Genomic DNA, 115,343 nt, shown 5'->3' with positions numbered 1-115,343 from the left:
ATCAAGGATCTGCTTGATAGTCCTACATTTGAGAGGGCTTTTTTACGTGCAAAAAAGGATCTATATCTTGTACTAAGGCATATTATGCCGGGTAAGATAGATGCCGATATATTACTGGGTATCGGAGATCCTGCGTCCATGGGCAAGCTCCTTGCAGGCGTAAGTGTTGTTAATACCTTTAACGACTATGATATCTGGCTTGAACCTGATTTTGAGAACAAGGTTGTAGAAGCAAGTGTCGATATCAAAGGCAGAATAGCTCTTTGGAGGCTTTTATTATCAGCAGCCAGAGTTTATTTTAATAAAGATATACGAAAAGTTCGGAAAAAATTTGATCGTATAATGAAAAAATAAGAGGACTTAAAAGGGAGGATATATGGAGAATAAACATTTTGACGGAATTGTTGATTCCCTTATGGAAGGCATGCAGCAGATGCTTTCTGCAAAAACTGTAGTAGGTGAGCCTACTAAGATAGGTGATACTATCATCATTCCACTTGTTGATGTATCAATGGGTGTAGGTGCAGGCTCCAAGGACGAAGAGAAGAAAAAGCGCGGAGCAGGTGGATTTGGAGCTAAGATGTCTCCAACAGCTGTTCTTGTTATTAGAAACGGACAGACAAAGCTTGTAAATATCAAGAATCAGGATGCAGTTACAAAGATACTGGATCTTGTTCCTGATGTTATCAATAAATTCCAGGGCGGCTCTAAAAATGACATGCCAAGTGATGAAGATGTGGTAGATGCCGCTTTTGGAGATGATGAGAAGTAATTAGATGTCATCACTTATGAAGGGGAGATGGCTGTAGTAGTTTGTAGATCATATCTGCGATAGGGAGAAAGCCATGGATCAGAATCGAAGTGACGAGCTTTTTGAAAGCACAGATCAAAGTTCATTAGAAGAACTAAGACGTTTCCTTTTTAAAGAAAGCTGCAGACTCAAGAATCAGGAATCTGCTCTTGACGACCAGTGGCTAAAACTGGAAAAGGAACGTACCCTTCTAAAAGAAGAAATTGATAAAGCCGGTAAAAAGCTTCAGGAACAGAGGGCTGAATTCGAACATGACCGTTCGTTTTTTGACCAGAAGATGCAGATCCTCAAAGACGGATATGACAAATTAAGTAACGACCGCAAAGCTCTTGAGATCGAAAAAAAGAAGATAATGCAGGAAAGGATCATGCTCCAGGAGGATCTTGCCAATGCAGAAGTCAAGCTTCAGGAACAGTCTGCAGGTCTTATGAATGTCCTTTTTAAAGGCGCAGATACCCCTTTATCGCTAAAGAAAAGGTATAAAGCCCTGATGAAGATATTTCATCCGGATAATGTAAAGGGAGATGATGAGCTTGTTCAATGGCTCAACATCGAATACTCCAAGCTTAAGCAGGAGATGGAAGATAGTCTTGGAGATCAGGCTTCACAGCAGTGATCATAGGCAGAGCATTTCTTTATGGCATTATAGATGATAATTAATGTATACAGACTGTTAATAATTGCTTATATTAAAGCTTTACTGTCAAAAAAATTATAAAATTATCATCAAATGTAAATTTCTTCTTGCAAAAACTCGAATGTTTTGTTATAGTATCAATGTTGCGACTGCATAGGATGATTTTTTGAGTCGTCATTATGCGTACATGGATGTGATTTTTAATTTAAAATTCTCATTAATTAACATAGTTTTACAGGAGGTGTTAAGATGGCAAAGTGTGAAGTATGTGGCAAGGGCGTTCATTTTGGTAACAACGTAAGCCATTCCCATAGAAGATCAAACAGAGCATGGAACGCTAATGTTCAGCGTGTTGCAGTTAAGATCAACGGATCTACTCGCAGAATGAACGTTTGCACCAGCTGCCTCAGATCAAATGCTGTTGAGAGAGCTTAATTATTTCTGAGAAATGACACGGAAGCGCTTCTTTTTTAAGAGGAAGCGCTTTATTTTTTGTAATACCTGTCATATAATTATGCTATCTATGCATACATAGAAATGCCATTTTACGAGGAGGACAACCAATGAAGGCTTCATCATTGAACACACATATGGGCAATATTTCCATAGACAACGAGGTAATAGCTCAGTATGCCGGAACTGTTGCGATGGAATGCTTCGGTATTGTTGGCATGGCTAACGTTAGTATAAGAGACGGACTGGTAAGTTTGCTTCGTTCTGATAACATGACTAAGGGTATCAACGTAGAACTTAACCAGAACAAGAAGCTTGTACTTAATTTTCACGTTATTATTGCTTACGGTGTAAGTATTTCTGCTGTTGCAGACAACCTTATCGACTCAGTTAAGTATAAGGTTGAAGAGTTTACAGGACTAGAAATAGAGAAGATCAATATTTATGTCGAAGGTGTTCGAGTTATCGACTGATCGACTTGTGTAGGAGGAACCTAACTTGAGTACAAGTAGCATTGATTCAAGAATGGTCGCAAGAATGTTTCTTGCGGGCGCAAAGAACCTTGAAGCTAAAAAAGAATGGATCAACCAGTTGAACGTATTCCCTGTACCGGATGGTGATACAGGAACAAATATGACTATGACTATCATGGCTGCAGCCAAGGAAGTTCAGGAATGTGATAAAAACGACATGGCTGCGGTTTGTAAGGCTATCTCATCTGGATCTCTTCGCGGAGCCAGAGGTAATTCAGGCGTTATCCTGTCACAGCTTTTAAGAGGACTTACAAAGGGACTTAAGGAGCATGAGGAGATTGATGTTCAGATACTCGCCGATGCTTTTGATAAGGCTGTAGAGACAGCATACAAGGCTGTAATGAAGCCTAAGGAAGGAACAATCCTTACAGTAGCCAAGGGTGCAGGCGATAAGGCAAGAGAACTTGCCAGTGCCGGCGAAACAGATATCGAGAAGTTTGCTAAGGAAGTTATTGAGTATGCAGACGAAGTTCTCGATAAAACCCCTGATATGCTCCCTGTTCTTAAACAGGCAGGCGTAGTAGATTCAGGCGGAGAAGGCCTTGTACAGGTGCTTAAAGGAGCTCTTAGCGGACTCCTTGGAGAAGAGATCGATCTTACACCTGTAGCAGCTGTAGAAGCTCCTACAGCTCCTAAGAAGATCGTATCCAAGGAAGCTCCTGTAGAGATCAAATATGGTTATTGTACAGAATTCGTTATTCTCTTAAAGAGAGAACTTAATTCCAAGCAGGAATCTGATTTCAGAAAATTCCTCGGAGATATCGGTGATAGTATCGTAATGGTAGCAGATGACGAGATCTGCAAGATCCATGTACATACCAATGATCCGGGACTTGCTATTCAGAAGGCGCTTCTTTTAGGACAGCTTTCTAACATGAAGGTTGATAACATGCGTATGGAGCATCGTGAGAAGCTCTTCCACATGAATGAGAACGGAACAGCTGATGAGATCGATCAGGAGATCTCCGGAATGGCTGAGCGTACAATTCCTCAGGATGCTGAGTATGAATATCCTGAAGGAGAGATCAAGGTATCTGGCAAGCACGTTGATGCAGTACTTAACGATGCTGCAAAATGGGGCGATGATAAGGGCGAAGCTTTCGGTTCTATGGAAGAGAATAAAGCTTCTGAGCCTGCCGAAGAACCTGCTGATTTTGGATTTGTTGCTGTATGTGCCGGTGACGGCCTTACAGAACTTTTCAAGGGACTTGGTGTTGATGAAGTCATCAGCGGTGGCCAGACTATGAACCCTAGTACTGATGATATCCTTACAGCAATCGAGCATGTTAATGCCAAGACTGTATTTGTTCTTCCTAATAACAAGAACATCATCATGGCGGCTAATCAGGCAAGAGATCTGTCAGAGGATAAGGAAGTCATCGTAATCCCTACCAAGACAGTTCCTCAGGGTGTAACTGCAGTTATCAATTTCATACCTGATATGTCTGCTGAAGAGAACAAAGAGACTATGATGGATGTTATCGGCGGAGTACATACAGGTGAAGTTACATATGCAGTACGTGATACAGTTATAGATGACAAGCAGATCCATGAAGGTGATTACATGGGTATTGGTGATGAAGGCATCATATCTGTTGGACAGAAGATGGAAGATGTAACCTTCGAAATGCTCAAAGGTCTTATGTCAGAAGAGCTTGAGCTTATCAGTATCTATTATGGAGCAGATGTAGATGAAGAGACTGCTGAGAGCCTTAGAAAGCGTGTAGCTAACGAATATCCTAATTGTGATATCGAGCTTCAGCCTGGTGGACAGCCTGTTTATTACTACATAGTATCTGCAGAATAAATAAATGTTTTAAAAGGTATACCGGAAAGGTCAAACCTTTCCGGTATTTTTTATGTCCGGGATGCATTTTTGTATCTGGCGACATTAGACAACATAATCATAATCAAAGGAGTGCAGTTTGAAAATGCTACATTTTCAAACACAAATTGGTGTCGCGAGCTCCACCAATTTGAATCATTAGTCGCTCATTTCACTCGCGACATGAGGTTATAAGTGAATTATGGCAGAAATATCTAAGCAGAAATTTATGAATACCCTTCTTGAAGCAGGTATTCAGGTATCATATGAAATCGGTATGCCGGTTGCTATATGCGAAAACAAAGATGATATGCCCGGTATGCTTCGCAGGGTCAAGGAACTTGCTAAGAAGATAGACTACAATGAGAGCCTTGGCGTAAAGTGCGTATAAGAATTCTGAAAGAGTTTAGCTATGGCTGAGCTCTTTTTTATATTAACAGAATATGATTTTAATAAAGTACTAAATACATAGTAGTAGTTTTAGTAAAGTATATTATACGTATATATAGAGAATTTTTCTTTGTTATATTGATTGAAACTAGTGGGGTCAATGAGAAATTTGGGTCTGAATTGTTTTATAATTTTGTCAAAAATGCCAACTCCACATCTAAAAAATGCTGTGATAAAATTAGTATCGAAATCAGGAGAGCGTGCGCATTGGCTAATCTGGTCAATGGGTAGCGGTTGCTCTTATAATAATAAACTTAAACTTCCCACTTGGACGGACCAGCTTCCCCTAAGCCTTTACAGAGGTAGGCAGTATATAAATCATTGTCACACTTTTTAATTATTTTATAGAATTCATGAGCGTGATAGATGGAGATTTTTATTCTGCCAGGGGGCTGCATGTTTGAGCGAAGCGAGTTTCAGCCCCCAGAATAAAAAGCTTCAGATATCATGCCATGAATTCATAAAATGATTAACAGTGTGGAAATGATTTATATACTGTCTACCTCTGTAAAGGCTTAGGGGAAGCTGGTCCGTCTAAGTGGGAAAGTTTGAGCGATAAATTTAAATAATACAGGGGTTGTGAGGAGAAATGCATGAAAAACGTTGAGAAAATCAAGGTTTTAAGAGCAGTTGAGGGTTCAGAGAAGACTATCGATTATTATAATGTTCTTGGCAACATGGGAGATCTCAAATACAATTACTCCGATTATATGATCACTGGTCCGGTTGTGGCAGATGAGGAGCTTAAGCGCCTTCCGCATGCCAATTATGATCTTTGCTGTGCGCTTATGACTATGCTTCTTAGAGAAGATTATTTTGATAATGGTCAGTTCGTAAGACGTTGCCGTGATGGTCAGGTTAGTCTTGTTATCAAGAAGATGACTGAGCTGTTATCGCAGCAGGCTTAATAGGTAAGATGATTATAAGTTGATTTACATTAGATTTGTATTTTTTTGGTATATCTCAAAATGAATTCCACTATGCTTACAAGGATCTCTGTACTAGATGGTATGGAGGTCTTTTTTTGCCTATGAGCGGTTATAGACTGATATTTTTAAACTAAAGTATTATCTTTATGATTTACAATAGTATCATATCTTGTGATATTCTATAAAAGGTGGTTTGTATTATTGCTCACATAGTTACTTTTTAAAATCGAATTGATGTTGTGAGCTCTTAAGCTCAAACTATTAGCGGTTCATTTTTCTTACAACACGAGGTTAGCATGAATGAAGCTTCTTTAAAAGAAACAATAGAGTCCCTAAAAGGGATTGGAGATAAAACTGCAAAAGTATTTGAAAAGGCCGGCATAGTGCGTATAGAAGATCTTCTTGAGTACTATCCCAGGAACTATGATACATTTGAAGATGTAGTCAAAGTATCTGATCTTAAAAGCGGAAACACAGTAGCTGTCAGGTGTCAGATAATAGGTAATATATATGCCAAGAATATCAGAAATATGTCAATCATTACTTTTGATATATGTGATATCACAGGCAAAGCCAAGGTTACATATTTTAACCAGCCATATCTTAGAAGTACTTTAAAGCAGGGGCATTACTATATTTTCAGAGGGCTTGTAACAAAAAAAGGGAATACGTTTTGTTTTAATCAGCCAAAAATATATCAGCCTGAAGACTATTTTGCACTGCAAGGAACGATGCAGCCGATCTATCCTCTTGTTAAAGGCCTGTCCAACAATATGGTTGTCAAAGCAATGCAACAGGCTATGGAATCAGCTGTTTACATGAAAGATCCACTTCCTTCATATCTTATTGAAGATAACAACCTTATGGAGTACAGGGATGCTATTAAGAACATACATTTCCCCAAGGATAAACATACTTTTGATATAGCAAGAAGGAGACTATCATACAATGAATTTCTTTTCTTCATCCTAAGACTACGCATCTTAAAGCTTACAGAAGAAGAGTCTGTAAGTACTGCTGTTATGAAGAAGTCTGAGCTTGTGGACAGATTCCTTGAAAAGCTTCCATATGACCTTACAGATGCCCAGAAAAGGGTGTATAAAGAAATAGAGGCAGATCTTACAGGCAGTAGAGTCATGAACCGTCTCATTCAAGGAGATGTAGGCTCCGGCAAGACCATCCTTGCCTTTCTTGCACTTCTTATAACAGTCGAGAACGGTTATCAAGGGGCCATGATGGCTCCTACTGAAGTTCTTGCAAGGCAGCACTATGAAGATATCTGCAATATGGCCAAGGAATATGACCTTCCATTTAGGCCTGTTCTTATGATCGGATCTCTAAAGGCTAAGGAAAAGAAAGAAAATAAAAAAGGTATAGAGGATGGCACCTACAATGTCTGTATCGGTACCAATGCTCTTATTCAGGATACTGTGAATTATAAGAATCTTGCTCTTGTTATAACGGATGAGCAGCACAGATTTGGTGTGCGTCAGCGCGAGAAGTTTGCAGGCAAGGGTGAGTGCACACACGTTCTTGCCATGAGTGCAACTCCTATCCCCAGAACGCTTGCCATAATCCTATACGGCGATCTTCACGTATCTGTTGTTGATGAAAAGCCTGCATCACGCCTTCCCATCAAGAACTGCGTGGTAGGGCCTGATTACAGGCCTACAGCTTATAGATTTATAGAAAAACAAGTGTCTTTAGGACACCAAGTCTATGTAATCTGCCCTATGATAGAAGAAGGTGAGATGAATGACGTAGAGAATGTCACGGATTATACTGAGAAGCTAAGAAAAGAGCTGTCACCTTCAATACACGTAGATATGCTCAATGGCCGCATGAAAGCTTCTGAAAAAGATGAGCTTATGGAGAAGTTTGCAAATAAGGAAATAGACGTTCTGGTATCAACAACTGTTATTGAAGTTGGTATTAACGTCCCTAATGCAACAGTCATGATGATAGAGAATGCCGAGCATTTCGGACTTGCTCAGCTTCATCAGCTTAGAGGGCGCGTAGGAAGAGGCAAAGATCAAAGTTATTGTATATTCATGAATACTTCTGAGTCCAAAGATGCTGCCGCTCGTCTGGATATACTTGGAAAGTCCAATGATGGATTCAAGATAGCCGAAGAAGATCTAAAGCAAAGAGGCCCCGGCGATATGTTCGGAATAAGGCAAAGTGGTGATCTTTTCTTTAAAATTGGTGATATATATGCTGACTCTGATCTTATCAAGAAGGCTTCGATAGATGCTGACCGCATACTTGGTGATGATCCTGATCTTTGTAAAAAAGAAAATGAGGCACTTCATAAGGCTCTTGCCGGCGCTAATGAAACGATCGTTTTATAACGCTATTTCGCCACTTTTATATATAATTATGTTTTTTTGCTAATTAATTGTCCTGCAAACGTCTTATTTGACAGTATTACTGACGCAAGGTAATATAATTAAGGAATTTTATGACATAAATTCAAAGCGAGGTATATTCATGTCTAAAGTAGCGATTATTACAGACTCCAATAGTGGTATTACACAGGCTGAAGGCGAGAAGCTTGGAATTAAAGTAGTTCCAATGCCATTTACTATCGCCGGAACCGATTATTTAGAGGATATAAACCTGACTCAGGAAGAGTTTTATACAAAGCTTAGCAGTGATGAAGAGGTATCTACATCTCAACCTTCTCCGGGTAATCTTATGGATTTATGGGACGAGGTGCTCAAAGAATACGATGAGATCGTTTATATCCCGATGAGCAGCGGACTTTCTTCATCTTGCGCAAGTGCAACAAGTCTTTCACAGGACGATGACTATGAAGGCAAGGTATTTGTAGTCAACAATCAGAGAATCTCTGTAACTATGAGGAATTCTGTCCTTGATGCCATCAGACTTGCAGATGAAGGCAAGACAGGTGCTCAGATCAAAGAGATACTCGAAGCTGATAAGTTTAATTCAAGTATTTATATCATGCTTGATACTCTTTATTATCTTAAAAAAGGCGGCAGGATAACACCTGCAGCAGCTGCTCTTGGTACGATTCTTCGTATTAAGCCGGTTCTTCAGATTCAGGGTGAGAAGCTTGACTCTTTTGCCAAGGCAAGGACAACTTCCCAGGGACAGAAGATCATGCTTAATGCCATAAAAGATGACGCGGAGAAACGTTTTGGAGGCCTTGACCCTCAGAACGTAAGAATTGATGCGGCATTTACACAAGATGTCGAAAGAGCAAACGAGTGGAAGCAGATGATAGAAGAGACTTTCCCCGGATTCGACGTGCATATGGATCCGCTTTCACTTTCTGTTTCATGCCATATAGGACCGGGAGCACTGGCTGTTACAGTTACCAAGATTTTAAAATAAAACTTAGGGGGATTTTTCTTAATGCCTAAAACAAACGAATACGATGCCGGCAGTATTACTGTCCTGGAGGGCCTGGAAGCGGTCCGTAAGAGACCCGGAATGTACATCGGATCCGTATCTACAAGAGGACTCAATCACCTCGTATATGAAATAGTTGATAATGCAGTAGATGAACACCTGGCCGGTTACTGCTCAAGGATCAATGTGACCCTTGAAGCAGACGGTTCGGCTACTGTAGAAGATAACGGCCGTGGTATTCCTGTAGGAATGCACGCCAAGGGTGTTACCGCAGAACGTGTCGTTCTGACTATGCTTCACGCCGGCGGTAAATTTGATAACTCATCTTATAAGACATCGGGAGGTCTCCACGGTGTTGGTTCATCGGTTGTTAATGCACTTTCCACTTGGATGAAAGTCAGGATCAAGGAAAATGGTGCTATATATGAAGATTCTTATGAAAGAGGCGTTCCTACAACTGATCTTGTAAACGGCCTTCTTCCTGAAGTAGGCAAAACAAGAGAACACGGAACTACAATCTCTTTCCTTCCTGATCCTGAAATCTTTGAAAAGACAAGATTTAAGGAAGAAGATATCAAGAACAGACTCCATGAAACAGCATACCTTAATCCTGATCTTCTGATTGTCTATGAAGATAAAAGACCCGGAACAGAAGAGCATCTCGAATTCCATGAGCCTGAAGGTATCCGCGGATTTGTTAAAGAGATGAACAGGAATGCTGATACACTTCATGACATAGTCTACTATACAGGGGAGAGCGATAATATCTCTGTAGAAGTTGCCTTCCAGTATGTCAATGATTTTCATGAAGATGTACTTGGTTTTTGTAATAATATCTATAACTCTGAAGGTGGTACTCATATTACTGGTTTTAAGACTGTATTTACTACCATCATCAATAACTATGCAAGAGAACTTGGTAACCTCAAGGACAAGGATCAGAATTTTACAGGTGCCGATGTAAGAAACGGACTTACTGCAGTTATATCCATCAAGCATCCGGATCCAAGATTTGAAGGTCAGACCAAAACCAAGCTTGATAACCAGGATGCCGGTAAAGTTGTATCCAAGATAACAGGTGATGAGCTTACAAGATTTTTTGACAGAAATTTAGAGACACTTAAGGCTGTCATCAGCTGTGCCGAGAAGGCTGCCAAGATACGTAAGACAGAAGAGAAGACCAAGACCAATCTTCTTACTAAGCAAAAATATTCTTTTGATTCAAATGGTAAACTTGCCAACTGTATCAGCAAAGAAGCTGATAAATGCGAGATCTTCATCGTAGAGGGTGATTCTGCAGGTGGCAGTGCCAAGATGGCAAGAGACAGACAGTATCAGGCAATCCTTCCTATCCGTGGTAAGATCCTTAACGTTGAGAAGGCTTCGATTGATAAGGTGCTTGCAAATGCCGAGATCAAGGCTATGATCAATGCCTTTGGATGCGGATTTTCAGAAGGATACGGCAATGATTTTGATATATCCAAACTTCGTTATAACAAGATAGTCATCATGGCCGATGCCGATGTGGATGGTGCTCATATCGCAACACTTCTTCTGACACTGTTCTACAGATTTATGCCGGAACTTATACAGCAGGGACATGTGTATATAGCTATGCCTCCTCTTTATAAGGTTATCCCGTCCAAAGGCAAGGAAGAGTATCTGTATGATGATAAGGCTCTTGAGAAGTATCGTGCTACCCACAAGGGTAATTTTACACTTCAAAGATATAAGGGCCTTGGTGAGATGGATCCACAGCAGCTCTGGGAGACAACTCTTGATCCCAATAACAGGATGATGCGTGTTGTAGAAATTGATGATGCCAAGACAGCATCTCATATGACTGAGCTTCTCATGGGAACAGATGTTCCGCCAAGACGTGCATTTATTCACGACCATGCAGATGATGCAGAGCTTGATTTTCAGGCTTAAGAGGATAGTGCATGAACTTTATGTCATGCAACTACAAACATATAAATATGCCTTGGGATGATTGATTGACTAGATGTCAATTAAGTTCCAAATACTTTATAAAAAACATTTTGCGAGGAATTTATGGAAGAACAGCGGATTATTCGAAGTGAATATTCTGAAATAATGCAGCAGTCTTATATAGACTACGCAATGAGTGTTATAGTTGCACGTGCTCTGCCGGACATCAGGGATGGACTCAAACCCGTTCAGAGACGTACTCTTTATGATATGTATGAGCTTGGTATCAGATACGATCGCCCGTATAGAAAGAGTGCCCGTATCGTTGGTGATACAATGGGTAAATATCACCCGCACGGTGACAGCTCAATATATGACTGTCTCGTAGTTATGGCTCAGGACTTTAAGAAAGAGCTGCCTTTAGTAGACGGACATGGTAACTTTGGTACTATCGAAGGCGACAGCGCTGCTGCAATGAGATATACAGAAGCAAGACTTGCCCGTATCACACAGGAGACATTTCTTGCTGATCTTGACAAGGACATCGTAGATTTTGTACCTAACTTTGATGCTACAGAGAAGGAACCTTCAGTTCTGCCTGTCAAGATTCCTAACTTTCTGGTCAACGGATCTGAAGGTATAGCTGTTGGTATGGCGACAAGTACTCCTCCTCATAACCTTGCTGAGGTTATAGATGCTGAGATAGCCCTTATGCAGGACGAGACGTTGTCAACAAAACAGCTCATGAAATATATTAAAGGACCTGATTTTCCTACAGGTGGTATAGTTATCAACAAGGACGAACTGGCAGCTATCTATGAAACAGGTGAAGGTAAAATCCGTATCAGAGGTAAGGTTGAGACAGAAAAGGCCAAAAACGGTCACATAAACCTTATCATCAGTGAGATACCATATACCATGATAGGCGCCGGAATCGGTAAGTTCTGTTCAGATGTAGCAGCACTTGCTGAGAAGAAGGTTACAAATGATATCATTGATATCTCCAACCAGTCTTCTAAAGAAGGTATCCGCATAGTTATTGAACTTAAGAAGGATACAGATGTAGATAACTTCACAAATCTTCTTTACAAGAAGACCAAGCTTGAAGATACTTTTGGCGTTAATATGCTTGCTATCTACAACGGACGTCCTGAGACTATGGGCCTTAAGTCCATACTTCAGGCTTCGATCGATTTTCAGTTTGAGACAGCGCGCCGCAAGTATACAACACTTCTTCAGAAAGAGACTGACAAGAAGGAAGTTCAGGAAGGTCTTATCAAGGCTTGTAATGTTATAGATCTTGTGATTGAGATCTTAAGAGGATCTAAGACACGTGCGCAGGCCAAAGAGTGTCTTGTAAATGGTATAACAGAAGGTATCAACTTCAAGTCACGTGAATCAGCAGTTATGGCTTCTCAGCTTCATTTTACTGAGCGCCAGGCAGATGCTATCCTTGAGATGCGTCTGTACAAACTTATCGGACTTGAGCTTGATGCTCTTATCAAGGAGCATGAAGAGACTGTTGCCAATATTTACAGATATGAGGATATTCTTGAAGACAGAACTTCCATGTCTATGGTCATTCAGGAAGAGCTTAAGAATATACGCAATGAATACAGGCAGAAGAGACGTACAGAAGTCGGTCAGTTTGAAGAGGCTGTATATGAAGAAAAGCCTGAAGAAGAGATCGATGTAGCATTTATCATGGATCGTTTTGGCTATGCCAAGACTATTGATGCTACAACATATGACAAGAACTTTGATACTATCAAGAATGACTTTAAGTACAGCTTTAAGGTGAAAAATACCAGCAGGATTTGCGTATTTACACATCTTGGCAATCTTCACACCATCAAAGTTCAGGATCTTCCTGCAGGTAAGATGCGTGATAAGGGTGTTCCGATAGACAATGTATCCAATTATGATACTACCAAAGAACAGATCATTGCGGTGCTGCCTCAGTCATCACTTAATATTTACCGCTTGCTTTTTGTTACCAAATCAGCCATGATGAAAATAGTAAGCGGCGGCGAGTTTGATGTTACCAGAAAACTTGTAGCAGCAACTAAACTGTCAGAAGGTGATGAGCTTATAAGTGTATCTGTTGTAACAGATGAAGAGAGCTGCGTATTATATACAGAGAATGGCTATGGACTCAGATTCCTTCTTGAAGAGGTTCCTGATCAGAAAAAGACAGCAGTTGGTGTTCATGGCATGAATCTTACCAAGAATGACAGCGTACGTGATGTATGGCTTCTTAAGCCTGAAGAGACCAGAGAAGTAAGTATAGGCGAGAAGTCTTTTGACATAGGAACAGTCAAGATTGCAGGACGTAATACCAAAGGCTCTAAGATTAAGCTCAAATAATGAATCCGGATCATAGATTCAAGAATCAGTGATCTTTGGAGCTATGATTTCTATACAATACTATAATAAAGCACATATTAAAGGAGGATAGCGCATGCGAGTAATAGCAGGTGAAGCGCGTAGTATCCCACTTATTACACCAAAAGGCGATGATACACGTCCCACACAGGACAGGATCAAAGAGACTCTTTTTAACATGATCCAGATGGAAGTTCCGGGAGCTGTGTTTATCGATCTTTATGCAGGCAGCGGCGGAATCGGAATAGAAGCTCTTTCAAGAGGCGCCAGACATGCATACTTTATAGACAGAGGCGGCGAGCCTATTAAGTGCATCACAGCCAATGTGCACAAGTGTCACTTCGATGAGAAGTCAACTATCATCAAGAAGGATGCGGCGATGGCTCTTAGATCCATTCATGAAAAAGAGGTAGATATTATATTTATAGATCCTCCGTATGAAGCAGATCTTTATGAGCATACATTAAGGACTCTTGCGTCACTTCCATATGTTTCGGAGTATACGACTATCATATGCGAAGCAAGCCTTGAAGAGGATTTTTCCTTTGCTGAGGGACTTGGCTATGAAATAAAAAGAGAAAAGACATACAAGAATAACAAGCATGTTTTTCTTAAAAAGGTGGCAAACTCATGAAAATAGCAGTATATCCAGGTTCTTTTGATCCGGTTACACTCGGACACCTTGATATCGTAAAAAGAGCATCAATGATGTTCGATAAAGTCATTGTTACTGTTATGCATAACTCGGCTAAGAGTTCGTTGTTTTCGGTAGATGAACGTGTTAAAATGATAAAAGAAGCTGTCAGCGAATTTAAGAACGTAGAAGTGGATTCATATGACGGCCTGTTAATTGATTATTGTAAGGAGAAAAACATACATATAGTTGTGAGAGGTCTTCGTGCTATCACTGATTTCGAGTATGAACTTCAGATCGCACAGACTAACAGGGAATTATCTCATAACAATGTTGACACTGTTTTCCTTACGACCAATCTTCGTTATTCATATCTTAGCAGCTCAACTGTCAAAGAGATTGCCAGCTATGGCGGCGAAGTATCAAGAATGGTTTCTGAGAATGTCTATAAAGCTTTGGAACTTAAATACAACAAACATCTAAACTAAAACGGGGGAACTTTACATGAGCAGTAAAATCGAGCTTTTGATTGATGAAATCGAGGCATATATCAATAGTTGTACCAAGGTGCCTTTTTCTAATACTGATGTAAGGGTCAATAAAGAGGAGATCAACGAACTCATTCATGAGCTCAGATCCAAAACTCCAGATGAGATTAAAAGATATCAGAAGATTGTTTCCAACAAGGAAGCAATTTTAAATGATGCCAGAGCTAAAGCTCAGCAGCTCATAGAGAATGCGCAGGCTCAGACCAATGAGCTTATCAATGAACATGAGATCATGCGTCAGGCTTACGAGCAGGCCAATCAGGTTGTCAGCTCTGCTGCCAAGCAGGCTCAGGAACTTCTTGACAGAGCTACTGTTGAAGCCAACAATATGAAAGCTTCTGCTGTACAGTATACTGACACTCTTTTATCAGAAGTAGAGGCTATACTTCAGGGCTCTATTGATTCTACCAACAGACACTACGAAGGTCTTCTTACAGATCTTACCAATTATGCAGAAATGGTTAAATCCAACAGAGCAGAGCTTGCTCCACCTGTTGCGGCACAGCCGGCTCCTTCACAGGAAGTTGCATATGCGAGTCCTGAAGCTTCCGGCGTAGCAGAGGGCGCTAACGCTCCCTTAGAGGATTTTGATGCAGATATGCCGAATATGGACGCACCTGCTGGCGATGCAGGTATTTAAGATTAGACTATTTATAAAAGCGGCTGGTACCATTACCGGTCGCTTTTTTAGAAGATTATCTTTTATAAGTATTATCAATTGTATAAAATGTAATTGGAATTGTATATATGGATTTTGCCCTTTATGATATCGATCTGTATAATCTATAACTGATAAATATGTGGGAGGAATTTTGATGAGTAAAAAGATTAAGTCATTTATTAGTATTTTTGCATTGACAGCTATGGTATTTATTTTGTTATTTACTTCTGAAAATGCCACTTTTACAGTAAATGCAGCCAAGGACAATGTTGTGATCGTGCTGGATCCGGGGCACGGTGGTACCGGTGACAGGAATCTTGGTGCCCAGTACAACGGGATCAGTGAAAAAGAGATCACTCTTAAAGTTGCAAATTATGCCAAAGCTTATCTTGAAAGTTTTGACAATGTTACTGTTTATATGACTAGAACTACAGATACTGTTGTAAGCCTTGAAGACCGTGTTAAATTTGCAAAGAGTGTAAATGCAGACTTTATGTATTCCATACACTTTAACGCATCTGTAGATCACGATCTGTGCGGATCTGAAGTATGGGTATCTGCATATGACAAGTATTATGAAAACGGATATGAGTTTGCAAGCGCGGAAGTAGCTGAACTGTCCAAGCTTGGCCTGTATATAAGAGGTATCAAGACAAGACTTGGCAATAATGGTGACTACTACGGGATCATAAGACATGCAAGAAATTATGATGTAAATGCTGTTATCATAGAGCACTGCTACATAGATCATCCGGCAGATCTTGCCTGGATCCGTTCTCAGGCAGATCCTTATCAGGCACTTGGAATTGCAGATGCTACAGCTATTGCTAAGTATTTCGGTCTTAAGTCATCTAAGCTTTCTATAGATTATTCTAATTACAAGAATGTTGATGTTAAGACTCCTACTAAAGTTATGGCCAATGACCTCACAGCGCCTACTGTATGTACACTTAACTCAGCAGTTATGAATAAATCAACCGGAGATATCACTGCCAGTATAACTGCATCAGATCCTGAAACACCTATTATCTACTATAGATACAGCTTTGACGGTGGTAAGAACTGGTCATACGTAGTGGCATGGGATCATAGTAAGACGACCAATACAGTTGTTATACATGACCCGTCCAAATCAGCTGCAAGTCTGACGATACAGGTATACAATCAGTATGATCTTAAGACTACAAGTAGTACTATATCGATTAGTAAGTAATTATCATTTTAATATAAAAATTAGCATGTAACTGTCATTACAGCTAATAGATTTTTTAACAAAGTAGAGGAAAAAGTGCAAAGACTTGATAAATTTCTTTCTGATTTTGGAATAGGAACCAGAAAACAGATCAAAGAACACATAAAAAACGGGGCTGTCACAGTTAACGGACAGCCCGTCAAAAAAGCAGATATGCATATAGATGAAAACGCCGATAAGGTTGTATTTATGGGGCAGGAACTTGTGTATGAGAAGTTCCGTTATTACATGCTCAATAAGCCGGACGGCGTTATTTCTGCGACAAGAGACGGTAGGACTACAACAGTCCTTAATCTTCTTAAAGATGAGAATGTTAAGGACCTATCACCTGTAGGAAGGCTTGACATAGATACTGAAGGCCTGCTACTGATAACCAATGATGGACAGCTCATCCACAGACTTTTATCGCCTAGTCATCATGTTGATAAGGAATACGAAGTTCATCTTAAAAAGGAACTTTCGGATGATGATATCGATAAGCTTACAAAGGGTGTAGATATAGGCGATGTGAGAAAAGACGGGACACCTGACATAACACTTCCTGCTGTTGTAAAACGCGGTGATACAGACAAAGAGGGCCGACCTGTTGTATTTCTTACAATACATGAAGGAAGATTTCATCAGGTCAAAAGAATGATGGAAGCTGTAGGCAATGAAGTTCTCTATCTTAGAAGGATCAGAATGGGAGCTATAAGTCTTGATGAAAGCCTTGAACTTGGTCAGTACAGAAGACTTACTGATGAAGAGATAAAGATGCTTACTGATAATAACGGCAGTGATCAATAAGTTTTTTTACTAAAAGTAAAAAAACTATGAGTAGCACTTGTTTAAAATATTAATAATTATATATCAAGGATGTTAGATTACATGAAAAGAGTATACAAAGGCGATTTTGGCCATATTTTGTACCAAAGGAAAGTTGCGATCGTAAGATCATTGATCATGGGAGGTGTAATATTAGGTCTTTTTATTATAGGTCTATTAATTACTAAGACCAATAAGAATATATTCTCTATAGTGGCGGCTCTTGGCTGCCTTCCTCTTGGATGGAGCATTATCAATCTTATAATGTATTATAGAGCTATTCCGCTTGCCAGGTCTTCTTATGAGAAGATTAAAGCGCATGCAGGATCACTTAATATGATCTATGATCTAAGCCTTACTTCTGAGAAGAGCACCTACAATGTTGGCGCTATAACAGTTCTTGAGAAGAATATTGCGGGATATACTGAAGATAAGGACATGGATATACAAGACTGTCAGGAGCATATTAAGAACCAGATATCGCTTAGTAAATACCATGACTATACTATTAAAATATTTCGTAATGTTGATGACTATTGCAAACGTCTTGACCAGCTCGAAAAGCTTAGAAAAGATCACAACATAGATCCAAAAGCTATAGAAGATGCCTGGGTTCCCGGAACTATTCAGACAGTATCCGGAATACTGGAATCAATTTCGTTATAAAAAAGTCTCAAACATTGTTATAAAGGTGATCAGATAGTAATCATATGAAAGAATTTATTATTAAAGACAACGAGGCCGGCAAGAGACTTGATAAGTTTCTGGGGCAGTACTTGTCCAAAGCATCTACGGGATTTATCTACAAGATGCTTCGTAAAAAGAATATCGTTATTAATGGCAAAAAAGCTACAGGTCAGGAGAAACTTCAAGTCGGAGATATCGTGACCCTGTGGCTTTCTGACGATACATTCCTTAAATTTGCCAATGACAGACTTGCCAGAGCACAAAGAGGCGAAGGTGTATCTGTAACGGAATTCAAGAAGGCATTTAAAAGCCTTAAGGGAATTGAAGTTATCTTTGAAAATAAGGATGTTGTATTTGTTAATAAACCTGTAGGGATTCTTACTCAAAAAGCAGAACAAGGTGATGTATCGCTTAATGAGTGGATAGTGGGTTATCTTCTTGATACTACTGCAATTGAACCAGATGACCTGATCACCTTCAGGCCATCTGTATGTAATCGCCTTGATCGTAATACATCAGGAATCGTTATCTGCGCCAAAAGCTTAAAAGGCGCACAGATAATGGCCAAAGGGCTTAAAGACAGGACTTTTAAAAAATATTACAGAACAGTCGTATCAGGGATCATAGATAAGCCGGAAGAGATCAAAGGACTTCTGAAAAAAGATAGTAAGACCAATACAGTCACAGTCAGAAACATATCGGATCTTAATGATAAGTCTGATAATTATAAGTCTGATAATGATAATCCGGATAACGATAATCCGAATAATGTTAAATTATATAACAAGTCAAAAAAAGAAACGTCTATTACTAATGACCCAGAGACCGACAAAGTCAATAACTCATCTTATATAGAAACAGCTTATAGCCCTGTATCCGTCAATAAGAAGTGGAATCTGACTTACCTTGAAGTGGAACTTCGTACAGGTAAAACTCATCAGATAAGGGCTCATCTGTCAGGAATAGGTCACCCAATAGTAGGAGACCCCAAATACGGCGATGAGAAGGTCAATGAGAACTTTAAACAGACTTATGGACTTAAGTCCCAGCTTCTTCATTGCTACAGACTAGAGTTCCCTGATGATGAAGCTGCGTTTGGCAATCTTGCGGGAATGGAGATTGTAGCTCCTTTATATTCTAAGTTTAAAAATCTTGTAAAAGATAAGTTTACTAATTAGATACTCAAACTTCTCACCTGGATGGTGCAGTATCTCACCAAAGGCTTTGCTGGGGCGGGCAGTATATAGATCATTGACTGATCAGCCACGCGTTGACTAAATAAGTATTTGTATATTACAAAATCTACTATATTTCTTTTTGAGGATTTATATGGCGACATGGAATTCCAGAGGTCTTCGAGGCTCTGTTCTCGAAGACATGATCAATCGTACCAATGAAAGATATCTTGCGGAGGGACTGGCGCTTATTCAGAAGATCCCTACCCCTATTACACCTATCAATATAGACAAAGAAACAAGGCATATCACTCTTGCTTATTTTGACCAGAAGAGTACCGTCGACTACATCGGTGCTGTACAGGGGATTCCTGTATGCTTCGATGCTAAGGAGTGTGCGGTGAATACATTTTCTTTACAGAATATTCACCCGCATCAGGTGGCTTTTATGGAAAATTTTGAGAAGCAGGACGGGATAGCCTTTTTTCTTATATATTACACAGGCAGAGATGAGATGTATTATCTGCCCTACAAAGATCTGAAAGTTTTCTGGGACAGAGCGCAGTCAGGAGGGCGTAAGAGCTTTCGTTTTGATGAACTTAATACTGATTATTTTATAAAACATAAAGCTGATGGATTTGTACCTTATCTTGAAGCTTTACAAAAAGATCTTGAAAACAGAGATTAAAAAATCTTTGACATATGCAGGATTGTCCTGTATACTCTTTCTTAGTAATTGATTAGCGAGGTAGCACGTTACCGTAATAAAGCATCGGAGGAATTTATGAGCAAAGAACTTGTCCATACACCTGAAGGCGTCAGAGACGTTTATGGCAGAGAATCTTATGAACGCAGTACTGTTAAGCATAAGATCAAGGAGATCATGTACCGCTACGGATATGAGAATATCCTGACTCCGACATTTGAATTCTATGATGTTTTTGCCAAGGAGATAAGTCAGGCTAGTGCCAGAGATCTTTATAAGGTGTTCGATAATGAAGGTAATACACTTGTTCTTCGCCCTGATTTTACTCCATCTGTTGCAAGATGCATCGCCAAGTATTTTATGGAAGATAACGATCCTGTAAGGATATGTTACAGCGGCAATATCTTTATCAATACTCACAGACTTCAAGGCAAGCTCCGTGAGCATACCCAGATGGGTGCCGAGCTTATGTGTGACGGATCAGTCAAGGCTGATGCAGAGATGATCGCTATGATGATCGAATCTATAAGAGCAACAGGCCTTACCGATTTTAAGGTTACTATTGGTGATGTTGACTATTTTAAAGGTATAGTCGAAGAAGCCGGGATAGATGAAGACACTGAGAATCAGATAAGACAGTACCTTGCAGGACGTAATTATTCTGCTCTTGAAGAATACCTCCATCAGCTGGTCGCAGATGGCAGGATAGATTCCAAGTACGCTGATGTCCTTGTCCATATGCCCGATTTCACAACCGCTGATGAACTTGAGGAAGGTGCTGCTGATATCGTAAGTAGAAGAGCCAGATCTTCTATAGAAAGGCTCAAGAATCTGTATCATCTTTTAGATGTGTATGGAGTGTCTGGCAATGTATACTTCGACCTTGCAATGCTCTCAGAATACAATTACTATACAGGCGTCATGTTCAGGGCTTACACATACGGCGTAGGCGATGCGATAGCCAAGGGCGGCAGATATGATAACCTCCTTTCAAAGTTTGGCAAGGATGCCCCGGCAATAGGCTACATGGTCGATCTTGAATATATAATGAGCGCTCTGTACAGTCAGAATATCCCGATATCTTATAGCCAGGAACCAGATGTTGTTACATATAGCGACAGCGATTATGAAAGCAAACTTGCCATGGTTCAGAGCAAAAGAGCTCAAGGCTATTATATAGTTCTTAAACATGAATAATTTTTCAAACTATTTGAATGATACTTATAGTGATTACCAAAAAATCGGAGAACTGCCAATGAGATATTTAACATTTGCCCTTGGTAAAGGGCGACTTGTCAAAAGCACCATGGAACTTTTGGAAAAATGCGGTATACAGTGCGAGGAAGTAACTGACAAGGAGACCAGAAAACTTATTTTTACTAATGAAGAGTTAAAACTAAGATTCTTCCTTGCAAAAGGTCCGGATGTTCCGACCTATGTTGAGTATGGCGCTGCAGATATAGGCATAGTCGGCGAGGATACGATCCTTGAAGAAGAGCGAAATGTATATGAAGTTCTAGATCTTGGCTTTGGAAAGTGCAGGATGTGCGTTGCAGGACCACCATCTGCCAAGGAACTTCTGAGCCATCATGAGATGATACGTGTAGCCAGCAAGTATCCCAATATTGCCAAGAATTATTTTTATAATAAGAAAAATCAGACAGTTGATATTATCAAACTAAACGGCTCTGTAGAGCTTGGTCCTATCGTAGGGCTTTCAGATGTTATTGTTGATATAGTTGAGACCGGATCAACACTCAAGGCTAATGGCCTTGAAGTTCTCGAAGAGATCTGCCCTTTATCTGCAAGAGTCATAGTGAACCCTGTCAGCATGCAGATGGAGAATGACAGGATCAGAAAACTGATCGCAGATATGAAGGCTGCACTTAAAGAGTGTTAATGTAACAGTTATCTATCATCTTTATATTAGGGAGAACATAATGAAAATAGTTAAGCTTACTGATGAATCAAGATCAGAACTTCTCGACATCCTAAAAAGGAGAAGTCCTGCAAGCTATACCGAATACGAAAACACAGTAAATGATATAATAAGTAATGTAAGAGAAAAAGGTGATAAAGCTCTCTTTGAATACACGCAGAAGTTCGATAAGTGCGTGATCACTAAAGATACGATCAAAGTTACAAGAGACGAGATCGATGCAGCTTACAAAAAGCTCGATCCGGAGTTTATCGAAGTAATGAAGAAGTCTGCTGCCAATATCAAAGATTTCCACGAGAAGCAAAAGAGAGAGTCCTGGTTTACAACCAAGGATGACGGCTCAATACTGGGCCAGAGAGTCCTTCCTGTTGAAATATCAGGTGTATATGTTCCGGGAGGCAAGGCAGCGTATCCGAGTTCTGTTTTAATGAACGTGATCCCTGCCAAGGTTGCTGGAGTTGAGCGTATAGTAATGGTTACACCTCCTTCAAAGGACGGATCACTTAATGCAGGAACTCTTGTAGCTGCAGATATTGCAGGCGTTACAGAAGTTTATAAAGTTGGCGGAGCTCAGGCTATAGCAGCTATGGCTTTTGGTACAGAATCTATACCTAAGGTAGACAAGATCACAGGCCCCGGCAATATCTTCGTAGCTCTTGCCAAGAAGGCATGCTTTGGCCACGTATCTATCGATTCAATCGCAGGCCCTTCTGAGATCCTTGTAATCGCTGACGAAACTGCAAATCCAAAGTGGGTTGCAGCAGACCTTCTTTCTCAGGCAGAACACGACGAGATGGCAAGTGCCATTCTTGTAACAACTTCTCAAGAAGTTGCTGACAAGGTATCAGAAGAGATAGATAAATTCTTAGAAGTTCTTGAGAGAAAAGAGATAATACAAAAGTCACTTGATAGTTACGGCTATGCATTTGTTGCAGAAAACATGGATGATGCCATAGAAGCTGCCAATGCAATTGCTTCAGAGCACTGTGAGATTATTACAAAGAATCCATTTGAAGTAATGACTAAGGTCAAGAATGCAGGAGCTCTTTTCCTTGGACACTATTCTTCAGAGCCTTTGGGAGACTATTTTGCAGGCCCTAACCACATATTACCTACTAACCAGACTGCAAGATTCTTCTCACCTCTTTCTGTAGATGATTTTGTTAAGAAGACAAGCATCATTGCTTATTCTAAAGAAGGCCTTGAAGCAGTTCACAAGGATATAGAGAGATTTGCCAAGGAAGAGGGACTTACAGCTCACGCTAACAGCATTACGGTTAGATTTGAGTCATGAAGTAATTGAAAGATTTACAATAAGACTGTAAATTTTTCAAATAGTAAAAATGTAACTAAAAAGTCCTCATTATAGAAAGGATGACACATGGCTAGAACAGCTACTATCTCAAGAAAAACCGGAGAAACAGACATCACCGTAACAATCAACCTTGACGGCACAGGTAAAACAAGCATTGATACCGGCATAGGCTTTTTTGACCACATGCTGGATGCATTTGGACGCCACGGCCTGTTTGATCTTGACGTCAAAGTTAAGGGTGATCTGAATGTCGACGGACACCACACCGTTGAAGATACCGGCATTGTTCTCGGCCAGGCCATAGCTAAGGCTGTTGGGGACAAAAAAGGCATAAAGCGCTACGGCTCAATGATCCTTCCTATGGACGAAGCATGTGCCATGTGCGCAGTTGACCTTTGCGGAAGACCTTACTTTGTGATGGATGCAAGCTTCACAGCGCCTATGGTGGGAGAGTTTGATACTCAGCTCGTTAATGAGTTCTTCTACTCAGTATCTTATGGCGCTATGATCAATCTTCACTTAAGACTCTTCTCCGGAGAGAATGATCATCACAAGATAGAGGCTATGTTCAAGGCTTTTGCTAAAGCAATGGATCAGGCAACTATGTTTGATGAGAGAATCACGGACGTACTTAGCACCAAAGGTACTCTTTGATTTATAGAATACCAATACATAGAATAGTTATTTAAAAAGTATTATCTATTATCTTGGTAATATGACCAGAAAATAACTTGTATTTAATACATTCATATTGACTTAAAATATATCGAAAGGCCTAAATATATGAAAAAGCAGTTTATTCCATCCATAATCCTTAACGACAAAAAGGCAGTAAAAAGCTTTTTTGACAAGACTGTTATCTCTGAAAATCCTGTAGAGCTCGCTGTAAGCTACAACGACGCTAACTGTGACGCAATCATCGTATTCGACCAGTCTACAGACGATAAGAGCCACGAGGAATCGCTTGATATCCTGAAGGAGATCTGCTCTAATACAGATGTTCCCGTTATTGGTGCAGGCAATGTAAAAAGGATGGAAGATGTCAAAAAGCTCCTGTATGCAGGCTGTAAGATGGCTGCTCTTAACTTCTCCAAAGCTGAAAATGCCGAGATCCTTGAAGAAGTATCCAAGAAATTTGGCAAGGACAAGATCGTTATAAGCTATGCCGATACTGCTGATAGCAGAAAGATAGTTGCTGATAATGCAGCTGCAATAAATGAACTTGCAAGCCTGATGATCTTCATGCCAAAATCTGCGGCTGTAGATGGTCTTAATTCAAATGCGGGCTTTGCTGAAAAGCTTGTATCAAACCCTGTTGTTCCTGAAGAAGGCGTTAAGGACATACCTCACATCGTATATCTCGACAATCCGGAATCTGACCTTTCTAACTTGAAAGGCGGCGCGCTGGCAGTTCTACTATCAGATCAGGTATGCGCTATAACAGGCTCAGCCCTTTCAGCTAACGCTCAGAACATCAATGACCTCAGAAAGTTCGCCATCGAAGCAGGAATCGACGTTCAGACCTTCGAGGCAAAATACAAATGGGAAGACTTCAAGCTTGATTCTAACGGCATGGTGCCTGTTGTAGTGCAGGATTACAGAACAGATCAGGTTCTCATGGTTGCTTACATGAACGAGGAAGCTTATAACGCAACCCTCAGAACCGGCAAGATGACATATTTTAGCAGATCCCGTAATGAACTCTGGGAAAAGGGCGATACCTCAGGCCACTTCCAGTACGTTAAGAGCCTCACAGCAGACTGTGACCTCGACACGATTCTTGCAAAAGTCAAGCAGATCGGCGCTGCCTGCCACACAGGTTCCTATAGCTGCTTCTTCAACGAAATTGCCAAGAAAGACTATACTGAGAAGAACCCCCAGAAGGTTCTCGACAGCGTATATAACGTCATCGCAGACCGCAAGGTCAACCCAAGAGAAGGCTCCTACACCAACTACCTTTTCGATAAAGGACTTGATAAGATCCTCAAAAAGTGCGGCGAGGAAGCAACCGAGATCACAATCGCAGCCAAGAACGCTAACGGCAACGAGATTGTTTACGAAATGGCAGATTACCTCTATCACATGATGGTGCTTATGGTAGAAAAGGGAGTTTCATGGGAAGACGTAACTGATGAACTCGCCCGCAGGTAATTAGTAATAAATTCAAACATGAAAACAGCTCATTGAGCTGTTTTTGTTGCTTTTAATGATGTAAAAAGGATTTTCTTTTATCTGATATTATAATAGTGTTAGTGATTAACAACTTTATCGAGAGTTATTCTTAGTAAACGCTACAGGTCTACTTTATATGAATTAAGATTCATAATATAAAGCAGGAAATGGAACTACTTATGACTATTGAAGAAAAAGCAAACAGGATTATTGAAGATATACGTAATGAAAAAGGCGTAAATCCTATTAAGATGTTTAAGTCAATGGCAAAAAAAGAGTATATAAGCATACATGGGCCAGAGCATCATATATTAGATGGGGCATGTCTTTTAATGGCTTATCATAATGCTGGCGGCAAAATAGATATAGACTATGCCTTGGAGAAGCTTTTGAAAGAAGGACTTCGGATGCCGGGAGCAATGTGCGGACTGTGGGGAATATGCGGAGCGATAACATCTATAGGAGCAGCTCTTTCTATTATTGATGGTACAGGACCACTTTCTGAGGATGGCACATGGGGAGATCACATGGCATTTACATCAAGCGCCATAGGAGAGCTTGGCAAGATAAATGGCCCAAGATGTTGTAAAAGAGATGCTATGATTGCGTTCAAACATGGAATAGAGTACGTAAGACAGCACTTCGGTGTGCAGATTGAATATGAGAAGCAACACTGTGAGTTCTCATCGCAGAACCAGCAGTGTATCAAAGAAAGATGCCCGTTCTTTGGATAATGGAAAGCTTTTGGTTTCGGACGATTTAGAAATTATGGAACTTTGAATTCCAGCATAACGCTCCACCTTCTAGGGACTTAGAGCGGAAAATCAGAAGATAAATTTTATAATAGCCATTTTCTGCGGTGCTAATACTAGGGGAAATGGCTATTTTTCTATACTTTAGCTGCCTCATAAAACTAATGATTTTCGCTACACTTTGGGTTTATGTATAATAGGGATTGAAAGAATGTAAGACAGTTTGTAGCTGATATGAAAGGGTAATTTTATGTTGGCAATTGATCAGGCAGGAAACAAGTTGCTCGAATTTATCAATATTTCTGAAGATAAAGCCTCTTTAGATTATGCTCCTATAACAGTTTGTCTTCTTGTTGTAAAAATAGAGGATGACTATCTCATGGGATTTAATCATTGGAGAAAAGCCTAGGAAATATTTGGCGGTTGTCCAGAGCCGGGCGAGGATTTACGGACCACAATGATTCGTGAAGCAAAAGAGGAACTTGGAATAGAATGTGATCCGGAATGGTTGGGGCTTGCTCACTTTGAAATACAGCCAGATTACTTTAGTGATAAGATCCGAGAAGAATACGGCGCAATTTATGGAGTATCTTTAGGAAAAGAGTATCTGTCGCAAATAGAAGAATTACGAATCGATAGAGAAGAGATCGAAGAAATAAAGCTATTAAGAGAAATTACTTCTGGTGAAATCAGGGAATTGGATAGAAAGCTAACTGAGTTTTACTAAATACAAATCGCAGTTTGCGGGGAGGATTACGTGAAAATAGAAAAAGATGAAATAACAATCCGAGATTTTACGGAAACAGATCTTCCACTCATGTTTAAATGGTTGACAGATAAGAGAGTGCTGGAGTATTACGAAGGTCGTGACGTCAGGTTTACGATGGATACTTTGTCTGCACATTTTTTGGAAGAAATTCCAGATGGATTCAGAATGATCATCGAGTATAAGAAATCCCCCATCGGATATGCACAGGCCTATCAATTGAGTGGTGAATTGTTCGATGAATATGACTATCTTGACGATGGACATATAGTGTTTGCTATGGATCAGTTTATAGGTGAGCCGAAATACTGGAGTAAGGGAATAGGCTCATCTTTTTTGAAAATGATGGCTTCTCATCTGAAAGAAAATATGGCTGCGGAACGAGTTCTCCTTGACCCGCACCAAGATAATAAAAGGGCTATAAGGGCATACGAGAAAGCCGGGTTTGAAATCATTAAATCACTTCCAAAACATGAGATGTTTGAGGGAGAAAAAGTAGATTGCTGGCTGATGGAATTAGCACTGTAGATTCCAGTTTGCAGAGATGCCGTTGGTAAGAGAGGTATGCCATGATACTTGAAACGAAAAGATTGATCCTCCGACCGTGGGAAGAAAGCGATGCGGAGAATTTATTTAAATATGCAAGTCATCCTGATGTGGGACCAATCGCAGGATGGGCGGTTCATACAAGTGTAGAGAATAGCCGTGGAATAATCCGGAGGGTTCTTTCAGCGCCAGAAACCTATGCTGTAGTATTAAAAGAATCAGGCCAGCCTGTTGGCAGCATTGGACTTATGCTTGGGAAAGCCAGCAATATTGGCCTTCCTGATTCAGAAGGTGAAATCGGCTACTGGATCGGAGTTCCGTATTGGGGACGAGGGCTGATACCGGAAGCAGCCAGGGAATTGATGCGCTACGGTTTTGAAAACCTGAAACTTAATAAAATATGGTGTGGTTACTTTGATGGGAATGAAAAGTCAAAGCGTGTTCAGGAGAAGTGCGGTTTTCATTATCATCATACGGCCTATAATGTGCCCTGTGCCATAGAGGGCGTTCTCCGAACGGAACACATAACATGCCTTTCCAAAGAGGAATGGCAGTCTGTCAGATAACTTCAAGTTAAACAAAATCACTGCACACAGCCTAGGCAGGCCATCGCGCAGCGATTTTGTTCAATCGTGGCTTTTCGAACTGTTACTATAGCTGACAAAACTACGCAAAGTAGGAAATGTAACATTTCTTCATCCCATCTATAATTGCATCAACAGGAGAAAAAAGTATGGAGTGGATATCGTCATTGCAAAAAGCAATTACCTATATGGAAGAGCATCTTCTCGAAGAGATCAATTATGAAGATGTTGCAAAGCATGTGCACATTTCAAGCTATGAGTTTCATAGAGCTTTCAGCTTTCTGACAGGAACCACGGCGAATGCTTATATCCGAAATCGAAGATTATCTCTGGCCGGAAGAGAAATCGTAGATACTGATATCAGAATCACCGATATTGCACTGAAGTATGGGTACGATACACCGGAAAGTTTCACCAAGGCTTTTACCCGTTTCCATGGCATATCACCCAGTGTTGCCAGGGAAGGTAATGCCAAATTAGTACTTTTCAATCCTCTTGTAATAAAAATTACAATAGATGGAGGAAAAACAATGGAATACAAAATCGTACAGGCAGAAGCGAAGAAATTTATAGCATTGGTAAGGAGTTTTAAAACAGAAATCATAAATGATGAGGCCAATCATGATGTGGCGAATTTCTGGGCAGAGTGCAATGCCAAGCAGATGCTTTCTCCTATATGGATGCTTAGGGAGGATTGTTTCAGTTAGATAAAATATCTGGAGAAATGAGGGATACGTGATGAAATACTATAAGGAACTTACAGCGGCAATTATCTCAGAAGACTTTTATCTGACGGATGAGATAATATCCAAAATAAAAACAGAAGATGATTCTATTGAGTATGTCACGACGATTTTGACGTTTATGGAAAACAATCCGGATATTGATTATGGTATGCCTGGGCCGATAGTTCATTACGTGGAAAAGTATTACCAGAACGGATATGAACAGCTACTACATGAGTCAGTTATACGAAAACCAACGGTTCATACACTATGGATGTTTAACAGAGTTATCAATGGTTCTGATAAACCAGAAAAAGAGAAGTACTTATCGTCCTTAAAAGAGATATCTAACAACAAGTCTTTGCCTGAAAATGTCAGGGAAGAAGCTGAGTCTTTTTTGAAATATCAAGAAAGTAGAAAATGAAAGATGATAATCGGAGATCCATATAAACTTGCAATATGCATACAGAGAATTCCTGAATAGTAGAAGACTTGAAGCATCAGGAAGGATGCTGAATTATGTATGATGTCATAAAGGCGGAACTAACATGAATATAACAGAAGCAACAAAAGTATTAAGTGATAATTATGAATGCACAGGAGAAAGTTTCTTTTATTATCTATATGAAGAAAGCATCTTTTCTGTTGAGAAATTCTGGGAGTATTATGATTGTATCGTTGCATTTGTCGGGCAAAGGGATAAGGATCCGGAAATAACCAAAGAAATCGACTACACTTACCAGAAAATTCTTAAGGAATTCATTTACCATTTTGATCCTAACGATCTTACTGAATTAAAGAATTTCCCTGAGAACTACACGCAATACATTGAAAGGATTGAATTCGCACAAGCAGCTTATTATAGGAATAACTTAGCATTAATAGATGACTCAATTTTTGATTTGCAGCGATAAACTAATATTTTTCGCTACACTTGGATTTCCAAAAGCAATATGGATTTGGAAATTATGGAAATATCTGCTTAGTGAAGAGAACAGTACTTATGAGACGAATTACAAGTGATGAAGAATACAACTTAATATGGGATCGCATATTTTCTGAGTTTTGCTTTAAACCATCATATAACGAGTGGAAAGACCAGTCATGGATTAAGATCCCTAAATCAAGCAAAACGTATAAGATTGCGACATCTTGCTGGAATGAAAAGGCCGAAGCTATTGTGAATTCGTTGTTTGAAGAGATTTCTGACAGCGAGGTTTATGCGCTTGATTATCAGCATGACTGTTTTGAGTATAAGCCCTCTGAGCACATTCCATATGAATATAGCTATCAGGATGCAGGCTTCAATATTTATTTCCCCACCTATTATCCCAACGGAGATTATCATTTCTTTATTGATAAAGACTGGACTTATGGAATGTTTGGTCATCCCTGGAAACAGGAGATTGTAGTATGGGGAAAAGAGCTAATAGAGCAGTTTGATAAGCTTAGGAAGCAGGGTGTGCCTGGTATTTTTATCGACTGAACAAAAGGAGATTCGGAATAAATGCCAATTACGAGAAGCATTGAAGAAGAAAAACAAGCAGTAATAGAATGGCTGATGTATCCAAGTGAGCTTGGATGCAAGCCGAAAGCCATAAAATATACAAAACAGTTTAAGACTAATGACGGAATTGAATGCAAGATCTTCAAGTACAAGAAGTCCATGTTTTCGCCTTTGCTTTTAGCAATTTCTAGCGAATCAGGAATATTCAGCGAAATGCAAAGATATAATCCGTCAACCGAAATTGAAGATGCCACAGTTAACATGGCATGGTGTACCAAGCTTATTTAACTGATAGCATATGATTCAATGGCCATTTTCGTTTCAACGAAAGTGGCTATTTACATATAATTCAACCGTCTCATAAAACTAATGATTTTCGCTACACTTTACTACAACAAAACATACTGTAATGATGTATTATGAGTAGGAGACTAACAGCAGACCGTACTGCATACGAAAGCAGGAGTTATAAGGTATGAACAATACAAAATGGAATGAGATTTTCAGGGCATTCTTCTATGACAATGAATGTCATAAAGATAATATCTTAATCAGATGGAGAACCAAAGATTTAAATGGCTATTTATGCCCATGGGAAGGAACTTGGTCACACTTTGGATGTGAGCCCAGACATTGGGAAGACATAGATTATCTGCAGATAGAGCTTACTTTTGAAAACAAAGATTATGTCCTAGAAAAATTACGCTCTATTCATGTACCTGGTGAAATCAAGGACGACATTGTCACAATTTACGGTTACAGGACAGATGTGGACTATATTGACTAAGTTAGTAATACTCTTGGGACTATCAGAAATATAGGAGAAGGTATTATGGATAAGTATGATGAATTAAGAGAATCGTTATCAGATAACACTAAGAACATGTTATCAACATTACATGATATTAATGAACTGACTATTCCGCAAAGTGCGTTCAGCGAAGGCAATATATTAGAAAAAATACATGTTTTTTATATTTCTGATATCCATTTGGAAGAACATATGCGTAAAGCTGGAATTAACCTAGCTAATAAGAGGACTCGAAGTAAATATATAAGAAATCTGGTTAAAAAGATATTTAATAACGATACAGTTAACTATATGACTAGGAGATCTATAACGCCGTGCCATATGGCTGATCTTCTAAACGGATATTATTATTTGTTTATTGATGAAACAAGAGATATGACAGATAAAGAAAGGAGAGATCTTGAATTCAAATTAAGGAATAATAAAATATCATTATCTGTTGAGCCACGTCTTAGAAAGTGTCTTATTATTGATGGTGATCTAGCTGATAATATCGATAATGTAGAGATGTTCTTTTTGTTTATGAGAAAACAGATAAATAAATTTAAATATGAAGACGATATATGCTGCCCTATATTTTATATACTAGGCAATCATGAATGTTCTAATTACAATACTGTTGAAGAGGCTGTTCAGGTATATAAAGATCGTTTAAGTGAATATGATATTACTGTTCTAAATAATGAATCTGTTGAATTTAGAAACTGCATAGTATTTGGTGGGACAGGCTTTGCAAAGTATAACAACTTTTATAACTCTAATAACCTTGTTGGTCCCAAAGATATGCATGGCAATAGAGAATACGAAGCATGTGAATCAGATAGAACTAATCAAGAATATGAAAAATTATTGTCCGTAGCAAAAGAAACCCAAAAGCCACTTATAGCTATTACACATTATCCATTAAAAGACTGGATGAATAGCCAGGTTGATAATCATTGTTATTACTTTACTGGACATGATCACATAAATACTATATCTTCACAAAACAATAGCCGCATATTTGCAGACAATCAGATCGGATATGATAATACAGAGATTGAATTGAAAGATGCTATAATCGGTGCGTGTTATAATCCATTTATAAATTATGATGATGGAATTCATGAAATTACAATTAAACAGTATATGGATTTTTATAGATATAATGGAGAAGATATACGTGTTGGACATATAAGAAATCAGTTATCAAAGAATGCTAAGTTTTATATGATAAAGCAAAATGGATTCTATGGATTCTTTGTTGTTAATAATAAAAACACAAAGATTTGTGAAGGAGGATTAGTAAAGACTATCAGCGAGATAACAGATATAAGGTATTTTTACGAATGCTTCTATTCTATGATTTATCAGTATGTTTCTGCACTTTTACCATTACGAAAATATCAAGAAAGGTTATCGGAAACTGTCAAAGAATTAAAAATACCTTACCCTGAAGCTGGGCATATACATGGACTAATAGTTGATGTGGATTTTTATCATCATATGATGATTAATCCTAATGATGGGAAGATTACATTTTATTATTCTCCATTCTTTGGTCTTGTGAAAGAATTGGGCTCTTTTTCAAAGCTTCTTAAATCCATGGAATCACATGATTATTATATAAAATGTAATAGAGATTACCTAGAAGCGAAAAAACAGGCTGTTACTAAAGGTATACTAAAAAAAGTAGGTAAAGACAACCATGACTTTGAAAAAATTGATATCAAAAACAGTCTTTACAGCGTTTCTAGGAGAGTGAATCAATTACAAAGACTCTTTACATCCAATATTCTACGTGAATGGGATGATTCTATAATAAAAAGAATTGTAGGTGAAGATATTGTTAATAATATGATCCCAGAAGATAAAGAGCTTACGGATTATAAACTTGTCCAGAAAAACTGGATGAATCTTGAAAGAATATCATCAGATAAAATAACACCGAAATTAGTTAGATGTGCATTAGATAACAGAAGGAAATGCATCTTTCCATATACAGCGCTTTCTGACGATGGATTTGTTGACTTCAAAAGCCGAATGTCAAATGAAAAGTTACAGGAGTATATCAAGCATATCCCTGAAGATGTTTTGAAAATGTGTATTAAAGATTTTTCAGATGCTTTAGGTATTAGGATTTTAGAGGTCTTTCCTCTTGGTTTATTAGGCGAGAGAGAATTAGATTATATATGTAATAAATTCCCTGTCGATACAAAATTTATTTTGGAATTAGCAAGTAGATTGCCAAATGAGCGTTGGACTGATGAAGTAGGCAAGAGAATTGCCAGATTAGTAAAGGTAAAGGCAAGACCAAGATATTGCGAAAAAACAGTATGGGATCAAATAACTTTTTTTAGGAATAAAACAATGTAGTATGAGCAGTATAGATTTTTATATTCAAAGATTCAAGGAATGGGCCCAGCAGTGAAATATCTTCAAAAGGCAATACTAAAAGAAAGAGGACTTAAATGAAAGCAATACGTAACTATTTAAAAGAAGAACTTGCCGGATGGAAAGTATTTGATGTGGCGTGGCTTGCGCTTGCCACAGCGGTTATACTTGGATTATCTATTTACTGGAAAGATTCGCTGATCAGTCTTTTTGCAGCTCTTACTGGTGTATGGTGCGTAATACTTACCGGCAAAGGCAAGCGTTCATCGTTTATCTTTGGATTTTTTAACACAATTCTATATGCCATAGTTGCTTTCGGTGCAAAATATTATGGCGAAGTAATGCTAAACGTCTTATACTATCTGCCCCTCAATTTCGTAGGATTCATCGCCTGGCGCAAATATATGAATTCTGAAACAGGTGAAGTCATAAAAGAACGTCTTAATCCATCGAAAAGTCTTATACTTTACACTATTACTGCGATTGGAATTGTTGGCTATGGAATGATTCTGAAGATGCTTGGTGGTAATCTGCCATATGTTGACAGTATGAGTACCGTTGTATCGATAGTAGCTCAGATACTTTCAATTAAGCGTCTTACAGAACAGTGGATCCTGTGGATCGTTGTTGATGTCGTCACGGTATTTATGTGGGCTGTTAATTTTATGCAGGGCGGCGAAACAATTGCTACGCTGGCTATGTGGTCGGTGTATCTTGTAAATGCGTTTATCATGTTCTTCCGCTGGTATAAGGAGGCTAAGAAAAATGAGATATAAAGTTGGAATGTATGGCGGATCTTTTAATCCGCTGCACCTGGGCCACGTTGACTGCATAATACAGGCAGCCAACATGTGCGAGGAATTATATATAGTATTAAGCGTTGGCACTAATCGCGGCGAGATCGATTACAGAGTAAGATACAGGTGGCTGTATCAGCTTACCAAGCACATCGGGAATGTTAGTATCATAATGCTTGAGGACGATACGGTTTCCAAGGAAGATTACAACGAAAACTGCTGGGATGCAGATGCTAAGAAGGTAAAAGAGAAAATTGGTAAGCCTATAGATATTGTCTTTGCGGTGATGATTATGATGAAAACAGCTTTTGGAATAAGTGCTATCCAGACAGCGAGCTGCATAGATTCCCAAGAAATGAAATTAGCTCTACGCAGATTAGAAAGAATCCATATGAGCATTGGGAGTGGCTCCCAAATGTGGTTAAGCCTTTTTATGTAAAAAAGGTTCTTTTGATGGGCGGCGAAAGCACCGGAAAATCCACATTGACAATCAATCTTGCAAATCGTTTTGCAACAAATTACATAGATGAGGCCGGAAGAGATATTTCTGAGAGAAGCGGAACAGACCTGATGATGTTATCTGCGGATTTTACAGAAATACTGTTGCAGCATAAGCTTAACGAGATCAAGGCTATAGAAAACAGTAATAAAGTACTTTTTGTTGATACCGATGCTCTTGTTACGCAGTTTTACATGAACTTCCTCAATGATCCTGAGATTGAGAAAAATAAAGCTTTGTCTGATGCCATAGACGCCATCAATACCTATGATTTGGTTCTGTTCCTTGAGCCGGATGTTCCTTTTGTTCAGGACGGAGACAGAAGTGAAGTCATTAGAGATGATAGGCTTAAATATAGCAACCAGATCAAAGAACTGATACTTTCTCATGGCAAACAAGTCGTATCCATAAAAGGTTCGTATCAGGAACGATACATGGCTGCTGTCAGAGAAGTTGAGAAATTGCTAAAATGAATCAATAAATTAAAGCCTCTTTTTACCGCACTCAGTAAAGAGCTTCCACTTTCAGATGAAAAATTACTTCAGGATACTTGAATGGCGAGTTCGTATGTATAAAGTAATATCTATTGAAGAATATACAGCAACAAGAGATATAAAACTCAAAAATATGCAGGCAGGAACAATTCATAGATAAAAGAAGCCAATTGGACACAGTCCGGTTGGCTTTTTTTGAATAATCGACATATTTCATATATAAATGACAATGTATCTAAAAACAAATAATGAGAATATATTAGCAAAAAATGATTACTATATATTTTTTTAATATATATATAATTATAATTGTTTCTTATTTTTTGCTCTAAGTCAGAAAAGGGGGTGGCAACATGGAGAGCGAATTTAAAGAAAGCAAAGATAACCCGCTTCATAAAGAATATGGGATATGGAGCAATACTGTTTTTATCCTGAAAAAGATGTGGCAGTATAAAAAAGGCGTTATCTTTCTGGTTATTCTGGGAATGGTATGCAGTTCCGTCTTATTGTATTTCTGGGGGATTTTTGGAAAATACGTCATCGATATCATTCAAATGGGATTAAGCAAAGAGGAAGGAATACGGCAGCTGACAAAGCTTATATTAGTTGCAGGAAGCATAAATCTGGCGCTTAATATCGGACGAACTTTGGCTGATAACAGAGTATGGTACAACCTTATATCCATTCGTATGAGTATGCTTACAGAAAGAATTGCAAAGGTTGTTACACTTAGGTACGAGCTTATTGAAAGACCGGATGTACTTGACGTTGCAGAGCGTGCAACGAGGGCAACTAATTCTGATGACAACGGTGTACAGGGTATGATGCAACTAATGAGGCAGGTTTTGACAAACGCCTTTACACTTGTTGTCACTTTTGCTGCTATTCTGATTCTTGATTACAGGCTTATCATAGCACTTATCCTTCTTGGAGTGCTGCAATATCTGTATTACAGAAAGATTGTGAAGACGGATAAGGAGCAGGTGTGGAACAAGATATCTGCTGCATCCCGCAAATCAGAATACATGACCAGAATTACTCAGGATTTTGATTTTGCCAAAGATATCAGACTCTTTGGTCTAAGTAATTTTCTGTCGAAGAAGCAGGAAGAAGTTAATAAAGAACGAATTGAAAAGATCGACCTTCACAGAGATCTCTGGTTTAAACATGCTCTTGTTGTACAGATAGCCTATGTCATAATAAAGGGTCTAATCTATACAACTCTTTTTGTTTCTGTATTTAGAAAAGGCTTGTCCGTGTCGAATTTCACGATGTTCTTATCTTTGGCAATGGCTTTTTCTTCTGCACTTTTAAACTTTTTACAGAGATTTGGTGATTATAAGAAGGCTTCTCTTGAAGTAGATGACTTCAGATCATTTTTGGATCTTGACCTTGATATGGATGAACGAGATTGTATCTCGATCCCTGAGGCTGAAAACTATGAGATCGAATTTAAAAATGTTTCGTATAAGTATTATAAAGCAGACAATTACTCCTTGAAAAATCTGAATTTGAAGATAAATGCCGGAGAAAAGCTTGCAGTAGTTGGCCTTAACGGAGCAGGCAAGACTACTATGATAAAGCTCCTTTTAAGATTGTATGAACCGACAGGAGGCATCATAACTCTTAATGGCATAGATATCAGGAGATTCAAAAGAGAAGATTATTACAAGCTGTTTGCACCTGTATTCCAAAACATTGAAATATTTGCTTTTAGTATAGCTGAGAATATAGCTATGCAAAGTGGCAAGGACCTTGACAAAGAAAAGGCACTAAACTGCGTAATTGAAGCAGGGCTTAAAGAAAAGATTGATTCTTTGGTAAAAGGTATTGATTCGCCTCTTACAAATATCATAGAAGATTATGGTATCGATATGTCAGGCGGAGAGAAGCAAAAGCTTGCTCTTGCAAGAGCTCTTTACAAAGGCGGTAAGTTTGTAGTACTTGATGAGCCGACATCTGCTCTTGATGCTATAGCAGAGCAGAAATTATATGAATCTTTTGATGAAATGATCGGGCGAAAATCTGCAGTATACATTTCTCACAGACTGGCATCAACAAGGTTTTGCGACAGGATTGCTATGTTTGAAAAAGGATCATTGATTGAACTTGGAACCCATGATGAATTGATGGTGCAAAATGGAAAATACGCAGAAATGTTTAACGTCCAGGCTCAGTATTATCGCGAAGATGAGACTGCAGAAAGCGAGGTAGAAAAAGTTGGCTGATAACAAAAAAGAAACCTCATTATATAAAATCAGTTCTGTTATACGAGTTTTGTTCGGCACTGCAGCAAGGAAATATCCTCTTTTCTTCGCATGGGAGAGTATCAAGACTATTGTTTCGATCGCTCAGCCCTTCATTGCCATAATGATATCCCCGCTTATAGTAGATGAGATTGTCGGCGGGCGAGACATTAAAAAGCTGATATTTTATGCAGCTGTTTTGATAATAGGCGAATTTGTAGCAACAATGCTAATAGAAAAAAGTAATAGCGTTCTTGGCAAATATCAGGAAAGGCTTGAATGTTATTTTGATGTCCTTTTGGGCAAACAGACTATGGAACTTGACTTTCAGCTCACTGAGGACAAAGAAGCACTCGATCAGCTGCAGAAAGCCAAAACCGGCATGAGCTGGTACTCGGGAGGAGTTTATGGAGTTGCAGAACAGGTCTTTATGTTTGCAGGTAACATATTCAAAATGGCAGGCCTTGCCACTGTTATTATCCTGCATGCACCTGCTTTACTGTTGATACTGGCTGTATATGCTGTTTTTCATTTTGCATTGACAACTAAGATCAACAAATTTGCAGTAGCTTCATTTAATAAGCTGTCTAAGTTTAATAACATGTTTGGCTATTTTGCCTGGGAAGTTGTAGATTCACGTTATGGAAAAGATATAAGACTCTATAATGCCAAAGATATCATATTAAATGCCTGGAAAGATAATACCAAAATGCAGATAGACACATGGAAATGGCAGGCAGATAAGGAACTTCCATATGATTTATTACTGGAAATAGCTGTATTTGCAGAGAGTATGTTTACATACTTCTATGTGGCGCTTCTTGCAATAGGTGGAGCATTTGGAATAGGTGTGTTCACTCAGCTTATTACCGCGGAGGGCTCTCTCGAAAATACATTATTTAATCTTGTATGGAATGTTACAGAGCTTGTTAAGAGGTGTAATTATGCCTATGAGTATGTCGTTTTCATGGATTATCCTGCAGCGCTTCCAAAGGGTGATAAGCATATTGAGAAAAAAGATCACGAGATAGAATTTAGACATGTCTCTTTTGCCTATCCTAAGACAGACAGGAAAATACTTGATGATATAAGTATTAAGATAAGATCTGGTGAGCACCTCTCAATCGTAGGTCTTAACGGAGCCGGTAAGACCACATTCATAAAACTTTTGTGCAGACTCTATGACCCTACTGAGGGAGAGATATTAGTAGATGGTGTTAATATCAAGGAATACGATTATAAAGAGTACATGCAGCAGATAGCACCTGTCTTTCAGGATTTCAAGCTTTTTGCTTTCAGCATGGGCGAGAATATTGCTTTTGACAAGGCAAGTAATGCTAAAATGTCCAAGTACACAGACCTGGTTGGATTAAAGAATCTGGTAAAAAAGCTTGATAACGGCTTTAATACCAATATTTTCAAGTACTTTGATGAAAAAGGTATAGAACCTTCAGGCGGAGAACAGCAGAAGATAGCTATCTCAAGAGCTCTTTTCAAAGAATCTCCAATAGTGATCCTTGATGAGCCTACAGCTGCGCTTGACCCGCTTGCAGAGTATGAAGTATACAAAGAGTTCCACACCCTTGTCGGTGGAAAAACTGCAGTCTATATCTCTCACAGGCTTTCAAGCTGCAAATTCTGCGACAAGATAGCGGTATTTTCAGATGGACACATTGCGGAATATGGAACACATGATGAACTGATAAACATCCCTTCAGGAATCTATGCAGAGATGTTCGAAGCTCAGGCCAAGTATTATAGGGATGCTTCATAAGTAAATATTTACATTAGGTTATAGCGGAATGGATATTATTATCTGTTCCGTTATTTTTAATAGACAGCCAAATGTGGTATGATAGGTGAGATAAAAGGTTCCCAAAACTTTTGCACTACAATTTTTATGGAGATTTTATGAACGAAAAACTGGCACTTAGCGATGATATTTTGCTTTCCTGCGAAAAGCCGGAGAGATATATAGGTAACGAGGTTAATAGTGTTACCAAGGATTTGAAGGATGTAAAGATTCGCTTTGCATTCTGCTTTCCCGATGTATACGAGATTGGAATGTCCCACCTGGGTATTCAGATTCTCTACGGCATGTTCAATTCTTACGACGACGTATGGTGCGAACGTGTCTATTCGCCATGGACTGACATGAATCAGGTCATGAGAGAGAACAAGATCCCTCTTTTTGCCCTTGAATCCCAGGACCCTGTAAAAGAGTTCGATTTCCTCGGATTCACCCTTCAGTACGAGCTTTGCTACACCAACATACTGCAGGTTTTAGACCTTTCAGGCATTCCGTTTACAAGCGCAGAGCGTACCGACTGGACATACCCGATCGTTATCGGCGGCGGCCCTTGTACCTACAACCCTGAGCCGATCGCAGACTTTTTTGACATATTCTATATAGGTGAGGGTGAAAACCACTACAGAGCCCTATTCGACCTTTATGAGCAGTGCAAGGCAGATGGAACTTCACGCCGCGACTTCCTTATCAAAGCTGCATCAATCCCGGGAATGTACATTCCGTCCCTTTACGAAGTCAAATACAAGGAAGATGGCACCATAGAATCCATGCTTCCTACAATAGAAGGCATTCCATCACATATCACTAAAGATATCGTAACTGATCTTGACCACGCTTTCTATCCCAGTAAGCCTGTAGTTCCTTTTATCAAGGCTACTCAGGATCGTATAGTTCTTGAAGTTATGCGCGGCTGCATAAGAGGATGCCGCTTCTGTCAGGCAGGTCAGCTTTACAGGCCCAAGAGAGAGAAGAGCCACGAAGTCCTTGAAAAGCAGGCTGTAGAGCTTTTAAAGAACACAGGATATGAAGAGATATCACTAAGCTCACTGTCAACTTCAGACTACGAGCAGCTTCCACAGCTTCTTGACTTTTTGTTAAAAGAATGCGGAAGTAAGCATGTTAATATCTCACTTCCTTCACTTAGAATAGATAACTTTTCACTTGATGTCATGAGCAAAGTCCAGGATATCAAGAAGAGTTCACTTACATTTGCTGCTGAGGCAGGTTCCCAGCGCCTTCGTGACGTTATAAATAAGGGCGTCACAGAAGAAGATATTATAAGAGGCTCTCATGAAGCCTTCCTTGGAGGCTGGAACAAGGTTAAGTTCTACTTCATGCTGGGACACCCGTGGGAGACTGATGAAGATATAGCAGGTATCGGCGAGATTTGTAACAGAGTTGCAGCCGAGTATTTTGATACAGTACCTAAGGAAAAGAGAAACGGCCAGTCTGTTGAGATAACAGCCAGCACCAGTTTCTTTGTTCCAAAGCCCTTTACTCCATTCCAGTGGGCACCTATGTGCAGACCCGAAGAGTTCCTTGAAAAAGCAGCTAAAACTAAAGCAGGTATCAGATCTCAGGTCAACCAGAAGAGAATCAAGTATAACTGGCACGAAGCTAATGCAAGTATGCTTGAAGGTGTATTCGCAAGAGGTGACAGAAAGCTTTGCAAGGCAATCCTCAGAGCTTATGAGAAAGGCTGTATCTACGATGCCTGGGGCGAATACTTCAAGTATGATGTATGGATGGAAACTTTTGAAGAACTGGGAATAGATCCTTGGTTTTATGTAAGCCGTACAAGAACAGATGATGAGATATTCCCATGGGATATCCTTGACTGCGGCGTTACAAAGTCATTCCTTCTTCGTGAGTGGCATACATCACAACAAGCTAAGATATCCAAGAACTGCGCAAATCAGTGCATGGGCTGCGGCGCAAGACAGTACGGCGTTGGAGTCTGCATGGAACCCAAGACAGACAAAGACGTAGGCTATGCGGTATAAGGGAGATTAATGATCATCACGGATGATCATTAACTCCTGAAATAAAATCATGAATGATTTTATTTCGTGAATAGAAATGTTCGGAAGGGAGATTACTGATCATCTTTGGATGATCAGTAACTCCGCCGCTTATTACAAGTTAAAAGGTATATATTCATGACAAAAATCAGATTAAAGTTTAGCAAAAGAGGTCCGGTGCGTTTTATTGGGCACCTTGACCTTATGAGATATTTTCAGAAAGTTAACAGACGTGCTGATATTGACGTTAAGTATTCGGAAGGCTTCAGCCCTCATCAGGTCCTGTCATTTGCAGAGCCTTTGAGCGTTGGTGCAACATCTGATGGAGAGTATCTTGATATTCAGATGAATTCTGAGCCTGATATAAAGACTCTTATCGATCAGCTCAATAGCGTTATGAACGAAGGCATAGAAATCCTTGATGCCTGCATACTTGACGAGAAGTCTGAGAAGGCAATGACTCTTGTAGATGCAGCAGAGTGGATCCTGACTTTCCGTGAAGGGAAGGAGCCTGCCGATGGCTGGGAAGATGAACTTAAAGAGTATATGGCCAAGGATGAACTTCCTGCCATCAAGAAGACCAAAAGGGGCGAAACACAGATCAACATGAAGCCTCTTATCTTCAAGGCAGAGGTTGTAGCCAAGAAGGACCTTAGAGGATACTCTGATCCGGAATACAGATATATTGATAACAATCTTGATGATAATATCTCATGTATTCACCTCTTTGTAAGTTCCGGAAGTGCTGATCACTTAAAGCCCGGCATGGTAATCGAGAACTTCATGAGAGAGTCAGGTCAGCAGATGCAGCCCAATGCTATAAGGCTTCACAGAGTTGATACATTCTTAAAAGGCGAAGATGAGAAGGGAACCTATGAAGTTCCTATGACAGATACCGAAGGTAAATATAAAATATATCTTTAATATAGCGCATAAGAAAATACTTCCTTTTTTAGAATTCAAAGTGGCATAAGGAGATTCTTCTTTTTTAGAATTATTTCCTTATGCTTAAATTTACTATTAGAAAAAACATAATAGTCAAAGTAAACTTTTGGCAACTACTGGAAACATAGAACAATTTATCAAAAATCACAAAATAATCTATAAAGAATTATGAAAATACTGATCACAAGAGAAACAGATAATAATTATAGAAAAGATGCTCCTGCTTTAAATGAACATGTTCACAAAAAGATAAGGGTAAGCCTATATGATGATAATAAATTAGAGCTTTCATATACTACAAGTGGAAGCTCTGATTATGTTGGGAATATCTATGCCGGCCACGTTGAGAATATTGTCGGGAATATTAATGCAGCGTTTGTGCGCTTTAAGTCAGACAGCCCCAATGTTAAGGACAATATCGGATATCTTGATCTTAAAGATATAGTTCCGGAATGTATACTTTCAAGAAAGTCAGAAGATGAACCCAAACTTAGAAACGGCGATATAGTTCTTGTTCAGGTCAAAAAGCCTGCTGTCAAGACTAAACAGGTAGTTCTTACAACCAAGCTTTCCATAAGCGGACGATATGCCGCCATTACCCTTGGTCAGAAGGGAATAGGATGTTCTAAGAAACTATCTGAAGAGAAGAGAAAAGATATAATTGCTATACTAAAGCACGACTTCTCTATAAGAGAAAGAATATCTGATACTTACGGTCTTATAGCAAGAACCGAATGTGAAGATCTTCTTGATAAAAAAATCGAGAATGAAACTTGCAAGCCTGATCATGACAAAGGAGTACTAAACTCTAATCCTTTTGATGTTGTAAGAAAAGAAGTTGACCTTCTATGTGACAAGATAGATGAAATGCTAAGAATCGGCGCTACAAGATCGGTTGCAACCTGCCTTTATGAGACTGCAAGCGACCGCGATTTTTCCGATAAGCTTCATAGATGCCTTGAATACTATAATCTGAAGCAAAAAAGCCTGAAAAACCATGAGACAAAATGCTCAAATAAAAGCACTCCAAGTAAAGATGATCTGGCAAAGTCCATTAATCTGGAGACTGTTACTGACGATACAGAGCTTTTTTCTATGTATAATGCAAGCTCTTTTCATGCTGATCATCCGGAAGTTACAGGAAGACTATTGTCGCCCAAGGACGGATCTATAAATATACTTTACGGCCTTCAAACACTTCTTGAAAAAGCATCACTAAAGAAAGTATGGCTATCAAGTGGAGCATACCTTGTTATCGAATCAACTGAGGCTATGCATGTTATTGATGTTAATACGGGCAAAGCTGTCGATAAAAAAGGAAATCTGTTCCTTGATATCAATATTGAAGCTGCTATAGAATCCGCCCGCCAGATACGACTTCGAAATTTTTCAGGAATGATACTTATAGATTTTATCAATATGAATGAAAAAAAAGACTATAAACTCCTTGAAAATACTCTTAACACCGAACTTTCCATGGACCCGGTAAGCAGCAAATTTATAGACTTTACAAAACTTGGAATAGCAGAGATCACCAGAATAAAAAAAGATTAATAATATTATTATTCAGTCTGTCCACTTACAAAACGTACGACGCCCTTAAGGTGCGCCGTACGTTTTCGAAGGTGTCCTATAAATTTATACTTACTGAGCTTTTGCTTGTTTCTTTTTGTTTTCTTTGATTTTTCTATAAGCTTCTGCAATGATATCAGAGAACTTGCTTGCATGGAAGGTACTGTTTATAACATACGCATAGCTTATTTCTATAGAGTCTTTGCCAGGCTGCATATTATATTCATATACACGCTTATCAAGCTTCTGGAAGAACTCTTTCATCTTAAGATCATCACAGTTTTCAACAATAAGAAGGAATTCGTTACCACCATTTCTTCCGGCAAAACCGTACTCATCACTGATATCTTCAAGCATCCAGGAGAAATCTACAAGGGCCTGGTTGCCGGCGATTCGGCCTTTTTCTCTGTTGATATCGATAAGGTTATTGATGATGATGACAGCACAGGCGACATTACTTAATTTTCTGTCTTCGCCGTACATCTCAAATACCAGATCACAGCTAAATCTGTTAGGAATACCTGTAAGAGCATCTAGATATGATTTATTTTTCTGTTCTTCGTATTCAGTCAGTACAGGCACATATTTGGACAGATCAAAGATAGTTACCAGTATGCCAATTAGTATCAATACAAATAGTGAGATATTTGTTACTTTTAATAGATTAGAATGTTCCACATAATTGCGCATATCAGGAACAGACATAAATAGAATGATGTAGACTATGATAACGAGTATCATCAGTATCAGCTGAATGATCTTAAGTGCTTTAAATGAGTCAGCATATTTTTGTTTTTGAATTTCTTTAATCGGATTCATAATTACCTTAACCCCCTCGGCAAGTTGTTATATATAGTAAATGACTAAAAATGCACTTTGAAAGTGACCAAATGACCTATATGCCGGCATTTGATAACTTACATAAGGCATCTTCAAAATCCTTTTACTATTGTATTTTTGAAACAGATTTGAAATAAAAAAACAGAGCATAACACGCTTTGTGCTCTTGTAAATAATTTATAAATAGATTTTAACACATTTTCTTACATTAGTGTAAATTTAATAAAGAAAACACCTGTCATAAGATGCTTTTTGTGCCGATATAATAATGTAACGCTATACAATCTGGCCATTTGCTGATCAATATAGTGAATTATTTGGTTATATTATAATCAAAAGGCTCCTTTTTTACAGCGATAACCATGCATTAAGAAGGGGGATAATATGGCAGAAGAAACCTTAACTTCTTATAATGATCTGATAAGTGTTGTTATTCCGGTTTATAATGACAAGAAATTCCTCCCGGAATGTTTGCAGTCACTTCATAATCAGACTCACGAAAATCTCCAGATCATACTGGTTGATGACGGATCCACCGATAAGACCTATTCTATATGCGATAACTGGGCCAAAAACGACAAGAGGATCCATGTCATCCATCAGGCAAGAGGGGGAGTTGCAGCAGCACGAAATGCGGGGCTGTATTCTGCTAAGGGTGAGTATATATCATTCATTGATTCTGATGACTATCTTGACAGTCACTTTTATGAAAAAATGCTAAAAGCTGCCAAAGACAATAATGCTGATGTTGTGACCTGTTTTGAAAGAATCATAGACAGAAAAGGTAATACCAGGATCAGCATATGGCATGAGATGAACAGAGTTGGTGATAATATATCTTTTCTCAAAGAGTTCCTTGCACAGGGCAATCCGGCCGCAGCAGTCGTTTGGAATAAACTTTACAAAAAGAGTTTCATAGAAGGGATTTCTTTTACAAGAGGTAATTTTCTTGAAAGCATGCTTTTTAATGTAGAAGCCGGATGTCAAAAAGGTACTTTTGTCTGGATCAAGGACAGGTTGTATTATCACAGGGTTGATGAAAACAGTGAACTCAATCCCATGGGTAGGCAGCGTATTATATCAACAGTCAGGACTATGGCTAAATCTGTTGATATTATAGAAAGTCATAAACCACCATACGATCTTTTGTGTCAGATCAAGACCAAGGCGCTATGGAAGCTGGAACAAAGCTATTCCTACTGTCTGTCTAATGACTGGATAGAAGAAGGCAGGAAAGTTAAAGAAATTTATATGCGAAATTACGATAAGTGGAAATCAAATATCGTAGGTACGGCCAATCGAATGAAACTCTGGTTTGTACGCCTTCTTCCTACAATATTCTTTTTGAAGAAAAAACAAAATATCGATTGACAAATAAGAAAATAGAGGGTATTATATCAGAGTATGCCGCTTAACGAGGTACAAGCATGTCTGAAAGATTCATTTTGAATCTGACAGCATCACCATAGTTAGCGAGTTTTTTGAAGAAGGAGGTGCCTTATGTACGCAATTATTGTTACAGGTGGTAAGCAGTACAAGGTTTCCGAAGGTGATGTAATCAACGTTGAGAAGCTGGATGCTGCAGCTGACGAGAAGGTTACATTCGATCAGGTTATTGCTGTTAACGATGACAAGGAGCTTAAGGTTGCTGGCGACGTTGCATCAGCTAAGGTTGAGGCTACAGTTGTAAAGCAGGATCGTGCTCGTAAGGTTGTTGTTTACAAGTACAAACCAAAGTCTGGATATCATAAGAAGAATGGTCACAGACAGGCTTTCACACAGGTTAAGATCAACAAGATCTCTCTGTAATGTAAAGCAGAAGTAGTAATTAATACGCATACTGAAAGACATATACTATGACAGACATTACAATTCAGAAGAACTCCAGAGGCTGGTACAAGGGATTTAAGTGTGACGGACATGCAGGTTTTGCCGAATATGGTCAGGACATTGTATGTGCAGCGCTCTCGGTGCTGACCATCAACACTATCAATTCAATCGAAGCTTTTGCAGGCGATCTGATTGATGTATCGTCCGATGAAGATAAAGGTATTATCACTTGTTCATTCAGGAACAGGACCGGTAATATTTCTGATGAAGCAACGCTTTTGATGAAATCATACGAACTCGGCGTTAATGGTATCTATGAACAGTATGGGAAAGAATTTTTGAACATTAAATTCGAGGAGGTATAGGCCATGTTAAACATGAACCTTCAATTTTTTGCTCATAAGAAAGGTGTAGGATCAACCAAGAACGGTCGTGATTCTGAGTCAAAGCGCCTTGGAGCAAAAAGAGCTGATGGTCAGTTCGTAAAGGCTGGAAACATTCTTTACAGACAGCGTGGAACACATATTCATCCTGGTGTTAATGTAGGCATCGGTTCTGATGATACATTATTTGCTCTTGTTGATGGCGTTCTTAGATTTGAGCGTAAAGGCAGAAGCAAGACTCAGGCAAGTGTTCATCCTGTAGAAAAGGCTGAGTAATTTATTATTTAGCGCATGTTTTGAGCAATTAATGGGGACTCCGGACGCATAAGTTCGGAGCCCCTTTTTTAGAAAAAAGATTCGACTGATGGAATGGAAAAGGCATATTTGTTAGACTGTTGGAATTAAATGATTCTAGAAGTTATATGCATTTTCTGTGATGACGGTCAGAAACGGAGTATATAATGCCTCAGTTTGTAGATCAGGCAAGGATTTATGTAAGAAGCGGTAAAGGCGGCGACGGCCACGTTTCTTTTCGCAGAGAAAAATTCGTCGCATCAGGTGGCCCTAACGGCGGAGATGGCGGTAAGGGCGGCGATGTTATCTTTCAGGTAGATAACGGTCTTAATACACTGTCAGATTATCACTATGGTGGTAAATACAAGGCAGAAGACGGCGCTGAAGGCGGACAGAACAGATGTACCGGCAAATCCGGTAAGGACATCGTGTTAAGAGTCCCTGAAGGCACTGTTATCAGAGAAGCCTCAAGCGGCAAAGTCATTGCCGATATGTCAGGCGACAATCACAGAGTAATTTTATTAAAAGGCGGAAGAGGTGGCAATGGTAATATGCATTATGCCACATCTACAATGCAGGCGCCCAAATATGCACAACCCGGACAACCGGCCAAGGAACTTGAACTTATATTAGAGCTTAAAGTTATTGCAGACGTAGGTCTTGCAGGCTTTCCTAATGTAGGTAAATCAACTTTCCTTTCCAAGGTATCCAATGCAAAGCCCAAGGTAGCGAACTATCACTTCACTACACTTACACCTATGCTTGGTGTTGTTGATCTTCATGATGCAAAGGGATTTGTAGTTGCAGATATACCCGGCCTTATAGAAGGTGCATCAGAAGGTGCAGGTCTTGGACATGAGTTCCTCCGCCATATAGACAGAACCAGAATGATAATTCACGTGGTCGATGCAGCCTCAACAGAAGGCCGTGACCCGATCGAAGATATATATGCTATCAACAAGGAACTTGCCAATTACAATTCTGATCTTGGCAGCAAGAAGCAGATAATCGCAGCTAATAAGCTAGATATGCTTACAGAAGAAGAGGCCAAGGAAGTTGTTGATAAGATCAAGGCTGAGTTTGAGCCTAAGGGTGTAAAAGTATTCCCTCTTTCCACTCTTACAGGAACGGGTCTTAAAGAGCTTTTGTATTATGTAAGCACCAATCTTGAAGAACTTGGCGAAAAGCCTGTTGTATATGATCAGGAATATGATCCTGAAGTTGAGCTTAAGACTGTCAATGAAGCATTCACAGTAGAATATGATTCCAAGGAACATGAGTATGTTGTAGAAGGCCCTAAGATCGAGAAGATGCTTGGTTATACCAACCTTGATTCTGAAAAAGGTTTTGCCTTCTTCCAGAATTTCCTTGCAGAAAACGGAATCCTTGACAGACTTGAAGAACTTAACATTCAGGAAGGAGATACTGTACGTATGTATGGTCTTGCATTTGATTATTACAGGAATGCAGACACCAAGTCTCCTGATGATACTTCAGATGAGTTCGACCCTGCAGATTTTGATATGGATGACATTGATATGGATGATTTTGACAATGAATAAGTCTTATTGCCTGGTATTAGAAAACTTCTAAGTCTTTTGACATACTGTCATGACTATACCAATTTCATATCATCGTTAGAGTTTTATTGATTATGTAGAAGGCTGTTACAGCCTGGAAAGTGTGAATATAATATGCAGTTTACAAGTAAACAGAGAGCTTATTTAAGAAGCCTTGCCCAGACAGTTGATCCTATCTTTCAGGTAGGCAAAAGTGCTGTTTCTCCTGAAGTAATAACAGCTGTATCAGAGGCATTTAATACAAGAGAACTTATTAAGATAACAATCTTAAAAAACTGTCCTGAAGATGTTAAGACAGCAGGAATCATGCTTGCTGAGCGTACAAGATCAGACCTTGTTGAAGTGATCGGACGTAAGGTTGTTCTTTACAAGAGATTTCAGGAAAATCCTGAGATCATCCTTCCAAGAAAATAATAATATACTTATGTTTTTGCATATCTCTATTCTTGGAAAATTAATCTGATCTTAATAAATCAAGCACTAACATTGTGCTACAATAAACATAAGTAGGCACGGGTCCTTTACTTAAAAAATAATATAATGCATTCCTGAGTTTCATATACTGTAATACATATTTATAAATCAGTGATACAGGAATGTATTAGTATAAAAAAGGATGGCTAGTTATGGAAAAAAGACGTATTGGAATAATAGGCGGAACATTTAATCCTATTCATAATGCTCATTTATTTATTGCAGAATGTGCAAGAGAGCAGTTTAAACTCGATAGGGTTATCTTCATTCCAAGTGGAGAATCGTATTTTAAGAAAGGCCAGGATATACCAAGCGGCGAGATCAGATATCAGCTTGTAAAAAAAGCTACTGAAGATAATCCATTCTTCAAGGTATCAAGAATAGAGATCGACAGACCAGGTGATACATATACAATTGAGACTCTCGAACAGCTCTCAGATATGTATCCGGGAGATGAACTCTACTTCATTGTTGGCGCAGATACTCTCAATATGATCGATAAGTGGGTTCGTTTTGAAGATGTATTAAGAGCTTGTACTATACTTGCTGCAGTACGTGATGATACTGATGAAGAGAACCTGCAGACAAGGATCAAAGAACTTCAGACCATGGTTCCTGAAGCAAGGATAGAATCTATACATATGGAAAGACTTGGAATATCATCAACCATGATAAGAGACAGGGTAAGAGCAGATAAGTCGATCAAGTACCTGCTGCCTGATGCTTGTATAGAGTATATAGCATTAAAGGGGCTTTATTCAGAAAATGGTGCATGCGAAGATGACATCATGGAAGCTCCAGACAAAATAGCGCCATAAGAAAGGATCTTGTTTCATCAATGAAAATTATAGAAGCATCTCAGAAATATCGTATTGAGATGGAAAAGGTCCTTAAAAAGGACAGATTTGATCATACTCTTGGAGTCGCATATACAGCAGCTAATATGGCATTTGTGTTCGATGAAGATATAGAGAAAGCTGTTATAGCCGGAATGCTTCATGACTGTGCCAAGTGCATACCTCACAGTGAGCAGATAGAGATATGTAAAAAGTATGGTGTTGAGCTAACTGATATCGAGATGAGGAACAAGAAGCTCATACATGCCAAAGCAGGAATGTGTCTTGCAAGACATAAATATGACATAGATGATCCCTATATTCTTGATGCGATAAGATATCATACAACAGGACGTCCTGATATGACAAAGCTCGATAAGATCATCTTCACAGCTGATTTTATAGAGCCTAACAGAAAGATGCTTAAAGACATGGACGTCATTAGAAAAGAAGCTCTTTCTGATCTTGACAGGGCAGTATACCATATCTTAAAGAACTCACTTGATTATCTGGGAGGCCAGGACGATGAAATGGATCCTATGACCATCAAGACCTATGAGTTTTATGCAGATATTGTAGGAAAATTATAAAGATACAAACGATATTTAATGTGTCAGCCTTCCATCAATTCTATATTTTGTAACCGAAGGCAGATTTTAATCATTTGTTTTAGAAAGGTGAATTAATTTGAGTAATATAACAGAAAAGTCAAAAGAAATGGCAAGACTTGCCATAAAGGCACTTGATGACACAAAAGCAGAAGACGTAAGAGTACTTGATATAAGCGAAGTTTCAGTAATGGCTGATCTTTTCATCATTGCAAGCGGATCAAGCACCAAGCAGGTCAAGGCTCTTGGAGATCACGTAGATGAAGCTCTTGGAAGAGCAGGCTACGAAGCTAAGGATATCGAAGGCTACGAAGGCGCTAAGTGGATCCTTATGGACTACGGCGACATCATAGTTCACATCTTCGACGATGAGAACAGAAAGTTCTACGACCTTGAAAGAATCTGGAGAGACGGCCAGCAGATCGAGGCATCTGATTTATAAATACATCCACCCCCAAGAGATTAAGTTTTCTTGGGGGTTTTTAGTTAATTACTAAAACTAATCAATACTCAGAATCCACGTCGTTTTCACCGCGTAGGTGCACCATTTTGGCTGCAAGACGCCTGTTGGCATCGCTCTGAGCAGCATAATGCTTACGTGTTGTATTGACATCCTTATGACCCAGAACATCAGCTACCAGATATATATCACCCGTTTCATTATAAAGATTTGTACCAAAAGTACTACGAAGCTTGTGAGGCGTTATCTTTTTTAGAGTAGTTACGTTCGATGCATATTTTTTGACAAGATTTTCAACAGCTCTAACTGTGATCCTTCGATTCTGTAATGATAGGAATAGAGCTTCTTCATGACCGGAATTTGCTACTATCAGATTTCGCTGGGATAGATAAGCTTTAAGCGCTTCTTCAACTTCCTGACCGAAATATACGATTGATTCGTTTCCACCTTTTCTATGAACCCTGATACCATTAGTATTAAAATCTATATCATCAATATCAAGACCTACACATTCTGATACACGTATACCCGTTCCAAGAAGTAAAGTTACAAGAGCTGTATCACGGACTTTGGTCTTATCATGGAATCTTTTCTGAGTCTTTGTAAGCTCTTTGCCGTCTTCTACGATATCCAACATCTTCTGAACTTCGTTTGGCTCAAGTCTGATGATCGCTTTTTCGTGCAGCTTTGGTGTGTTGATCTTGGATGGAGCATTAGTCTGTATCTTATCCATCTTGAAAAAATAATTGTACATAGATCTAAGAGCTGCAATTTTTCTTTTTTTACCATTCTCGGAATTGGTGAATTCCTTGCCATCCTTGTCATATAATGTTATGTATTCAAGGTATTCCTCGATATCATCTCTTGTGATCATATCAAGAATCTCAACTTTGAAATCTTTGATATCCATTTTGGCCAAAGATGAGTTGGACTCATGCAAGAATTCGAAGAAGATCCTAAGATCGTATGCATAGCCAAGCCTTGTTCTTACAGCGGTATTTTCAGCTATTGATCTGAAATACGCCCTGCAGAACTCCGGAAGAGTGTTTAGAACTTCCCTGAATTTTTGTATATTCTCTTTATCCATTTCCTGGTAATATTTTTGAGTATCTGATTCGATATTTTTCTGCATGATATTCCCCCTGCATAGAACTATAGAATACATATATTTTACCATATTGAAAGAATAGACGGAATAGACGCATCCGAAAGCGACAGTATATTTAAAAAAAGACGATATTACGATATACTTAAATAGGACATAGTTAATTTCAAACAATAGGAGAAAAAATAAGTGGATCCTAAACTGGCTGATCTTGAAAAAGAAAATCAAAGACTTAAGAAAGAACTTGATAAGGAAGTAGCTTATAGCCGTGACCAAAGACAGTTCATCCATCGAATGTCACATGATATTCGCACGCCATTAAATGCTATTATGGGCTATGCAAAGCTTATCAAAGAGATTCCCTCAGATACCTCTAAAGTTAAGGACTATGCAGATAATATCCTTAAATCAGGAAGCTATATGCTTGATATAATAGGTGAGATTCTTGATATGAGCAGGATAGAATCCGGCTTTGCTGGTTGCAAAAAAGCAGAATTCAATTTAGAAGACTGCCTTGATGATATAAGAACCATCATAGATCCGCTTATTAATGAAAAAGATCAGATTTTCACAATTAGTATAGATAACATTGATCATAGAAACGTCATCTGTGATGAAAACTATTTAAAGCAAATACTCATAAATCTTTTATCCAACGCATGTAAATATACAGATAAAGGCGGATTGATCGAACTTACTGTAAAATGTAGTGATAATAAGATAATCTTTGTTGTCAAAGATAACGGACGCGGTATGTCCGAGGAATTCCAAGAGCGTATCTTTACACCTTTTGAAAGAGAACACCAAGACAATGCGTCAGATCCCGGCGGTACCGGACTTGGCCTTGTTCTTATAAAGAATCTGGTAACTATAATGGGCGGAAGTTTATCTTTTGAAAGTAAGCTGGGCCGGGGAAGCGTGTTTACTGTAATTATACCTGTGGAGCAGGAAATTTCAGATGCTCATGATAATAATATAGTATCCTCCTCAAAAAAGATCACGGAAAGACCAGATGGTATATATTGCACGGATAGCAAGGATAGCTCAAAAAGTTTTGATAGTCAGCCTTATCGCGGCATTCTTAAAGGCCTTAATATCCTTGTGGCAGAAGATAATGAGCTAAATGCAGGGATTTTATCAGAGATCCTTTCGCGTCAGGGAGCAGTCATACATATAGACTCCAATGGGAGAAAACTTATTGATACTTATCTAAACAGTCCCGCTTACAACTATGATCTTATTCTTATGGATGTTCAGATGCCGGAACTTGACGGTTATGAGGCGACCAGGCTTATAAGACAAAGTTCTCATGAGGATGCTACCAAAATCCCCATTATAGCAATGACAGCCAATGCCTTTGACAAAGACATAAAAAAAGCGCTTGATGCAGGGATGAACGCCCATGTCACCAAGCCAATAGATATAAATGATATTGAAAAAGCGTTTTATAAATTGCGCTCTACAAGATAGAACAATTAGTTAATAGCTCTATTTTTTATGCCTTATAGATTTTATATTCTGGAGTTTATTGTCAGCATCTTTGATAAGGGCAAATACATCTTCCTGGCTATTAATACGACCTGATGCCACGCCGTAGCTGACTTTAATAGGATCATCCACGCCCTCGATCCTGACTTCCGAAAGCTTATTTTCCCAGGTTGCAAGTCTGTCTCTAAAAACGTCTTCTGTATGAATTGTAGTCATAACAAGGAATTCATCTCCTCCATAGCGGTAGCTGTCCTTTTTTCTGAATACATCAAGAAGAGAGGAGGCAGTAGCCTTTAATACTTCATCACCTATTCGGTGTCCATATTTGTCATTGAAGTTTTTAAAATGATCTATGTCAGCCATAGCAATCTGGCAGATAGCACCCTTTTCGATGTTTGGAATAGCATCGAGAGCGTATCTGTTAAGAAGGCCAGTGAGCTGATCCTGATACGATCTTAGCAGTATATCCTGTGCCATGGTCTGGGCTTTATATGTTGATATAATGAACTCTTTTTCACGATAATAGCTTATGATACTGGCCGAAAGCAGTATAAGCAGATATATAACTCCATTGACTGCTATGACGCCTTTAGCACCATTATAGTTATATAACAGCATATAGAAGATAAGATGCTCTGTCAGAAGGAATAATATCTGGAACAAAGGAGCTATATGGAAAAAAGATACAAAGCAAATATTAACTCCGTAGAAGATGATGACCTGTCTGTTATCGATAAAATTCATGTATGACACGTACATGGCAAAGATTGCCATTACGATTATACTTACACCGGATATCAAAACAGCTGTATAATGACCGTGAATTTTTTTCTTGACAAAAAGGTCTGCAAAAAATGCTGTCAGAAGGCATCCGAATACTACAGATGTCATGACTATAGTTGTCTGGTCATAATGTATATTTTCGATATGGATGATAAATGTTATAATTAAAGAAACCCCTTCGATTATGGCAGTGATTATTCCCATAGTTTTAAGAGCAGACATGTTGCTCATATCGAAGAGTTCATGGATTTTTTCATCAGTTTCGGGAATGAGCACATTTTTAATCCTTTTTAGAAGGCTCATGGGATTTTTCCTTTCTTGAAACTCCTGTACTACACATCTGTATTTCGGTCATTTGTAATATTTATTTAGCTGTACATTCATATATGAACCAACTGCTTATTACATTCTTAAGATTAGTTCTCTATTTTTGCTTTATTATACCGATATGAATATATAATATGATTTTTTAGTCACATTATTCATATACACCGCTTCAAAAATATATTTTTTGCATAATGCATCTCATAAGGAGGAATACTATGCTGAATATCAACACAACTAACGATGGTGGAAAAATGAATGTAGAGCTTGATGGAAGACTTGATACTACTACAGCTCCTATGCTCGAGTCAGAGCTTAAGGAAAAGCTCGGAAACTCCTCAGAACTTGTTTTTGATCTTCAAAATCTTGAATACATCTCATCTGCAGGTCTGCGAGTTCTTCTTGCAGCACAAAAAATAATGAATAAACAAGGATCTATGTGCATCAAAAATGTAAGCGCTGCCGTTAAGGATATTTTTGAAGTAACAGGTTTTTCAGATATCCTTACGATCATTTGATCTGATGCCATATTTTTGAAAATGTTCTCATTTTCAAAGGAGTTGATTATGAAGGAATTGACTACCAAGGCCAATGTCGAATGTCTTGATACTGTCACTTCGTTTATAGATGAGGAATTGGAAGCTCTTGGCTGTCCTCCTAAGACACAGATTCAGATTGACGTTGCAATAGATGAGATCTTTTCTAATATAGCCTATTACGCCTATGAGGATGGTAATGGGCTTGTTACTGTGCAGATTGAAAAAAGTGAGGATTCTCCCGGTGTCAATATTACTTTTATAGATAGTGGGACACCTTATGATCCGCTTAAAAGAGAGGATCCGGATACAACCTTAAGCGCGTCAGATCGTCAAATTGGCGGCCTTGGCATCTTTATAGTAAAAAAGACCATGGATAGTGTCATATATGAGTACAAGGACGGTCACAATATTCTCAGGATCTTTAAATTATTCTAATGCCTGTTTATAGGACTGTTATTGCATATCTTTGATAACAAATAATTGAGACGGGAGTAGTAGATGAGTGATAGTGTTTTCAGGCCCAAAAGTGTCGAGAAGATTGGTTCCCCCGAAAAATTAAATGATTATATACGTATTTCCTCTCCTGGTATATGGATCATTTTGCTTGGTGCATGCCTTATTCTTATAGGCATGCTTGTATGGGGGATATTCGGAAGAGTTGAAGAAACTATGGACGATGGCTCAACTAGGTACGTAGCGCCTATAACGTTTATTACAAACTAATGACAATACATTCTTGAATATGAAATTCAAGAAAGAAAACATAATATGAAAAAAATCAATAAGCCTTCTGTGCATAAAGTTGCCAAAGTCCCTATGACTATTCAGATGGAAGCAACAGAATGCGGCGCAGCTTCTTTGTGCATGGTACTTGCGTACTATGATAAATGGATCCCGCTAGATCAGATGCGTCTTATGTGCGGCGTATCCAGAAATGGATCCAATGCCAAAAATATACTAATAGCTGCAAGAAAACTTGGACTTGTGGCACAAGGATACCGTTTTGAACCTGAAGAACTTAGGCAAAACGGTCATTTTCCATGCATAGTTTTCTGGGAATTCAATCATTTTATAGTTGTAAATGGTTTTAAGAACGGCAAAGTCTATGTCAACGATCCTGCAAGAGGCCGTATTAAAATGTCCATGGACAGATTTGATGAAGGCTTCACAGGCGTTGTTCTTATGTTCGAGCCTTCTGAAGATTTTGAACCTTCCGGTTCTCCTTTCAAAATATCTTCTTTTATCAAAGAAAGGTTAGAAGGTACAGGGCAGGCGATCGCATTTTCTGTGATCACATCTGTGATTATAGCCATATCGGGAATCATACTGTCAGGATACTCAAGAATCTTTTTGGACAAGATCTTAACAGGCAATAATCCGCGATGGTTCATTCCCTTTATTGCTTCTTTATCTGTTATATCAATTGTTTTAATCGTAGTAAGTTTCATATCTGCTATCAACAGCCTAAGGATCGAAGGTAAGTTTTCATCTATAGGTGCCACGACATACATGTGGAAGGTTCTGCATCTTCCTATGGAGTTCTTTGCCCAGAGGATGGCAGGTGATATACAGCAGCGCAAAAACACCAATGAGGGTATAGCTTCCAGACTCATTAATGTCATATCACCGCTTGCACTTCAATGCGGCATGATGATCTTTTACCTTATTGTAATGATCAGATACAGCTATATATTATCGGCTATAGGCATAGTCACAGTTATCATTAACCTTACAGTATCAAGGATCATAACTCATAAAAGAGTAGATCTTGCCAAAGTTCTTGCTATGGACAATGCAAGATTATATCAAAGTACAGTCTCAGGGATCAGCATGATAGAGACTATAAAAGGAAGCGGAGCTGAGAACAGTTTCTTTGAAAGGTGGTCAGGGATACAGGCTGCTGCCAATAAGCAGAACGTAAACTATATAGAGCTTGAGCATGTGATGGGGACTATTCCGGCTATTATCAGTGCGATCAATAATTCTGTCATCATGGTTCTTGGTATATGGCTTACTATCAATGGCCTTTTTACAGAGGGTATGCTGGTTGCATTTCAAGGCTTCGTTTCATCTTTTATGACTCCCGCAAGAACCTTGATATCTGCAGGGCAGACATTTCAGGAGATGGAGACAGATATAAATCTTATGAATGATGTACTTCTATATCCTGATGACCCTGTGAGTTATAGCTTAAATGAAGACGCCGGACACAGTTATGATAAGTTATCCGGCGATATTATCATAAAAGATCTGACCTTCGGATATTCAAGGCTTGATGAACCTTTGATCAAAAACTTAAATCTTACTATTGATAAAGGCTCAAGTGTAGCAATAGTCGGAGCCTCCGGATGCGGCAAATCAACTTTGTCTAAACTGCTATCAGGTCTGTATCTTCCCTGGAGCGGGCAGATACTATTTGATGGTCAAAATATACAAGAGATAGATAGAAGTGTTTTCACAGGGTCTCTTGCAGTTGTAGATCAAAATATTGTTCTTTTTGAAGATACGATAGCTTCTAATATCAAGATGTGGGACAGCTCTATTGAGGATTTTGAAATGATCCTTGCTGCAAGAGATGCTCAGATACACGACGATATAATGAAACGTCTCGGAGGATATAAATACAGGATCTGCGAAGGTGGCAAAGATCTCTCAGGCGGTGAAAAGCAAAGAATTGAAATAGCCAGAGTACTTGCTCAGGATCCAACAATAATAATCATGGATGAGGCAACCAGTGCTCTTGATGCCAAGACTGAAAAAGAAGTTGTAAAAGCAATAAAAAACAGAGGTATAACCTGTATAGTGATAGCTCACAGATTATCTACTGTACGTGATTGTGACAAGATAGTAGTCCTTGATAATGGACGCATTATAGAACAGGGGACCCACGATCAGCTCTATGCTATGAAGGGCAAATATGCGGAGTTTTGCGGTGGGACATAGAAGTACATCCATAAGAAAAAAACAAATCCGGAGAATCACATGGGATGGTTTGATGAACAGATAAAAGAAAGAAATAGGGCCGATCAGAAAGCTTTTGACGAAGCTTTTCTTAGGATTGCAAGTGCAGTCACCGGTAAGCGCTTGTCAGAAATCCTTGGCGACGATTCGCTTGCCACAAGGGAAGCTTTGCATGAGATCATGTATTTCTATCATATCGTTCCTTCGGAAGTTCCAAACAATATAGATAAGCCCGAAGACGAGATGGAATACCTCCTTCGTCCTCATGGCATCATGCACAGGGAAGTTGAGCTGACAGGAGAGTGGTTTGATGATGCTACAGGTGCCATGCTGGCTGTAAGATCAGATGATGGATCTGTTATTGCTCTTATTCCAGGGCATCTTGGAGGATATACTTTTTATGACAATAAGCTAGGCAGAAGGGTTAAAGTCACAACACTTAATGAACATCTTATTGAAAAAAAGGCTGTCGCTTTCTATAAGCCCCTTCCAATGCGCAAGATCGGTATGCATGATCTTATGATCTATGCAGCTGAGAACATTTATAGATCAGACGTGGTTATATATGTTACCATGCTTGTGTTAACCACGATAACCGGTATGATCATAACTTCACTTACAAAGAGAATATTTGGTGAAGTGATCGATTATGGACAGACCATACCACTACTTGCGATAGGTGTATTTCTTACTCTTGTACAGATCAGTATGATATTGTTCAAGCTTGTCGAAGAGATAGTTCTTGTAAGAGTATCCACAAGGCTTGATATCAATCTTCAGGCTGCGACCATGATGCGTATATTATCACTTCCTTCAGACTTTTTCAGAAAGTTCAGTGCTGGTGAATTGGCAGGAAGAAGTGAATATATCGCCATGATCATCAACAGTATATTTAATTCGGGTTTGTCAGCGATATTTACAGCAGTCATATCATTGACCTACCTGATACAGATTAGTTTTTATGCATCGTTTTTAGTTATTCCTGCACTTATAATAACGCTCATCAAATCAGGGATAACTCTTCTGGCAGTATACATGCAGATTCCTATAACCAAAGAGCACATGGAGACCTCCGCCAAGGAACAGGGACTTTCTTATGCCATGATAAGCGGCATACATAAGATCAAGTTATCCGGCGCAGAGAAAAGAGCTTTTGCCAAATGGGGAGAAATATATGCAAGGATGCTGCGTCATGCTTATAATCCGCCAACATTTCTAAAGATATACCCGGTTCTTAATACAGCTGTGTCAACTATAGGAACCATAGTATTATACGTAATCTCTTATAAAAACGGAATCAGTGCCGCAGACTATATTGCTTTTACTACCGGATTTGCCTTTGTATCAGGAGCACTTAGCTCGTTGACAACTGCAGTTGCCACTATAGCCAAGCTTAGTCCTGTAATAGATATGGCAAAGCCTATTTTTGAAACTGAACCTGAGATCAGTCAGGACAAGCAGGTTATTCAAAGTCTGTCCGGGTCTATTGAACTTAATAATGTTACATTTAGATATTCCAGCGAGATGCCTCCTGTCATAGACAATCTATCTCTAAAGATTAAGCCCGGAGAGTATGTGGCTATAGTTGGCAAAACAGGATGCGGCAAATCTACACTTCTTAGACTTTTGCTAGGATTTGAAGAACCTGAAAAAGGCGGAATCTTCTATGATGGCAAGGATTTATCCTCTATAGATCTAAAATCCTTAAGACAGAAGATAGGAACTGTAATGCAGAATGGTTCTCTTTTTACAGGAGATATATATTCCAATATTGCTGTTGCAGCTCCGGGATTATCAATTGATGATGCCTGGGAAGCAGCCAGGAAAGCAGGTCTTGCTGATGATATAAGAAAGATGCCTATGGGTATGGCTACGCTTGTTACAGAAGACGGAAGCAATATGTCTGGAGGACAGAAGCAGCGCATCCTTATTGCAAGAGCGATAGCAGGTAATCCCAGGATACTTATGTTTGATGAAGCAACCAGCTCTCTTGATAATACAACTCAAAAGAATGTATGCGATGCTCTTGATAAACTAAAGTGTACCAGGATCATCATAGCACACAGGCTTTCAACGATAAGACAATGCTCCAGGATAATACTTCTTGAAAATGGTAATATAAAAGAAGAAGGCACCTATGACGAGCTTATGGCTCTTGGCGGTGCTTTCTATGAACTTGTGAAAGATCAGACTGTAGTTCCAACCATCGGATGAGGTTATGTATGAATAAGATAAGAGCATACCTTTTTGCCGGATCTACGCTAACGATAATACTGGTTGCAGTTTTCCTCTGGGTGCTGAATGTTGGTAAGCCTTCAGAGTATACTACTGAGCCTTTCAATATTTTGATCATACTTACTATTATAGCTATTATTTGTCTTGCAGCTTTTTTTGCCAGAGGTCCTGTGTTCAATATTTATGGAAAGCTGGAAGCGGTTAATATCAATGCTATTTTGATCACAGTACTTGTTATAATCCAGATGGCTTTTTTCTTTGAGATCATATCCGTGCATAACCAGATCCTTAATTATCAGGTTTATGACAAGATCAGATATGCTACTACAGTTGCAGAAAGATCAACTGATGAGGACTTGGATCGTGATCTTACGCACCTTCTAAGTTTCTCTATAACCGATATCATGGTTTTAGATGAAGATGGTAATGTCATTCATTCTTCTGATCAAAATCTTATTGGTACGTTGTCCGTAGAGGATAATTATACTTTTCCTTTTGGAGACGGAAGGCGTATCAAATTCATAATAGACAGAACCTACAATCACGATGAATTAAGAAATGAAATCCTTGACTTATTGACAGTACTTGTAACCTCGATCTTTTTTTCTGTTGAGATTGTTATTATGATGCTTAGGATCATCCAAAGAAAGATAGAAGCATCTATTACGGATGATTCACTTGGCACGGCTGTTGTTGAAGATAATCAAAGTAAGATGATCAGTGCTTTGTATTATATAAGGCAGATTTCATTTGTGTTTTACTTTGCATCAAGACTGTCTTCAGCTTTCATACCTACTATGGCCAAAGAGCTTATAAATCCGCTTTCTTTTATATCTGACAACACGGCAGCAGGTCTTCCGCAATCTGCTGAGACGCTTCTTACATGTTCAGCCATTTTTATTACTACTATTATTCTCGAACGAAAAGGCTGGAAACTGCCTTTTATGTCAGGCCTTATACTTGTTGCACTTGGAACCTTTATATCTGCAGTATCACCAAATCTGCCTGTGTTCATATTGTCAAGAGCAGTAGTAGGCCTTGGGTATGGCCTTTGCTGGATGACTCTTAGGAATCTGTCACTTTTTGGCAAAGATGAAAAAGAAAAGCTCCTTGGCTTTGCACTTCTTAATGCCGGTATATATGCAGGCATGAACTGCGGATCCGCTCTTGGAGCTATTCTTGCAGATATATTTGGATATAGGACAGTATTTGCCATATCAGCAGTTCTTACGATCATGACTTCACTTTTTATAATAAAGCTTGAGAATTCCATCCTTCCTCGTAAAAATACGAATAATGCTAAGAAAGGCGTTGACTCTTTACATACAGATACTAAAGAAGGCAAATTTTTATCAAGTGATACTATTCCTTTTGCTCAGAAAATCCAGGCAATAATATTTGTAATACTTATGATAGCTCCCGCAAGCATCGCTGCATCTTATCTAACATATTATCTGCCCTTGTATTTCCAGAATATGGGAGCATCTACAACAGATGTAGGACGTGCACAGCTGATATATGGAATCATCATTGTATATGCGGGGCCTATGCTATCTATGTTCCTTATAACAGCTGCAGACAAGTCTTTAAAGACTATGAATATAGTATATAGTCTTATGATAGCTGTAAGTCTTTTTGTACCGGGATTTGGATCAGGCATATTGCTTCCTTTCCTTGGTGCAGGATTACTGGGGCTTGCTGACAGTTTTGGATTTGGCGTTCAGAACAATTATTATCTAAGTCTTCCGGCTATAGAGCATTTGGGCGCTTCCAGATCGCTGTCGGTTCTGTCTTTTACCAAGAAGATGTTAGAGATGATAGGCCCTTTTGTATTTGCCGCAGCTATCATGATAGGATACCAGGCCGGTATAAGGCTTCTGGCGGTTATATTCGGCTTGATGGCCATTTTATTCATAATACTTGGGAAAAAGAAAAACGAACTGCATCATAATAGGAGACCATAGCTTATGAATATCAGTATTGTTTATGGCGGAACTTCTGAAGAAAGATATGCATCTTCACAAAATGCTCATGATATAGCCGATGCCCTGAATTCAAAAGGCTATAAGACAAAACTTATAGAATTTGGCATGGATATTATGGCTACGATCAAGGCAGCAGGTACGGATGTTGTCTTTGTCTGTACTCAGGGCAAGGGGTACGGAGACGGTACTCTTCAAGGTATGCTGGAGCATGAGAAGATTCCTTATACAGGAAGCGGAATGAGGGCTGCCAGCCTTATAAATGACAAGATATTGTGCAAATCTCTTTTTGACAAATATAATATCAGAACTCCAAAGTGGGAGATTCTGTATAAGTCAAGATTCATGCAGGGCGATTTTGATTTTGATGCCTTAGGATATCCTTTTGTAGCCAAGGCGCCGACTCAGGGCGGAAGTTATGGGATAACCTTGATCCAAGGACCTGACGATCTTCCAAAGATTGAAGACATCTTTAAATATGACGATCCGATCCTTTTGGAACGATATATTAATGGGAAATTCTATACAGCAGGTATATATGAAAGAAAAGGAGATATAGTGTCTCTTCCTGTTGTAGAGGGAAGAGATCTTGACCTTTTTTCTTCGAACAGGCCTGATGACCCACAGCTTATCGTATTTACAGGTAACTATGACATAGCAAAAAGCTCATTGGAAAAAGAGCTTGAAGATGAAATATTAAAAACAGCAAGGAAAGTCTGGAATATCACTTATGCAAGAGGCCTTGCCAGAGTTGATTTTATGGTTTCGGATACAGGTAATGAGGCATATGTACTTGAGATCAACGCCGTTCCGGGGCTGAAAAAGAATTCTCTAATGCCCAGGGAAGCGCAGCTTATGGGTATAGCATATGAAGATTTTATAGAAGATATTCTTTTGACTGCGCTTAATCAATATACAATTTAACCGTAGGCTTAATTTTGAGATTGTTCCATTTTCAAAAACAGATTGATGCCGCGAGCTCCATCAATTTGAACCCTATAAGCCACTTACTTTGCTCGCGACATGAGGTTAAATATGTTTAGAAATATGAAAATCAGTATTAAGATCCTTCTTGTTATCATGATAATGTCCCTTGGCTCACTTCTTATCATCTTCGGGGCGTCTTATTATTTTATGAACTCTATGGTGGAGGAATTCGAGCACACCAATATCACACTTGGGCTTAACTCCTCGACAATAGCCAAAGACTCGCTCCTTGATCAGGCCGAAGATTATCTTGTCAAAATCGTTGATAAGCAGGCTCAGGCAGCCAATGAGAAGTTCTATTCTGTAAATAAGATAGTAACGCAGTCTTCGATGTATATACACAGTCTGTATACAGATAGTGACAATTTTAAGGGCAAGGCAATCCCTGCACCTGATGAGACAGTTATGGGAGTTGCTTCTTCCAAGTATTTCCTTGTAAAAGGAGTTGAGAATACGCAGAAGATTCAAGATGAAGTCAGCATTTTATCCAATTCCGAATACATGTTTGCTCCATATCTTGAATGCAACAGTATGCTTAACAATATATACATAGGAACAGAAAGCGGGATATCTTACAGATACTCCAGATCCAACCAGTTCAATCCTGACTATGATCCCAGAGTACGCGACTGGTATATAGAAGCAGTTTCTAATGATGGAAACCTGGTATGGCTTCCGACTTACCTTGATACTTATGGTAATACCTGCATCACTGCGGCTATTGATTATAAAGACGCAGACGGCAATATCAAAGGCGTAGTAGCTTCTGATGTAGCTCTTCAGGATCTTATAGATGATGTTATGTCTATGAAGATCGGAGATACAGGTACTTGTTTTATCTTAGATGCAGATTATAACTTCATAGCTCATTATGATATGGATAGCGATTCTTTCAATTCAGATATCTATGCCCATTTTGACAATGATGATTTTATAAATATGCTGTCTACTTCTAATAAAGGAATAATAGAAACAGTATATGAAGGGATCAACAGTTATATAGCATTTTCAAAACTTGAAGAAACTGGCTGGATCTTTTGCGCCAGCATCAATACATCCGAAGTTACAAGTCCTGCTGACAATGCCAAAGCGCAAAGCGACTTAATGACGCAGCAGTCTCAGGAACTTATGCAGACCAGGATTTTTAATATCAATAAGCTTTTTGTTATATATTTTGCAGTTGTAGGTATTATCCTCATCCTTGTATCCTTTGCAGTATCCGGTACCATAACACGTCCGATGCAGGTCCTTGCCAAGAATGTACAAGGAATCGGCAAAGGTAACTTCGACCATAAGATACCTGTAGAAAGCGGTGATGAAGTCGGAAGTCTGGCTCAAAGATTTAATGAGATGCAGGATGATCTTAAGACCTATATGGAAGATGTAAAGACTGCAACAGCAGAAAAAGAGAGAATCAGTACCGAGCTAAGTGTGGCAACTCAGATCCAGTCAAGCATGCTTCCGTCTATATTTCCAAAATATTCTGAGAAAAAAGAGTATAAGATCTATGCTACCATGGCTCCTGCCAAGGAAGTTGGCGGCGACTTCTATGACTTTTTCTATGTAGATGAGAATCATCTTGCTATGGTAGTTGCTGACGTATCCGGCAAGGGCGTACCGGCAGCTCTGTTCATGGTTATAGGAAAGACCCTTATCAAAGATCACACACAGCCAGGTATAGAACCCGGCACCATATTTGAAGAAGTCAACAATATTCTGTGCGAATCCAATGAGGGTGGTCTTTTTATCACAGCATATGAAGCGGTTGTAGATCTTCGAAATGGTGAAGTAAGATATGTGAATGCCGGCCATGAGCATCCATTCCTTATGCACAAGACCGAAGATGGAACATACAAGTATGAAGAAATGAAAATAAAGGCAGGTATAGTACTTGCCGGCATGGAAGATATGGTCTATAAGACCGGTACTTTTACCATAGAACCCGGGGATTGTTTGTATCAGTATACTGACGGCGTTACAGAAGCAACTGACAAGGACAATAAGCTTTATGGCATGGATAGACTGACCGGATTTCTTAACAGTCATATGGATCTTGATCCTGAAAAACTCCTTCCTGCAATCAGGAAAGATATCGATGCTTTTGTTAAGGAAGCGCCGCAGTTTGATGATATCACTATGCTAAGCTTTAAATTCATGAAATATAAAGATTAAATTGTGTGAATTTTGCATAATGAATCTGTGACATTTGCATGGTATTGGCCTAGATACTTAGGTGAATGTAATATATCGTATGTGCACAATGCTGGATGTGGTGCGGCTTTTGGAGCTTTAGTTGTGCTCAATTACCCATTTCTCCATATTTCCCAATGGAAAACATGTCAAAATGTAGTATAATAGACGAAAAAGCAGAAGGGAAGATATGGGGGATGGAAGATTATATCTACTGGCATTTGCCGGGCTTTAGTGTTTTTCGAGACCTGAATAGCACTCTTATTGATGTTATGCAGGAATATCCAAATTGTTTTTATGACAATTACCGGGTCGGAAGCGTTTATGGAACGTTCCCGGGAGCCATTTGGAATGGGGGTAGAACAGTCCTTGGCTTTTGTTCTAAAAACGAGATCGAACGAACTATTCAGCTTTATAATTCCAAAAATGTACCAATGCGCTTCACATGGACCAATCCTTTAATAGAGGAAAGGCACCTTAATGACACTTTTTGCAATCTAATAATGCAAATGGCCGATAATGGCCAAAATCAGGTATTAGTCAACACAGATATCCTGGAGAAGTACCTTAGAAAAAATTATCCAAATTTCAAATTTATCTCATCAACAACCAAAAGAATAACAGATCCCGATAAGCTTCATGATGAGCTGAAAAAGGATTACTTCATGGTAGTACTGGACTATGACATGAATCATAACGAAGAAGTTTTAAAAGGACTTGAACCTATGGCAGACAGAGTCGAGATACTTGTAGATGAAATCTGTTTTCCTAATTGTCCTAATCGCCTTAAGCATTATCGTGATGAAGCCATGAAACAACTTCAATACGAAGTCTCCAAGCCTTTCCCTTGTCCTAACAGACAGGAAAAGAAAACCTTCGCAGACTGTATGAATAAACCTGCATTTATATCAAAAGATCAGATGCATGACTATATAAACAGAGGCTTTAGGAATTTCAAACTTGTTGGAAGAGGACTTCCGCAGTCGGTTGTGGTTGATTCTTATATGTATTTTCTTGTCAAAGAAGACAGTCAGGTATTTGTAAAAGGCGAGCTTGGAAAAAGGCTTCTTGATAAAGCCAAGAAGAGAGAAGAGCTTAGAAAAAGCGTTAGAAGATAAGTCTGTAATTCAAACTTCGCACTTGCCAAACATACGCCACCCTTTGAGGCAGCGCCGATGCGGATAGTTTATAATGCATTTTCATATCTTGAAGGTGTTATAAATTCAAGGACATAGAAATACATCCATGTATTTCTATACATGTCTAGTTACATCCTGTAACCGGGCATGATATCTGGATTTTTATATTCTAGGGTCTGAAACTCGCTTCGCTCAGACATGCAGACCCTAAGAAGAATATAAAAATCCATCTCTCATGCTCCTGAATTTTATAACACCTTCAAAAGATATGAAAATGCATTATAAACTATCCGCATCGGCGCTGTCTCAAAAGGTGGCGTATGTTTGGCAAGTGCGAAGTTTGAATCTGTAATCTAAAGATCAAAGCGGATAAATAGCGGGTACAGTCAGATATCCGCTTTTTTTATATTTGAAATAATGTAGCAGATCAAGTGTTATTATGCTTTATTGACTTTATCTTATATAGTTCGTTATCAGCTTTTTCAATAAGTTCCATTAGATCTTCCTTAGTATTGATAACGCCTGAAGCAACGCCATAGCTAACGTTTATTGGAGTATCTATTCCTTCAACCTTGGAACCATAGACTCTTTTGGCCCAGGTTGATAACCTGCTTTTAAAAGTATCTTCAGAAAGCTTTGTAGTCATGATAAGGAATTCATCGCCGCCATATCGGAAGCAGTCTTTGCGCCTGAATACTATGAAGAGATTAGATGCTGCCATTTTGATAACTTCATCACCTTTTAAATGCCCGAAAGTATCATTGAATGTTTTAAAAAGGTCTATATCTGTCATAGCAACATGCATAGTTACGCCTTTTTTGATCTTGATAGATTCCAGAGCATATCTGTTCATAAGCCCGGTTAGCTGGTCTATAGAAGACTTTATATAAAAATCCTCAGCAAGCTGTCTGGCTTCATAGGTCGCGATGATTGAATCGATCATTCGATGATAACTGATGATACATACTATAACAATTACAACCAGATATAGAAGAGCATTGATAAATACGATATCCTTGGCTCCATCATAGCAATATAAAAGAGCGTAGAAGAACAGATTCTCAACAATCAGTAATAATACATGGTATAAAGGCGTGATAAGGATAAAAGATATTATACTTATATTAGCTATAAATAAGACCAGGATCTGCCTGTCAAGCTTGTAATTAGTATATGAAGTATATAAGCAGAACGCAGATATTACTATAATACATAGATATACAATACATACAGACACATTATGTCCATGGATCTTGCCTTTTAGAAATAGTTCTGAGAGCCCGGCTATGATAAGACTTAGCAATATGACAGCTATAGTAGCGATTGTTGTTATATTAACGTATAGATTATTGTAATAAAGTATAAAATATCTGAGCATGGAAAGAACTCCGGCAATAGCTGTAATTATGCATATCATCTTAACAGATGACATATTGCTCAGATCGATTATGTCGTTGATTTCATCCTTGTTCTTTGGAAGTAGCAATCGCTTTATTTTATTTAATATATCCACCATAATATACCTGTTTAATTGAGGATCGATGTATGCGTTAGTAAATGGATATTAGATATCGATTAAAAATATAGTGCTTTCTATATATCGGAAGAATAATCAGAAATAATTATCTGAAAGAGATTATGATGTTAGAAGCAAGGAACGATGGGCTAAAACACGGAAATAACGGTAAAGGAGGGAAAATTGCGGCAGGTGGCGTTTTTTGGGTGCATCTCTTCGTAAAACTCGCGTTTTGCGAAGAGATGAAAATCGCGCTCTACTCCCGGCTCTACTCCCGGCTCCCGGCTCCTGATGGATGTGATGAATCAGGCTTTGATATACCAACAGATCTTTTGGAGAAAGTCATCTCAGAAGTTCCATTCTGACAACAGTAAAATATGGCAAATTCAAATAAAGCCAGACCTGTTCAGCTTTTGAACATAGGTCTGGCTTTTTTCTTACTTATACTGATAATCCTTAGTTTGCTGTTCCAAACTTACCTGCAAGATACAAGAATCCGGAAAATCCATTCTCATCAAGAAGTGACAAGGTGTCAGTTCCTGCAGGGATTGTAAAGGATACTCTGTTGCCCTTATACTCTCCGTCCAGGAAGCTTACTTCAAGGCTTACATCAGGTCTGTCTGCAAGAGCTTGCATAACCATCTTATGGAAGGAAATCCATCTTGAGGTTTCTATCTTTACTGTAGCTCCCTGTTTTGCATTCTTTATCTTATCCTGTGTATTCTTGTTAAATACATAGTATGCACTTGTAGGAACACGATAAAGAACTTCTCCGCATGAGCACCTGTATACCATTTCACCATTTTCATCTTCCGTGGCTGGTCTTACATCTTCCCATGAATAGGAATGTGTATGGGACTCAGTTTTATTTGATTTAGAAGAATTATCAGATGATGAATTATCAGATGATGAATTATCTCCGCCAGAAGGTGTTGGGGCATCCTGCACAAAAACAGCGGTAAAATCGGTATAGACTCCACCATCATAAAGATCTTTTCTTAAGCGCAAAGGATTTTCAAGACTAGAAGTGCTAGTAAATGTCCACTTTTCAAATGTATATCCTTGTTCTGGTGTAGCCGTAAACACATAATAATCAGTGCTATCAACCTGCGCTTCGTACCATCTGACACTTCCACCATTTGTTGGTGAAATTGCTACATTTGGATCAGCCGCAAGCGCCGTCAGACTCATCCTTGGTACCAGGCCAAGGATCATCACAACTGAGAGCAAAATGCCAAGTAGCATCTTTTCCGCTTTCATTTTTTGTTTCATGTATAAAACCTCCTTTAGATTATTTATCTATAAATAAAACCGCCGTATCTGATAGGGTATACTACCCTGCCAAATACGACGGTTATCTATCTCTGATATATGCAGTTTTATACGAAAAAAGGGCGCAATTAGCTAATGCTGTGCTGTGCTGTGCTGTGCTGTGCTGTGCTGTGCTGTGCTGTGCTGTTAGCAATTGTATTTTTCTGCACCATTACCTGTCAACCCCTCTTCATAAACTCAATATAGATATTTTATCATTTATTTGTTCAAAATTAAACCATTAAAAGTAACAAAAAGCAATTGTATATCTAATCGATATACATTATAATATAGTTGAAAGGATGGTGATGACTATGGCAACTAAAACAGCAAACGTTCTTGCAAGAGTTGAACCCGAAGTAAAGGAAGAAGCAGAAAGCATACTTAATCAGCTTGGTATTCCTGCTTCTGTTGTAATAAACATGCTTTACAAGCAGATCATAATGACGAAAGGAATCCCCTTTTCTTTGACACTCCACAAGGCTCCTACTGCAATAGATGAAATGAGCAAAGACGAATTTGATTCCATGATGGCCAAGGGACTTGCACAGGCAAAAGCAAACGAAAGCCGCCCTGCTTCTGATGTACTCTCAGATATAAGAAACGACATCAAGGAGTGGACTAAATGAATGTATTTGAAGTGAAAGCTACCACTCAGGCTGAGGAACAGATCAGGGAAATAGCCTATCACATATCAGTTACACTGCAGGCACCTGATGCTGCTGCGGCTATGCTTGACGATCTGGATGAAGCATTTGAGACTATTTCCAAGAATCCTGAGAGACAGTTTCTTGTTGAAGAAGAGCCCTGGCACAGTGAAGGCGTTCGTAAGATCAAGGTTAAAAACTACCTTGTGTATTTCTGGATCGACATTGAACACGCGGCTGTTCAGGTAACAGGTGTATGTTATGCCAAAAGAGATCAGAAGAAGTTTTTAAGTAAAATGGACTTACATTAACAAAAGCAGCTGGTAACGGCTGCTTTTATCTTGTACTGTCAACAAATGTATCTGCTTGGATAATCCCCGAATCCAGAAGTGAAAGAAGTTTTGCAGAGGGACCATTTGGTATGTTTGTGCCAAGTTCCCATGCCTGAACCGTCTTTACTGACACTCCAAGCCACATGGCCAGGAACCCTTGTGAGGTTCCTGTTTTTTTGCGTATCTTTTTTATGTCTTCAGCTGTATACTTTTTTACCGGTCTTTGCAGTACATGAGCAGGAAATACCGATAACAAGTCGCACTGCTTACATGTACATCAATGACGGCCTTCTTGATGTGCGCAACATTGACCTTCGCAGACAAACTAGACAGAACCGTACATTTAATACAAAAAGCCAGACCTGTTCAGATGGTCTGGCTTTATTCTTACTGTTATTGATAATTTTTAATTTGTCATTCCGAGCTTGCCTGCAAGATACAAGAATCCCGCAAATCCATTATCATCAAGAAGTGATAAAGTATCAGTTCCTGCAGGGATTATGAAGGATATTCTGTTGCCCTTATACTCTCCGTCCAGGAAGCTTACTTCAAGGCTTACATCAGGTCTGTCTGCAAGAGCTTGCATTACCATCTTGTGGAAAGAAATCCACTTGGATGTTTCAATCTTCACAGTAGCACCCTTATCGGCTTTTTTGATCTTTTCCATTGTGTTCTTATTGAACACATAATATGCGCTTATAGGAACTCGGTACTGCACTGCTCCACACTCACATCTGTATACCATTTCTCCATCTGTGTCTTCAGTAGCAGCTTTTTCTTCAGACCAAAAATAATAATGGGTGTGACTAGATTCGGATTCTTTTTGAACTGTGGAACTTCCTTCATCAGAATCTCCTGTGGAACTTCCTCCATCAGAATCTCCTCCGCCACTTGGAGGCGTAGTATTATATGCTATTCTAAATTTGATGTCATGAAAGTTACCCATACCACTGTTAACAGTGATTGCTGCTGAGTAAGCTCCATTAGCAAGAATAGAACAGGTCCATATACCTAAATTATGACTACTTATGGTTGGATAATCACCTGTTGTAACATTACTTGTGCAAGAAATATAATACATAGAATCAGAGGTGTTGTTAGTGATTTCTATTGTTACCTGAATTACGTCACCGTCATTAACCGTAATTACTTCCGTTTCTACATCGTCGTTACCAAGGTATTCTACATTAAAAGATTTATATACCTGCGCAGCTTCAGCAGTGCCACTTATCCGACAAAAAATTGTTGATGCTAGCAGGAATACCAGACAACCAGTTAATAATCTTCGTTTTTTGAACATAAGAAAAGTACCTCCTAAGAAATATTATATTTTTGTACATTTTTGCACTAAAAAAGCCAAACCAAGCATAATCTGCTAGATTTGGCTTTCTACCCTCATATAAAATTAATGCTGAATTATTTCTTAATGGGCATAGATGGGCATACTTATTCTGTGCTGTGCTGTGCTGTGCTGTGCTGTGCTGTGCTGTTAGCAATTATATTTATCTGCACCATTACCTGTCAACCCCTCTTCATAAACTCAATATAGATATTTTATCATTTATTTGTTCAAAATTAAACTGTTAAAAGTACAAAAACAATTGTATATCTAATCGATATACATTAAGAAAGCCTTCCTGTTTCTGATGTGCTCTCGGACATAAGAAATTAGGATTTACACAGATGATCCATATATAGTACTCTCATATTCAGTGCTATACCTGGCAAAACTGATCAATTGATAGGAACTCTTTTTATTCGCAATTTCTAACAATTTTGTGAAAACTAAATCAAATTATTGAATTAATCAGCTCTACACGCTATAATGTGAAAGTATGTTTTGTTCTAAAGAACTTACAGAGCCGTACCATATACGGTTTCAATATAATTGCTAGATGTTAGGGGAGGACATATGGGACTTTTCGGGGGACCAAAGAAAAATAAAGAATTAGAAAGCTATCTGGCTTCCTGTGAAATGTATATGGATAACAATTATAAAGATGCCGCTCAGGAAGAATTCCAGAAGTTCAAGAAACGTTTCAAAGAACTTGAAGAATACGAATACCTTTCAGAAAAACAGCTTGAGTACTATGATGATGTGTACAGCATGATGTCTGAGAAAATGAAGGGCTATGGTCATGTTCAGATCCGTAGAGATAAAAATGCAATTAAGAATAAATCAATAAGGTAAAAACCTAATACAAAACATAAGATTATAATTTAGAGGCGATATTCGCCTCTTTTTTGATGCAAAAAATCTTTATATATTTATAGTAAATGCACTTAATAAAAAAACTCCCACAAAAAGAGAGCCTGACCCTCAAAGTCAGACCCTCAAAACGCTTGGCAAACCCTCAAAAAGTTTGATTATCCATAAAATATATTTAAGCAATAATTCTTTTTCATTCCATCTTAGTAAACTCGGCTATTATCTGTTCTTCTAATAATTTTTGCTTAGTAGCAGTCAAATTATCCGATGTTCTAATAACAATAGTACCAATTACTATATGCGATCCCGATGAAGATACCGTTCCGTCAAATCTTCCTAAATATGAGTCTCTTCTTTCAGCATACTCTACTGTCTCATATACTTCTATACATCCACCTGCATCTGTTCCATCCTTAATAATATCACCAGTCTGCACTTCCGTAAGATCAGATGTGTAAAAGTACACTGATGCTGTATAACCTCCTTGCTTATTCAGATTACCATTAGGATCATTTTCTTCTGTAACAGCGGCTATTTCTGTTATAGGATCACCTATATTTAGTAGTCTATCAATTACCCATTCTTCAGTCGGATTTGTAATCTGTTCTTGAATAGCTATGCTTTCTTCTGCAGCACCCCTTTGCTCTGACAACTGCTCTATAATATCTGTATAGTCTGGTACAACCAATTTCAACTTTTCTTCATTTAATTTTTGGGTCAGATCTTGAGTTTTTGTTATATTTCCCTCAACTTCAGCTATTTTTTGTTCAAGAGTATCTTTAGGTAATTCATCAAAGCCTTCTTCAGGCGCATACACTTGTATATGACTTTTTTCTGAAGGAACCTCAGCAAAGCTTGTTTTTGCTGCTTCTACCGTCTGAGAAAGAAGAGTTAACGTATCAGGATTATAAGCTACTGCATCGCCCTTTATTATTTCTTCTGAAACATTTATTTCATCTTCAAGTTTAACATTTGCTTCATCGATTGCTTTTAAAGATTCATTATAAGCATCAACCGCAGTATTATATGAGGATATTTCATAATTATATAAAACAATTGTATCCTGATATTCAGCAAGGACATTATCATACGGCGCTTTAACCCCAATATAATATCCAAGGCAAACGACTAGAATAACCAGTATTACAGCTCCCACCACTAATAGTGCAATCTTATTCCTTGGCTTTTTTAATCCATCATTTGTACTACCTTCGTTTAAACTTTTTGAAGTAAAAGATGAGTCTTTATTGTCATTTTTTCTTATATCTAGATTGTCTTTAGCTCTATTACCAACCAATGATTTATCATTGTTGTTTTCCATAAATACTCCTTATTCTCAGTGTGTTTGATTCTTTATATCATCTGCTTCACTTTCCGACTTATATCCAGATTGATCAATAGCATCTAGTTCTTTTTCACTGAGTTCTGCGTCAGACGAGAAATAAATAGTATTTAACTGATCATACTTTGTATCTACTCTATCATCGTATGTAACCTCTAATTTAACGCTTCCTTCGCCTTTGGGATCATATCTAAAAATGACTACATCTTCAGTAGCTTTTTCTGCTTTAGCTGCTACAAGAGTTTTATTAAACTGAACCACATTTGAATCTCCTGTTTCAACCATTTCAACTATACCATCTGAAGATGATATACCACAATTATCTACACCAGTAAATGTATACGTTACTATAATTTCATCATTTACTTCATTTCCTTTATCAGTAATCATTGTACATCCTATTCTTACATAGCAAGCCATATCTGACGGAAATTCCTTACGCTGATTTCCATATGACCAATTACTATCAGTACCGGCCGAATATGTTATGTTAGTTGTTGGAGCGAATTTGCCAACTTTAACAGCCTCTGTGGCTTCGGCATCTGATGCAGTAGATCCTTGCTCAGCTTTATCATCACATCCAGCTAATAAATAAGCTGAAAGCACAATCATCATTAAAATAACAGTAAATCTGCGCATTCTCATAATTGATCTCCTTTTTAATTCAATATATTTGTTACAACATCGCCAGCTCCAGCATTATAAACATATTCAAATGATTCAGGTCTAAAAGAATTAGAATCCGGATATGTGATTGTTATTGAACCGCTAACCTTGTTTCCTTTTAATATTTCATCAGCAATAGCATCTTCTATTTTTTTATAGGTGCCTTTATTTACTTCACCATCCATTGCAACTATATTTGCCGCAGAATTATCTCCTAAAAATCTGTCCGCTATCAAATGACCACGATCATCGCCATTTCTCTCAAATCCATGGCCAATTTCACTAATTGTGTTTGCAATCTTTTTTCTAAAAGTCCCCTCGGGTTTTAATTTCATTTCCTTAAATTCAACTTTTATAATTCGACCAATACTATCTGTTGTATATTTGTATCCATTGATCGTATATGATCCGTTCTTAATTAATTCAATTACATCTGAGCCATCTGCAGCTCTGGTAATAGTTTTAAATATTGTTCCCGTATCATCAGTTTCAACAATTTTAGTGGCATCTTTTGCACCAGTAATCAGTTTTCTATTTGGTGGTAATGCTCCCTCTAAACCTTGAAGCATATCAATATCATTAGCAATTTGATTTCCTTTTTTATCAAATGTAACCAGCGTGTTTGTTTCACCATCAATAAACATTGTTTTTTTACCAATGGTATAAGCATCACCAATTACGTTTCCAGATTCATCTATAACTTTACCTGCATCATCAATTTTCCCTACAATCCCTGTTGCAAATTTTAGTTTACTTGGACGAAGTGATTTTATAAGATCATCCAATGCAGAAAACGTGATTGCGCCAATAGCTCCCCACATATATCCATCAGCAAAACCTTCAATAGCATATTTAGCAACTGCTTTACTCTCTAATTCTCCTGAATCTCCTGCATTCTTCAAAGTAGAGAGTAAAGATGCTATTGAAGCTGCTGCTAACGCAACTCCAATAACTCTCCCTGTCTTGGATTTAGCCTTCAATATATTGGAAACATCATCTATTCCAGTTCCACTGGCAACAGCAGTAGTTAAAATACTTTTTGCTGTACCAAATACTGCTATGGTTTTTCCTTTTGTCGCAACATTTGCAATTGCTACAACCAACACTACAGAAGTACCTATTGCAAATTTACCAATTACTGATCTCCAATCAATTTGATAGAGCTCTGCTTCTTCAGGAAGTTGTTCTTCTATATTTTTTTCAATGTTATCACTAATCGTACATTCTATGATGTAAGATTCAGCTATAGTATTCTCATCTATGGTATATTCATAAATAAGATCTTCAGCAATAATATTCTCAGCAATATAAGACTCATCAATCTTTTCTTCGCTTAAAATTTCTTCATTTATATGTTCTTCATTAATGTGCTGCTCATTAATAGTTGTAAAGCCACTTTGGTTAGAATTAGAGGAGCCACATCCAGCAAGCACCTGCATGCATAAAGTAAGAGCCAATAAAAATGCTACATATCTATATAATGTCCTTGAAATTTTTTTACTCATCATTTTCCACCACAAGATCTACAAAACGTTCACTGTCTTGAATGACTTCACGATTGTACACATGTTTTCCTACAACCGTCATAAGTTTTTCAATATTCTTCTTTGAATCTGAAGCAAATTCCAAATAACAAGTATGTGATTTATCAGTATTCAAATCTGGGTAGAAATCCGAAATATATACGCCAAATTTGTCCAAAATATCCTCTAATGGATATTGAGAAATATTATAAGCCAAACTTCCTTCGCCAAAATCAGGTTCCTGCACAAACGATAAACTTGTTACATATTCTTCACCATTATAAAAAATGTACTTTTCGGAAGTTTTATAATTAGATGATTTGTATTTTGGGGCATCATAAAATCGGATGTCTTTCATATTATCGTCTCCTCCTTAGATACATACACTCTTTTCTTTTATCGGTTAATTATTTAAATATGAATAGTATTTTCCTTTGTACCTGCAAGATGTAATATTTTAATGGCTCATCAACAGCCAAAAAAACAGGACCACAACTGCAGTCCTGTTTAGAAATATTATTGAATCTTTGATTCAAAAATGTATTACTTTTTGATAGATTTCATATAAGCAAGATATGTTAAGAAACCAAATACAATAACGTATATGAGAGATCCCATGCTAAAATAAGAATATTCACCTACAAGATCCTGAATCTCATCAATAAGGAAATACACTGCTCTTAAGCCAAGTGCTATAGCAATCATTAAAAAGTTCTCTGTTCCAAGAAGCATAAAGAAGAAAAGATAAAAAGCTACTTTTACTAACGTAAAAAACCAGCCCAAATTAAACCCCGGAATGATCAGATCCAATACCATAAGAGCACCACATACTAAAGTGACAGGAAGTGCGTACATCTGAAGAGGTGCAAGTATTTTGTTGTTACTAAAGTAATTTTTTAGTGATTTACATACATTTTCGAAACCCATTATTAGTTCCTCCCATAAACTATATTTTTTGTGTAGCTTTTAAAGTATATCCTAATATAATAATGGATACAAGTATCAGATATTGCTATTACATGACGTAAGGTTCAAAAGTTATTTCGATTCGAGCTTGCTCATTAAATAGTATCAATCACTTTACCTTGCGCTCTCCTGCCAGAACCAGTCTGTAATCTTCCAAGTTCTTTTTTAGAAGCACAGGAATATTAAGTTCATATGGACATTTGGGAAGACATGCGCCGCAGTTAACACATGTATCAATCTTGGCCATCTCGCTCTGCCAGTAATCAGAAAGCCATGAATCGCTGGGGGCTCGTCTTAGCATCAGTGACATTCTGTTACACTGATTGATCTGAATTCCCATAGTACAAGGCATACAGTATCCACAGCCTCTGCAGAAATCACCCATGAGCTCTGCTCTCTCACTTTCTATGAAAGCCTTGATCTCATCGTCCATAGAAGGTGTTTCATCCATATAGGAAAGCCACTCGTCAAGCTCATTGTCTCTCTGGATGCCCCAGATAGGTACAGCGCCTTCAAACTGTGATATAAAGGCCATGGCAGCTTTAGAATTAGTAATAAGTCCTCCTGCAAGACCTTTCATACCGATAAAACCTACATTATGCTCATTGCACATATGTATGAGCTCTATCTCCTTATCAGATGCCAGATAGCTCATAGGATACTGAACTGTCTCATACAGATCAGATTCTATCAGCTCTTTGGCAATTCCAAGTTTATGAGCGGTACCACCTATATGCTTGATAAGTCCTTTTGCCTTGGCTTCAAGCATGCACTCATACATTCCGGTTCCATCGCCGGGCTTATAACACTGTCCCATTAGATGAAATTGGTATACATCGATATAATCTGTTTTTAACATCTTAAGAGATGTCTCAAGATCCTTCCAGAAATCTTCCGGCGTCTTGGCAGCTGTCTTTGTAGTGATTATAATCTCATCTCTTTTGACCTTGCCATCGCCAAAAGCTTCTCCAAGTTTTTCTTCACTGTCACTATAAGCTCTTGCTGTATCAAAAAATCTCATACCGCCATCATAAGCTTTTCTTAGAAGTCTTGCAGCTTCCTGAATAGAAACTCTCTGTACAGGAAGTGCACCAAAACCATTTTGCGGAACGCATATGCCGGTGCGTCCTAAAGTAACATTTTTCATAGTCATAATCTCCGTTATTGATAATACATTTAGAAAAAATATTTACATCAATATAATAACTTAAAAAAAATAAAATATAAATCTTTTATATGACTTTTGATACCTTCCTCTTTATATCTTAACGATAGCACAACCTTCGCTTCTATTTAGCATAGATTTTTGATCTGTGTTAAGATATAGGATGGAAAAAATAAAAAAGAGGTAAAAAATATGAAGAAAACACGCATTTTCAGGATGATAAGTACGATCCTGATGATCGTCATGTGCACATGTCTTTGTGCCTGCGGTGGTTCTCAGCGTTTCATGTTCGGAACCGGCGGAACTGCAGGAACATATTATGCATATGGCGGAGTTCTTGCACAGTATATGAAACAGTATGCAGGTGTTCGTGTTACTGCCGTATCAACCGGCGGTTCTAAAGCTAATATTCAAAGTATTCAGGATGGCGATTTCCAGCTGGGATTCACTCAGTCAGACGTCATGTCTTATGCATGGTCAGGAACCAGAGCGTTTGAAGCAGACGGCGCAACCCACGATTTCAGAGTACTTGGATGTCTTTATGCAGAAACAGTCCAGCTTATCACAATGGATCCTGATATCAAATCCGTTTCAGATCTTAAAGGTAAGAGTATCTCTATAGGAGAAGCCGGATCCGGCGTATATTTTAATGCACTGGATGTCCTTGAAGGAGCCGGTATCACTCTTGATGATATAAAGCCTCAGTATCAATCTTTTGAAGATTCCAAAGAGTCCTTAAAAGATGGCAAAATAGATGCAGCATTTATCGTAGCAGGAGCTCCTACTACTGCTATAACTGAGCTTGCTACGACCAATGGAGTCAGACTCCTTGGAATTGACGGCGATCTTCGAGACAGCATCATTGCAAAATGTCCTTATTACTCCGCTTATACCATTCCTGCCGGCACATATCCCGGTCAGGACGATGATATAGAGACTATCACGGTCAAGGCGACTGTTATCGTCTCCGCTTATCTTGATGATGATACTGTTTATGATCTGACAACAGCTATCTTCGATCACATTGACGATATCACTTTAGAGAATGCAAAAGGAAGCGAGCTTAATATAGAAAGTGCCACAAGCGTAACTGATGTTCCTTATCACGAAGGCGCAGCCAGATATTATGCTGAGCACGGTATCACAGTAAGAACGGAGGAGACAGATTGAGCAGCAATAATACTAAAGATATAGATAAAAATATAAATAATACAAGCGCCTCCGGTTTAAATGATAATAGTTCATCCAAAGCCTCTTCAAGCGCAGAGATCGACTCTGTTATGAGAAAATACGACAGAGAGTCAAATACCAGAGTATGGACAGGTGTTCCTAAGATCGTAGTTACAGTTGTTCTGGCTCTTTTTTCACTCTGGTGTATCTATGTAACACTGTTTGCAACATTTCTTGAAGAGATAAGGCTTACATCCTTCATGGCACTTATCGTCCTTATGGGATTCCTTATCTATCCTCATAAGAAGGGACTTACAAGACCCAATTATATTCCAATAGGTGATATCATATTCATGATCCTTGGAACAGCTTCATACCTTTACTTTACATTTAATGCAAATGATATTATCAATCAGGGTACAAGATTTGAATGGTATCAGATCATAATCGGTATAGTAGGTGTTGCAGCTCTTATCGAAGTTACCAGAAGATGTGTAGGTATGCCTATTCTCATCGTAGCAGCATTCTTTGTAATATATGCTCTTACACTGGGACTTACTAATCCCAGCTTTGCAGGCAGGATCAAATATCTTGTACGAAACCTCTTTTATACCAAAGGAGGAATCCTGTCAACACCGGTTAACGTATGTTCTAAATATATAGTAGTATTTATCATATTTGGCGCATTTCTTGAAAGAACCGGAATCTCAAGCTTTTTTATTCAGCTTGCAAACAGTATAGCAGGCCGCTTTGCAGGTGGACCTGCCAAGGTTGCAGTTATCTCTTCTGCTCTTTGCGGTATGGTATCAGGATCATCTGTAGGTAATACTGTTACAACAGGTTCTGTAACAATTCCTATGATGAAAAAAACAGGCTATCGCAATGAATTTGCTGCAGCTGTAGAAGCTGCCTCATCAACAGGTGGACAGATAATGCCTCCTATCATGGGCGCTGCAGCATTTCTTATGGCTGATTTTATAGGAGTTCCGTATTCAGATGTAATCGGTAAGGCAGTGCTTCCTGCTATCCTCTACTTCTTTGGGATTTTTATTACAGTACATCTTGAAGCTAAAAGGCTCAGGCTCACCGGAATCCCCAAGGATCAGCTTCCAAGCTTTTTTAAACTCATTAAGAAGATATATCTTCTCATCCCCATCATAATGCTTATCGTATGGGTATCCGGCAATTATATGACTATGCAGAAAGCTGCTTCACTTGCGATCATCCTTTCTATCATAGTAGGTTTTATCAATAAAGACGCCAAGCTCACTCCAGGTAAGATTCTCGATGCTCTATCATCAGGCGGTAAGAGTGCTATCACAGTAGGCGCAGCCTGCGGCGTTGCAGGTATCATCTCCGGTGCTATTACTATGACAGGTCTTGCCAACGAGCTTATTAATGCAATCGTAAGCGTTGCAGGGGACAAACTCATCATAGCGCTTGTACTTACTATGCTGTGCTGTATCGTACTTGGAATGGGTGTTCCTACTACAGCCAATTATTGCATTATGGCTGCAACAACGGCTCCTATCCTCATCAGAATGGGCGTTCCGATTGCAGCAGCGCATTTCTTTGTATTTTACTTTGGTATAGTGGCAGATATCACTCCTCCTGTTGCCCTTGCAGCATATGCAGGTTCTGCTATCGCCAAGAGTAATCCTATGAAGACAGCATTTACAGCTTCAAGACTTGCTATAGCAGCTTTCATAGTTCCATATATGTTCTGTTTAAGCCCGGCTCTTTTAATGATAGATACTACCGCAGTAGAAGTCGTTCTAATAAGCATTACTGCTATCATCGGTATATTCGGCCTGGCATCAGGACTTGAAGGCTATTGTTTCACAGATATGAACAAGATCATCAGAGTTCTTACAGTTATAGGTGGTCTGCTTCTTATATATCCTGGAATTGCTACAGACGGAATCGGATTTGTACTTGTAATTGGATCTCTTTCATTCCAGTATCTGTCATCTAGGACCAGGAAGGCTTAATCTACTCAACTATATTAAATGCGTGGAGGCATTAAAATGGCGGATAATTTAAAATTCCCAGTAATCACAATAGGTAGAGAATACTGTGCATACGGACGTACTATAGCTCGTATTCTTTCAGAAAGACTTGATATACCTTATTTTGACAAGGATTTCGTCAAAAAGACTGTTATAGAGAGCGGCTTTTCAGAGGACGTAGTTAATGCTGAAGGAGAATCTATCTCCACTATTTCTCTTTTTATAGAGAACTTCCTTAACGGAACTGCCGCATATAATTCATATGATGACATCTTCGAAGCCCAGAAACATGTCATCATCAATCTTGCCAAAGAGCCCTGTATCATAGTGGGCCGCTGCGCTGACTTTGTATTAAAAGAAGCAGGGATCCCCTCTCTCGACGTATTCCTGTACGCAGAGACAGATTTTAAATTAAAACGTGCTGCAGAGCTTCACCCCGGCAATGATGTGCCTCGCCTTAAGAAGATCATGAAGAAACAGGACGAACTTCGCCGCATCTATTACAAGCACTATACAGGACATGACAGCTACGATTTCTCCAACTATGATCTGTGCCTTAACACCGGCATCATCGGCGTTGAGAAGTGTGCTGACATAATTGAAGATATTGTAAGAGGCAATAAATAAGATTGATTCTAAAAAGCTTGAACCTTGGCATTATTTCTATGGCTTGGGTTCAGGCTTTTTTGATATAACAGTTCATCACAAAGCCTATATTTGTATAGCATACGCAAGATATACTATGGTAAAAAGTCACATGATAACCCATAAAAATTAACGCATATTTGTATTTTATTATTTTTAAAAATGTGCCATAATAATCGTTATGTCGCGCATAAATCAATGATGATCCAAGTAACATTTTGAGGTTTGTTGTATGAGTACTAAAGTGTTGAATATCCGTTATCTTATAGATCTTTGCAAGCAGCTTAGAGGACTTGATAACGATCAAAAGGACGACTTCATCAGATATAATGTTAGATATTATCAGCTCTTCATGACTATAGCTTTGAGTGGTGGCTGCCTTGCAGCTATAATGTGTCTATATTCTGATTATCTGCTCAACGGTACTATCATGCCTACACTTATCCCAAGATTATCTCTTTTGGTTCCTCTTGGTATTTTTCTATATATTAATAAAAAAATCTCCAATTATAAGCTCAGCATAGCCCTGAATCACGGCATGCTGCATTTTGTACTGCTCTCTACTATATGGGCAGTATATTACCTTCAGGACAAGACTTATTTTGCTGCAGGTGCTGTCACGATCCATATTATCATGTGGACACTGGGCTTTTCTTCAAGGATAAAGGATACATTTATATCTTATATTCTGTATTTTGGTTTTATCCTTCTGTCTGACACCTTCAATCATTATGATAATATGCAGATCATATTGGCACTTAATATTCCCTGCGCTTTTGCAGTATTATTTGCACAGATTATACTCACACTCATAACTTTTGACCACTATCTTGCTATCAAGAAGATGGAGAAAGAGACTATAACCGACGAACTGACTCAGGTTGGTAACAGAGTTATGCTCGAAGATATCACCGATAAAGCCAATATGAAGATCTCAAACCCTTCTGCTCTTATCATGCTCGATATCGACCATTTCAAAAACGTCAATGACAGGCACGGTCACATAGTAGGTGACAATGTTCTTAAATATCTTGCTGATTATGTCCAGAAATCTGTGAGAAAAAATGATTATGTTATCAGATACGGCGGTGAAGAATTCCTTGTGATCCTCAATAACTGTACTATTGAAGAAGGCACTAAAACCATTAATAAAATAAGAAGAAGCGTAAGCACAGATACAAATAGTCCTGTACCTATCACAATATCTGCAGGTATAGCAGAATATACAGGTGACTATACAACTGCCTTGAAACTGGCTGATGAAGCTCTATATGAAGCCAAAAACAGCGGCCGCAACAAGGTCGTTGTCAATGCATAAATAAGCTTGTTTTGACTGTATTTAATTATTTTCTTGCTACAAATCCTTTAATGCTTTAAAATGCTATATAAATGCATTAAAAAAGTTGGAGAGTTTTAGTTTTATGAACAAAAAAAGAAGTCATTTTTCAGGCAAAATAGGTTTCGTTCTGGCGGCAGCAGGCGCCAGTGTAGGTCTTGGTAACATATGGAGATTTCCATATCTTGCTGCCAAGTACGGCGGAGGAGCATTCCTTCTGGTATATATAATACTTGCTTTTGTATTTGGTTATACCATGATCGTATCTGAGACGGTCATAGGACGTATTTCAAGGAGAAGTCCCATTGGAGCTTTTCAGGCATTTTCAGACAAAAAGATATATCACGTAGGTGGCTGGATCAATGCTATAATCCCGATGCTCATCGTACCTTACTACTCTACTATTGGCGGCTGGGTGCTCAATTATCTATTCCAGTATATTATTGGTAATACTGACGCAGTTGCTCAGGATTCGTACTTTGGATCCTTTATATCAGACGGATTTCAGACTGAGCTTTGGTTTGTTGTTTTTGCTCTGTGCGCTCTTGTAGTAGTATTTTTGGGCGTTCGTAACGGAATCGAGCGTGTTTCCAAGCTTATGATGCCGATACTGGTAGTACTGTCACTTATCATCGCAATATATTCCATGACAAGACCTGGAGCTATTGCAGGAATCAAATATTTCCTCATCCCTAACTTCGATAACTTCTCATGGATGACAGTTGTTGCAGCTATGGGCCAGATGTTCTATTCACTGTCTATAGCTATGGGTATCCTTATTACCTTCGGTTCATATATGAAAGATGATGTACATATCGAAGAAGCTACAGTCAATGTAGAGATATTCGATACAGGCATTGCTATAATGGCCGGTCTTATGATCATCCCTGCAGTATTTGCATTCTCAGGCGGAGATGCTACTTCGCTCAGTGCAGGACCTAGTCTTATGTTCATAACACTACCAAAAGTATTTGCCGGAATGGGTATGACAAGACTTATGGGTATCATCTTCTTTGTACTTGTATTCTTTGCAGCTCTAACAAGTGCTATAGCTCTTTCAGAAAGTGCTATTTCAACATTCGAAGACGAGCTTAACTGGAGCCGTCATGGTGCTACAATCTTTATGGCACTTATCATGATAGTATTAGGATCACTTTCTTCACTTGGTTATGGACCTCTTTTGGGTGTAACTATACTTGGAATGCAGTTCCTTGACTTTTTTGACTTCCTTACAAACTCAGTCATGATGCCGATTGCAGCAATTTTCATATGTCTGTATATAATCAGGGTTATCGGGTTCCATGCTGTCGAGCATGAAATGACTAAAGAAGGTGGTACATTTAAACGTAAGGCTGTGTATCAATTCATGATCAAGTACCTTTGCATAGCATTTCTTTTGATCATTCTTATCAGCTCAATACTTCAGGTATTTGAAATCATAAAGATCTGAACATAGTATAAACGCTTAGTTCTTTCTATCATTGTCATAGGTAAAAAGAACTAAGCGTTTTTTATATCTGCAAAACACATTATGAAAAAGCAGGCTACAACAGGAAGCTTTAATTACAGCTTTTTTGTTCTTTCCTCTTATTTCAAGATCTCGCCTTGCATATACCCGCTCATCATACAGCCTCCTGCTGCGCCGCAGCTTATGATCTCAGGCATTTTAGAAGGTGTTATTCCGCCTATTGCATATACCGGTATATGAACATGTTCACATAAATCCTTGAGAAAAATAGTCCCTCGCCCCGGAATACCTTTTTTGCAATCAGTATCATATATATGCCCTGCAATAATATAGGTGCAGCCAAGGCTTTGCGCCTTAACTGCATCTTCTATACTATGACAGGAAGCCCCGAGTACCCGAAGCTTTTTTCTGTCTGCTTCAGGAATATCTGCAAGTGCATTAAGAGGCATATGGAGTCCTTTGTTATTCCTTATAGCAAGTTCAGGATGATTATGATAGATAAGAGGTACATCATACATATCACAGATAGAAGCTACTTGCTGTGCCAGCTGTTCATATTCTGAAACGGTTAGGTCTTTTTCCCGGAGGATAATAGCCTTGGGGGCAGATCCTGCAACTATCCTGATCCTATCCAAAAAGGGTTCCTCGCAGAGCTTTCTATTAGTAATACATATCATGGAATCTGTCATATTCAACTTCTTTCTGACTATATTATAATTATATTTAATCTATAACTTGACTATATTCTAAATGTGGTTAATTTATAGTTTGATCATATCCTAAGTGTGTTTTGATCAAACATAGAGATAATCATTAAGTACAGGCTGCAAGCCTTCATCCGCGATATCTTCATACATATGATCAAGGCTCCTTGAGTCATTTATCTCAAACTGCTCATCACCCTTGTTTGTATCTGACTCTTTGCCTGTATATTTACTTTCATGATCACCGATTCCTGTGGATACGCCTGCAGATACCTTGGTTGCAGCAATCTTTACTATACCATTTCTAAAGGTGCTACTCTCTCTTGAAGAGACTGTGATACCTGCAAATGGAAGGAATATCCTGTATGCGCATATAATCTGACATAACTGCTTCTCATGAACGTCCATGGGATTTATCTTGTCATTATTGATGATGGGACGCAGTCTTGGGCATGAAAGTGACATTTCTGCATAAGGGTATTTTCTCTGGAGATAATAGAGGTGAAGTCCTGTTGCAAGCGCATCTTTTCTAAAATCAGCAAGCCCTAAAAGCGCTGAGAAAGCGACTCCTCGCATACCACCTCTAAGAGCTCTCTCCTGGGCATTGAATCTATAAGGCCAGACTCTCTTATGTCCCATGAGATGAAGCGATTCATATACATCTGTATCGTAAGTCTCCTGGAATACCGTCACATAGTCAGCTCCGCACTCATGCAGATATTTGTACTCATCTGTATTTAATGGATATACTTCAAGCCCTACATTCTTAAAATACTTTCTGGCAAGCATGCAGGCTTCTCCAATATAGTGAACATCGCTGACACTGCGGCTTTCGCCGGTAAGGAGCAGGATTTCTTCCATGCCGCTTTGTGCTATAACCTTCATCTCATGTTCGATCTGCTCAGTGTTAAGGCACATTCTGTGTATATGGTTGTAACAGTTGAAGCCGCAATATACACAGTAGTTCTCGCAATAATTGGCGATATATAATGGCGTGAAAATATATACAGTATTGCCAAAATGTTTGCCTGTTTCATTCCTAGCCTTTATAGCCATCTCTTCAAGGAATGGCTCTGCAGCAGGTGACAATAACGCTTTGAAATCTTCAATAGTACAGGTATCATGGTCAAGAGCATTTCTTACATCCCTTGCAGTATACTTGTTGTAGTCATAAGAATTAAAGGCTTTTAGTACTAAGTCTTGTATATCAGAAGTAATTTTCTCCATACCATCCATATACTCCATATGGTTAGTACGCACAGAGGGATCTGTTTCAAGCCTGTGTTTTTTCTCAAGAGCCTCTTTACTAAGAGTTTTGTTGTCTATAAAGAAGTTGTTCATCATGCGCCTCTTTCTTCCTGGTTAAGGAAACCTGTCAGAGGATCAGAAGCACTGGCGCCTCTTTCAAGTACTCTTCCAAGGCCTGCAAGATATGCCATACGACCGGCTTCTATACCCAGTTTGAATGCTCCTGCCATTCTTGGAAGGTCTCTTGAAGTAGCAAGCGCTGTATTGGCCATAACTGCAGCGCAGCCAAGTTCCATAGCTTCACAAGCCTGGGACGGCGCACCTATTCCGGCATCAACGATTATAGGAAGATCTATCTCATCTACAAGGATCTTGATAAACTCTCTGGTCACAAGTCCCTTATTAGAACCAATCGGAGCTGCAAGAGGCATAACAGCAGCTGCTCCGGCGCTTACCAGATCTCTTGCAACGTTTAGATCCGGATACATGTAAGGCAGAACTACAAAGCCCTCTTTAGCAAGTGTCTCAGTAGCCTTGATTGTTTCATAATTGTCCGGCAGCAGATATTTTGTATCCTTCATGATCTCTATTTTGACGAAATTGCCGCATCCAAGCTCTCTGGCTATTCTTGCTATGCGAATAGCTTCATCTGCATTCCTTGCTCCGCTTGTATTTGGAAGCAGTGTTACATTTTCAGGGATATAGTCAAGGATATTCTCATGTTCTTTGGTGTTGGCTCTCCTTACCGCAAGTGTTACGATCTGAGCGCCTGCATCCCTTACAGCTGCCTGGATCAGCTTCATGGAATACTTACCGGAACCTAGTATGAATCGTGAATTAAATGTTACTCCGCCAAGGACAAAAGGGTCATTATTATTTATAACATTATTATTATTCATAGCCTTCTCCTGTTTTTGTCAGTTTTTTATATAGATTTGTGCATTAGTTATTGGCAGCAGCTTTTTTATGTATCAGAAGCTGTATTATCTTGTGAGCCTGATGAGCTGCGCAGACCATAACTCTTGATGGAAGAAGCGAGTCGGCTTCACCTACATCTGTATGGAAATCTCCGCACAGATAGAAGTGCTCTGATATCTGTCTTGTTATGATATCATTGGCATCACCTGTACCTGCCATGCCTGATGCTGCCACAAGATCAGTATCAGGGAACACTTCCAAAACTGTACCTACAAGCATGGCTTTCTGCTCAGCATTATCAAAGGCTTCACATATCACGTCAGCGTCAGCAAGCAGCTCTTTGATCCTGTCCGGACTTATCTTCTCATCATGAAGTTCAACTCTTGTAAGAGGAGCTATCTCAGCAAGATTATCAGAAAGCGCCCATGCCTTCTTCATGTCAAGCTGACTTATCTTATAGAACTGTCTGTGAAGATTTGTAATATTAACTGTATCAAAATCTGTTAGTATAAGCCTTCCAATACCTGCTCTTGACAGCATCATCGCTATGTTAGAGCCAAGTCCTCCTAGGCCGCATATAGCAACTGTAGACCCTGCAAGCGCATCAACAACTTCTTTACTCTCTTTTTCTTCCTGAGCTTTTCTTAGCTCATAACCAAATGCTATTTGTGATTCATTATTAACGATCATATTAACCTCATTCCATGTAAAAACTACGACTCAGCCACCACCAACAAAGCTGACAACTTCTACAACATCACCACTTTTTAAAATTGTCTTTTCATAAGCGGCCTTAGGGACTATCTGTCCATTTAACTCAGTAACTACTCGTGTAAGTGCATAACCTTTTTGACTTAACATAGTTAGTACATCAAGGCCGTCCAGCTGGCAGTTTTCACCATTTACAGTAACCATAATCTCTCCTCTCTGTTTTTGTATAAAAGTGATTGGGAATAGCGCAACGATCTTTGCTCAAAAAGACTTAGACATATGGATGATCATCGTTAATTGATCCATTTTAACGGAAAAATAAAAGCTACCGAAATCAATCGGTAGCTTTTATGGTCTATTTATCGAGTAATCATAAGCAATACTAATTATAATAAATTGCTCTCCCATAGTTATAAGCCATAATACATGACTAAATGGGCATCCCTACGTTGGCATTATCCAAATCAGGTTCTCGGTCGAAGGTCTTACCTTCCTCTCAGCCTTTTACAAAAGCTCCCGTCTGTTCAATTGTCAGAATAACTATACTACTAGAATATAAATAATACAAGTAAAAATGTAAAAATAATGTGGATAAGCCATAGTAATATGAGCAGGCATTATATAGCAACACACTTAAGGATATCATCAAATATCGAGTCAACATACTGATCTATCTGCTTCTCTTCGCTGCTAACAACGATATCGTCTATGATAGTACCTGTTTCTGCATCGCTTAGTACATACAGAACTTCATTGGCTCTGCAATATGCTTTATAGATCTTTGCAATCTGATCCTCAACAACGGCTCTTTCTTCTTCACGAAGCTCACAGGCTGACTCCCAGTCTTTTAACTTGATCCTGTGTTCATTGCCATCAAAAGCATAAGAACAAGGATAGAGTCCTGTAAGTATCACAGCCTTGAACTCAAGACCGGCGATTGCATCTATAGGCGCTACTACAACGCCCTTATTATTACTGATTGTAACGCCCATACCATCTTCTTTTTCCTGTGTGATGGCATATGGGATATTATTTTCATCAAGCATCATTTTGACCCAGTGCTGGATGTAATATCTAAGACCTTTATTATCTTTATTGGGATATAGGATTGCTATGTCTGAATAATCCAGTTTGTAAGTTGCAGCAATCTCTTTTACAGCTTTTACAGTTTCTTTCACGATATTATTTCTTTTTATACCGGTTACAACATTAAGTGCTACATCATCGTTTACTGCTTCTTTGAAAAGTTCTATATAATCTTCTTTATTAAACTCAAGTGGCCATATTTTTACTGACATGATTATCCCCCTTGTAATTGCGAATTTATTTTGATCATCTGTTTATATTTTTTCAGGAAAAAGAGCTAATACCTATCAGCTCTCTATAGGATCATGAAGGGCACTTGATCGTCATATTTACATGACTTTTGCCCTGTCACTTACAAAGTATATACGTAAAGCACCTATTGTAAACCGATTTTGGACAGAACGTCATTTTGGCCCGACGAAATGCATTTTTGTTATGTAGTCAACCTCCAACTTAGAAAGACTAAGCGGAAAGTGCGATTTATAAACATAAAGAAGCGGCTTCCGGATTATAACGAAAGCCGCTTCTTTATGTTTATAGCTCATAGATTTATCAGTTCATAGGTTTATATAGTTCATATTTTTGTTTTTTGGCTCTGCCTGTATTCCTGCGGCGTCATGTTTACTTTTTCTTTGAAAAGCTTGGTAAAATATGACGCATAAGAAAGACCAATCTTCTGAGCAATTGTAGTGACAGGGAGATTAGTTTTTGCAAGAAGCTGCTTGGCTATTGTAATGCGCCTTTGGATAATATAATCAGAAAGAGACATACCGGTCTCTTTTTTAAATATTCTGCTAAGATAACCAGGGCTTATGTGAACCATATTGGCAAGCTCTTCTCTTTGCAGATTGCCGACTGAAATATTTTCTGCAATAAGCTTTTTGACCTGATCGACAACTTCTATCTGTGATTCATCAGTAAGATCCTCAACAATCTCCTTGAGATCTACCGATTTCTCTCTTTCATAGATCTTCTTCTCCATTTCAAGAAGTATATTTTCCAAAGTGTCGTATTCTACAGGTTTAAGAAGATAATCTGTAACTCCAAGACGAAGTGCCTCGTGAACGAATTCGAACTCAGCATGACCTGTATAAAAAACTGATTCTGTGCAGGGTTTGTTCTCACGAACCCATCTGATCAGTTCTATACCGCTTCCTCCCGGCATTTCTATATCAGTTACCACCATATCTATTGAATAAGTCTTGAGCATTCTAATGGCAGTATCCTTGCTATGACACTTATATATTTTTGATATACCGACCTTCTTCCAATCTACGCCTTTTTCAAGACCTTCAAGAGCCGGCTCTTCATCATCAACTAGAAGTACACTAAATTCTCTCATAAAACACCTACGTTAAAACCTGTTTTTTAGGTTCGGAGTTATAATTATCTTTGATAATTATAAACTCCCCTATAACCTGTCTTTTAGATTCGGAGTAATAATTATTACTCCTCTATAACCTGTCCTTTATTTTTGAAGTTATGATCAGATATAATCATGACTCCCTAGATCAATATACGGAATAGTAATGATCGTAAGAGCGCCATTGTCGTTACATAGCCTAAGATCAGCTTTGTCATCATATATGATCTGCAATCTTCTATAGACATTAACAAGTCCGACATGACCCTCTATATGCATATTTTTATAACTATTATCAAGTAAACTTTCGGGATACCCCTCTCCATTATCATGAATAGTCAGGATCATGCTTTCCTTATCATCACTTAACTTGACCGTTACCTTTATAAGACAACTCTTTTTTGTACTAAAGGCATATTTAACACTATTTTCCACAAATGTCTGAATGATAAAAGGCGGAATCAGAGATTCTATAAGTTCATCAGGTATATCTTTTTCAAGTTTTATCTGCTTTTTGTATCTTATCTCCTGAATGTCCATATAACTGTCAAGAAATTCCAGCTCTCTTCTCAGTTCTACCATATCGGTAGCATCAGTGAACATGTACCTTGAATAATTGACTATAGCCCTTGATACGTGCTGTATCATCTCAAAGTTCCCTGCCTGAGCCAGTGAATATATGATATTCATCATATTGGCATAAAAATGCGGCTTGATCTGAAGCTGCAGATACTGCATAGTAGCTTTCTGGCCGTCAAGCTCTGATTCATACTTCTCGATCTTCAATGCTTTGATCTTGTCGATCATATGATTGAACGAATCTGCAAGGATCCTGAAATCCGTAATAGGAGTCTTAACATTTATAGATGATTCAAAATCTCCCTGCTCGATCTCATGCATGGTTCTAATGCCGCCTGTTATGGGATCTTCCACGAATCTTTTTACAAAAAGACGTGATGTAAAAAGTAGTATCGTAGTGATGACAAGTATCACCATAAACAGAATCCTTGTTCCAAGAAGCTCACCTTCTATGGCGCTTCGCGAAGTAAGTATACCAAAATAATACCCTGTGCTTTCGGACTGATATCCAACCTGCAGATAGGAACTGTCCCTAATTGACACATACTCCCCATCGTTTTCAGGTTTTATAAGCGCATCGGATATCTTGGATGATGCAAATATAAGATCACCATTTTCATCTGATGCAAAGCATATATCATTCTGGTTATATCTTGCATTGGCCAGGATATCAAGTATAGACTTTTGTGAAAGACCTATTATGCAGTAGCATCTGTCAAATTTCATAACTCTAAGAAGATATTTGGAATCACCACTTTCATATACCATATATCTTCCAAGGCTTGAATCACTAAGATATACAGAATCTGTTGATAGTTCTTGTTTTAAAGCTTCACGAACAGTAAAGCTCTCTTTATCACCTGCTTCTAACCATGTACCATTGTCCTCTGATGTTATATAGAGCATGTCAAAAGATACATTATCAGTCCACGACTGTACTCCCTGCACTATATGACTTAGTGCCTGCAAAGCGGCATGCCTGTCTACATAATCTTCATCATTAAGATAGGTATTACATAACTGAAAGATGGAGCCCGGAGTTCTAATATAATAGCTCTGATACAGATACATATCTATCATTTCAAGAGAATTCTCTATGGCCTTTTCACTGGCTGATACGCTTAGCTTAATATTTTTTTCTATATTATTGGTATACTGTCTTGTGATGACTATCTGTGTAAAAACATAGATCAGAACAGTCACAAGATATACAATCAGCCAGAAACTGCTGACCATCTTCTTAAATGAAAATGTCCTACCCTCTTTGAACATATAAACCCCTAAAATACCATTAGGTGTCAAAAAACTTATTTGACACCTAAATCTATATTTTCCTTATAAGCCGGCAATTACCCCTTAACAGCTCCTACTGTGAGACCTTTCATATAATACTTCTGGAAGAAAGGATACAGAGCGATCATAGGAAGCATTCCAACAACCGCTACTGCCATTCTAAGTGTAAGCGATGGTACGTTGGCCGAGTCGGTGGCAACCATAGAAGCATCCATCGACTGAGCCAGATACTGAGCATTGGTGAGCATATTATTAAGAAGAGCCTGAATACTTACAAGATTTTTGTCTGTAATATAGTATAAACTATTCGTCCAGTCGTTCCAATACATCAGAGCACGCATGAATCCGATAGTAGCGATTATTGGTGTACTAAGAGGCAGAACTATCTTAAAGAAAATACCGAATTCTGTCATGCCGTCAATTCTGGCACTTTCAAGAATCTCTCCCGGAATATTATTCTGGAAATAAGACCTTGTGATCATGATATGGAAAGCACTGCATAGAAGTGAAGGAAAAATAAGCGCTCCATATGTGTTCTTGATATGGAAAATATTACTCCACATCATATAGCTTGGAACAAGTCCTCCGGAAAACAGCATGGTAAAAAGCACATAGAAGCTGATTATTTTCTTGCCTGGAAGCCCCGGAACTGTAAGAGTATATGCTATCATAGTGGTCATGATAACGCTTAATACAGTACCGATCACTGTAACAGATACAGTTATAAAATATGAGTGGAATATACTGCCCTCACCGAAGATATATTTATATGCTGTAAAGTCAAACTGTCTTGGCATTAGTGAATATCCGTATTTGATGACATCACTTTCTGCTGACATCGAAGACATGATCAGAAGCCCTATAGGGAACAATACCAGTAAACACATTATTATCATGATGATATTGTCAATTACCTGAAAAGATGTATCTTTTTTGACCATTAATATAACCTCCCCTTGATGATTCCTAGAACATCGCATTCTCTTTGCTGATCTTACGAACAAGCGTATTGGTAAGCATTACAAGACCAAATCCAACTACAGACTGGTAGAAACATGCTGCTGCGCTCATACCCATATTAGCGGTATTCATAAGACCTCTATACACGTAGGTATCAATGGTCTGAGTCACATTAATTATAGCTCCGCTGTTCATCGGCACCTGATAGAAAAGGCCGAAATCTGAATTGAAGATCTTGCCTACAGCAAGGATTGTAAGCGTGATGATGGTAGGGATAAGACACGGAACTGTTATCTTTATAAAGCACTGGAACCTGCCGGCGCCGTCAAGACTTGCTGCCTCATATAAACCGGGATCTATTGCAGACATATTAGCAAGATATAAGATACAGTTAGTTCCAATCATCTGCCACATATGAACGAATATCAATATGAAAGGCCACCATTTCTGCTCGCTGTAAAAAGATATGCTCTCAAAGCCCAGTGGCATAAGAATATGAGTATTGATAAATCCGGAGTCACCAGCCAGAAGTGAATTTGCAAGATATGATACGATGATGATGGACAGGAGGCTTGGGAACAGGATAACTGTCTGATAGATTTTTCTGGAGACACTATTCTTGAGTTCATGCAAAAGGTATGCAACCAGAATTGAAAGACATGTTCCAAGGATAATAAAACTTAGATTGTACAGGATGGTATTTCTTGTCATTATAAAAGCGTCAGAGCTTTGAAACAGGAACTTGAAGTTGGAAAGTCCTACCTTAGGGCTTCCAAAGATTCCGCCCTTAACTGTATAGTGTTCAAATGCAAGTATAAGACCACCCATCGGTATGTAATTGTTTATAAAAAAATATATCATAGCAGGAAGTGCCATTATATAAAACGGAATGAATCGCCTTAATTTAAGTACTTTTTTCTTGTTCATGTTATCTCCATTTTCGGATGATTATTGTGACAATTGCCACTTTTTAAATTGAGCGCACATCTTATGGATGCGCGCTCATATAAGCAAATTATCAATTAGCTAAAAACTCATCAAGCTGGCGCTGTTTCTCAGCGATAACTGTGTCAAGGCCTGCATCCTTAAGCTCTTTGTTGAACTCTTCAAGTGCAGTAGCCGGATCTAATGCTCCGCATTCAAGACCAATCTGATATTTGCTGCATACATTATCAAGCTGAGTGATCTCGTTTTCTACAGACGATGTGTCAAAAGCAAAACCAAGCGCTGAAGACTTCAAAGCAGAGTTATTGCTATCAATAAGGAGCTGAGCATAATCCGGATTTTCTGTATTCCAGCGTATCCTGTTAGTATTGGAGATACCACTTCCAAGGTGATATGTACATGTAGAGGAATCCTGTCCGTCTATATAATCACCCATTCCGTTTTCATCAAGTTTATAATGTGTTCCCTCGATGCCATATGCAATAAGTGTTCCAATCTCTTCATTTGAGAACCAGAAGTTAAGGAACTTCATGCAAGCTTCTGCATGTTCGGAATTGGACATTACAGTATATGTTACATTGTTATAAGTTCTGGCAGCAGGTGTTCCAAGCATTACGATATCGATAGGCTTACCGCATGTAGTAGACTGATAGAAACTTGTATTAAAATCTGTCTGACCCAGAGTTGAAAATGCTGCATCGTTCCTTGTAAGGGTAGGGAATCCATCTGTCTGTGTCTGGATATCCTTACTTGTGTAGCCCTTGTTGTACCAGTCATGCATGACTGTGCAAAGCTGTGCGTATTCATCTGTTTCGAACAGGTTAGTTACTTCAGATCCTTCACCGCCGTTCATGAGTACACCGTAGTTATTGCCAAGATCATCCCAAGTACCATACTGAAAGTTAGGAGCTGAATTACCATTGTTGGTTACAAAAGGAGTCATCTCAGGCTTTTTCTCTTTGACAATTTCCAAAACCTCTCCCCAGTCTTCGAGAGACTTCACATTGGCAACCATGTCCTGAAGTCCAAGCTCTTCTACAACATCGCTTCTATAGAGGATACCCATGGTCCATGCATATGAAGCATAGATAGGAATTGCATACTGTACACCATTTACTTCACCACTCTTTAAGAAGTCACCTTCCATAGCGATGATATCCTGACCATACTGCTGAACCAGATCTGTCAGATCATATGCAGCCCCCTGTGATACTGCATTTAGATATCCGCCGTAGTTAGCAAGTATATCAACATCTTCAGTCCCACTTAGGAAAAGAGAATACTGCTGGAACCACTGACCGAATTCATAGACATGAAATTCAACTTCTACACCGATCTCCTGCCTTGTGATCTCATTGACAGCTGCTGTTACATTTTCAAGATCATCAGATTTGCCGGATGTTGGAAGATATATCTTGATCTTCTCGACTTCGCCTGACTGTGAATCTCCTGTTTCAGACTGTGTCTTGTCATTTGCGTTTGTGCCTGTCGTGTCAGATGAACCGCATCCTGCCAGGATCCCCATTGTCATGGCAGCAGATAAAAAAACACTTACTAATTTTTTCTTCATATATTTACCCTCCAAAGTTAATTGTAACTTCTCTCGATAAATAAAGGATATAGTAAGTGTTCTTATAAAAATATTCATTTGGAAACATTAATTTATACTTTTGTGACATATTTATATAATGATGTAGGTGTCAAAAGTCCCTTTTGACCCTTACGACTAACGAATTGTTCCGTTTCTTCGAAACTCTCACAATTCCAAAACATTCGCAAATCCGCACTACGTGCTACTTTGCTCATGTTTTGCGGGTCATAAATTCATATTCGATTTCGAGCAAGCTCGAATCGAAATGACTTTTGACCCTTACGTCATATAATATATGGTTCATGAAGGCAATACTTCGTTCATCACCTTTGCAAATTCTGTCTGAAATGCCGTTTCTTCCTTTTTGACTACATCTCTGTATCTTTCAACTAATGCCGCATCTATGATCTCAGATGACAAGAATTTAAGGGCACCGGCTCCTTTTTCTGATTTGATGGTCACCTGAGTATAAACCGGGCCTATAGACAGAAGCTTAAGGGCAGCATCAGAATCTACATATCCGCTGGTTGTGATGCCGAACATATCATATATAGTATCTATAGCAATAGGACCTTGTATAACATCATATTTGGAATATATATCAGCTTTATGATTTCTATTAGCATTGATATACTCATACCACTTGCTGTCACGATCAAGCTTTAATACATTAAGATCTGTCGTATCAAGCTCATATGTATTGATATAAGTATTCCTATCATTACGAATCCTTGACCAGCGGCGCGTAAAATCAAGGTCAGGGCTTAGATAAAAGCCCTGACCAAAATCAGCATTTTTTCTTCCAATATGTATATCAGGATGCTTTATTTCATCAAAACCGGTGTGGTATAAAAGCATACGATCTCCTTTGGTGATCAACTCGCAATAACATTTACGTCGAGAAGTACATCCATTCGCTATGACTTAGAAAACTCCTCTGATTTACAAACAATCTAAAGGCGACATCGTCGATGCCGCCCACTAGATTTGTATTACTTTTTGAATAATCCTCCTGCAAGGTCTTTAAGATCACCAAGATCCAGCTTCCCATCCGCTACAGCAGCCTGAACTTTCTTGATATCTTCTTCTGCAACATCGATATTTGCCTTTTTAAGAAGATCCTTAGCCTGCTTAGCATCAGCTTTTGCTATCTGAGCCATAAGCTCCTTGTTCTCACTAACCTTTTTGATGATTGCTGCAATGTCTGCCATTTCCCATGTCCTCCTTAGTATTTATGACTTAAGTTTAAGTAAAGCCTTACAGAACAAAAATAAAAGCGTGGAAATGATTTATATACTGCCTGCCCCTGTAAAGGCTTTGGAGATGCCGGTCCGTCCAAGTGGGAAGTTTTAGTAATATATCATGATTTGTTTCTGTCTTTTGACATAGCATCCCTTATAGCCTTGGCCAAAACTTCTTCCGGTGCATTTTCCAGAGCCTTTGCTTTAGGACTCTTTTTAACTGTTAATTCCGGTAAATCTTGATCTTTGGAATCAATGGTTTTCTTATCCATAAAGTAAGCCTCTCTATAAATGATTACATTGATTTTTTATAAATCAGCCATTTTATTGAATCGTGTCTCGCGTGCAGCTGCTGAGTTCATGTTTTTATATTTATTTTTCATTTCCACATAAATAGCATGGACTACATAATCTCATTTTCTGGGATCCATCCTTACAAATGGCTTGAGATCCTTCACAGCATCAGCGCGGCTTATCTCTACATCACCGTTATCGATATCTATCAGTTTGTACCTGTCATTGCCCATGCCAAGTTCTTTCATGTAAGATAGCTGTCTGTGACCATGTCTTGTCTCGATTCTCTCGATCATGTCTCTGTGCTCATCTTCTGTCATGGCATAAATGAGATCTACGCAGGCTTGATCTACAGCCAGGATATCTGTTGATGCCAGAATACCAACGTCAGGAGTTACTACAGGCATAGCCTCGACACCTTCACAGTCACAGGATACGCTCATATTCCTCATGACATTGACATAGGTAATATGTTTACCAAAATAGTCTATCGTAGCCTTGGTGGACTCTGTTATCTTCTCCATGAGTTCTTCTGTATTAACGCCCCAGTCATTACCATCCTTAGCATGAATCCACATCTTGCCCACACGACCATCTGCGCAGCCAATGCCGATATTCTTATTACTTCCGCCAAAACCGCCCATTGTATGACCTTTGAAGTGAGTCAGGACGAACATAGAGTCATAATCTGTCATATGAGAACCGTGGCTCATCTCTTTGAACCACTTACCACCCTTAACAGGAAGTGTGATAGTGCCATCTTCATCCATAATATCAACAGTTGTGAAGTCCCATCCGTTAACAGACAGAGTCTTTCTATGATCTTCTGTTGTATATCTGTCACCCTTATAGAAAGTGTTGGTCTCAACAATTGTTGCATTCTTAAGACTTTCCTCGGTTTCAAGCACTTCTTTGACCCAGGAAGGAGGTATGATATTGGGTCCTTTAGGTTCTCCTGTATGAAGCTTTATAGCTATCTTACCTGTAATATTCTGATTGACCCTTTCATAAGCCTTCTTGATACCTTCAGCTGATAAATCTCTGGTAAAATAAACTACAGATTCAGCACCTGTTCTTGATTCATAGGGAATATACTTAGATCCATCCGACATATTGTACCTCCTAAAACTATTCATTTTTGCAACGATGATTTCATGATCATCAATACATTGAAACACTATGACAATAGATAGTAATATGTTTTTGACTGACGAACAACGCAGTAAATGCGTGTTTCTGATATATATTCAAGAAGTCATATAATTATATTCACATTATCTATTTTATCATGCTATATAATGATTTTGGCAATACAAAAGATATTATAAATACAAAAAACACTTCTTTATTGGATGCTCTGTCCAAGAAAGAAGTGTTTTTGTAGTTAACTACCTAATACCCGACGTTTTTTAAATCTTACTCATTCTTCCCACTTGAACGGACCGGTATCCCCAAAGGGGGAAGTTTGAGTATCTTATTACTTCCTGTACTTTGTAATAGAATCTTCATATGTTCTGCCAGAATCAGATCCCTGCCATGTCTCATCAGAGTCTTCATAAGGAACGAACTTTTGGGTGTTTTCATCAAAATTTTTTGAGCTTCTTAATTCTTAACAGCAAGATCCTTAAGTATTTCATAGAGCTGTGGATATTCTTGATTCATTCGGATTGGCCTTCCTTCTGTATTAAGAAAGGCATGAGATGTAGTTCCAGTGCAGACTATATCACCGTTTTCATTCCTCATCTCATAAGACAGGTGGAGTTTGACCCCTTTAAATTCCTTGACAGTCACGCTTATATAGATCTTATCAGGGAAAGTTGTAGTCTTTTTATAATCGCAGGATACGCTAAGAACAGGTGATATTATCCCCATCTGTTCAAGCTTTGCATAGTCATAGCCAATCTGCGACAGGAAATCTATCCTGGCTTCTTCCATCCATCTAATATAGTTAGAGTGATGTGTTATGCCCATTTTATCTGTTTCGTAGTAATTTACTGTGTGTATGTAATCCATCTTTATTACCTTTTATTATTTACTGTCATCCGAATAATCCCATAGTCATATCCACGCATCCATGCAAGATAGTCGCTCCAAAAATGTTACCATAGCGTCTGTACAGCCATGTAAACACATAGTGAAGGACTAGCTGCATAGGAGCCCCTGCCAGGAAAAAAGGAAGATACTCCATAAAGCTCATCCCCCTAACTGCCATCTGAAATGGATAATGCAAAGACACAAACATAAGACCGCCAATAAGATATACAAGCCATTCTTTTTTCAAAACAGGATAAAGCCTTGGCTGTATAAATCCTCGAAAACTGATCTCTTCAGTAAAAGCGATGATAACAAAATAGTACACCGCATTGTCTAATATGATATTCAAAGGAAGGAAACTGTATCCTGCCTTCAGATTAGGAATTATACTAAATGATACCAACCATATTATTCCTATTACAAGTGATATACATATACTTTTTATAAGATTCCTTGAGCTTATGCCTGCTCTGGATATATCTTTTAAGCAAAGAATAATTGTAATGACAATTATAGAGATATTAACGATCTCGCCATAATATTCTCCTGTCCTTGCGTTTATAAGTCCCATGTAGTAATAGACTATCATGATAAGAACGTATAAGGCTACTGCAATAATAGTGTCGATGATAGTATAGGATTTTAGCTGATCTATATACGTCTTATCTTCTTTTTTGAAAAAATTTATTAGTGCAGATTTCATATTTTAACCTCATGTCGCGAGCAAAGCGAGTGACTAATGGTTCAAATTGATGAAGCTCGCGTCATCAATTTGGGTTTGAAAATGGAACATTTTCAAACTTAACCTCATGTTTTTATGGAAACAATGCATTTTTAAGACATAGCCGCTGAGTTTTAGATACATAATCCCAGGTGTGGAAAGCTCCACCCATACAGTACTTACGATCTGCGCAGTTAGCACATTTTTCATCCTCTATGCCCTTATCATAGCGGAATGCTTTAAACTCATTTTTCCAGATATCTGAAAATCTTCTCTCGTGGACATTGCCCTGTATGATACCGGGCTGAGACCTATCGATATCAAGGCATCCGTAGACATCACCTGTGGAAGTGATACTGGCCACGGTAACTCCTGCCATGCAGAAAAAGTACCAGTCCCTGACTTCTCTTTCATATTCAAGGCCAAGATAATGGCAACAGCCATAACTTACAGGATCGTTATCAGCTCTTTTGCTGCGTATAAAATCCATAATGGTGCGATGATCATCATCTGTAAGAAGAAGCTCTGGATGCTCTAGAGCTCTTCCTATTGGCTCTATGCCCATAACACGCCAGGAGTCGATATCAACGCCGCACATGATCTTATATAGAGATTCTAACTCTCCTATGGTCTCATGATTTACAACAGTTGTAACCATGATATTATCAAAGCAGTGAAGATCTATGAGATTCTGTATGCCCTCCATTGCTCTTTTATAAGCACCTTTAAGGCCTCTGATCCTGTCGTGAGTTTCAGGAAGGCCGTCTATACTTACAGAGATCGTGTTCATGTCACATCTTTTAAGCATCCGGGCAACTTCCGGAGTTATGAGGATAGCATTAGATGTCATGCCCCACTTAAAACCCAGAGAATGAGCATAACTCATAACTTCTTCAAATCCTGAATATAATAAAGGCTCTCCTCCTGTTACATTGATCTGTGGAAGAGCGCCTTCATAATCTTCTTTTAACTGATCCAGTATTTCTTTCCACTGCTGCGGTGGCATCTCATCTGAGTGCACATCACCGCATCTTGATCCGCAGTGCCAGCAGTGTTCGTTGCAATTTAGTGTAAGTTCAAAGAAAAGCTGTCTTAGTATAGGCTTTTCAAAGAACTTAAGTCGCAGATCGTGCTGCAGATCAAGGTGGGATAGTTTCATTTTATTCTTATTCATAAAACAGTTCCTTAAGTTATTGATTCAGTACGCTAGCGGAGGACCATATACATCTTCAGGTTCGGGTTCAGGATAATCTTCCTTGGTGTAGTCAAGTGAAGACTCATCATTACCACTATTCCTACCAGTATCATTATCTGTATCATCACCAACTGTGTTTTCGAAAGAACTATCGTCCTCATCCGGTTCATATGTAGCCGGCCCATAACCGCAGGCTGCTGTAAGTACCATGCTTGCTATGCCAAGAGTTGTGGCAATAACAACTTTCTTATTCATCTTTTTCATATACAATCTCTCCCAAGTATCCTGTCTTATAGTCTTATTATATATAGCCGTATAAGGTTTCAAAAAATGTAAAATACATGGATGTACTTAGATCATCAATGATATAGCAGCACTATTACTTATACTAAAGATATCATTAGAACTAAAGTTATCAATAATACTAAAGATATCATTTATAGTTAAAGTTATCACTTATACCATTACCATCACTATTATACAATAGCAAAATCCCCACAAAGCCGCAATAACATTAATCATCATCTAATTGATAATAGTTATCATTTAGACGATAATCACTCGTTGCCCCATATTTCTACAAATCTTTCAAATCTTGGCAATCTGATCTTTATATATCCTCTTTCTTCAGCATCAACTATATGCTTATTTAGAAGTCTGCTACGATATACCGGATAAGTTGATTTGTTTTTCATCAGGTTCTTGATATTCTCAGCTTTCCCATCTTTAGATCTGCATATGCACCTGATGACTTCTTTCTCTCCTTTGCTAAGAGACTTCCACACAAGGTCATAGGAATCCCTGAATAGAATCCTCTCATATTCCGGAATAAGATCATCTATTTTTTCTTCTTTTGCTTTAACAAAATATAAAGATCCAAGCACCTGATAGGCATATGCGTATCCCTTTGTTTCTTCCTCTAACTTTTTGGCTTCCAGCGCATCTACTTTTAAGAGCTTTTGATACATCGCAGTTATATCGTATTTATTAAGTGCCTTAATCTCAATGGAATCGGCTCTTTTAAAAAATGTCAGATTTTTCTCGGATGAAAATTCTTCGATGTTTTCTGATAGACCTGTCACCAGCAGATAGATCTGCATTCCCTCAAGTATCATAGAACCTATCATCGAGAGTAGTTTTACCATTTCAGGCGTTTTAGAGATATCATCAATAGCAACCAGAACTTTATATTTCTTTTTATTGGCTGCTGCAATCATCTTGGAAAGTGTAGTTTCGTCAGAATAAAAGTGCTCATTATCCGACTCCTTCTTGCCGATGCTGACATCACCTTTTCCTGAAATAAAAAAAGCATCACCGCTTGCAGATACAGATGAACTAACCTCTGTAACTTTGCTTTTTGAATCTATAAAACTCTCCATGCTAAGTTTTGAAATAAGAGTTTTAACAACGTCTCCTGCGGCTGACAGAGGGTATACAAGCCACTTCTCATCTTCTTTAAGAGTACGGATTACTTTGCCGTATTCTACAGATTTTCCGGAGCCTCTAAGCCCGGTGATCTTATATACGTATTTTGACGAGATATCACTTGTGAAGTTTGCAATTATCTCGTCAGCAACCTTATTATCTATGTATGCTTCGCCGGCAATACCGGGAGTCCTTGTAAAGGGATCGATTCTGTTTGTCATATTATTCCTTCATGACGAGCACTTGTGCGAGTCTGGCAACCCGAATATCAGATTCGGATTTGCTATCATGGCTATTTGGGCTCGTCTCAAATAGCCGTGCGAAAAATTGTCATATTGATACATTCTTTCACACTAGACCTCGTATATAATACATTTTTAAACTTATCATTTCAGTATATTTGTTATTATATGTTATGTGATTTTATGCTTTGTTATCATGCGTTATGCGATGTTATATATATTTATGTTTTGTTATCTTTTGTTATTATTATAGCTATTTTGTTATTATTATTCAAGGCATTTGAGCCAAGTGTAAAAGCCTTTATCAAGCATCCTGCCTATATATTCTAAAAAAAGACTGCAATTACTTATAAAAAAGCAGTAAGTCCTTCAACTTACCGCTTTTTATCATCAACTATTTTAGGTTTGAAAGTGGAATGCTTTCAAGCTTACTTAATTTACATCACAAAGGCTTTTTGCCAATAACCTTAATTATTGCTGCATCATCAGATTCACTATATAGCTCTTTGATATGCTCGAATATCCGCATCCAGGACTCATCTGGTTTTTCCTTATAGGCAGCCGTCACAACATCCCTCCCCCATACAGCCTCAGGGCTCATCATGACAGATACGGGCATTCCATATTCTTCTCCGCGCTTATTCTTCCTACGGATAAAATCCGTGATAACAAGATAAGTCTGCATCTGAAGCCCTGTTACAATTCCGGGATAGTTCTTACTTCCTTCCTTGCCAAAACCGCATCTTTTCTTAAGCTCTGTAGAAAGAATCTTTTCGTTACTATAAACAGTATCGCCGTTTTCATCCTCATAGACATATACATCCATGATAGACTTCTCCCTGCGATTGGCCATGCCATCTTCCCATCTTGCATCAAAATCATATCCGGACCTTCTATAGTTTACAAAATAAGGGAGCCACTTAAGACTGATGAACCCGGCTTTTTTATCAAAAAATTTGCCATAAGCAATCTTGCCGCGCCTTGCGATTATCTCACGCCACTTCCATGGATCCTTGGCTTCGATATCAGTCCACCAGTATTTAGGATCAGTCCATTCCTCTACAGAGAATCCCGCAACTTCATTACCAAAAAGCGGCAGGAATCCAATCTCCTCTATATAGTTCTCAAGATCGCTCACCGTGTGTATACAATCAGGATCATTCCATGATACCCCATGCATGATCCACTCACCATTTTCTACTGACATAAAAAGCTCCTACTAACTATACAACTTTAGATAAGTCATTTTCTCATTTTGTCATCTATGACATAAGATGTTTTTCTGAGTCGCTATCAATAATTATAGCATTAAAAACACAGCTTTTCGCGTGAACGTTTATCCGCATTGTATATTTATAGTATACCAAGAACCAACTTAGTCAGTTTATATTTAATATAATCTATTTACAATCGCTAATATGTATCTTGTTTTCGAATATGCGTTTTAGTTATAACTTTTCGCGTTATGTCCGATCAAGTCAATATCCATCAACAATTATCTGACTACAGTATCTCGTTCCGTGGCATCACATTATCGTTATTACCGCTTTATATATACGCCATTAAGCGCAGTGGCGATTATTTCCAATACTACGATCTACACACTCTCTCATTATTTCTTTCTGATATAATCAGCTATTGTCAGATAGCAGTAACCTACTATTAATAAAAAGACTAATAGTAACAGTATCCACCACGCACTTCCCATAAACGGCAGTTCGTCGGTAAATCCAAAAGCTCCGGCATTACTTCCCCAGTTAAGAAAAAAATACGGATAGTTAATGCCCTTTGCAAATTCCCATCCCCTTACGTATCCGATTCCTGCATAGATTACATAAAAAAGTGGCGGAATCGTAACATAAAAGACACTGCTTTTCTTAATGTTAAGAACACTACTTGTTACGAAGAAATCAATAACAGCGGCAACAGGAACTACAAGATGAGTCAATGTATTTTGAATATTCCAAGCCTGTGCACCAAGAGTAGGTGCAAGTACAAGTCCAAATACGACTCCTGTAAGAGTGATCGATACTGTTCCAACGAATTTGATAATGTACCAGAGTTTACTGATTCTTTTATTTGTATATAAAAAATATGCTCCTATAACACTGATCAAAGCTATTGCAATATTAGACTGTATAGTAAAATACATAAATACAACGCTTCCGCCCATGAAGGAATCACGGCCTGCATAGTAGCTTAAAAATGTTCCTACTAACGCAGATAATATAACGATAATCTTAAAAACAAGGCTTATGCTCTTAGTTATGGGCTTAAGGCTCTTATACTGTTCATCTTTATAATAAGTTGATTTTACTGTTCTTTTCGTACTCATAATTCTATTAATTATTATTACCTTTTTATACTTGTTACCTTTGATAAATCCGGATACAATTATGGCCAATCAGCACTATAACTAACTAGTACTGATTGACCCCCGTTTAATTCAGATCATAGAAGTGACTTGATGTAAGCTTAAGCATCTGCTGCATCAGCTGTTGGCGTGAATCTTGCAATCACATTACCAGTTCTGTACTTCGTCAGCATTGTGTACAAGCTTAGCTTCTACAGATGATGCGCCCTTAACATATTCAGAGAGCTTCTCTGCAGTCTTACCGATACCGCTTCCACCTGATGTTGCAAATGCATATACTTTCTTACCTTCCCAGTTATAGTCCTTGCAGAAAGTGTAAACTACTCTTGGAGCAGCTGCGTACCATATCGGGAATCCGACATAGACTGTATCATACTTATCAAAATCTGCAACCTTACCTGCAACAGGAACATCCTTACTTCCGATCTGTTCCTTGTTACATCTTGAAAGCGGATTAAGATAATTGATATCAGCCTTAGAATAAGGCTCAACAGGTGCTATCTCAAAGACATCTGCTCCTATGCTCTTGGCAAAGTCCTTGGCAACCTGCCCTGTTCTTCCCCCTACGCTAAAAAATGTAACCAATGTACTCATAAATATGTCCTCCTTCTTTATATCGAATTATTCTGATATTAGTACAATACCTGATAAAAAATCTCTTGAAAAATCAGATATATTTTGCACAATACAATAGTATCATAGCATATTCTGATTTCAAGAGATTTTATATACATTTAATATTTTGGGCTTATTAAAAAGGACTTTTTAAGCAGATAAATTCATATTCGATTTCGAGCAAGCTCGAATCGAAATGAATTTTGGTCCATACGTCATATCATATTATTAACTATAAGAGCAATGCCGGAAATAATGAGAAGTACTATCACGCACTTTTTTACAATCCTATCATTTAGTATCTGAGCACTCTTCATCCCCAAAAACAGCCCCAACAAGACGACAGGCATCAGTACTACTGCACTCCTTAATGTCTCAAAGGTTATAACCCCCAGAAGGCTGTACAGGATCACTCTGAAGGTGTTATCTACTATAAATACAGCGCTTATATTAGCCTTAAATTCATCTGATGATTCTGTAACTCTTCCTACATAGGCTGCCAGTAACGCACCTATTCCAAAGAGGCCGCACAGTATACCGGACAAAAGGCCTATAATAGTCAGTACAATTTTAGATTCACGTACTTTAGATGTTCTAAATTCTCTATAGAACATCTCAGCTCCGATAAGGACTATGACAAAACCGCATATTATCTTAAGATATCTCACATCTATGCTTTTTAAGAGCAGTGCTCCCGGAATACTACCTAAGACCACCAATAATGCCAGGGGTGCGAAAACTGATATTTTAAACTTCTTCCTATTTTTAAAAGTCAGGATGATATTGGCAGGATATCCAAGCAGCAGCTCTACCGGCGATATACTGACATTGGCAGCTCCAAATCCCATTATCGATGTAAATATAAGCGTATTAGCAAATCCGCACAGCCCTTTTATAAAAAAAGCTGTAAACGTAGCAATGATCCAAAGAACCAAAATATATATCCCTTCGACTTGATTATTCCAGATATCCTTTTACTTAGAGTTTTTATCTCTGATGGTTATGCAAAGATTTACAAAATGGATATTTGAACAAAGCATCTATCTTATAAAAGCCCTGCAGCTGTGAATTGCAGGGCTTTTATATATAAATTTGTGAGTACTCTTCAAGACTATCAATATGCTTCTTTTCTTTTGTGAAATACACTTTGAAGTATAAGGCCTGTTCCCAAAACAACAGGTACAAGTACCAGCAGAATATCTGTAAGCGACACATATGCAAAGTATAGTTCAGTACCCATGATAAGTGATACTACAAGAAGTATAAGTGATAAGATAAAACATCCAACTGTGAACTTGTTCTTATTTACCACAACTGCAATTGCAGATAGCAACAAAAGAAGAAGGACAATTGCAGATGTGCTCATCCTGCCAAATCTGTAGAAACCAAAGGACGAAACCCTTACCATTTTAAAAAGCATGAATAAGCCGATAATTACAAGAACCCAGCCGAGTAATTTTTTTGACATTTATAATCTCCTCCAAAACTAAATCTTCGAGTAATAAGTATACGACATCTGATGCCTTATAGCAAAGCCTTTAAGTGCAAAAGATACATTCTCTAAAACCAGATACTCTATTGTTAGATCATATGGACCATTACAACCAGGATCAAACTCCACTTTTAAAGCTCATGTAGTACGATGTCTCCTTGATGTGTAAGCACGCTTTATTCTTTGTATTCCAAAATATATAACTGCTCCTATCGCAGCCCCCGTTGTATTAAGGATAAGATCATCAACATCGCTGCATCTGTCAAAAAATGGAAGCTGGCTAAGTTCTATCAGAAGCGTAAAGCCAAAACCTGCAAGAACGGTCTTTTTTATGTTATCAAGTTCTTTGAAGCATATCGGCCAGACAATTCCCACCGGAACGAACATTAGTATATTGCCTATGATATTGATCTGCCATCCCGGATATACATCTGTCAGAAAATTAAAAGGAATCAGATTGATTCTAGGAGGAAACATCAGGTTCTTTACAAATACAAGTGGAGCAATCCCATATATATCATGCTCCAAGGGAAAGTATACAAATCTGCATATAAATATAATACAGATATATACAGCCAGTAGCTGGATTTCTCTTTTTATACTTACTTTTTGGTTCTTTATTCCTATAATAAATCTGAATAAAATCCATGCGATGGTTACCAATAGCATCATCACATGGAATCTGATCACTATATACATTTAGTATCCTCTTACGCTAACTGATTCATATTTTCCCGGAATAATATCTCAGATTATTTTCTCAGAAAAAAATGTGTCAGTACCTAAGCTTGTTATTCCATTACATTTGAATCTGAAGAAATTGTCTTCAAGCTATATGATCTATTTGTTGCAATAATATCCATGATATGTAAAGTTGTATCTGCCACGAACCTGTTAACTCTTTCTTTGGTCAGATACTGATAGTCTCTGTGAAGATCTCCGTGTTCGTCGCTGTGATAGAAACCGCAGATATAGCTTCTTCTGTCTATAAACGCATCATCCGGGAAAATATCCATGAATGTGTTGTTATAGTCTTTGGCATCTTCGTATATGTGAAAAGCTTTAAAATCAGGATGCTCTTCAAGATAAAGAAAATCAAGATCGTACCAGTCTTCCTTGTTCTTCCAGATAAATTCATTCAAAGTCATATTAACACGCCTTGCATGCTCTTCATCAACACCTTCAGAGTGAACCATTTTGGCCCATTCTATGTCTGTAAGAAGGTGTGTATAATATCCAAGATAGAACGAGAATTCTCTTACTGTATAAGATTCAATCTTCTCTTTGGTAAGATATTCACTGACATACTTATCTATATTGATATGTGTCTTGTCCTTATCATTATCTCTATAATGAGTTACATTGCCTGGTGGTGTAAAGCTTGACCAGTCCTTATTTGGAACGCCACTATCAGGGGCTATATTGCCAAGTATAAATGTCTCTTCATTAAGTCCCTTGATTCTTGTTAGAAGTTCGTCTGCGATACATAGATGTACCATCCAAGATGCCATATTGTTCCTCCCCTTTTTTACAATCCTTTAAAGTATAATATGTCTAGTTGCCATTTGTATAGATTTTGCATGATAAGTTCATGCTTTTTTAATATAAAGGATGCCCTAAGGGCAAGGTCAATATATATTTATCGATAATATGTTTGGTAAGTGCTTAAAATCTTATCTTGAAGTAGATATTGATATCAAAAGTTTAAACTATCAAAATCCCGTAGCTAATACCAGAAAAGCTACGGGATTTTTTACGGGATATTTATATCAAAAATTATACGTGGTAATGTCTTGTTAAGTGTCTGTTATTGACACAAAAAAATATTTATTGTTTTTTTACAAAATAGCTATATCACTTCTTAACGTTGAAAGCCTTCATTCCTGGATATCTTGCTGCATCACCAAGTTCTTCCTCGATTCTAAGGAGCTGATTGTACTTGGCAACACGCTCAGAACGTGAAGGAGCACCTGTCTTGATCTGTCTTGTGTTAAGCGCTACTGCAAGGTCTGCGATAGTTGTGTCTGCTGTCTCACCTGATCTGTGAGAAGAAATTGCTGTGTAGCCGTTCTTGTTTGCAAGCTTGATAGCTTCAAGCGTCTCAGATACAGATCCGATCTGATTGAGCTTTATAAGGATTGAGTTAGCAGCGCCGTTTTCAATACCCTTAGCAAGACGCTCAGTGTTAGTAACAAAGAGGTCATCACCTACGAGCTGAACCTTGTGACCGATCTTCTCAGTCATTCTCTTCCAGCCTTCCCAGTCTTCTTCATCAAGACCATCTTCGATGGAGATGATAGGATACTTGTCTACAAGAGACTCCCAGTGTGCGATAAGCTCATCTGAAGTAAACTCTTTACCGGACTTAGGCTGCTTGTAGAATCCTTTACCTTTCTCACTCTTCCACTCAGAAGAAGCAGCATCCATAGCGATCATGAAGTCCTTACCAGGCTCGTAACCTGCATCCTTAACAGCTTCAAGGATAGTCTCGATTGTCTCTTCATCACTTGTAAGGTTAGGAGCAAATCCGCCCTCATCACCTACAGATGTAGCAAGGCCTCTAGACTTAAGGATCTTAGCAAGTGCATGGAATACCTCTGCACACCATCTGAGAGCTTCCTTGAATGAAGGCGCGCCTACAGGCATAATCATGAATTCCTGTGTATCTACTGTGTTAGTTGCATGTGCGCCGCCGTTTAAGATATTCATCATAGGAACAGGAAGATCTGTAGCCTGAATACCGCCAAGGAATCTGTAAAGCGGGATATCAAGTGATACAGAAGCTGCTCTTGCAGCTGCTATTGATACTGCAAGGATGGCATTAGCGCCAAGCTTTGACTTATCCTTGGTTCCATCAGCCTTGATCATAGCTGCGTCAATTGCATAGATATCAGATGCATCCATACCTACGATAGCATCTGCGATTGGTCCATTAATATTATCAACTGCCTTAGATACGCCCTTTCCAAGATACCTTCCCTTGTCGCCGTCTCTAAGTTCAAGTGCCTCAAATTCACCTGTTGATGCTCCTGAAGGTGCTGTGCCTCTTGCTACAGTTCCGTCTACAAGAGTAATCTCTGCTTCAACTGTAGGATTTCCACGAGAATCAAGGATCTCTCTTCCAATGACTTTTTCGATTTCAAGATAATTCATACTTCCACCTTTCTGAATGCCGGATTATACCGGACTATACTGAGTAATTTGTCCTTAACGCTTTTTTGGCGTAAGTGTTTATGAATTGTTTAGAGTTAGCATTCGCTAACCATATAAGATTAGCATATGCTAACTCTTATTTCAATACATTATTTAAAAATCATCAAAAAAGGTAATTAAAAGATGTTTTTTGAAGATAACATGACGTAAGGGTCAAGTCTTATAAATGATTTCATCAGAAATAATGCTCCATCAAGCGATCGACCCATTCCGGAACTTTGGCATCCTTTTTATCATATACAGGGTAATATGGCTTAATATCAAGGATTGGCGTTCCGTCTATTGCATCTAGACCTTTCACTGTAAGCGTACTGTTAGTGACAGATATAATCTCTACAAATGTAATTGATTTCTTCCCATGGATTACTCATTCGTTCTAGCTCCTTGTTAGGTCTATATCACATGATGTCTGATCTTAATAAGATCATAACTTCTTCATCATCCAATCAGCATCCATATAGGTTCCATCAGCATATTTCATGTTATCAGGGAATGTCCCAAACTGTTCAAATCCAAGCTTCTCATACATACGAATAGCATCTTTGTTCTCAGCCATTACTTCAAGCTCAGCCTGCTCATATCCCACGCTCTTTGCAACATCAAGAATAGTCTGAAGCATAGCCTTACCTATACCGCATCCGCAATATTCTTTGTACAGAGCAATTGCAACATCACATCTGTGTCTATACCTTTTGTATGGAGCAATGCTCATAAGAGAACAATTGCCAATATGCTTACCATCAATAAACGCAAGGAGCATTAACTCCCGCTCAGAATCGATCTTAGCCTGTATAAATTTCTCTTCGTTTTCTTCCGTTATAGTTATCTCATCAGGTTCTCTGATCAAAAAAGGTGTCTCAGCACTTGTTGTTTTCAAGTATTTTATTAGATCTGCTGAATCTTCTGGTCGCGCATTTCTAAGTACTATAGTTCTTCCAAGTTTATCTTTAATAGTTTTTTCTTCGAATAACATATACTACCTCCATCAAAATATTATATATACTATAGCAGAAAAACATCTGATTAACAGTGAGATTATTATCCACATCAAAAAATCCCTGGCGAATCATATCGACAGGAATTTAATACATAAACATATAAGAATTATTCAGAATTTAACTTTTTGTTATGAAGTTAGGATTGATGGCATCCAACAATAACTTTCCTAATATGCCCAGTTTTCTATTTCAAGATTTATGACTCTTGAAAACTCTTTTACATTATTCGTTACTACAGTATATCCTAGAGACTGTGCATGACCTGCAATCATCATATCAAGTGGACCTATAGGTGTTCCTCTTTTTTCAAGATCAGCCCTGATCTTTCCGTAGCAGTTTGCGGCATTAACATCAAAATCAAGTATTTCAATATTTGCCAACAACATCGAAAGTGCCAATCTGTTCTTTTCGATCGCCGCACTCTTTTCTACACCATGAACCAGTTCTGCGTACGTAATAGACGAAATACATATTTCTGAAGGATCGTGCTTCTGTAACTCCTGAAATACTTTATCCGGTTTATGCTTGATCGCATAGATGCATATATTTGTATCTAACATATAACTCATAAAACTTCACGCTCCTGAACCGGATCTATTGCACGACCATCTGCCATAAAATCATCCGAGAACATATCAACGGCCTTCATAAAAGACTCCCACTTATTTGTCATTGGAAGTAAAAGGACTATATCACCGATTTTATTCACCATGACCTCATCTGAATTGAAACGATATTCCTTTGGCAGTCTTACCGCCTGACTTCTTCCGTTTTCAAAAACCTTTGCAGTCATCATAGCAACCACCTTCCTTTCACCAACAGTATATACTATGATATATATCATAGTCAAGAAAAAATTTTATTCAAAAGACCTTAAACATAGGTGTTTTATTATCTTTAATAAAACAGCAAGTATCAGCGCCATCAAAAATACAATTATAGAATTTACCGTTTGCCCACTACGTATTCCCAAGAGGATACCACGGTCTTACAATAGCCAACGACACCTTCTTCAAAGGCTGGTCCGGCGGTGATTACACTATGGAGCAGACAATGAGAGCAGCTTTAACGTCAAAGAAGGAAAAGGTGTTAACGTATCAGAAAAAAGAAAACAGGAACTCATCGACCAGTTCTTTAGCGGCAATGATTTCCAAGGAAATGGAATTGATATGAGCCTTAAAAATGACGTAGGCCTATGGTCAGATCTGGCATGGGCATGGATTAGCAGTTTATAAAAAATATATAGGGTACAGATTGTTAATTGAATCTGTACCCTCCGCATTTCATTTCAATAAAAAGAAGCTTAGCGGATTACCGCTAAGCCTCTTCGTAAATTATTTTGGGTTTGTTATTTGATTCCCAAATTTCTTCATCGAAATCGCCCTTTCGTCGTTTAGAAATATCATTCTTATCGATCGCAATGTAGGAAAAATCGGTCACGAATGGATCCCATTGGTTATATGAATCACATACACACGCTAAATACTCCGTATCAGACTCACATATCGCATAGACCTTTTCAGCACCGTATTCCTTTGCGTCTTTTAATGCTATTTGTTTTAACGATTCTATATCCATGATAAAATCCTCCTTTCTTAAAAATGATTGTATTTTTCGCGAAGACGGTCTTATATCATGAAATAAAGAATCGTTATGAATTAACTCTTCTAAAATATCAACTACTTCGATTTCTTTGCTAAAATCCATCTTACAACTATCAGCTTACATGAAGTAATCATCTATCTTTTCAGTAGAATCTAGTATTTCAGATTCCTCTACACCTACATTCAGAGCAATTTCTATAGATGATTTAAGTCTTATAGAAATATCTGGAGCAAAAGCATTGGCTATCAATTCATCAAAAATGTCACACCTATCTTGCATCTCATTTCTAAATGCGTCAAACTTTGCTTCCAACGCTTCATCAACTTCATTTTGGTGTTCCAAGTATTGAGTAACAATTACCTTCTCCTTTTTATAGAGCGAATATCTGGCATATTCAAATGCAAGCATAGCTATGCTTTGATTTAAGTCCGCCAGATTCTCACCTACAACTATTGCACTATATGAAGCTAAAAGCTTTATCATTGCTTCGATTAGCAACCATATGCACTGCTCAGTATATTTCACTTCACTGATCTGGTTGCTTTCCAATTTCCTCCCAAGAGCCCTGACCTCTTCCGCTATCATGCTAATCGCATCACATTTCTTTGCAGAAATCCCCCTAATTTCTAAGACCTTAACCGAAATATCTACATAGCTTGCATATACTGAAAAGACCCAAATACTATATTTCTGGCCATCTATCATCACTGCATCATTTGCTACGCTTGAGATGATATCTTCCCAATCCTTGTTGGAAAAATCTTTTATAGGAGTCCCATGGGCAATTTTATTGACAATGGCAAAAGCAAGTACTGTACCCATTCTCATATATTTCTGTTCTTCTGGACTGTCATCATTAACATAGGCAAGTATTGCTTCCTGTGCTTTTTGAACACCGATCATAGCCATCTGTATTTTTTCGCCAATCTCATTATTTTTAAGATATTCAACTGTAAGACTATTGATAATTCCTTCTATCATTCTTTGTTTCCTTCCGAAACCACCTGTTTACCATACAAAACAGACAGTGATTTAGTCAGATTGACAACAGAACCTAATTTTTCCTTATCCGAATCGGAGAATGTTGAATAGTCCCTGTTAAAAAGAGCTAAGCAATCATGATAGTTTGAATGTAAGCGCTAAATTTTCCGGTGGGTAACACATCCACCGCAAAAATATTATTAGGTACAAGGGCTTTTGCCCATAAAATATACCCCAGCCTCGTAGGAGACTGGAGCACCTTGACAATTCACATATGATAAAGATTACAGTGCATCGAAGATTGCATTCTGATGTTGACGATGGAGTTCGTCCAGAGCTTCTTTGCATTCAGGATTCCATGGGCAAAGCTTCTCAAGATCTTCATCGCTAGTTAGAGATGTTGGACATTTCATGAGAAGATATTTCAGATAGTAGTAAACATCAACACCATTAGCTTTAGCTGTCTCAACAATGGAATAGGTAAGAGCACTTGCCTCT

Annotated in this window: 122 protein-coding genes and 1 riboswitch (1 of these 123 running past the window's edge); of the genes, 74 read left to right on the top strand and 48 right to left on the bottom strand. The window is 38.5% G+C overall.

The window, feature by feature from the left end; all coding sequences use genetic code 11:
* The 45 genes from BMX21_RS06435 to BMX21_RS06225 all read left to right on the top strand — a co-directional run.
* Positions 1–354, top strand: partial view of a hypothetical protein gene (locus tag BMX21_RS06435; protein WP_092042511.1) — the 3' end only. The gene continues 960 nt to the left of window position 1, outside the view; only the last 354 of its 1,314 coding nucleotides appear in the window; its start codon lies beyond the left edge, outside the window; it ends in the stop codon at positions 352–354.
* Between the two features lie 22 nt (positions 355–376).
* Complete coding sequence (locus tag BMX21_RS06430) at positions 377–772, top strand: GerW family sporulation protein (protein ID WP_022753130.1); 396 nt, start codon at positions 377–379, stop codon at positions 770–772.
* A 73-nt stretch (positions 773–845) separates the two neighbouring features.
* Positions 846–1,427, top strand: coding sequence for a hypothetical protein (locus tag BMX21_RS06425; RefSeq protein WP_022753131.1), 582 nt, complete (start codon positions 846–848; stop codon positions 1,425–1,427).
* A gap of 270 nt (positions 1,428–1,697) precedes the next feature.
* A complete protein-coding gene (gene rpmB / locus BMX21_RS06420; protein WP_022753132.1) occupies positions 1,698–1,883 on the top strand; it encodes a 50S ribosomal protein L28 in 186 nt (61 codons plus the stop codon).
* A 128-nt stretch (positions 1,884–2,011) separates the two neighbouring features.
* Positions 2,012–2,374, top strand: coding sequence for an Asp23/Gls24 family envelope stress response protein (locus tag BMX21_RS06415; RefSeq protein WP_022753133.1), 363 nt, complete (start codon positions 2,012–2,014; stop codon positions 2,372–2,374).
* Between the two features lie 25 nt (positions 2,375–2,399).
* Positions 2,400–4,241 (top strand): DAK2 domain-containing protein, encoded by a 1,842-nt coding sequence (locus tag BMX21_RS06410; RefSeq protein ID WP_022753134.1) that lies wholly within the window; start codon positions 2,400–2,402, stop codon positions 4,239–4,241.
* A 220-nt stretch (positions 4,242–4,461) separates the two neighbouring features.
* Positions 4,462–4,650 carry a hypothetical protein gene (locus tag BMX21_RS06405; protein ID WP_022753135.1) on the top strand — a complete coding sequence of 63 codons (189 nt, stop codon included), beginning with the start codon at positions 4,462–4,464 and terminating at the stop codon, positions 4,648–4,650.
* A gap of 652 nt (positions 4,651–5,302) precedes the next feature.
* On the top strand, positions 5,303–5,617 hold the full coding sequence (locus BMX21_RS06400; protein WP_022753136.1) for a hypothetical protein: 315 nt from the start codon (positions 5,303–5,305) through the stop codon (positions 5,615–5,617).
* A gap of 317 nt (positions 5,618–5,934) precedes the next feature.
* A complete protein-coding gene (gene recG / locus BMX21_RS06395; protein ID WP_092042508.1) occupies positions 5,935–7,989 on the top strand; it encodes an ATP-dependent DNA helicase RecG in 2,055 nt (684 codons plus the stop codon).
* 139 nt (positions 7,990–8,128) lie between these two features.
* Positions 8,129–8,998, top strand: a complete 870-nt coding sequence (locus BMX21_RS06390) for a DegV family protein (RefSeq protein ID WP_027204893.1) — start codon at positions 8,129–8,131, stop codon at positions 8,996–8,998.
* A gap of 21 nt (positions 8,999–9,019) precedes the next feature.
* Positions 9,020–10,948 (top strand): DNA gyrase/topoisomerase IV subunit B, encoded by a 1,929-nt coding sequence (locus BMX21_RS06385; RefSeq protein WP_092042506.1) that lies wholly within the window; start codon positions 9,020–9,022, stop codon positions 10,946–10,948.
* A 123-nt stretch (positions 10,949–11,071) separates the two neighbouring features.
* Positions 11,072–13,315, top strand: a complete 2,244-nt coding sequence (locus BMX21_RS06380; RefSeq protein WP_022753140.1) for a DNA gyrase/topoisomerase IV subunit A — start codon at positions 11,072–11,074, stop codon at positions 13,313–13,315.
* A 94-nt stretch (positions 13,316–13,409) separates the two neighbouring features.
* Positions 13,410–13,967 carry a 16S rRNA (guanine(966)-N(2))-methyltransferase RsmD gene (gene rsmD / locus BMX21_RS06375; RefSeq protein WP_022753141.1) on the top strand — a complete coding sequence of 186 codons (558 nt, stop codon included), beginning with the start codon at positions 13,410–13,412 and terminating at the stop codon, positions 13,965–13,967.
* Entirely contained in the window at positions 13,964–14,455 is a 492-nt protein-coding gene (gene coaD / locus BMX21_RS06370; RefSeq protein ID WP_022753142.1) for a pantetheine-phosphate adenylyltransferase, read from the top strand. The genes rsmD and coaD overlap by 4 nt, the downstream gene beginning before the upstream one ends.
* A 16-nt stretch (positions 14,456–14,471) precedes the next feature.
* Positions 14,472–15,155: a hypothetical protein gene (locus BMX21_RS06365; protein WP_177173953.1), complete on the top strand. Its 684-nt coding sequence runs from the start codon at positions 14,472–14,474 to the stop codon at positions 15,153–15,155.
* Between the two features lie 175 nt (positions 15,156–15,330).
* The gene (locus tag BMX21_RS06360; RefSeq protein ID WP_092042503.1) at positions 15,331–16,389 is read left to right on the top strand and encodes an N-acetylmuramoyl-L-alanine amidase family protein; all 1,059 of its coding nucleotides are present in this window, start codon (positions 15,331–15,333) and stop codon (positions 16,387–16,389) included.
* A gap of 75 nt (positions 16,390–16,464) precedes the next feature.
* Positions 16,465–17,214, top strand: a complete 750-nt coding sequence (locus BMX21_RS06355) for a pseudouridine synthase (protein ID WP_022753145.1) — start codon at positions 16,465–16,467, stop codon at positions 17,212–17,214.
* Positions 17,215–17,295: 81 nt separating this feature from the next.
* Positions 17,296–17,898 (top strand): hypothetical protein, encoded by a 603-nt coding sequence (locus BMX21_RS06350; RefSeq protein ID WP_092042500.1) that lies wholly within the window; start codon positions 17,296–17,298, stop codon positions 17,896–17,898.
* 44 nt (positions 17,899–17,942) lie between these two features.
* Complete coding sequence (locus BMX21_RS06345) at positions 17,943–19,097, top strand: RluA family pseudouridine synthase (protein WP_143057210.1); 1,155 nt, start codon at positions 17,943–17,945, stop codon at positions 19,095–19,097.
* A gap of 151 nt (positions 19,098–19,248) precedes the next feature.
* Positions 19,249–19,782, top strand: coding sequence for a Holliday junction resolvase RecU (locus BMX21_RS06340; RefSeq protein ID WP_022753148.1), 534 nt, complete (start codon positions 19,249–19,251; stop codon positions 19,780–19,782).
* A 96-nt stretch (positions 19,783–19,878) separates the two neighbouring features.
* Positions 19,879–20,997, top strand: a complete 1,119-nt coding sequence (hisZ, locus tag BMX21_RS06335; RefSeq protein ID WP_022757099.1) for an ATP phosphoribosyltransferase regulatory subunit — start codon at positions 19,879–19,881, stop codon at positions 20,995–20,997.
* A gap of 58 nt (positions 20,998–21,055) precedes the next feature.
* Positions 21,056–21,700 carry an ATP phosphoribosyltransferase gene (gene hisG / locus BMX21_RS06330; protein WP_022753150.1) on the top strand — a complete coding sequence of 215 codons (645 nt, stop codon included), beginning with the start codon at positions 21,056–21,058 and terminating at the stop codon, positions 21,698–21,700.
* Positions 21,701–21,740: 40 nt separating this feature from the next.
* On the top strand, positions 21,741–23,033 hold the full coding sequence (gene hisD, locus BMX21_RS06325) for a histidinol dehydrogenase (RefSeq protein WP_092042498.1): 1,293 nt from the start codon (positions 21,741–21,743) through the stop codon (positions 23,031–23,033).
* 87 nt (positions 23,034–23,120) lie between these two features.
* Positions 23,121–23,708, top strand: coding sequence for an imidazoleglycerol-phosphate dehydratase HisB (gene hisB, locus BMX21_RS06320; RefSeq protein WP_022753152.1), 588 nt, complete (start codon positions 23,121–23,123; stop codon positions 23,706–23,708).
* A gap of 129 nt (positions 23,709–23,837) precedes the next feature.
* A complete protein-coding gene (gene hisIE, locus BMX21_RS06315; RefSeq protein ID WP_092042495.1) occupies positions 23,838–25,205 on the top strand; it encodes a bifunctional phosphoribosyl-AMP cyclohydrolase/phosphoribosyl-ATP diphosphatase HisIE in 1,368 nt (455 codons plus the stop codon).
* A 188-nt stretch (positions 25,206–25,393) separates the two neighbouring features.
* Entirely contained in the window at positions 25,394–25,960 is a 567-nt protein-coding gene (locus BMX21_RS06310) for a DUF5714 domain-containing protein (RefSeq protein WP_242952886.1), read from the top strand.
* 268 nt (positions 25,961–26,228) lie between these two features.
* Positions 26,229–26,387: a hypothetical protein gene (locus BMX21_RS19355; protein ID WP_177173952.1), complete on the top strand. Its 159-nt coding sequence runs from the start codon at positions 26,229–26,231 to the stop codon at positions 26,385–26,387.
* 3 nt (positions 26,388–26,390) lie between these two features.
* On the top strand, positions 26,391–26,705 hold the full coding sequence (locus tag BMX21_RS06305) for an NUDIX domain-containing protein (RefSeq protein ID WP_278304225.1): 315 nt from the start codon (positions 26,391–26,393) through the stop codon (positions 26,703–26,705).
* A gap of 36 nt (positions 26,706–26,741) precedes the next feature.
* The gene (locus tag BMX21_RS06300) at positions 26,742–27,272 is read left to right on the top strand and encodes a GNAT family N-acetyltransferase (RefSeq protein WP_330390161.1); all 531 of its coding nucleotides are present in this window, start codon (positions 26,742–26,744) and stop codon (positions 27,270–27,272) included.
* A 41-nt stretch (positions 27,273–27,313) separates the two neighbouring features.
* On the top strand, positions 27,314–27,856 hold the full coding sequence (locus BMX21_RS06295; protein ID WP_092042485.1) for a GNAT family N-acetyltransferase: 543 nt from the start codon (positions 27,314–27,316) through the stop codon (positions 27,854–27,856).
* A gap of 167 nt (positions 27,857–28,023) precedes the next feature.
* Positions 28,024–28,581 carry a helix-turn-helix domain-containing protein gene (locus BMX21_RS06290; protein WP_092042482.1) on the top strand — a complete coding sequence of 186 codons (558 nt, stop codon included), beginning with the start codon at positions 28,024–28,026 and terminating at the stop codon, positions 28,579–28,581.
* Positions 28,582–28,612: 31 nt separating this feature from the next.
* A complete protein-coding gene (locus BMX21_RS06285) occupies positions 28,613–29,023 on the top strand; it encodes a hypothetical protein (RefSeq protein ID WP_092042480.1) in 411 nt (136 codons plus the stop codon).
* 124 nt (positions 29,024–29,147) lie between these two features.
* Positions 29,148–29,513 carry an Imm41 family immunity protein gene (locus BMX21_RS06280; RefSeq protein ID WP_092042479.1) on the top strand — a complete coding sequence of 122 codons (366 nt, stop codon included), beginning with the start codon at positions 29,148–29,150 and terminating at the stop codon, positions 29,511–29,513.
* A gap of 89 nt (positions 29,514–29,602) precedes the next feature.
* A complete protein-coding gene (locus BMX21_RS06275) occupies positions 29,603–30,085 on the top strand; it encodes a DUF2716 domain-containing protein (protein ID WP_092042476.1) in 483 nt (160 codons plus the stop codon).
* Positions 30,086–30,106: 21 nt separating this feature from the next.
* Positions 30,107–30,394, top strand: a complete 288-nt coding sequence (locus BMX21_RS06270; RefSeq protein ID WP_092042473.1) for a hypothetical protein — start codon at positions 30,107–30,109, stop codon at positions 30,392–30,394.
* Positions 30,395–30,581: 187 nt separating this feature from the next.
* On the top strand, positions 30,582–30,893 hold the full coding sequence (locus BMX21_RS06265) for a DUF6678 family protein (RefSeq protein WP_092042470.1): 312 nt from the start codon (positions 30,582–30,584) through the stop codon (positions 30,891–30,893).
* A gap of 45 nt (positions 30,894–30,938) precedes the next feature.
* Positions 30,939–33,272, top strand: a complete 2,334-nt coding sequence (locus BMX21_RS06260; protein WP_092042467.1) for a metallophosphoesterase — start codon at positions 30,939–30,941, stop codon at positions 33,270–33,272.
* Between the two features lie 95 nt (positions 33,273–33,367).
* Positions 33,368–34,066 carry a nicotinamide riboside transporter PnuC gene (gene pnuC, locus BMX21_RS06255; protein WP_027217771.1) on the top strand — a complete coding sequence of 233 codons (699 nt, stop codon included), beginning with the start codon at positions 33,368–33,370 and terminating at the stop codon, positions 34,064–34,066.
* Complete coding sequence (locus tag BMX21_RS19660) at positions 34,056–34,526, top strand: adenylyltransferase/cytidyltransferase family protein (RefSeq protein WP_242952885.1); 471 nt, start codon at positions 34,056–34,058, stop codon at positions 34,524–34,526. The genes pnuC and BMX21_RS19660 overlap by 11 nt, the downstream gene beginning before the upstream one ends.
* The gene (locus BMX21_RS19655) at positions 34,505–35,059 is read left to right on the top strand and encodes an AAA family ATPase (RefSeq protein WP_242952884.1); all 555 of its coding nucleotides are present in this window, start codon (positions 34,505–34,507) and stop codon (positions 35,057–35,059) included. The genes BMX21_RS19660 and BMX21_RS19655 overlap by 22 nt, the downstream gene beginning before the upstream one ends.
* Before the next feature lie 374 nt (positions 35,060–35,433).
* A complete protein-coding gene (locus BMX21_RS06245) occupies positions 35,434–37,308 on the top strand; it encodes an ABC transporter ATP-binding protein (protein WP_092042464.1) in 1,875 nt (624 codons plus the stop codon).
* The gene (locus tag BMX21_RS06240; protein ID WP_092042460.1) at positions 37,301–39,100 is read left to right on the top strand and encodes an ABC transporter ATP-binding protein; all 1,800 of its coding nucleotides are present in this window, start codon (positions 37,301–37,303) and stop codon (positions 39,098–39,100) included. Before BMX21_RS06245 ends, BMX21_RS06240 begins: the two co-directional genes overlap by 8 nt.
* Positions 39,101–39,237: 137 nt before the next feature.
* The gene (locus BMX21_RS06235) at positions 39,238–41,139 is read left to right on the top strand and encodes a TIGR03960 family B12-binding radical SAM protein (protein WP_092042457.1); all 1,902 of its coding nucleotides are present in this window, start codon (positions 39,238–39,240) and stop codon (positions 41,137–41,139) included.
* A 156-nt stretch (positions 41,140–41,295) separates the two neighbouring features.
* Positions 41,296–42,081 carry a TIGR03936 family radical SAM-associated protein gene (locus BMX21_RS06230; protein ID WP_051199573.1) on the top strand — a complete coding sequence of 262 codons (786 nt, stop codon included), beginning with the start codon at positions 41,296–41,298 and terminating at the stop codon, positions 42,079–42,081.
* Positions 42,082–42,270: 189 nt separating this feature from the next.
* Entirely contained in the window at positions 42,271–43,656 is a 1,386-nt protein-coding gene (locus BMX21_RS06225; protein ID WP_092042455.1) for a ribonuclease E/G, read from the top strand.
* Positions 43,657–43,746: 90 nt separating this feature from the next.
* Here the strand turns inward: BMX21_RS06225 and BMX21_RS06220 are convergent, their stop codons facing one another.
* On the bottom strand, positions 43,747–44,493 hold the full coding sequence (locus BMX21_RS06220) for a GGDEF domain-containing protein (RefSeq protein ID WP_092042453.1): 747 nt from the start codon (positions 44,491–44,493) through the stop codon (positions 43,747–43,749).
* 405 nt (positions 44,494–44,898) lie between these two features.
* Here BMX21_RS06220 and BMX21_RS06215 point away from each other — a divergent pair, with 405 nt between their 5' ends.
* The 9 genes from BMX21_RS06215 to rsfS all read left to right on the top strand — a co-directional run bounded on the left by BMX21_RS06215 (position 44,899) and on the right by rsfS (position 50,961).
* Positions 44,899–45,885: a glycosyltransferase family 2 protein gene (locus BMX21_RS06215; protein WP_092042450.1), complete on the top strand. Its 987-nt coding sequence runs from the start codon at positions 44,899–44,901 to the stop codon at positions 45,883–45,885.
* Positions 45,886–46,014: 129 nt separating this feature from the next.
* Positions 46,015–46,323 (top strand): 50S ribosomal protein L21, encoded by a 309-nt coding sequence (rplU, locus tag BMX21_RS06210; RefSeq protein ID WP_022753162.1) that lies wholly within the window; start codon positions 46,015–46,017, stop codon positions 46,321–46,323.
* A gap of 47 nt (positions 46,324–46,370) precedes the next feature.
* Complete coding sequence (locus BMX21_RS06205) at positions 46,371–46,709, top strand: ribosomal-processing cysteine protease Prp (RefSeq protein ID WP_022753163.1); 339 nt, start codon at positions 46,371–46,373, stop codon at positions 46,707–46,709.
* Positions 46,710–46,712: 3 nt separating this feature from the next.
* On the top strand, positions 46,713–47,003 hold the full coding sequence (rpmA, locus tag BMX21_RS06200) for a 50S ribosomal protein L27 (protein ID WP_022753164.1): 291 nt from the start codon (positions 46,713–46,715) through the stop codon (positions 47,001–47,003).
* 185 nt (positions 47,004–47,188) lie between these two features.
* The gene (obgE, locus tag BMX21_RS06195) at positions 47,189–48,583 is read left to right on the top strand and encodes a GTPase ObgE (protein ID WP_092042448.1); all 1,395 of its coding nucleotides are present in this window, start codon (positions 47,189–47,191) and stop codon (positions 48,581–48,583) included.
* A gap of 132 nt (positions 48,584–48,715) precedes the next feature.
* Positions 48,716–49,015, top strand: coding sequence for a YhbY family RNA-binding protein (locus BMX21_RS06190; RefSeq protein ID WP_022753166.1), 300 nt, complete (start codon positions 48,716–48,718; stop codon positions 49,013–49,015).
* Positions 49,016–49,227: 212 nt separating this feature from the next.
* Positions 49,228–49,893, top strand: coding sequence for a nicotinate-nucleotide adenylyltransferase (gene nadD / locus BMX21_RS06185; protein WP_051199571.1), 666 nt, complete (start codon positions 49,228–49,230; stop codon positions 49,891–49,893).
* A gap of 20 nt (positions 49,894–49,913) precedes the next feature.
* The gene (gene yqeK, locus BMX21_RS06180) at positions 49,914–50,501 is read left to right on the top strand and encodes a bis(5'-nucleosyl)-tetraphosphatase (symmetrical) YqeK (protein WP_092042445.1); all 588 of its coding nucleotides are present in this window, start codon (positions 49,914–49,916) and stop codon (positions 50,499–50,501) included.
* Positions 50,502–50,628: 127 nt separating this feature from the next.
* Entirely contained in the window at positions 50,629–50,961 is a 333-nt protein-coding gene (gene rsfS, locus BMX21_RS06175; protein WP_034453803.1) for a ribosome silencing factor, read from the top strand.
* Between the two features lie 61 nt (positions 50,962–51,022).
* On the opposite strand, the gene BMX21_RS06170 is transcribed toward rsfS, so the two are convergent.
* Positions 51,023–52,111: a tyrosine-type recombinase/integrase gene (locus BMX21_RS06170; protein ID WP_092042443.1), complete on the bottom strand. Its 1,089-nt coding sequence runs from the start codon at positions 52,109–52,111 to the stop codon at positions 51,023–51,025.
* Between the two features lie 162 nt (positions 52,112–52,273).
* On the opposite strand from BMX21_RS06170, the gene BMX21_RS06165 reads away from it, so the two are divergent.
* The gene (locus tag BMX21_RS06165) at positions 52,274–53,554 is read left to right on the top strand and encodes a hybrid sensor histidine kinase/response regulator (protein ID WP_092042440.1); all 1,281 of its coding nucleotides are present in this window, start codon (positions 52,274–52,276) and stop codon (positions 53,552–53,554) included.
* An 18-nt stretch (positions 53,555–53,572) separates the two neighbouring features.
* On the opposite strand, the gene BMX21_RS06160 is transcribed toward BMX21_RS06165, so the two are convergent.
* Positions 53,573–54,658: a GGDEF domain-containing protein gene (locus BMX21_RS06160; protein ID WP_092042438.1), complete on the bottom strand. Its 1,086-nt coding sequence runs from the start codon at positions 54,656–54,658 to the stop codon at positions 53,573–53,575.
* 239 nt (positions 54,659–54,897) lie between these two features.
* Between BMX21_RS06160 and BMX21_RS06155 the strand changes: the two genes are divergently transcribed.
* The 9 genes from BMX21_RS06155 (at position 54,898) to BMX21_RS06115 (ending at position 66,691) form a co-directional block, all read left to right on the top strand.
* Positions 54,898–55,197 carry an STAS domain-containing protein gene (locus BMX21_RS06155; RefSeq protein ID WP_022753173.1) on the top strand — a complete coding sequence of 100 codons (300 nt, stop codon included), beginning with the start codon at positions 54,898–54,900 and terminating at the stop codon, positions 55,195–55,197.
* A 48-nt stretch (positions 55,198–55,245) separates the two neighbouring features.
* Entirely contained in the window at positions 55,246–55,653 is a 408-nt protein-coding gene (locus BMX21_RS06150; protein WP_022753174.1) for an ATP-binding protein, read from the top strand.
* Between the two features lie 63 nt (positions 55,654–55,716).
* On the top strand, positions 55,717–55,941 hold the full coding sequence (locus BMX21_RS06145) for a hypothetical protein (protein ID WP_022757080.1): 225 nt from the start codon (positions 55,717–55,719) through the stop codon (positions 55,939–55,941).
* Between the two features lie 45 nt (positions 55,942–55,986).
* Entirely contained in the window at positions 55,987–58,161 is a 2,175-nt protein-coding gene (locus tag BMX21_RS06140) for an NHLP family bacteriocin export ABC transporter peptidase/permease/ATPase subunit (RefSeq protein WP_092042435.1), read from the top strand.
* A 39-nt stretch (positions 58,162–58,200) separates the two neighbouring features.
* Positions 58,201–60,393: an ATP-binding cassette domain-containing protein gene (locus tag BMX21_RS06135; RefSeq protein ID WP_092042432.1), complete on the top strand. Its 2,193-nt coding sequence runs from the start codon at positions 58,201–58,203 to the stop codon at positions 60,391–60,393.
* Positions 60,394–60,401: 8 nt separating this feature from the next.
* Positions 60,402–62,378 (top strand): MFS transporter, encoded by a 1,977-nt coding sequence (locus BMX21_RS06130; RefSeq protein WP_177173950.1) that lies wholly within the window; start codon positions 60,402–60,404, stop codon positions 62,376–62,378.
* Between the two features lie 3 nt (positions 62,379–62,381).
* Positions 62,382–63,320 (top strand): D-alanine--D-alanine ligase family protein, encoded by a 939-nt coding sequence (locus BMX21_RS06125; RefSeq protein WP_092042426.1) that lies wholly within the window; start codon positions 62,382–62,384, stop codon positions 63,318–63,320.
* 111 nt (positions 63,321–63,431) lie between these two features.
* Positions 63,432–65,555: a SpoIIE family protein phosphatase gene (locus tag BMX21_RS06120; protein WP_177173949.1), complete on the top strand. Its 2,124-nt coding sequence runs from the start codon at positions 63,432–63,434 to the stop codon at positions 65,553–65,555.
* A 215-nt stretch (positions 65,556–65,770) separates the two neighbouring features.
* Entirely contained in the window at positions 65,771–66,691 is a 921-nt protein-coding gene (locus tag BMX21_RS06115; RefSeq protein WP_143057209.1) for a hypothetical protein, read from the top strand.
* 448 nt (positions 66,692–67,139) lie between these two features.
* Here BMX21_RS06115 and BMX21_RS06110 read toward each other — a convergent pair whose 3' ends face one another.
* The gene (locus BMX21_RS06110) at positions 67,140–68,228 is read right to left on the bottom strand and encodes a GGDEF domain-containing protein (RefSeq protein WP_092042418.1); all 1,089 of its coding nucleotides are present in this window, start codon (positions 68,226–68,228) and stop codon (positions 67,140–67,142) included.
* Positions 68,229–68,350: 122 nt separating this feature from the next.
* On the opposite strand from BMX21_RS06110, the gene BMX21_RS06105 reads away from it, so the two are divergent.
* Positions 68,351–68,593 carry a hypothetical protein gene (locus tag BMX21_RS06105; RefSeq protein WP_143057208.1) on the top strand — a complete coding sequence of 81 codons (243 nt, stop codon included), beginning with the start codon at positions 68,351–68,353 and terminating at the stop codon, positions 68,591–68,593.
* Positions 68,594–68,684: 91 nt separating this feature from the next.
* Here the strand turns inward: BMX21_RS06105 and BMX21_RS06100 are convergent, their stop codons facing one another.
* Positions 68,685–69,500: an InlB B-repeat-containing protein gene (locus tag BMX21_RS06100; protein WP_092042412.1), complete on the bottom strand. Its 816-nt coding sequence runs from the start codon at positions 69,498–69,500 to the stop codon at positions 68,685–68,687.
* A gap of 353 nt (positions 69,501–69,853) precedes the next feature.
* Between BMX21_RS06100 and BMX21_RS06095 the strand changes: the two genes are divergently transcribed.
* Positions 69,854–70,168 (top strand): type II toxin-antitoxin system RelB/DinJ family antitoxin, encoded by a 315-nt coding sequence (locus tag BMX21_RS06095; RefSeq protein WP_092042624.1) that lies wholly within the window; start codon positions 69,854–69,856, stop codon positions 70,166–70,168.
* Positions 70,165–70,497, top strand: coding sequence for a type II toxin-antitoxin system RelE/ParE family toxin (locus BMX21_RS06090; protein ID WP_092042409.1), 333 nt, complete (start codon positions 70,165–70,167; stop codon positions 70,495–70,497). Before BMX21_RS06095 ends, BMX21_RS06090 begins: the two co-directional genes overlap by 4 nt.
* Positions 70,498–70,522: 25 nt before the next feature.
* Here BMX21_RS06090 and BMX21_RS20170 read toward each other — a convergent pair whose 3' ends face one another.
* Positions 70,523–70,774, bottom strand: a complete 252-nt coding sequence (locus tag BMX21_RS20170) for a helix-turn-helix domain-containing protein (protein WP_092042406.1) — start codon at positions 70,772–70,774, stop codon at positions 70,523–70,525.
* A gap of 150 nt (positions 70,775–70,924) precedes the next feature.
* Positions 70,925–71,818, bottom strand: a complete 894-nt coding sequence (locus tag BMX21_RS06080) for a hypothetical protein (protein ID WP_092042403.1) — start codon at positions 71,816–71,818, stop codon at positions 70,925–70,927.
* A 612-nt stretch (positions 71,819–72,430) separates the two neighbouring features.
* Between BMX21_RS06080 and BMX21_RS06075 the strand changes: the two genes are divergently transcribed.
* A complete protein-coding gene (locus BMX21_RS06075) occupies positions 72,431–72,709 on the top strand; it encodes a hypothetical protein (RefSeq protein WP_022753180.1) in 279 nt (92 codons plus the stop codon).
* A gap of 211 nt (positions 72,710–72,920) precedes the next feature.
* Here BMX21_RS06075 and BMX21_RS06070 read toward each other — a convergent pair whose 3' ends face one another.
* The 6 genes from BMX21_RS06070 to BMX21_RS06045 form a co-directional block, all read right to left on the bottom strand.
* A complete protein-coding gene (locus tag BMX21_RS06070; RefSeq protein WP_092042400.1) occupies positions 72,921–74,048 on the bottom strand; it encodes a hypothetical protein in 1,128 nt (375 codons plus the stop codon).
* A gap of 15 nt (positions 74,049–74,063) precedes the next feature.
* Positions 74,064–74,714: a hypothetical protein gene (locus BMX21_RS06065; RefSeq protein WP_092042397.1), complete on the bottom strand. Its 651-nt coding sequence runs from the start codon at positions 74,712–74,714 to the stop codon at positions 74,064–74,066.
* 14 nt (positions 74,715–74,728) lie between these two features.
* Positions 74,729–76,240 (bottom strand): DNA/RNA non-specific endonuclease, encoded by a 1,512-nt coding sequence (locus tag BMX21_RS06060; RefSeq protein ID WP_177173948.1) that lies wholly within the window; start codon positions 76,238–76,240, stop codon positions 74,729–74,731.
* A complete protein-coding gene (locus tag BMX21_RS06055; protein ID WP_092042392.1) occupies positions 76,233–76,616 on the bottom strand; it encodes a hypothetical protein in 384 nt (127 codons plus the stop codon). The genes BMX21_RS06060 and BMX21_RS06055 overlap by 8 nt, the downstream gene beginning before the upstream one ends.
* A gap of 185 nt (positions 76,617–76,801) precedes the next feature.
* Entirely contained in the window at positions 76,802–77,185 is a 384-nt protein-coding gene (locus BMX21_RS06050; RefSeq protein ID WP_092042389.1) for a hypothetical protein, read from the bottom strand.
* A 148-nt stretch (positions 77,186–77,333) separates the two neighbouring features.
* Positions 77,334–78,371: an aldo/keto reductase gene (locus tag BMX21_RS06045; RefSeq protein WP_092042386.1), complete on the bottom strand. Its 1,038-nt coding sequence runs from the start codon at positions 78,369–78,371 to the stop codon at positions 77,334–77,336.
* Positions 78,372–78,581: 210 nt separating this feature from the next.
* Here BMX21_RS06045 and BMX21_RS06040 point away from each other — a divergent pair, with 210 nt between their 5' ends.
* The 5 genes from BMX21_RS06040 (at position 78,582) to BMX21_RS06020 (ending at position 84,999) form a co-directional block, all read left to right on the top strand.
* Positions 78,582–79,559, top strand: a complete 978-nt coding sequence (locus BMX21_RS06040; RefSeq protein ID WP_092042383.1) for a TAXI family TRAP transporter solute-binding subunit — start codon at positions 78,582–78,584, stop codon at positions 79,557–79,559.
* Positions 79,556–81,550, top strand: coding sequence for a TRAP transporter permease (locus tag BMX21_RS06035; RefSeq protein WP_330390159.1), 1,995 nt, complete (start codon positions 79,556–79,558; stop codon positions 81,548–81,550). Before BMX21_RS06040 ends, BMX21_RS06035 begins: the two co-directional genes overlap by 4 nt.
* A 36-nt stretch (positions 81,551–81,586) precedes the next feature.
* Positions 81,587–82,195 (top strand): cytidylate kinase-like family protein, encoded by a 609-nt coding sequence (locus BMX21_RS06030; RefSeq protein ID WP_022753184.1) that lies wholly within the window; start codon positions 81,587–81,589, stop codon positions 82,193–82,195.
* A 250-nt stretch (positions 82,196–82,445) separates the two neighbouring features.
* Positions 82,446–83,531, top strand: coding sequence for a GGDEF domain-containing protein (locus BMX21_RS06025; protein WP_092042381.1), 1,086 nt, complete (start codon positions 82,446–82,448; stop codon positions 83,529–83,531).
* Between the two features lie 103 nt (positions 83,532–83,634).
* Positions 83,635–84,999, top strand: coding sequence for a sodium-dependent transporter (locus tag BMX21_RS06020; protein WP_092042378.1), 1,365 nt, complete (start codon positions 83,635–83,637; stop codon positions 84,997–84,999).
* Between the two features lie 137 nt (positions 85,000–85,136).
* Here the strand turns inward: BMX21_RS06020 and BMX21_RS06015 are convergent, their stop codons facing one another.
* From BMX21_RS06015 to vapB, 32 genes are all read right to left on the bottom strand, one after another.
* The gene (locus BMX21_RS06015; protein ID WP_092042375.1) at positions 85,137–85,706 is read right to left on the bottom strand and encodes a thiamine phosphate synthase; all 570 of its coding nucleotides are present in this window, start codon (positions 85,704–85,706) and stop codon (positions 85,137–85,139) included.
* A 105-nt stretch (positions 85,707–85,811) separates the two neighbouring features.
* A complete protein-coding gene (gene thiH / locus BMX21_RS06010; RefSeq protein WP_027204480.1) occupies positions 85,812–87,065 on the bottom strand; it encodes a 2-iminoacetate synthase ThiH in 1,254 nt (417 codons plus the stop codon).
* The gene (locus BMX21_RS06005; protein WP_092042372.1) at positions 87,062–87,868 is read right to left on the bottom strand and encodes a thiazole synthase; all 807 of its coding nucleotides are present in this window, start codon (positions 87,866–87,868) and stop codon (positions 87,062–87,064) included. The genes thiH and BMX21_RS06005 overlap by 4 nt, the downstream gene beginning before the upstream one ends.
* A gap of 43 nt (positions 87,869–87,911) precedes the next feature.
* On the bottom strand, positions 87,912–88,577 hold the full coding sequence (thiF, locus tag BMX21_RS06000; RefSeq protein WP_092042369.1) for a thiamine biosynthesis protein ThiF: 666 nt from the start codon (positions 88,575–88,577) through the stop codon (positions 87,912–87,914).
* 30 nt (positions 88,578–88,607) lie between these two features.
* A complete protein-coding gene (thiS, locus tag BMX21_RS05995; protein ID WP_022753191.1) occupies positions 88,608–88,802 on the bottom strand; it encodes a sulfur carrier protein ThiS in 195 nt (64 codons plus the stop codon).
* 220 nt (positions 88,803–89,022) lie between these two features.
* A riboswitch (TPP riboswitch) is annotated at positions 89,023–89,129 on the bottom strand.
* An 86-nt stretch (positions 89,130–89,215) separates the two neighbouring features.
* Positions 89,216–89,896, bottom strand: a complete 681-nt coding sequence (locus BMX21_RS05990; RefSeq protein WP_092042367.1) for a hypothetical protein — start codon at positions 89,894–89,896, stop codon at positions 89,216–89,218.
* 362 nt (positions 89,897–90,258) lie between these two features.
* Positions 90,259–91,026 carry a response regulator transcription factor gene (locus tag BMX21_RS05985; protein ID WP_092042364.1) on the bottom strand — a complete coding sequence of 256 codons (768 nt, stop codon included), beginning with the start codon at positions 91,024–91,026 and terminating at the stop codon, positions 90,259–90,261.
* Between the two features lie 144 nt (positions 91,027–91,170).
* Complete coding sequence (locus BMX21_RS05980) at positions 91,171–92,898, bottom strand: sensor histidine kinase (protein ID WP_092042362.1); 1,728 nt, start codon at positions 92,896–92,898, stop codon at positions 91,171–91,173.
* A gap of 77 nt (positions 92,899–92,975) precedes the next feature.
* Positions 92,976–93,860, bottom strand: coding sequence for a carbohydrate ABC transporter permease (locus tag BMX21_RS05975; protein WP_092042359.1), 885 nt, complete (start codon positions 93,858–93,860; stop codon positions 92,976–92,978).
* Between the two features lie 25 nt (positions 93,861–93,885).
* Positions 93,886–94,806, bottom strand: coding sequence for an ABC transporter permease (locus BMX21_RS05970; protein ID WP_092042357.1), 921 nt, complete (start codon positions 94,804–94,806; stop codon positions 93,886–93,888).
* Positions 94,807–94,897: 91 nt separating this feature from the next.
* Positions 94,898–96,394, bottom strand: coding sequence for an ABC transporter substrate-binding protein (locus BMX21_RS05965; protein WP_177173947.1), 1,497 nt, complete (start codon positions 96,392–96,394; stop codon positions 94,898–94,900).
* Positions 96,395–96,715: 321 nt separating this feature from the next.
* Positions 96,716–97,273 carry a DUF3990 domain-containing protein gene (locus BMX21_RS05960; protein WP_092042352.1) on the bottom strand — a complete coding sequence of 186 codons (558 nt, stop codon included), beginning with the start codon at positions 97,271–97,273 and terminating at the stop codon, positions 96,716–96,718.
* A gap of 134 nt (positions 97,274–97,407) precedes the next feature.
* A complete protein-coding gene (locus tag BMX21_RS05955; protein ID WP_022753199.1) occupies positions 97,408–97,626 on the bottom strand; it encodes a hypothetical protein in 219 nt (72 codons plus the stop codon).
* A 149-nt stretch (positions 97,627–97,775) separates the two neighbouring features.
* Entirely contained in the window at positions 97,776–97,928 is a 153-nt protein-coding gene (locus BMX21_RS19350; protein ID WP_177173946.1) for a hypothetical protein, read from the bottom strand.
* A 141-nt stretch (positions 97,929–98,069) separates the two neighbouring features.
* Entirely contained in the window at positions 98,070–99,062 is a 993-nt protein-coding gene (locus BMX21_RS05950; RefSeq protein ID WP_242952883.1) for a DUF362 domain-containing protein, read from the bottom strand.
* A 490-nt stretch (positions 99,063–99,552) separates the two neighbouring features.
* The gene (locus tag BMX21_RS05945; protein ID WP_092042348.1) at positions 99,553–99,963 is read right to left on the bottom strand and encodes an acyl-CoA thioesterase; all 411 of its coding nucleotides are present in this window, start codon (positions 99,961–99,963) and stop codon (positions 99,553–99,555) included.
* A gap of 25 nt (positions 99,964–99,988) precedes the next feature.
* Positions 99,989–100,687 (bottom strand): CPBP family intramembrane glutamic endopeptidase, encoded by a 699-nt coding sequence (locus BMX21_RS05940; protein ID WP_092042346.1) that lies wholly within the window; start codon positions 100,685–100,687, stop codon positions 99,989–99,991.
* 112 nt (positions 100,688–100,799) lie between these two features.
* Positions 100,800–101,879, bottom strand: a complete 1,080-nt coding sequence (locus tag BMX21_RS05935) for a radical SAM/SPASM domain-containing protein (protein ID WP_092042344.1) — start codon at positions 101,877–101,879, stop codon at positions 100,800–100,802.
* A gap of 24 nt (positions 101,880–101,903) precedes the next feature.
* Entirely contained in the window at positions 101,904–102,164 is a 261-nt protein-coding gene (locus BMX21_RS05930; RefSeq protein WP_027204465.1) for a hypothetical protein, read from the bottom strand.
* Between the two features lie 293 nt (positions 102,165–102,457).
* Positions 102,458–103,546, bottom strand: coding sequence for a hypothetical protein (locus BMX21_RS05925; RefSeq protein WP_092042342.1), 1,089 nt, complete (start codon positions 103,544–103,546; stop codon positions 102,458–102,460).
* Positions 103,547–104,009: 463 nt separating this feature from the next.
* Positions 104,010–104,774 (bottom strand): AlkZ-related protein, encoded by a 765-nt coding sequence (locus tag BMX21_RS05920; protein ID WP_092042340.1) that lies wholly within the window; start codon positions 104,772–104,774, stop codon positions 104,010–104,012.
* Between the two features lie 405 nt (positions 104,775–105,179).
* On the bottom strand, positions 105,180–105,902 hold the full coding sequence (locus BMX21_RS05915; protein WP_092042338.1) for a Pr6Pr family membrane protein: 723 nt from the start codon (positions 105,900–105,902) through the stop codon (positions 105,180–105,182).
* Between the two features lie 186 nt (positions 105,903–106,088).
* Positions 106,089–106,535 (bottom strand): flavodoxin, encoded by a 447-nt coding sequence (locus tag BMX21_RS05910; protein ID WP_074756230.1) that lies wholly within the window; start codon positions 106,533–106,535, stop codon positions 106,089–106,091.
* A gap of 236 nt (positions 106,536–106,771) precedes the next feature.
* Entirely contained in the window at positions 106,772–107,491 is a 720-nt protein-coding gene (locus BMX21_RS05905; RefSeq protein ID WP_207647641.1) for a sulfite exporter TauE/SafE family protein, read from the bottom strand.
* A gap of 179 nt (positions 107,492–107,670) precedes the next feature.
* Positions 107,671–108,024, bottom strand: a complete 354-nt coding sequence (locus BMX21_RS05900; RefSeq protein ID WP_022755593.1) for a hypothetical protein — start codon at positions 108,022–108,024, stop codon at positions 107,671–107,673.
* A gap of 162 nt (positions 108,025–108,186) precedes the next feature.
* A complete protein-coding gene (locus BMX21_RS05895; protein WP_092042334.1) occupies positions 108,187–108,747 on the bottom strand; it encodes a VanZ family protein in 561 nt (186 codons plus the stop codon).
* Between the two features lie 92 nt (positions 108,748–108,839).
* The gene (locus BMX21_RS05890; protein WP_092042332.1) at positions 108,840–109,559 is read right to left on the bottom strand and encodes a zinc dependent phospholipase C family protein; all 720 of its coding nucleotides are present in this window, start codon (positions 109,557–109,559) and stop codon (positions 108,840–108,842) included.
* A gap of 343 nt (positions 109,560–109,902) precedes the next feature.
* Positions 109,903–111,201 (bottom strand): phosphopyruvate hydratase, encoded by a 1,299-nt coding sequence (gene eno, locus BMX21_RS05885; protein ID WP_022755596.1) that lies wholly within the window; start codon positions 111,199–111,201, stop codon positions 109,903–109,905.
* A gap of 235 nt (positions 111,202–111,436) precedes the next feature.
* On the bottom strand, positions 111,437–111,607 hold the full coding sequence (locus BMX21_RS20165; RefSeq protein ID WP_278304220.1) for a TrmO family methyltransferase domain-containing protein: 171 nt from the start codon (positions 111,605–111,607) through the stop codon (positions 111,437–111,439).
* Between the two features lie 78 nt (positions 111,608–111,685).
* Positions 111,686–112,234 carry a GNAT family N-acetyltransferase gene (locus BMX21_RS05875; RefSeq protein ID WP_092042326.1) on the bottom strand — a complete coding sequence of 183 codons (549 nt, stop codon included), beginning with the start codon at positions 112,232–112,234 and terminating at the stop codon, positions 111,686–111,688.
* A gap of 192 nt (positions 112,235–112,426) precedes the next feature.
* Positions 112,427–112,828: a type II toxin-antitoxin system tRNA(fMet)-specific endonuclease VapC gene (gene vapC / locus BMX21_RS05870; protein ID WP_092042323.1), complete on the bottom strand. Its 402-nt coding sequence runs from the start codon at positions 112,826–112,828 to the stop codon at positions 112,427–112,429.
* Positions 112,825–113,055 (bottom strand): type II toxin-antitoxin system antitoxin VapB, encoded by a 231-nt coding sequence (gene vapB, locus BMX21_RS05865; protein WP_092042618.1) that lies wholly within the window; start codon positions 113,053–113,055, stop codon positions 112,825–112,827. Before vapB ends, vapC begins: the two co-directional genes overlap by 4 nt.
* 245 nt (positions 113,056–113,300) lie before the next feature.
* On the opposite strand from vapB, the gene BMX21_RS19840 reads away from it, so the two are divergent.
* Positions 113,301–113,432, top strand: coding sequence for a hypothetical protein (locus BMX21_RS19840; protein WP_278304123.1), 132 nt, complete (start codon positions 113,301–113,303; stop codon positions 113,430–113,432).
* Between the two features lie 144 nt (positions 113,433–113,576).
* Here the strand turns inward: BMX21_RS19840 and BMX21_RS05860 are convergent, their stop codons facing one another.
* From BMX21_RS05860 to BMX21_RS20025, 3 genes are all read right to left on the bottom strand, one after another.
* Entirely contained in the window at positions 113,577–113,837 is a 261-nt protein-coding gene (locus tag BMX21_RS05860) for a hypothetical protein (RefSeq protein ID WP_092042320.1), read from the bottom strand.
* Between the two features lie 144 nt (positions 113,838–113,981).
* Positions 113,982–114,845, bottom strand: a complete 864-nt coding sequence (locus BMX21_RS05855) for a hypothetical protein (protein ID WP_092042317.1) — start codon at positions 114,843–114,845, stop codon at positions 113,982–113,984.
* A gap of 284 nt (positions 114,846–115,129) precedes the next feature.
* Positions 115,130–115,343 (bottom strand): transposase domain-containing protein (locus tag BMX21_RS20025; RefSeq protein ID WP_143057207.1); only part of this gene is annotated, 214 nt, incomplete at its 5' end.

Origin of the sequence: Butyrivibrio sp. TB (genome assembly GCF_900110805.1) — a bacterium.
Taxonomy (GTDB): Bacteria; Bacillota; Clostridia; order Lachnospirales; family Lachnospiraceae; genus Butyrivibrio; species Butyrivibrio fibrisolvens_C.
This window is presented reverse-complemented; position numbering and strand designations above follow the sequence as displayed.

What these genes read in the sequence shown, in the direction of transcription:
- BMX21_RS06430 (WP_022753130.1), top strand. Translation starts at nt 377, where the DNA reads ATGGAGAATAAACATTTTGACGGAATTGTTGATTCCCTTATGGAAGGC.
- BMX21_RS06425 (WP_022753131.1), top strand. Translation starts at nt 846, where the DNA reads ATGGATCAGAATCGAAGTGACGAGCTTTTTGAAAGCACAGATCAAAGT.
- rpmB (WP_022753132.1), top strand. Translation starts at nt 1,698, where the DNA reads ATGGCAAAGTGTGAAGTATGTGGCAAGGGCGTTCATTTTGGTAACAAC.
- BMX21_RS06415 (WP_022753133.1), top strand. Translation starts at nt 2,012, where the DNA reads ATGAAGGCTTCATCATTGAACACACATATGGGCAATATTTCCATAGAC.
- BMX21_RS06405 (WP_022753135.1), top strand. Translation starts at nt 4,462, where the DNA reads ATGGCAGAAATATCTAAGCAGAAATTTATGAATACCCTTCTTGAAGCA.
- BMX21_RS06400 (WP_022753136.1), top strand. Translation starts at nt 5,303, where the DNA reads ATGAAAAACGTTGAGAAAATCAAGGTTTTAAGAGCAGTTGAGGGTTCA.
- recG (WP_092042508.1), top strand. Translation starts at nt 5,935, where the DNA reads ATGAATGAAGCTTCTTTAAAAGAAACAATAGAGTCCCTAAAAGGGATT.
- BMX21_RS06390 (WP_027204893.1), top strand. Translation starts at nt 8,129, where the DNA reads ATGTCTAAAGTAGCGATTATTACAGACTCCAATAGTGGTATTACACAG.
- BMX21_RS06385 (WP_092042506.1), top strand. Translation starts at nt 9,020, where the DNA reads ATGCCTAAAACAAACGAATACGATGCCGGCAGTATTACTGTCCTGGAG.
- BMX21_RS06380 (WP_022753140.1), top strand. Translation starts at nt 11,072, where the DNA reads ATGGAAGAACAGCGGATTATTCGAAGTGAATATTCTGAAATAATGCAG.
- rsmD (WP_022753141.1), top strand. Translation starts at nt 13,410, where the DNA reads ATGCGAGTAATAGCAGGTGAAGCGCGTAGTATCCCACTTATTACACCA.
- coaD (WP_022753142.1), top strand. Translation starts at nt 13,964, where the DNA reads ATGAAAATAGCAGTATATCCAGGTTCTTTTGATCCGGTTACACTCGGA.
- BMX21_RS06365 (WP_177173953.1), top strand. Translation starts at nt 14,472, where the DNA reads ATGAGCAGTAAAATCGAGCTTTTGATTGATGAAATCGAGGCATATATC.
- BMX21_RS06360 (WP_092042503.1), top strand. Translation starts at nt 15,331, where the DNA reads ATGAGTAAAAAGATTAAGTCATTTATTAGTATTTTTGCATTGACAGCT.
- BMX21_RS06350 (WP_092042500.1), top strand. Translation starts at nt 17,296, where the DNA reads ATGAAAAGAGTATACAAAGGCGATTTTGGCCATATTTTGTACCAAAGG.
- BMX21_RS06345 (WP_143057210.1), top strand. Translation starts at nt 17,943, where the DNA reads ATGAAAGAATTTATTATTAAAGACAACGAGGCCGGCAAGAGACTTGAT.
- BMX21_RS06340 (WP_022753148.1), top strand. Translation starts at nt 19,249, where the DNA reads ATGGCGACATGGAATTCCAGAGGTCTTCGAGGCTCTGTTCTCGAAGAC.
- hisZ (WP_022757099.1), top strand. Translation starts at nt 19,879, where the DNA reads ATGAGCAAAGAACTTGTCCATACACCTGAAGGCGTCAGAGACGTTTAT.
- hisG (WP_022753150.1), top strand. Translation starts at nt 21,056, where the DNA reads ATGAGATATTTAACATTTGCCCTTGGTAAAGGGCGACTTGTCAAAAGC.
- hisD (WP_092042498.1), top strand. Translation starts at nt 21,741, where the DNA reads ATGAAAATAGTTAAGCTTACTGATGAATCAAGATCAGAACTTCTCGAC.
- hisB (WP_022753152.1), top strand. Translation starts at nt 23,121, where the DNA reads ATGGCTAGAACAGCTACTATCTCAAGAAAAACCGGAGAAACAGACATC.
- hisIE (WP_092042495.1), top strand. Translation starts at nt 23,838, where the DNA reads ATGAAAAAGCAGTTTATTCCATCCATAATCCTTAACGACAAAAAGGCA.
- BMX21_RS06310 (WP_242952886.1), top strand. Translation starts at nt 25,394, where the DNA reads ATGGAACTACTTATGACTATTGAAGAAAAAGCAAACAGGATTATTGAA.
- BMX21_RS19355 (WP_177173952.1), top strand. Translation starts at nt 26,229, where the DNA reads ATGTTGGCAATTGATCAGGCAGGAAACAAGTTGCTCGAATTTATCAAT.
- BMX21_RS06295 (WP_092042485.1), top strand. Translation starts at nt 27,314, where the DNA reads ATGATACTTGAAACGAAAAGATTGATCCTCCGACCGTGGGAAGAAAGC.
- BMX21_RS06290 (WP_092042482.1), top strand. Translation starts at nt 28,024, where the DNA reads ATGGAGTGGATATCGTCATTGCAAAAAGCAATTACCTATATGGAAGAG.
- BMX21_RS06285 (WP_092042480.1), top strand. Translation starts at nt 28,613, where the DNA reads ATGAAATACTATAAGGAACTTACAGCGGCAATTATCTCAGAAGACTTT.
- BMX21_RS06280 (WP_092042479.1), top strand. Translation starts at nt 29,148, where the DNA reads ATGAATATAACAGAAGCAACAAAAGTATTAAGTGATAATTATGAATGC.
- BMX21_RS06275 (WP_092042476.1), top strand. Translation starts at nt 29,603, where the DNA reads ATGAGACGAATTACAAGTGATGAAGAATACAACTTAATATGGGATCGC.
- BMX21_RS06270 (WP_092042473.1), top strand. Translation starts at nt 30,107, where the DNA reads ATGCCAATTACGAGAAGCATTGAAGAAGAAAAACAAGCAGTAATAGAA.
- BMX21_RS06265 (WP_092042470.1), top strand. Translation starts at nt 30,582, where the DNA reads ATGAACAATACAAAATGGAATGAGATTTTCAGGGCATTCTTCTATGAC.
- BMX21_RS06260 (WP_092042467.1), top strand. Translation starts at nt 30,939, where the DNA reads ATGGATAAGTATGATGAATTAAGAGAATCGTTATCAGATAACACTAAG.
- pnuC (WP_027217771.1), top strand. Translation starts at nt 33,368, where the DNA reads ATGAAAGCAATACGTAACTATTTAAAAGAAGAACTTGCCGGATGGAAA.
- BMX21_RS19660 (WP_242952885.1), top strand. Translation starts at nt 34,056, where the DNA reads ATGAGATATAAAGTTGGAATGTATGGCGGATCTTTTAATCCGCTGCAC.
- BMX21_RS06245 (WP_092042464.1), top strand. Translation starts at nt 35,434, where the DNA reads ATGGAGAGCGAATTTAAAGAAAGCAAAGATAACCCGCTTCATAAAGAA.
- BMX21_RS06235 (WP_092042457.1), top strand. Translation starts at nt 39,238, where the DNA reads ATGAACGAAAAACTGGCACTTAGCGATGATATTTTGCTTTCCTGCGAA.
- BMX21_RS06230 (WP_051199573.1), top strand. Translation starts at nt 41,296, where the DNA reads ATGACAAAAATCAGATTAAAGTTTAGCAAAAGAGGTCCGGTGCGTTTT.
- BMX21_RS06225 (WP_092042455.1), top strand. Translation starts at nt 42,271, where the DNA reads ATGAAAATACTGATCACAAGAGAAACAGATAATAATTATAGAAAAGAT.
- BMX21_RS06220 (WP_092042453.1), bottom strand. Translation starts at nt 44,493, where the DNA reads ATGAATCCGATTAAAGAAATTCAAAAACAAAAATATGCTGACTCATTT.
- BMX21_RS06215 (WP_092042450.1), top strand. Translation starts at nt 44,899, where the DNA reads ATGGCAGAAGAAACCTTAACTTCTTATAATGATCTGATAAGTGTTGTT.
- rplU (WP_022753162.1), top strand. Translation starts at nt 46,015, where the DNA reads ATGTACGCAATTATTGTTACAGGTGGTAAGCAGTACAAGGTTTCCGAA.
- BMX21_RS06205 (WP_022753163.1), top strand. Translation starts at nt 46,371, where the DNA reads ATGACAGACATTACAATTCAGAAGAACTCCAGAGGCTGGTACAAGGGA.
- rpmA (WP_022753164.1), top strand. Translation starts at nt 46,713, where the DNA reads ATGTTAAACATGAACCTTCAATTTTTTGCTCATAAGAAAGGTGTAGGA.
- obgE (WP_092042448.1), top strand. Translation starts at nt 47,189, where the DNA reads ATGCCTCAGTTTGTAGATCAGGCAAGGATTTATGTAAGAAGCGGTAAA.
- BMX21_RS06190 (WP_022753166.1), top strand. Translation starts at nt 48,716, where the DNA reads ATGCAGTTTACAAGTAAACAGAGAGCTTATTTAAGAAGCCTTGCCCAG.
- nadD (WP_051199571.1), top strand. Translation starts at nt 49,228, where the DNA reads ATGGAAAAAAGACGTATTGGAATAATAGGCGGAACATTTAATCCTATT.
- yqeK (WP_092042445.1), top strand. Translation starts at nt 49,914, where the DNA reads ATGAAAATTATAGAAGCATCTCAGAAATATCGTATTGAGATGGAAAAG.
- rsfS (WP_034453803.1), top strand. Translation starts at nt 50,629, where the DNA reads ATGGCAAGACTTGCCATAAAGGCACTTGATGACACAAAAGCAGAAGAC.
- BMX21_RS06170 (WP_092042443.1), bottom strand. Translation starts at nt 52,111, where the DNA reads ATGCAGAAAAATATCGAATCAGATACTCAAAAATATTACCAGGAAATG.
- BMX21_RS06160 (WP_092042438.1), bottom strand. Translation starts at nt 54,658, where the DNA reads ATGAGCCTTCTAAAAAGGATTAAAAATGTGCTCATTCCCGAAACTGAT.
- BMX21_RS06155 (WP_022753173.1), top strand. Translation starts at nt 54,898, where the DNA reads ATGCTGAATATCAACACAACTAACGATGGTGGAAAAATGAATGTAGAG.
- BMX21_RS06150 (WP_022753174.1), top strand. Translation starts at nt 55,246, where the DNA reads ATGAAGGAATTGACTACCAAGGCCAATGTCGAATGTCTTGATACTGTC.
- BMX21_RS06145 (WP_022757080.1), top strand. Translation starts at nt 55,717, where the DNA reads ATGAGTGATAGTGTTTTCAGGCCCAAAAGTGTCGAGAAGATTGGTTCC.
- BMX21_RS06140 (WP_092042435.1), top strand. Translation starts at nt 55,987, where the DNA reads ATGAAAAAAATCAATAAGCCTTCTGTGCATAAAGTTGCCAAAGTCCCT.
- BMX21_RS06135 (WP_092042432.1), top strand. Translation starts at nt 58,201, where the DNA reads ATGGGATGGTTTGATGAACAGATAAAAGAAAGAAATAGGGCCGATCAG.
- BMX21_RS06130 (WP_177173950.1), top strand. Translation starts at nt 60,402, where the DNA reads ATGAATAAGATAAGAGCATACCTTTTTGCCGGATCTACGCTAACGATA.
- BMX21_RS06125 (WP_092042426.1), top strand. Translation starts at nt 62,382, where the DNA reads ATGAATATCAGTATTGTTTATGGCGGAACTTCTGAAGAAAGATATGCA.
- BMX21_RS06120 (WP_177173949.1), top strand. Translation starts at nt 63,432, where the DNA reads ATGTTTAGAAATATGAAAATCAGTATTAAGATCCTTCTTGTTATCATG.
- BMX21_RS06115 (WP_143057209.1), top strand. Translation starts at nt 65,771, where the DNA reads ATGGAAGATTATATCTACTGGCATTTGCCGGGCTTTAGTGTTTTTCGA.
- BMX21_RS06110 (WP_092042418.1), bottom strand. Translation starts at nt 68,228, where the DNA reads ATGGTGGATATATTAAATAAAATAAAGCGATTGCTACTTCCAAAGAAC.
- BMX21_RS06105 (WP_143057208.1), top strand. Translation starts at nt 68,351, where the DNA reads ATGATGTTAGAAGCAAGGAACGATGGGCTAAAACACGGAAATAACGGT.
- BMX21_RS06100 (WP_092042412.1), bottom strand. Translation starts at nt 69,500, where the DNA reads ATGAAACAAAAAATGAAAGCGGAAAAGATGCTACTTGGCATTTTGCTC.
- BMX21_RS06095 (WP_092042624.1), top strand. Translation starts at nt 69,854, where the DNA reads ATGGCAACTAAAACAGCAAACGTTCTTGCAAGAGTTGAACCCGAAGTA.
- BMX21_RS06090 (WP_092042409.1), top strand. Translation starts at nt 70,165, where the DNA reads ATGAATGTATTTGAAGTGAAAGCTACCACTCAGGCTGAGGAACAGATC.
- BMX21_RS06080 (WP_092042403.1), bottom strand. Translation starts at nt 71,818, where the DNA reads ATGTTCAAAAAACGAAGATTATTAACTGGTTGTCTGGTATTCCTGCTA.
- BMX21_RS06075 (WP_022753180.1), top strand. Translation starts at nt 72,431, where the DNA reads ATGGGACTTTTCGGGGGACCAAAGAAAAATAAAGAATTAGAAAGCTAT.
- BMX21_RS06070 (WP_092042400.1), bottom strand. Translation starts at nt 74,048, where the DNA reads ATGGAAAACAACAATGATAAATCATTGGTTGGTAATAGAGCTAAAGAC.
- BMX21_RS06065 (WP_092042397.1), bottom strand. Translation starts at nt 74,714, where the DNA reads ATGAGAATGCGCAGATTTACTGTTATTTTAATGATGATTGTGCTTTCA.
- BMX21_RS06060 (WP_177173948.1), bottom strand. Translation starts at nt 76,240, where the DNA reads ATGAGTAAAAAAATTTCAAGGACATTATATAGATATGTAGCATTTTTA.
- BMX21_RS06055 (WP_092042392.1), bottom strand. Translation starts at nt 76,616, where the DNA reads ATGAAAGACATCCGATTTTATGATGCCCCAAAATACAAATCATCTAAT.
- BMX21_RS06050 (WP_092042389.1), bottom strand. Translation starts at nt 77,185, where the DNA reads ATGGGTTTCGAAAATGTATGTAAATCACTAAAAAATTACTTTAGTAAC.
- BMX21_RS06045 (WP_092042386.1), bottom strand. Translation starts at nt 78,371, where the DNA reads ATGAAAAATGTTACTTTAGGACGCACCGGCATATGCGTTCCGCAAAAT.
- BMX21_RS06040 (WP_092042383.1), top strand. Translation starts at nt 78,582, where the DNA reads ATGAAGAAAACACGCATTTTCAGGATGATAAGTACGATCCTGATGATC.
- BMX21_RS06030 (WP_022753184.1), top strand. Translation starts at nt 81,587, where the DNA reads ATGGCGGATAATTTAAAATTCCCAGTAATCACAATAGGTAGAGAATAC.
- BMX21_RS06025 (WP_092042381.1), top strand. Translation starts at nt 82,446, where the DNA reads ATGAGTACTAAAGTGTTGAATATCCGTTATCTTATAGATCTTTGCAAG.
- BMX21_RS06020 (WP_092042378.1), top strand. Translation starts at nt 83,635, where the DNA reads ATGAACAAAAAAAGAAGTCATTTTTCAGGCAAAATAGGTTTCGTTCTG.
- BMX21_RS06015 (WP_092042375.1), bottom strand. Translation starts at nt 85,706, where the DNA reads ATGACAGATTCCATGATATGTATTACTAATAGAAAGCTCTGCGAGGAA.
- thiH (WP_027204480.1), bottom strand. Translation starts at nt 87,065, where the DNA reads ATGATGAACAACTTCTTTATAGACAACAAAACTCTTAGTAAAGAGGCT.
- BMX21_RS06005 (WP_092042372.1), bottom strand. Translation starts at nt 87,868, where the DNA reads ATGAATAATAATAATGTTATAAATAATAATGACCCTTTTGTCCTTGGC.
- thiF (WP_092042369.1), bottom strand. Translation starts at nt 88,577, where the DNA reads ATGATCGTTAATAATGAATCACAAATAGCATTTGGTTATGAGCTAAGA.
- thiS (WP_022753191.1), bottom strand. Translation starts at nt 88,802, where the DNA reads ATGGTTACTGTAAATGGTGAAAACTGCCAGCTGGACGGCCTTGATGTA.
- BMX21_RS05990 (WP_092042367.1), bottom strand. Translation starts at nt 89,896, where the DNA reads ATGTCAGTAAAAATATGGCCACTTGAGTTTAATAAAGAAGATTATATA.
- BMX21_RS05985 (WP_092042364.1), bottom strand. Translation starts at nt 91,026, where the DNA reads ATGAGAGAATTTAGTGTACTTCTAGTTGATGATGAAGAGCCGGCTCTT.
- BMX21_RS05980 (WP_092042362.1), bottom strand. Translation starts at nt 92,898, where the DNA reads ATGTTCAAAGAGGGTAGGACATTTTCATTTAAGAAGATGGTCAGCAGT.
- BMX21_RS05975 (WP_092042359.1), bottom strand. Translation starts at nt 93,860, where the DNA reads ATGGTCAAAAAAGATACATCTTTTCAGGTAATTGACAATATCATCATG.
- BMX21_RS05970 (WP_092042357.1), bottom strand. Translation starts at nt 94,806, where the DNA reads ATGAACAAGAAAAAAGTACTTAAATTAAGGCGATTCATTCCGTTTTAT.
- BMX21_RS05965 (WP_177173947.1), bottom strand. Translation starts at nt 96,394, where the DNA reads ATGAAGAAAAAATTAGTAAGTGTTTTTTTATCTGCTGCCATGACAATG.
- BMX21_RS05960 (WP_092042352.1), bottom strand. Translation starts at nt 97,273, where the DNA reads ATGCTTTTATACCACACCGGTTTTGATGAAATAAAGCATCCTGATATA.
- BMX21_RS05955 (WP_022753199.1), bottom strand. Translation starts at nt 97,626, where the DNA reads ATGGCAGACATTGCAGCAATCATCAAAAAGGTTAGTGAGAACAAGGAG.
- BMX21_RS19350 (WP_177173946.1), bottom strand. Translation starts at nt 97,928, where the DNA reads ATGGATAAGAAAACCATTGATTCCAAAGATCAAGATTTACCGGAATTA.
- BMX21_RS05950 (WP_242952883.1), bottom strand. Translation starts at nt 99,062, where the DNA reads ATGTCGGATGGATCTAAGTATATTCCCTATGAATCAAGAACAGGTGCT.
- BMX21_RS05945 (WP_092042348.1), bottom strand. Translation starts at nt 99,963, where the DNA reads ATGGATTACATACACACAGTAAATTACTACGAAACAGATAAAATGGGC.
- BMX21_RS05940 (WP_092042346.1), bottom strand. Translation starts at nt 100,687, where the DNA reads ATGAAATCTGCACTAATAAATTTTTTCAAAAAAGAAGATAAGACGTAT.
- BMX21_RS05935 (WP_092042344.1), bottom strand. Translation starts at nt 101,879, where the DNA reads ATGAATAAGAATAAAATGAAACTATCCCACCTTGATCTGCAGCACGAT.
- BMX21_RS05930 (WP_027204465.1), bottom strand. Translation starts at nt 102,164, where the DNA reads ATGAAAAAGATGAATAAGAAAGTTGTTATTGCCACAACTCTTGGCATA.
- BMX21_RS05925 (WP_092042342.1), bottom strand. Translation starts at nt 103,546, where the DNA reads ATGACAAACAGAATCGATCCCTTTACAAGGACTCCCGGTATTGCCGGC.
- BMX21_RS05920 (WP_092042340.1), bottom strand. Translation starts at nt 104,774, where the DNA reads ATGTCAGTAGAAAATGGTGAGTGGATCATGCATGGGGTATCATGGAAT.
- BMX21_RS05915 (WP_092042338.1), bottom strand. Translation starts at nt 105,902, where the DNA reads ATGAGTACGAAAAGAACAGTAAAATCAACTTATTATAAAGATGAACAG.
- BMX21_RS05910 (WP_074756230.1), bottom strand. Translation starts at nt 106,535, where the DNA reads ATGAGTACATTGGTTACATTTTTTAGCGTAGGGGGAAGAACAGGGCAG.
- BMX21_RS05900 (WP_022755593.1), bottom strand. Translation starts at nt 108,024, where the DNA reads ATGTCAAAAAAATTACTCGGCTGGGTTCTTGTAATTATCGGCTTATTC.
- BMX21_RS05895 (WP_092042334.1), bottom strand. Translation starts at nt 108,747, where the DNA reads ATGTATATAGTGATCAGATTCCATGTGATGATGCTATTGGTAACCATC.
- BMX21_RS05890 (WP_092042332.1), bottom strand. Translation starts at nt 109,559, where the DNA reads ATGGCATCTTGGATGGTACATCTATGTATCGCAGACGAACTTCTAACA.
- eno (WP_022755596.1), bottom strand. Translation starts at nt 111,201, where the DNA reads ATGAATTATCTTGAAATCGAAAAAGTCATTGGAAGAGAGATCCTTGAT.
- BMX21_RS05875 (WP_092042326.1), bottom strand. Translation starts at nt 112,234, where the DNA reads ATGTTATTCGAAGAAAAAACTATTAAAGATAAACTTGGAAGAACTATA.
- vapC (WP_092042323.1), bottom strand. Translation starts at nt 112,828, where the DNA reads ATGAGTTATATGTTAGATACAAATATATGCATCTATGCGATCAAGCAT.
- vapB (WP_092042618.1), bottom strand. Translation starts at nt 113,055, where the DNA reads ATGATGACTGCAAAGGTTTTTGAAAACGGAAGAAGTCAGGCGGTAAGA.
- BMX21_RS19840 (WP_278304123.1), top strand. Translation starts at nt 113,301, where the DNA reads ATGGAGCAGACAATGAGAGCAGCTTTAACGTCAAAGAAGGAAAAGGTG.
- BMX21_RS05860 (WP_092042320.1), bottom strand. Translation starts at nt 113,837, where the DNA reads ATGGATATAGAATCGTTAAAACAAATAGCATTAAAAGACGCAAAGGAA.
- BMX21_RS05855 (WP_092042317.1), bottom strand. Translation starts at nt 114,845, where the DNA reads ATGATAGAAGGAATTATCAATAGTCTTACAGTTGAATATCTTAAAAAT.